Annotated in this window: 104 protein-coding genes and 1 tRNA gene (2 of these 105 cut by a window edge); 41 read left to right on the plus strand and 64 right to left on the minus strand. The window is 70.1% G+C overall.

Going from position 1 to position 115,343, the window contains the following annotated elements:
• Together DEA06_RS16690 and DEA06_RS07670 are read right to left on the minus strand one after the other, a co-directional pair.
• Positions 1–651 carry the 5' portion of a hypothetical protein gene (locus DEA06_RS16690; RefSeq protein ID WP_205781238.1) on the minus strand. The gene continues 585 nt to the left of window position 1, outside the view, so the window shows 651 of its 1,236 coding nt (coding positions 1–651); it begins with the start codon at positions 649–651; the stop codon falls past the left edge of the window.
• Positions 642–1,175 carry a sigma-70 family RNA polymerase sigma factor gene (locus DEA06_RS07670; protein ID WP_116647399.1) on the minus strand — a complete coding sequence of 178 codons (534 nt, stop codon included), beginning with the start codon at positions 1,173–1,175 and terminating at the stop codon, positions 642–644. Before DEA06_RS07670 ends, DEA06_RS16690 begins: the two co-directional genes overlap by 10 nt.
• Before the next feature lie 174 nt (positions 1,176–1,349).
• On the opposite strand from DEA06_RS07670, the gene pcp reads away from it, so the two are divergent.
• Positions 1,350–1,988, plus strand: a complete 639-nt coding sequence (pcp, locus tag DEA06_RS07675; RefSeq protein ID WP_205781239.1) for a pyroglutamyl-peptidase I — start codon at positions 1,350–1,352, stop codon at positions 1,986–1,988.
• Positions 1,989–2,121: 133 nt separating this feature from the next.
• Here the strand turns inward: pcp and DEA06_RS07680 are convergent, their stop codons facing one another.
• The gene (locus tag DEA06_RS07680) at positions 2,122–3,336 is read right to left on the minus strand and encodes a benzoate/H(+) symporter BenE family transporter (protein WP_116647400.1); all 1,215 of its coding nucleotides are present in this window, start codon (positions 3,334–3,336) and stop codon (positions 2,122–2,124) included.
• Between the two features lie 73 nt (positions 3,337–3,409).
• Positions 3,410–4,561 carry a flavodoxin-dependent (E)-4-hydroxy-3-methylbut-2-enyl-diphosphate synthase gene (gene ispG / locus DEA06_RS07685; RefSeq protein ID WP_187266800.1) on the minus strand — a complete coding sequence of 384 codons (1,152 nt, stop codon included), beginning with the start codon at positions 4,559–4,561 and terminating at the stop codon, positions 3,410–3,412.
• 194 nt (positions 4,562–4,755) lie between these two features.
• Between ispG and DEA06_RS07690 the strand changes: the two genes are divergently transcribed.
• Positions 4,756–6,669, plus strand: a complete 1,914-nt coding sequence (locus DEA06_RS07690; protein ID WP_116647402.1) for a chorismate-binding protein — start codon at positions 4,756–4,758, stop codon at positions 6,667–6,669.
• A gap of 7 nt (positions 6,670–6,676) precedes the next feature.
• Here DEA06_RS07690 and DEA06_RS07695 read toward each other — a convergent pair whose 3' ends face one another.
• Positions 6,677–8,002, minus strand: coding sequence for a site-2 protease family protein (locus tag DEA06_RS07695; RefSeq protein WP_116647639.1), 1,326 nt, complete (start codon positions 8,000–8,002; stop codon positions 6,677–6,679).
• Between the two features lie 94 nt (positions 8,003–8,096).
• Between DEA06_RS07695 and DEA06_RS07700 the strand changes: the two genes are divergently transcribed.
• From DEA06_RS07700 to DEA06_RS07710, 3 genes are all read left to right on the plus strand, one after another.
• Positions 8,097–8,693: a hypothetical protein gene (locus tag DEA06_RS07700; RefSeq protein ID WP_116647403.1), complete on the plus strand. Its 597-nt coding sequence runs from the start codon at positions 8,097–8,099 to the stop codon at positions 8,691–8,693.
• Between the two features lie 99 nt (positions 8,694–8,792).
• Positions 8,793–9,479, plus strand: coding sequence for a DUF1775 domain-containing protein (locus DEA06_RS07705; protein ID WP_116647404.1), 687 nt, complete (start codon positions 8,793–8,795; stop codon positions 9,477–9,479).
• A gap of 88 nt (positions 9,480–9,567) precedes the next feature.
• Positions 9,568–11,226 carry a UDP-N-acetylmuramoyl-L-alanyl-D-glutamate--2,6-diaminopimelate ligase gene (locus DEA06_RS07710; RefSeq protein ID WP_205781240.1) on the plus strand — a complete coding sequence of 553 codons (1,659 nt, stop codon included), beginning with the start codon at positions 9,568–9,570 and terminating at the stop codon, positions 11,224–11,226.
• A gap of 10 nt (positions 11,227–11,236) precedes the next feature.
• On the opposite strand, the gene dxr is transcribed toward DEA06_RS07710, so the two are convergent.
• Together dxr and DEA06_RS07720 are read right to left on the minus strand one after the other, a co-directional pair.
• Positions 11,237–12,322 carry a 1-deoxy-D-xylulose-5-phosphate reductoisomerase gene (gene dxr / locus DEA06_RS07715; protein WP_116647405.1) on the minus strand — a complete coding sequence of 362 codons (1,086 nt, stop codon included), beginning with the start codon at positions 12,320–12,322 and terminating at the stop codon, positions 11,237–11,239.
• Between the two features lie 29 nt (positions 12,323–12,351).
• Positions 12,352–13,296 (minus strand): FKBP-type peptidyl-prolyl cis-trans isomerase, encoded by a 945-nt coding sequence (locus DEA06_RS07720; RefSeq protein WP_165817954.1) that lies wholly within the window; start codon positions 13,294–13,296, stop codon positions 12,352–12,354.
• A gap of 176 nt (positions 13,297–13,472) precedes the next feature.
• Here DEA06_RS07720 and DEA06_RS07725 point away from each other — a divergent pair, with 176 nt between their 5' ends.
• The 4 genes from DEA06_RS07725 (at position 13,473) to DEA06_RS07740 (ending at position 16,630) form a co-directional block, all read left to right on the plus strand.
• Positions 13,473–14,174: a lysophospholipid acyltransferase family protein gene (locus tag DEA06_RS07725; protein ID WP_116647407.1), complete on the plus strand. Its 702-nt coding sequence runs from the start codon at positions 13,473–13,475 to the stop codon at positions 14,172–14,174.
• Between the two features lie 98 nt (positions 14,175–14,272).
• Positions 14,273–15,265 (plus strand): dihydroxyacetone kinase subunit DhaK, encoded by a 993-nt coding sequence (dhaK, locus tag DEA06_RS07730; protein WP_116647408.1) that lies wholly within the window; start codon positions 14,273–14,275, stop codon positions 15,263–15,265.
• A gap of 1 nt (position 15,266) precedes the next feature.
• On the plus strand, positions 15,267–15,908 hold the full coding sequence (gene dhaL / locus DEA06_RS07735; protein WP_116647641.1) for a dihydroxyacetone kinase subunit DhaL: 642 nt from the start codon (positions 15,267–15,269) through the stop codon (positions 15,906–15,908).
• Positions 15,905–16,630, plus strand: a complete 726-nt coding sequence (locus DEA06_RS07740; protein WP_116647409.1) for an HPr family phosphocarrier protein — start codon at positions 15,905–15,907, stop codon at positions 16,628–16,630. The genes dhaL and DEA06_RS07740 overlap by 4 nt, the downstream gene beginning before the upstream one ends.
• A gap of 1 nt (position 16,631) precedes the next feature.
• Here the strand turns inward: DEA06_RS07740 and DEA06_RS07745 are convergent, their stop codons facing one another.
• Positions 16,632–17,603, minus strand: a complete 972-nt coding sequence (locus DEA06_RS07745) for a sugar-binding domain-containing protein (RefSeq protein WP_116647410.1) — start codon at positions 17,601–17,603, stop codon at positions 16,632–16,634.
• 125 nt (positions 17,604–17,728) lie between these two features.
• Between DEA06_RS07745 and DEA06_RS07750 the strand changes: the two genes are divergently transcribed.
• The 3 genes from DEA06_RS07750 to glpK all read left to right on the plus strand — a co-directional run bounded on the left by DEA06_RS07750 (position 17,729) and on the right by glpK (position 21,941).
• Complete coding sequence (locus tag DEA06_RS07750; RefSeq protein ID WP_240606862.1) at positions 17,729–19,453, plus strand: glycerol-3-phosphate dehydrogenase/oxidase; 1,725 nt, start codon at positions 17,729–17,731, stop codon at positions 19,451–19,453.
• Between the two features lie 121 nt (positions 19,454–19,574).
• Positions 19,575–20,330, plus strand: a complete 756-nt coding sequence (locus DEA06_RS07755) for an MIP/aquaporin family protein (protein ID WP_116647412.1) — start codon at positions 19,575–19,577, stop codon at positions 20,328–20,330.
• A 96-nt stretch (positions 20,331–20,426) separates the two neighbouring features.
• Positions 20,427–21,941 carry a glycerol kinase GlpK gene (glpK, locus tag DEA06_RS07760; protein ID WP_116647413.1) on the plus strand — a complete coding sequence of 505 codons (1,515 nt, stop codon included), beginning with the start codon at positions 20,427–20,429 and terminating at the stop codon, positions 21,939–21,941.
• 94 nt (positions 21,942–22,035) lie between these two features.
• Here the strand turns inward: glpK and DEA06_RS07765 are convergent, their stop codons facing one another.
• Entirely contained in the window at positions 22,036–22,512 is a 477-nt protein-coding gene (locus tag DEA06_RS07765) for an OsmC family protein (RefSeq protein WP_116647414.1), read from the minus strand.
• A 42-nt stretch (positions 22,513–22,554) separates the two neighbouring features.
• Here DEA06_RS07765 and DEA06_RS07770 point away from each other — a divergent pair, with 42 nt between their 5' ends.
• Positions 22,555–23,538, plus strand: coding sequence for an asparaginase (locus tag DEA06_RS07770; protein WP_116647415.1), 984 nt, complete (start codon positions 22,555–22,557; stop codon positions 23,536–23,538).
• Between the two features lie 13 nt (positions 23,539–23,551).
• Here DEA06_RS07770 and DEA06_RS07775 read toward each other — a convergent pair whose 3' ends face one another.
• The 19 genes from DEA06_RS07775 to prmC form a co-directional block, all read right to left on the minus strand.
• Entirely contained in the window at positions 23,552–24,781 is a 1,230-nt protein-coding gene (locus tag DEA06_RS07775; RefSeq protein WP_116647416.1) for a saccharopine dehydrogenase C-terminal domain-containing protein, read from the minus strand.
• Positions 24,782–24,792: 11 nt separating this feature from the next.
• Positions 24,793–26,331, minus strand: a complete 1,539-nt coding sequence (locus DEA06_RS07780) for an APC family permease (RefSeq protein ID WP_116647417.1) — start codon at positions 26,329–26,331, stop codon at positions 24,793–24,795.
• Between the two features lie 32 nt (positions 26,332–26,363).
• A complete protein-coding gene (locus tag DEA06_RS07785) occupies positions 26,364–29,147 on the minus strand; it encodes an FtsK/SpoIIIE domain-containing protein (RefSeq protein ID WP_116647418.1) in 2,784 nt (927 codons plus the stop codon).
• A gap of 91 nt (positions 29,148–29,238) precedes the next feature.
• Positions 29,239–30,012: a protein phosphatase 2C domain-containing protein gene (locus tag DEA06_RS07790; protein ID WP_116647419.1), complete on the minus strand. Its 774-nt coding sequence runs from the start codon at positions 30,010–30,012 to the stop codon at positions 29,239–29,241.
• Between the two features lie 121 nt (positions 30,013–30,133).
• Complete coding sequence (locus DEA06_RS07795) at positions 30,134–31,114, minus strand: aldo/keto reductase (RefSeq protein ID WP_116647420.1); 981 nt, start codon at positions 31,112–31,114, stop codon at positions 30,134–30,136.
• 66 nt (positions 31,115–31,180) lie between these two features.
• Positions 31,181–31,888 carry a large exoprotein gene (locus DEA06_RS07800; protein WP_116647421.1) on the minus strand — a complete coding sequence of 236 codons (708 nt, stop codon included), beginning with the start codon at positions 31,886–31,888 and terminating at the stop codon, positions 31,181–31,183.
• Positions 31,889–32,014: 126 nt separating this feature from the next.
• Positions 32,015–32,764, minus strand: a complete 750-nt coding sequence (locus DEA06_RS07805; protein ID WP_116647422.1) for a peroxide stress protein YaaA — start codon at positions 32,762–32,764, stop codon at positions 32,015–32,017.
• Positions 32,765–32,837: 73 nt separating this feature from the next.
• On the minus strand, positions 32,838–33,098 hold the full coding sequence (locus tag DEA06_RS07810) for a F0F1 ATP synthase subunit epsilon (protein ID WP_116647423.1): 261 nt from the start codon (positions 33,096–33,098) through the stop codon (positions 32,838–32,840).
• A 1-nt stretch (position 33,099) separates the two neighbouring features.
• Positions 33,100–34,548: a F0F1 ATP synthase subunit beta gene (atpD, locus tag DEA06_RS07815; RefSeq protein WP_116647424.1), complete on the minus strand. Its 1,449-nt coding sequence runs from the start codon at positions 34,546–34,548 to the stop codon at positions 33,100–33,102.
• Positions 34,549–34,571: 23 nt separating this feature from the next.
• Positions 34,572–35,471 (minus strand): F0F1 ATP synthase subunit gamma, encoded by a 900-nt coding sequence (locus tag DEA06_RS07820; RefSeq protein ID WP_116647425.1) that lies wholly within the window; start codon positions 35,469–35,471, stop codon positions 34,572–34,574.
• 20 nt (positions 35,472–35,491) lie between these two features.
• Complete coding sequence (gene atpA, locus DEA06_RS07825; protein ID WP_116647426.1) at positions 35,492–37,129, minus strand: F0F1 ATP synthase subunit alpha; 1,638 nt, start codon at positions 37,127–37,129, stop codon at positions 35,492–35,494.
• Between the two features lie 63 nt (positions 37,130–37,192).
• Complete coding sequence (locus DEA06_RS07830) at positions 37,193–37,984, minus strand: F0F1 ATP synthase subunit delta (protein WP_116647427.1); 792 nt, start codon at positions 37,982–37,984, stop codon at positions 37,193–37,195.
• Entirely contained in the window at positions 37,984–38,568 is a 585-nt protein-coding gene (locus tag DEA06_RS07835; RefSeq protein ID WP_116647428.1) for a F0F1 ATP synthase subunit B, read from the minus strand. Before DEA06_RS07835 ends, DEA06_RS07830 begins: the two co-directional genes overlap by 1 nt.
• Before the next feature lie 35 nt (positions 38,569–38,603).
• Entirely contained in the window at positions 38,604–38,843 is a 240-nt protein-coding gene (gene atpE, locus DEA06_RS07840; RefSeq protein ID WP_116647429.1) for a F0F1 ATP synthase subunit C, read from the minus strand.
• A gap of 43 nt (positions 38,844–38,886) precedes the next feature.
• Complete coding sequence (gene atpB, locus DEA06_RS07845; RefSeq protein ID WP_310793510.1) at positions 38,887–39,663, minus strand: F0F1 ATP synthase subunit A; 777 nt, start codon at positions 39,661–39,663, stop codon at positions 38,887–38,889.
• 187 nt (positions 39,664–39,850) lie between these two features.
• Positions 39,851–40,309 (minus strand): hypothetical protein, encoded by a 459-nt coding sequence (locus DEA06_RS07850; RefSeq protein ID WP_116647431.1) that lies wholly within the window; start codon positions 40,307–40,309, stop codon positions 39,851–39,853.
• Positions 40,306–41,460, minus strand: a complete 1,155-nt coding sequence (locus tag DEA06_RS07855; protein ID WP_116647432.1) for an MraY family glycosyltransferase — start codon at positions 41,458–41,460, stop codon at positions 40,306–40,308. The genes DEA06_RS07850 and DEA06_RS07855 overlap by 4 nt, the downstream gene beginning before the upstream one ends.
• Complete coding sequence (locus DEA06_RS07860) at positions 41,457–42,230, minus strand: L-threonylcarbamoyladenylate synthase (RefSeq protein ID WP_116647433.1); 774 nt, start codon at positions 42,228–42,230, stop codon at positions 41,457–41,459. The genes DEA06_RS07855 and DEA06_RS07860 overlap by 4 nt, the downstream gene beginning before the upstream one ends.
• A 44-nt stretch (positions 42,231–42,274) precedes the next feature.
• Positions 42,275–43,174, minus strand: a complete 900-nt coding sequence (prmC, locus tag DEA06_RS07865; protein WP_116647434.1) for a peptide chain release factor N(5)-glutamine methyltransferase — start codon at positions 43,172–43,174, stop codon at positions 42,275–42,277.
• Positions 43,175–43,280: 106 nt separating this feature from the next.
• Between prmC and cysK the strand changes: the two genes are divergently transcribed.
• The 3 genes from cysK (at position 43,281) to DEA06_RS07880 (ending at position 46,325) form a co-directional block, all read left to right on the plus strand.
• Positions 43,281–44,219, plus strand: coding sequence for a cysteine synthase A (gene cysK / locus DEA06_RS07870; RefSeq protein WP_116647435.1), 939 nt, complete (start codon positions 43,281–43,283; stop codon positions 44,217–44,219).
• A 2-nt stretch (positions 44,220–44,221) separates the two neighbouring features.
• Positions 44,222–44,791, plus strand: coding sequence for a serine O-acetyltransferase EpsC (gene epsC, locus DEA06_RS07875; RefSeq protein ID WP_116647436.1), 570 nt, complete (start codon positions 44,222–44,224; stop codon positions 44,789–44,791).
• Positions 44,792–44,927: 136 nt separating this feature from the next.
• Positions 44,928–46,325 (plus strand): amidase, encoded by a 1,398-nt coding sequence (locus DEA06_RS07880; RefSeq protein WP_116647437.1) that lies wholly within the window; start codon positions 44,928–44,930, stop codon positions 46,323–46,325.
• 140 nt (positions 46,326–46,465) lie between these two features.
• On the opposite strand, the gene prfA is transcribed toward DEA06_RS07880, so the two are convergent.
• The 10 genes from prfA to DEA06_RS07930 form a co-directional block, all read right to left on the minus strand.
• Positions 46,466–47,545, minus strand: coding sequence for a peptide chain release factor 1 (gene prfA, locus DEA06_RS07885; protein ID WP_116647438.1), 1,080 nt, complete (start codon positions 47,543–47,545; stop codon positions 46,466–46,468).
• 35 nt (positions 47,546–47,580) lie between these two features.
• The gene (gene rho, locus DEA06_RS07890) at positions 47,581–49,710 is read right to left on the minus strand and encodes a transcription termination factor Rho (RefSeq protein ID WP_116647439.1); all 2,130 of its coding nucleotides are present in this window, start codon (positions 49,708–49,710) and stop codon (positions 47,581–47,583) included.
• Positions 49,711–49,857: 147 nt separating this feature from the next.
• A complete protein-coding gene (gene thrB, locus DEA06_RS07895) occupies positions 49,858–50,802 on the minus strand; it encodes a homoserine kinase (protein WP_116647440.1) in 945 nt (314 codons plus the stop codon).
• Positions 50,799–51,884 carry a threonine synthase gene (thrC, locus tag DEA06_RS07900; protein WP_116647441.1) on the minus strand — a complete coding sequence of 362 codons (1,086 nt, stop codon included), beginning with the start codon at positions 51,882–51,884 and terminating at the stop codon, positions 50,799–50,801. The genes thrB and thrC overlap by 4 nt, the downstream gene beginning before the upstream one ends.
• Before the next feature lies 1 nt (position 51,885).
• Positions 51,886–53,229 (minus strand): homoserine dehydrogenase, encoded by a 1,344-nt coding sequence (locus DEA06_RS07905; RefSeq protein WP_116647442.1) that lies wholly within the window; start codon positions 53,227–53,229, stop codon positions 51,886–51,888.
• Positions 53,226–54,653: a diaminopimelate decarboxylase gene (gene lysA, locus DEA06_RS07910; protein ID WP_116647443.1), complete on the minus strand. Its 1,428-nt coding sequence runs from the start codon at positions 54,651–54,653 to the stop codon at positions 53,226–53,228. The genes DEA06_RS07905 and lysA overlap by 4 nt, the downstream gene beginning before the upstream one ends.
• Before the next feature lie 130 nt (positions 54,654–54,783).
• A complete protein-coding gene (locus DEA06_RS07915; protein WP_133241717.1) occupies positions 54,784–55,605 on the minus strand; it encodes an LmeA family phospholipid-binding protein in 822 nt (273 codons plus the stop codon).
• 83 nt (positions 55,606–55,688) lie between these two features.
• On the minus strand, positions 55,689–56,492 hold the full coding sequence (locus DEA06_RS07920; protein ID WP_116647445.1) for a DUF2993 domain-containing protein: 804 nt from the start codon (positions 56,490–56,492) through the stop codon (positions 55,689–55,691).
• 4 nt (positions 56,493–56,496) lie between these two features.
• The gene (locus tag DEA06_RS07925) at positions 56,497–58,161 is read right to left on the minus strand and encodes an arginine--tRNA ligase (protein ID WP_116647446.1); all 1,665 of its coding nucleotides are present in this window, start codon (positions 58,159–58,161) and stop codon (positions 56,497–56,499) included.
• Between the two features lie 57 nt (positions 58,162–58,218).
• Positions 58,219–59,022, minus strand: coding sequence for a transglutaminase family protein (locus DEA06_RS07930; RefSeq protein WP_116647447.1), 804 nt, complete (start codon positions 59,020–59,022; stop codon positions 58,219–58,221).
• A gap of 194 nt (positions 59,023–59,216) precedes the next feature.
• On the opposite strand from DEA06_RS07930, the gene DEA06_RS07935 reads away from it, so the two are divergent.
• On the plus strand, positions 59,217–60,428 hold the full coding sequence (locus tag DEA06_RS07935; RefSeq protein ID WP_116647448.1) for an MFS transporter: 1,212 nt from the start codon (positions 59,217–59,219) through the stop codon (positions 60,426–60,428).
• 42 nt (positions 60,429–60,470) lie between these two features.
• On the opposite strand, the gene DEA06_RS07940 is transcribed toward DEA06_RS07935, so the two are convergent.
• Positions 60,471–61,352: an AraC family transcriptional regulator gene (locus DEA06_RS07940; RefSeq protein WP_116647449.1), complete on the minus strand. Its 882-nt coding sequence runs from the start codon at positions 61,350–61,352 to the stop codon at positions 60,471–60,473.
• Between the two features lie 92 nt (positions 61,353–61,444).
• Between DEA06_RS07940 and DEA06_RS07945 the strand changes: the two genes are divergently transcribed.
• The 8 genes from DEA06_RS07945 to DEA06_RS07980 all read left to right on the plus strand — a co-directional run bounded on the left by DEA06_RS07945 (position 61,445) and on the right by DEA06_RS07980 (position 67,243).
• A complete protein-coding gene (locus DEA06_RS07945; protein WP_116647450.1) occupies positions 61,445–61,672 on the plus strand; it encodes a DUF2188 domain-containing protein in 228 nt (75 codons plus the stop codon).
• Positions 61,673–61,735: 63 nt separating this feature from the next.
• A tRNA-Arg gene (locus tag DEA06_RS07950) sits at positions 61,736–61,811 on the plus strand.
• 157 nt (positions 61,812–61,968) lie between these two features.
• Positions 61,969–62,466, plus strand: coding sequence for a hypothetical protein (locus DEA06_RS07955; RefSeq protein WP_116647451.1), 498 nt, complete (start codon positions 61,969–61,971; stop codon positions 62,464–62,466).
• Positions 62,467–62,625: 159 nt separating this feature from the next.
• Entirely contained in the window at positions 62,626–63,243 is a 618-nt protein-coding gene (locus tag DEA06_RS07960; protein WP_133241718.1) for a hypothetical protein, read from the plus strand.
• A 136-nt stretch (positions 63,244–63,379) separates the two neighbouring features.
• The gene (locus tag DEA06_RS07965; RefSeq protein ID WP_240606879.1) at positions 63,380–63,949 is read left to right on the plus strand and encodes a copper resistance CopC family protein; all 570 of its coding nucleotides are present in this window, start codon (positions 63,380–63,382) and stop codon (positions 63,947–63,949) included.
• A 29-nt stretch (positions 63,950–63,978) separates the two neighbouring features.
• Positions 63,979–64,545: a copper chaperone PCu(A)C gene (locus DEA06_RS07970; protein WP_116647454.1), complete on the plus strand. Its 567-nt coding sequence runs from the start codon at positions 63,979–63,981 to the stop codon at positions 64,543–64,545.
• The gene (locus DEA06_RS07975; RefSeq protein ID WP_116647455.1) at positions 64,545–65,783 is read left to right on the plus strand and encodes a Dyp-type peroxidase; all 1,239 of its coding nucleotides are present in this window, start codon (positions 64,545–64,547) and stop codon (positions 65,781–65,783) included. The genes DEA06_RS07970 and DEA06_RS07975 overlap by 1 nt, the downstream gene beginning before the upstream one ends.
• Positions 65,784–65,797: 14 nt before the next feature.
• Positions 65,798–67,243 (plus strand): PepSY domain-containing protein, encoded by a 1,446-nt coding sequence (locus DEA06_RS07980; protein WP_116647456.1) that lies wholly within the window; start codon positions 65,798–65,800, stop codon positions 67,241–67,243.
• A 78-nt stretch (positions 67,244–67,321) separates the two neighbouring features.
• Here DEA06_RS07980 and DEA06_RS07985 read toward each other — a convergent pair whose 3' ends face one another.
• Complete coding sequence (locus DEA06_RS07985) at positions 67,322–68,491, minus strand: RtcB family protein (protein ID WP_116647457.1); 1,170 nt, start codon at positions 68,489–68,491, stop codon at positions 67,322–67,324.
• A 339-nt stretch (positions 68,492–68,830) separates the two neighbouring features.
• Here DEA06_RS07985 and DEA06_RS07990 point away from each other — a divergent pair, with 339 nt between their 5' ends.
• Positions 68,831–69,103: a hypothetical protein gene (locus DEA06_RS07990; protein WP_116647458.1), complete on the plus strand. Its 273-nt coding sequence runs from the start codon at positions 68,831–68,833 to the stop codon at positions 69,101–69,103.
• 49 nt (positions 69,104–69,152) lie between these two features.
• On the opposite strand, the gene DEA06_RS07995 is transcribed toward DEA06_RS07990, so the two are convergent.
• Together DEA06_RS07995 and DEA06_RS08000 are read right to left on the minus strand one after the other, a co-directional pair.
• A complete protein-coding gene (locus tag DEA06_RS07995) occupies positions 69,153–70,571 on the minus strand; it encodes an HNH endonuclease signature motif containing protein (RefSeq protein ID WP_116647459.1) in 1,419 nt (472 codons plus the stop codon).
• A 140-nt stretch (positions 70,572–70,711) separates the two neighbouring features.
• Entirely contained in the window at positions 70,712–70,921 is a 210-nt protein-coding gene (locus DEA06_RS08000; protein WP_116647460.1) for a DUF1653 domain-containing protein, read from the minus strand.
• A 154-nt stretch (positions 70,922–71,075) separates the two neighbouring features.
• Here DEA06_RS08000 and DEA06_RS08005 point away from each other — a divergent pair, with 154 nt between their 5' ends.
• On the plus strand, positions 71,076–71,267 hold the full coding sequence (locus DEA06_RS08005; RefSeq protein ID WP_116647461.1) for a hypothetical protein: 192 nt from the start codon (positions 71,076–71,078) through the stop codon (positions 71,265–71,267).
• 52 nt (positions 71,268–71,319) lie between these two features.
• Here the strand turns inward: DEA06_RS08005 and DEA06_RS08010 are convergent, their stop codons facing one another.
• Positions 71,320–71,826 (minus strand): cytochrome C5, encoded by a 507-nt coding sequence (locus DEA06_RS08010; protein ID WP_116647462.1) that lies wholly within the window; start codon positions 71,824–71,826, stop codon positions 71,320–71,322.
• Between the two features lie 125 nt (positions 71,827–71,951).
• Entirely contained in the window at positions 71,952–72,137 is a 186-nt protein-coding gene (locus tag DEA06_RS08015; protein WP_116647463.1) for a hypothetical protein, read from the minus strand.
• A gap of 132 nt (positions 72,138–72,269) precedes the next feature.
• Here DEA06_RS08015 and DEA06_RS08020 point away from each other — a divergent pair, with 132 nt between their 5' ends.
• Positions 72,270–72,833, plus strand: a complete 564-nt coding sequence (locus tag DEA06_RS08020) for a ribonuclease H (RefSeq protein ID WP_116647464.1) — start codon at positions 72,270–72,272, stop codon at positions 72,831–72,833.
• Positions 72,834–72,836: 3 nt separating this feature from the next.
• On the opposite strand, the gene DEA06_RS08025 is transcribed toward DEA06_RS08020, so the two are convergent.
• Entirely contained in the window at positions 72,837–73,376 is a 540-nt protein-coding gene (locus DEA06_RS08025; protein WP_116647465.1) for a YaeQ family protein, read from the minus strand.
• A gap of 77 nt (positions 73,377–73,453) precedes the next feature.
• Here DEA06_RS08025 and DEA06_RS08030 point away from each other — a divergent pair, with 77 nt between their 5' ends.
• Together DEA06_RS08030 and DEA06_RS08035 are read left to right on the plus strand one after the other, a co-directional pair.
• Positions 73,454–74,104: a pyridoxal 5'-phosphate synthase gene (locus DEA06_RS08030; protein WP_116647466.1), complete on the plus strand. Its 651-nt coding sequence runs from the start codon at positions 73,454–73,456 to the stop codon at positions 74,102–74,104.
• Between the two features lie 25 nt (positions 74,105–74,129).
• Complete coding sequence (locus DEA06_RS08035; protein ID WP_116647642.1) at positions 74,130–75,365, plus strand: aminotransferase class V-fold PLP-dependent enzyme; 1,236 nt, start codon at positions 74,130–74,132, stop codon at positions 75,363–75,365.
• A gap of 13 nt (positions 75,366–75,378) precedes the next feature.
• Here DEA06_RS08035 and ald read toward each other — a convergent pair whose 3' ends face one another.
• Positions 75,379–76,464, minus strand: coding sequence for an alanine dehydrogenase (gene ald / locus DEA06_RS08040; RefSeq protein ID WP_116647467.1), 1,086 nt, complete (start codon positions 76,462–76,464; stop codon positions 75,379–75,381).
• 170 nt (positions 76,465–76,634) lie between these two features.
• Here ald and DEA06_RS08045 point away from each other — a divergent pair, with 170 nt between their 5' ends.
• Positions 76,635–76,976: a hypothetical protein gene (locus DEA06_RS08045; RefSeq protein ID WP_116647468.1), complete on the plus strand. Its 342-nt coding sequence runs from the start codon at positions 76,635–76,637 to the stop codon at positions 76,974–76,976.
• Between the two features lie 107 nt (positions 76,977–77,083).
• On the opposite strand, the gene DEA06_RS08050 is transcribed toward DEA06_RS08045, so the two are convergent.
• The 3 genes from DEA06_RS08050 to DEA06_RS08060 form a co-directional block, all read right to left on the minus strand.
• Positions 77,084–80,335 (minus strand): lamin tail domain-containing protein, encoded by a 3,252-nt coding sequence (locus DEA06_RS08050; RefSeq protein ID WP_165817955.1) that lies wholly within the window; start codon positions 80,333–80,335, stop codon positions 77,084–77,086.
• A gap of 154 nt (positions 80,336–80,489) precedes the next feature.
• Entirely contained in the window at positions 80,490–81,668 is a 1,179-nt protein-coding gene (locus tag DEA06_RS08055; RefSeq protein WP_240606863.1) for an ATP-binding protein, read from the minus strand.
• 86 nt (positions 81,669–81,754) lie between these two features.
• On the minus strand, positions 81,755–82,612 hold the full coding sequence (locus DEA06_RS08060; RefSeq protein ID WP_116647471.1) for a phosphatase PAP2 family protein: 858 nt from the start codon (positions 82,610–82,612) through the stop codon (positions 81,755–81,757).
• 251 nt (positions 82,613–82,863) lie between these two features.
• Between DEA06_RS08060 and DEA06_RS08065 the strand changes: the two genes are divergently transcribed.
• A complete protein-coding gene (locus DEA06_RS08065) occupies positions 82,864–83,862 on the plus strand; it encodes a magnesium and cobalt transport protein CorA (RefSeq protein WP_116647472.1) in 999 nt (332 codons plus the stop codon).
• A gap of 3 nt (positions 83,863–83,865) precedes the next feature.
• Here DEA06_RS08065 and DEA06_RS08070 read toward each other — a convergent pair whose 3' ends face one another.
• The 4 genes from DEA06_RS08070 to DEA06_RS08085 all read right to left on the minus strand — a co-directional run bounded on the left by DEA06_RS08070 (position 83,866) and on the right by DEA06_RS08085 (position 87,985).
• A complete protein-coding gene (locus DEA06_RS08070) occupies positions 83,866–85,170 on the minus strand; it encodes a hypothetical protein (protein WP_133241719.1) in 1,305 nt (434 codons plus the stop codon).
• 155 nt (positions 85,171–85,325) lie between these two features.
• On the minus strand, positions 85,326–86,204 hold the full coding sequence (locus DEA06_RS08075) for a CPBP family intramembrane glutamic endopeptidase (RefSeq protein ID WP_116647474.1): 879 nt from the start codon (positions 86,202–86,204) through the stop codon (positions 85,326–85,328).
• A complete protein-coding gene (gene trmB, locus DEA06_RS08080) occupies positions 86,201–86,941 on the minus strand; it encodes a tRNA (guanosine(46)-N7)-methyltransferase TrmB (protein ID WP_116647475.1) in 741 nt (246 codons plus the stop codon). Before trmB ends, DEA06_RS08075 begins: the two co-directional genes overlap by 4 nt.
• A gap of 207 nt (positions 86,942–87,148) precedes the next feature.
• Positions 87,149–87,985 (minus strand): DUF3097 family protein, encoded by an 837-nt coding sequence (locus DEA06_RS08085; protein ID WP_116647476.1) that lies wholly within the window; start codon positions 87,983–87,985, stop codon positions 87,149–87,151.
• 103 nt (positions 87,986–88,088) lie between these two features.
• Here DEA06_RS08085 and DEA06_RS08090 point away from each other — a divergent pair, with 103 nt between their 5' ends.
• Both DEA06_RS08090 and DEA06_RS08095 read left to right on the plus strand, forming a co-directional pair.
• Positions 88,089–90,179, plus strand: coding sequence for a TPM domain-containing protein (locus DEA06_RS08090; RefSeq protein ID WP_240606864.1), 2,091 nt, complete (start codon positions 88,089–88,091; stop codon positions 90,177–90,179).
• Between the two features lie 87 nt (positions 90,180–90,266).
• Positions 90,267–91,019 (plus strand): PspA/IM30 family protein, encoded by a 753-nt coding sequence (locus DEA06_RS08095; RefSeq protein WP_116647478.1) that lies wholly within the window; start codon positions 90,267–90,269, stop codon positions 91,017–91,019.
• Between the two features lie 179 nt (positions 91,020–91,198).
• Here the strand turns inward: DEA06_RS08095 and DEA06_RS08100 are convergent, their stop codons facing one another.
• The 3 genes from DEA06_RS08100 to rsmI form a co-directional block, all read right to left on the minus strand.
• Positions 91,199–92,158: a TatD family hydrolase gene (locus tag DEA06_RS08100; protein ID WP_116647479.1), complete on the minus strand. Its 960-nt coding sequence runs from the start codon at positions 92,156–92,158 to the stop codon at positions 91,199–91,201.
• Positions 92,155–93,732 carry a methionine--tRNA ligase gene (gene metG, locus DEA06_RS08105; protein ID WP_116647480.1) on the minus strand — a complete coding sequence of 526 codons (1,578 nt, stop codon included), beginning with the start codon at positions 93,730–93,732 and terminating at the stop codon, positions 92,155–92,157. The genes DEA06_RS08100 and metG overlap by 4 nt, the downstream gene beginning before the upstream one ends.
• Positions 93,733–93,881: 149 nt before the next feature.
• Positions 93,882–94,700, minus strand: coding sequence for a 16S rRNA (cytidine(1402)-2'-O)-methyltransferase (rsmI, locus tag DEA06_RS08110; protein WP_116647481.1), 819 nt, complete (start codon positions 94,698–94,700; stop codon positions 93,882–93,884).
• 84 nt (positions 94,701–94,784) lie between these two features.
• Between rsmI and DEA06_RS08115 the strand changes: the two genes are divergently transcribed.
• Entirely contained in the window at positions 94,785–96,347 is a 1,563-nt protein-coding gene (locus tag DEA06_RS08115; protein ID WP_240606865.1) for a phospholipid carrier-dependent glycosyltransferase, read from the plus strand.
• Between the two features lie 2 nt (positions 96,348–96,349).
• Positions 96,350–97,114 (plus strand): AAA family ATPase, encoded by a 765-nt coding sequence (locus DEA06_RS08120; protein WP_240606866.1) that lies wholly within the window; start codon positions 96,350–96,352, stop codon positions 97,112–97,114.
• 370 nt (positions 97,115–97,484) lie between these two features.
• Here the strand turns inward: DEA06_RS08120 and DEA06_RS08125 are convergent, their stop codons facing one another.
• Positions 97,485–99,335 carry a DUF255 domain-containing protein gene (locus DEA06_RS08125; RefSeq protein ID WP_346427030.1) on the minus strand — a complete coding sequence of 617 codons (1,851 nt, stop codon included), beginning with the start codon at positions 99,333–99,335 and terminating at the stop codon, positions 97,485–97,487.
• Between the two features lie 9 nt (positions 99,336–99,344).
• Complete coding sequence (locus DEA06_RS08130) at positions 99,345–100,181, minus strand: aldo/keto reductase (protein WP_116647483.1); 837 nt, start codon at positions 100,179–100,181, stop codon at positions 99,345–99,347.
• 157 nt (positions 100,182–100,338) lie between these two features.
• On the opposite strand from DEA06_RS08130, the gene hrpA reads away from it, so the two are divergent.
• A complete protein-coding gene (gene hrpA, locus DEA06_RS08135) occupies positions 100,339–104,364 on the plus strand; it encodes an ATP-dependent RNA helicase HrpA (RefSeq protein WP_116647484.1) in 4,026 nt (1,341 codons plus the stop codon).
• A 114-nt stretch (positions 104,365–104,478) separates the two neighbouring features.
• Positions 104,479–105,537, plus strand: coding sequence for a glycoside hydrolase family 76 protein (locus DEA06_RS08140; protein ID WP_116647485.1), 1,059 nt, complete (start codon positions 104,479–104,481; stop codon positions 105,535–105,537).
• A gap of 139 nt (positions 105,538–105,676) precedes the next feature.
• On the opposite strand, the gene mmsB is transcribed toward DEA06_RS08140, so the two are convergent.
• The 5 genes from mmsB to DEA06_RS08165 form a co-directional block, all read right to left on the minus strand.
• Positions 105,677–106,897: a multiple monosaccharide ABC transporter permease gene (gene mmsB / locus DEA06_RS08145; RefSeq protein WP_116647486.1), complete on the minus strand. Its 1,221-nt coding sequence runs from the start codon at positions 106,895–106,897 to the stop codon at positions 105,677–105,679.
• 20 nt (positions 106,898–106,917) lie between these two features.
• A complete protein-coding gene (mmsA, locus tag DEA06_RS08150) occupies positions 106,918–108,444 on the minus strand; it encodes a multiple monosaccharide ABC transporter ATP-binding protein (protein WP_116647487.1) in 1,527 nt (508 codons plus the stop codon).
• A 67-nt stretch (positions 108,445–108,511) separates the two neighbouring features.
• Positions 108,512–109,633 carry a multiple monosaccharide ABC transporter substrate-binding protein gene (gene chvE, locus DEA06_RS08155; protein ID WP_116647488.1) on the minus strand — a complete coding sequence of 374 codons (1,122 nt, stop codon included), beginning with the start codon at positions 109,631–109,633 and terminating at the stop codon, positions 108,512–108,514.
• 44 nt (positions 109,634–109,677) lie between these two features.
• Positions 109,678–110,478, minus strand: a complete 801-nt coding sequence (locus DEA06_RS08160; protein ID WP_116647489.1) for an L-ribulose-5-phosphate 4-epimerase — start codon at positions 110,476–110,478, stop codon at positions 109,678–109,680.
• Positions 110,479–110,596: 118 nt separating this feature from the next.
• On the minus strand, positions 110,597–111,604 hold the full coding sequence (locus tag DEA06_RS08165; RefSeq protein WP_116647490.1) for a LacI family DNA-binding transcriptional regulator: 1,008 nt from the start codon (positions 111,602–111,604) through the stop codon (positions 110,597–110,599).
• Between the two features lie 140 nt (positions 111,605–111,744).
• Between DEA06_RS08165 and DEA06_RS08170 the strand changes: the two genes are divergently transcribed.
• Positions 111,745–112,299 carry a hypothetical protein gene (locus DEA06_RS08170; protein WP_116647491.1) on the plus strand — a complete coding sequence of 185 codons (555 nt, stop codon included), beginning with the start codon at positions 111,745–111,747 and terminating at the stop codon, positions 112,297–112,299.
• On the opposite strand, the gene DEA06_RS08175 is transcribed toward DEA06_RS08170, so the two are convergent.
• Positions 112,283–113,611 carry a M20/M25/M40 family metallo-hydrolase gene (locus tag DEA06_RS08175; protein ID WP_116647492.1) on the minus strand — a complete coding sequence of 443 codons (1,329 nt, stop codon included), beginning with the start codon at positions 113,609–113,611 and terminating at the stop codon, positions 112,283–112,285. The genes DEA06_RS08170 and DEA06_RS08175 overlap by 17 nt on opposite strands.
• A gap of 33 nt (positions 113,612–113,644) precedes the next feature.
• On the opposite strand from DEA06_RS08175, the gene DEA06_RS08180 reads away from it, so the two are divergent.
• A complete protein-coding gene (locus DEA06_RS08180) occupies positions 113,645–114,628 on the plus strand; it encodes a Gfo/Idh/MocA family oxidoreductase (protein WP_116647493.1) in 984 nt (327 codons plus the stop codon).
• Positions 114,629–114,646: 18 nt separating this feature from the next.
• Positions 114,647–115,343 carry the 5' portion of an NYN domain-containing protein gene (locus DEA06_RS08185; RefSeq protein WP_116647494.1) on the plus strand. It continues 167 nt past the right edge of the window, so only the first 697 of its 864 coding nucleotides appear in the window; its start codon is at positions 114,647–114,649; its stop codon lies off the right edge, out of view.

Consider the following 115,343-nt stretch of genomic DNA (forward strand, 5'->3'; position numbering starts at 1 on the left):
CCCGACGACCTCGACGAATGCGCCGTCGAACAATTCGCACGGGGAGCCCCCTTCGCAGGAGTCACCGCTTCCGAGCGTTTGCTGCCGGTCTTCCACGGCACCGGCGGCGTCGGGAACGAGTGTGACAGTGGCCCACCCCGTGCTCCCCATGCCCGACGTGCCGTATTCGCAGTACAGCGCGCCTGCCTGCGCAAAGGCGAACTGAGCCGGCCCGGCGACCCAACTCGCCCCACCCGCCGACCGTGGCAGGGCGGACGCAACGGGTGGCACCTGGCCGTCGAAGAACACCGCGACGTCTGCCGCAACGTCGTCGCAATCGAAAGCAAACCGCGACGACGGCGCAGTGACGACCCGCTCGGGAGGTGCGGCCGTCGCCGTCGGGGTGAGCGACGGCGTCGCGCTGCGCGTGGCGGTCGGTGTCGGCGTGGACGTCGGCGTCGAAATCGGTTCGGTCGCTTCCCCCATCCGCAGGACGTTGGCCGCGCCGATCGCCGTGCCGGCGAGCCCGGCGACGAGCACGACGGCCACCGTGGAGGTGATGATCGCGCGCCGGTGCGCGCCGGCGGGCTTGATGCGCTTCGTTCCGGCCATCAGGCGCGAACGCATCGCATCGTGCTCGGCAGCGCTCAGCTGGTCGTCGTTCATGCCCATGACGCCTCCAATGACGTGATCTCGTCGCGCAGCTTCGACTTCGCGCGCGAGAGGCGGGATTTGACGGTCCCTGCCGGGATCCCAAGCACCGCAGCGGCGTCACGCTCGGAGTACCCCTCGAGCACGGTCAGGACGAGCACGCTCTGCTCCTTCGCCGGCAGCCGCTTCAACGCCGCCAGCACACCGCTCTCGTCGTGAGCGCCGGGGTGCTGCACGTCGCGGATCGGCGCGCGCTCCAGGAGAGCGGCGTACCGGCGTCCCGAGCGCTGGAGGTTGCGCGCGCTGTGAGCGACGGTGTTGAGCAGCCACGGCAGCGGCGACCCGTCGACGAGGCGCACCGATGCACGCTTGCGCCACAGCTCGAAGAACGCGATGGTCACCGCATCCTTCGCATCCTCCCGCGACGACAGCAGACGCAGGGCGTGCCGGAACAGCCGCCCCTCGTGCCGGTCGAAGAGGGCGGCGAGGGCGGCATCGTCTCCGTCGCGGACTCTCGTCCACAACGCGGCGTCGTCTGTATCCACACTTCCTAGTGTCCGCGAACCGCGAAATGGTTCACGACGGTCGGGGCCCGATGATCACAGGTGGGTAACGACGCCGTGCGGGTCGGGTGGCACGCTCTCCCTCCGGGCTCATGGACGACACAGGAGGAGCCCGTTCCCGGCGATGCCTGCGGAGGAGCGGCCTAGCCTGGAGTGATGACAACCGTGCTGCTCACCGGCTTCGAGCCCTTCGCGGGTGACGCGACGAACCCCTCGGGCGACGCCGTCCGAACCGTCGCTGAACGGTGGACGGGAGCGGAAACCCTGGTGACCGAGGTGCTGCCCGTGACCTTCGCCGGTGCCGCCGAACGTCTCAGGGTGCTGATCGCCGAGCACTCCCCCGATGTCGTCATCGCCACGGGGCTCGCGGGAAACCGCGCTCAGGTGACACCGGAGCGCGTCGCGATCAACCTCGCCGACGCCCGAATCCCCGACAACGCGGGCGCGCAGCCGCTCGATGAGCCATCCGTGCCGGGATCACCGGCCGCCTATTTCGCGACGCTGCCCGTCAAGGCGATCGCCGCGGCCATCGCCGATGCGGGGATACCCGCATCCGTCTCGCACTCCGCCGGAACCTTCGTCTGCAACCACGTCATGTTCACCGCCCTCGACGCCGTCGCCTCGCAGCACGGCGTGAGAGCGGGCTTCGTGCACGTGCCGTGGGCGGCAGAGACCGCACCGGAGGGCGCACCCGCCCTGCCTCTCGCAGAGATCGTGCAGTCGCTCGAGGTCGCCGTGCGCGTCGCGGTGGACGCGCGCGGCGATGCGCGCATCACCGGGGGCACGCTCGACTGAGATCGGGCACTCCAGCATCCGACCCTGCCGGCGCCGTGTCGCGAGCGGAGGAGAAGTCACGGGCGGAGGACCCGAGGCGGCTCGCTCCTCCTCCCCCGGTGAGATGTCCTCCACCGGTGACGCGGATGCTGCGTCAGCGACGCCCGACGTGCAGCACGGCACGCACGATCAGCCCGGCGGCGAGCGCCCAGAACGCCGCGCTCACCCCCGCGATCGCGATGCCGGATGCGGCGACGAGGAAGGTGACGACGGCCGGCACCCGCTCGCCCGGGTCGTCGATCGCCTGCTGGATCGCCGAACCGAACGCCCCGAACAGCGCCAGGCCCGCGACGGCCGGGATGACTCCGACGGGGGCGAGCAGCACGAGGGCGGCGAACGCGGCGGAGAGCGCACCGAGCACCAGGTACGAACCCCCCGCGGAGACACCCGCGACCCACCGGCGGTTCGGGTCGGGGTGGGAGTCGGGGCCGGCGGCGATCGCCGCGCTGATCGCGCCGAGGTTGACGGCGTGCCCGCCGGCGGTCGCGGCGGCTGCCGTACCGAGACCCGTGACGAGCATCGCCGGCCGCCACGGGATCTCGTAGCCGAAGCTGCGCATGACCGCCACGCCCGGCACGTTCTGCGACGCCATCGTCACCACGAAGAGCGGAAGCCCGATGCCGATGACGGCGCCCACGGTGAAGGTCGGAGCGGTGAACTCCAGTCGCGGCAGGAGCGCCGCAGCATCCGTCCCCACTCCGGTGCGTGCGAGCTCGACCGCGACCACCACGATCGCGGCCACGAAGGCCAGGGGCACCGCCCAGCGCGGCAGCAACCGCGAGAAGACGAGCCACACGACGATCACCGGCGCCACGCCCCACGGGTTGGCGACCAGGCCGCCGAACGGGGCGACGCACAACGGCAGCAGCACTCCGGCGAGCATCGCCTGCGCGATCGACGGGGGGATGCGGGCGATGAGCGCGCCGATCGGCGGGAACAGCGCGGTGAGCAGGATCAGCGCCGCTGCCACGAGGAACCCGCCGACGGCGGCCGACCATCCACCCTCGACCGCGCCGGTCGCCGCGAGGAGGGCGACGCCGGGTGTCGACCAGGCGATCGTGATCGGCATGCGGAAGCGCCAGGCCATCACGATGCAGCCCAGCCCCGCCGCGAGGGTGACGGCGAGCAGACCGCTGGCCGCCTGTCCCGGCGTCGCGCCGACCGCGCGAAGCCCGGTGAGAACCACCGCGAACGTACTCGTGAACCCGACGAGGGCGGTCACGACACCCGCGATGATGGGTCGCGACAACGATGCGGTGGGCGGGGCGGACGGCGTCGACGACGCGGCGGACGGTGGCACGGCGGACATGAGGTCGAACGCTACCGCACCCGATCCTTCCGCCGACAACCCGGCCTCGCCGCCGAAGTGTCGACGAAAGTCGTCAGGCCGTGATGACCTGCGCGGTTCCGATCTGGGCGTCGGGGCCCATCTCGGCGGCCATGCGGTTGGCCTCCTCGATGAGGGTCTTGACGATGTCGGCCTCGGGCACGGTCTTGATGACCTGGCCCTTGACGAAGATCTGCCCCTTGCCGTTGCCGGAGGCGACTCCGAGGTCGGCCTCGCGCGCCTCACCGGGACCGTTGACGACGCAACCCATGACGGCGACGCGCAACGGCACGGTCATGTCTTTGAGCCCCTCGGTCACGTCGTCGGCGAGCGTGTACACGTCGACCTGGGCGCGCCCACAGGACGGGCACGAGACGATCTCGAGCTTGCGCTCGCGCAGGTTGAGCGACTGCAGGATCTGGTGACCGACCTTGACCTCTTCGGCCGGCGGCGCCGACAGCGACACGCGGATGGTGTCGCCGATGCCCTCGGAGAGCAGGATGCCGAAAGCGGTGGCCGACTTGATCGTGCCCTGGAACGCGGGGCCCGCCTCGGTCACGCCGAGGTGCAGCGGCCAGTCGCCCATCTGAGCGAGCAGACGGTAGGCCTGCACCATGATCACCGGGTCGTTGTGCTTGACCGAGATCTTGAAGTCGTGGAAGTCGTGCTCCTCGAACAGGCTGGCCTCCCAGCGCGCGCTCTCGGCGAGCGCCTCAGGGGTGGCCTTGCCGTACTTCTCGAGCAGACGGGGGTCGAGCGATCCGGCGTTGACGCCGATCCGCAGTGACACGCCCGCCGCCTTCGCGGCCGCGGCGATCGAGCCGACCTGGTCGTCGAACTTGCGGATGTTGCCCGGGTTGACGCGCACCGCGGCGCACCCGGCGTCGATCGCCTGGAAGACGTACTTCGGCTGGAAGTGGATGTCGGCGATGACGGGGATCTGGCTCTTCTTCGCGATGATGTGCAGCACGTCGGCGTCGTCCTGCGACGGCACGGCGACGCGCACGATCTCGCAGCCGGATGCTGTCAGCTCGGCGATCTGCTGCAGCGTGGCGTTGATGTTCGTGGTCGGTGTCGTCGTCATCGATTGGACGCTGACGGGAGCGTCACCGCCGACGAGGACCTTACCGACCTTGATCTGACGGCTCTTCCGGCGGGGGGCGAGAACCTGGGCGACTCGCGGCATCCCTAAATTGACTGCAGGCACGTGCCCAGCCTACGCCGGGCGACCTGCGAAGAGGCCGAAGCCGGTGTGGTACGTTCGGCGCATGTCCGCGAACCGCTCCTGGTGGCCCACCGTTTAGGCGGTGGGCGTTCGCACGTTGACAGACCGCCCGCGAGGCGGTCTTTTTCGTTAGGCAGCCGCGTCGGGCGACCGCCCCTTCCGACGAAAGACCGACCATGACCGGCCCCGCACCCCTCTCCCGCCTGCACGCCCTCGCCGCGGGAACCGAGCCGTTCGCGCTGATCGCGCGCGACGGCCGCACCGTCGAGATCCTCACCGGCGACGTCGTCGACGTCTCGCTCCTCGCCGACATCCCGCTCACCGACACCGACGGGACCGCTCGCGAGATCCTCGCCCTCGTCCCGTACCGCCAGGTCGTCGAGCGCGGCTTCGTCTGCCGCGACGACGACGCGCCGCTGCGGTGCCTGGTCGTCGACGAGCACGTGGCGGTGACGCGCGACGAAGCTCTGGCCGCGCTGCCGTCCGAACCCGTGCCGTTCGAGGATGCCGGGTTCGACATCGCCGACGAGGAGTACGCCGACATCGTCCGGCGGGTGATCTCCGACGAGATCGGCCGCGGCGAGGGCGCGAACTTCGTGATCCGTCGCGACTTCACCGCCCGGGTCACCGCCGACGAGCGCACGGCCGCGCTGACCTGGTTCCGCGCCCTGCTCGAGCACGAACGCGGCGCCTACTGGACCTTCGCCGTCATCACCCCCGGTCTCGTCGCCGTGGGAGCGAGCCCCGAGGCGCACGTGATCGCCCGCGAGGGCGTGGTGACGATGAACCCGATCTCGGGCACCTTCCGCCACCCCGCGGGGGGCGCGACGGCCGAGACCCTGAGCGAATTCCTCTCCTCGACGAAGGAGACCGAGGAGCTCTTCATGGTCGTCGACGAAGAGCTCAAGATGATGAGCGCCGTCTGCTCCGACGGCGGACGCATCACCGGGCCGCATCTCAAGGAGATGTCGCGCCTGACCCACACCGAGTACGTGCTCCGCGGGCGCAGTCGCCTCGACCCCCGCGACATCCTGCGCGAGACCATGTTCGCCCCCACCGTGACCGGGTCGCCGATGCAGAACGCCTGCGCCGTGATCGCGCGCCACGAGCGAGGGCCTCGCGGCTACTACTCCGGCGTCGCCGCCCTCTTCACACCCTCCGCGACGACGGACGACGGCGCCACCCACGATCTCGACGCGCCCATCCTCATCCGCACCGCCTATCTGTCCGACGGGCAGCTGCGGGTGCCGGTCGGCGCCACCCTCGTCCGCCACTCCGACCCCGACGGCGAGGTCGGCGAGACGCACGGGAAGGCCGCGGGCGTGCTGGGAGCCATCGGCGCGATCGCTCGCGACGTGCCCGTGGCGCAGCATCCGACCGCCGACCCCGACTCCCCCGCCGCCGTCGAGCGCCCCTCTCTCGCGGACGACCCCGCGGTGGCCGAGCTGCTGTCGTCGCGGAACTCCCGGCTCGCACCGTTCTGGATGAACCCGCAGGAGAGCGAGGTCGTCGGTCCCTTCGCCGGACGGCGTGCCCTCGTCGTCGATGCGGAGGACCGCTTCACCACGATGCTCGCCCATCAACTGCGCCACCTCGGTCTCGAGGTCGACATCGCGCCCTGGGCCGACGTCACCGACGCGCAGATCGACGACGCCGAGCTCGTCGTGTCCGGCCCCGGTCCCGGTGATCCCCGCGACACCTCCAGCGCGCGCATCCGCCGGATGCGCGAGGTGGTGGAGCGCCGGCGTGATGCGGGCGCACCGCTGCTCGCCGTGTGCCTGAGTCACCAGATCCTCGCCGACTCGTTCGGCCTCGACCTCGCTCCGCTGGAGCGCCCGCACCAGGGCCTGCAGAAGACCGTCGACGTCTTCGGCGAGGAGGCGTCGATCGGCTTCTACAACACGTTCACCGCTCGACGGTCGGATGCTGCGCGCACGGGTGACGTCGAGATCGCGGCCGATCCGGTCACGGGCGACGTGTACGCGCTGCGCGGGGCGGGTTTCGCGTCGGTGCAGGGGCACCTCGAGTCGATCCTGTCGCGTGACGGCATGCGCACCCTCGAGAGGCTGGTCGCCCAGGCTCTCGCCTGAACTGTCGTCAGACGATCGAGATCGGGTTGAACAGGTCGGCGAGCACCAGGATGCCGCCCATCCCGACCAGCAGCACCACGACGACCAGCGTCACCGGAACGAGCTTGGTCGCATCCACCGGTGTGCTGACGCGGTTGCGAAGACGCGCCCAGAACCGCTTGACGCCGTCCCACAGGGCAACGACCACGTGCCCGCCGTCGAGTGGCAGCAGCGGGATGAGGTTGAACACGAACAGGGCGATGTTCAGCGACGCGAGGAGCTCGAGGATTCCCGCAGCGCGATTCTGGATCGGCGCATCGACCGCGGCGATGTCGCCGGCGAGGCGGCCGGCCCCGACGACGCTCAGCGGTCCATTGGGGTCGCGCTCCTGCCCGGTGAACAGGTCGACGGCGGTCTCGTAGACCCGCACGGGAAGCTGCGTCATGACACCCGCAACCGCGCCGAGCCGTTCGAAGGTCATCTCGGTACCCACCCATGCGGGCTGCGCCACGAGCGCGGTCTGCGCGCCGACGCCGATGAACCCGACCTCCTCGGTCTGCACCGCACCGTCGTCGCCGACCACCGCGCGCCCGAGATCGTCGGTGACGGCGCGAGTGGTCAGCGCCGGGGTGATCGAGAGAGTCTTCTCGACGCCGTCGCGCGAGATCACGATGGGGAGCGCCTGATTCGGCGACTGCTGGATGATGGTCGACGCATCGGCGAACGTCGACACGGGGGTGCCGTCGACCGAGACCAGCACGTCTCCGGGCAGCACCCCGGCCTCGGCGGCGGGAGCCACCGGATCCGACGCGACGCAGTCGGTGCGACCCGCATCTGCCGAGATCACGCATTCGTTGACCGAGGCCAGGGTGGTCGTGGCCGTCTGCACCCCGATGCCGCTCGCGAGAACCGTGAAGATCACGATCGCCAGCAGCAGGTTCATGACCGGGCCGCCCAGCATGATCACGACGCGCTTCCAGACCGGCAGTTTGTAGAAGACGCGGTCTTCGACCCCGACGAGCGTTTCGTCGTTCGCCGCGCGCGCGTCCTGCACCATCGTGGCGAACATCGCGCGCATGCGACCGCGGGGCTTGCCGGCGTCGGCGTCGTCGGAGGACGGCGGATACATGCCGGCCATCGAGATGTAGCCGCCCAGGGGAAAGGCCTTGAACCCGTACTCCGTCTCGCCGATCCGCTTCGACCACAGGGTCGGCCCGAACCCGATCATGTACTGCCCGACGCGGACGCCGAAGAGCTTCGCGGGAACCAGGTGCCCGACCTCGTGCAGCGCGATCGACACAGCCAGTCCCACCACGAGCAGGACGACTCCGACGATGAAGGCAAGGGCGGTCACAGCGATCACCGTACTCCGGCATGTCTTTGAATGGGCCGAGCGTGCCGACCCTTCCCCCGCAGCCGGTCGCACCGTGGCGCGCTAGCCTGGCGGGATGAGCACACGGGCGGCGCGCGCGATCCGCGGCGCCGTGTTCGCGGGCATCGCCACGGTCACGGCCGCTGCCGCCCATACCCTCGGCGGCGGCGCCGCGCCTTCGCCCCTGTTCTGCGCGATCCTCTTCGCCCTCGCCGTTCCCCCGACCACGGCTCTCGCCTCACCGCGACCGGCTCCCGGGCGCGCGGCACTGGCGGTCGGCGCCGGCCAGCTGCTCTTCCACGGAGCCTTCGCCGTGGTGGGCGACATCGGAACCGTGGCGGCGACCGCATACGCGACACGCGGCCATGTGCACGGGGCCGCCTCGACGTGGACGATGGATGCGACGGGGGTCGCCGGCGTCGACATGACGCTCGCCCACGTGCTCGCCGCGATCGTGACGATCGCCCTCGTCTGCCACGGGGAGTCGCTGCTCGCGCGGATCCGCGCCTGGGTCATCCGCCGGGCCTGCGCTGCGGTGGCCGTGCCGTCCGCGTCCGCCGTCCTCCGCCGTGTCGATGCGCTTCCCACCCGACCGCGCGCCCGGGCGGTGCTGCCGCCCGGACTCGGACGCCGAGGACCACCGACCCCTCTCCCGGTCCCCTTCGCCGCCTGAGCGCGGCGTCCCTTCGCTGCGGCATCCGCGGCACCCCCACCTTCGGCGATCGCCGCAGCCGCGTACGCGCGCGGCGTCGCCCGCATCCGAGAGAGAACCATGACTTCCACCACCCGTACCCGCATCCTCGCCGGCATCGTGCTGGGGGCGGCCCTCGCTGTCGCCGTCCCGCTCGCCGCATCCGCCCACGTGCACGTGACCCCCGAGAACGCGTCGGCCGATGCATCCACGAGCCTCACGTTCTCGTTCAGCCACGGCTGCGACGAGTCGCCCACCACCTCGATGATCATCGACATCCCCGAGGGCGTCACGAACGTCGTGCCCGTCGCCGACGCGAACTGGACGATCGAGCGCGACGTCGCAGACAACGGCACCGTCTCGCGCGTCACCTACTCCGCGGTCGCGCCCGTCGAGAACGGGATCAAGGGCGAGGTGAGCCTCGACGCCCGCTTCAGCGCAGAGCTCGCCGAGACCGACGTCGCCTTCCCCGTCACGCAGGTGTGCGTCACCGGCCAGACCGCGTGGACCGAGGTGGCCGCCGAGGGAGCCGACGAGCCCGAATCGCCCGCACCCATCGTCTCGGTCGGAGCCGTCTCAGCGGGCGGCGACGAGCACGCCGGCCACGGGGCCACGGCGGAGGACGACACCGCTGATGCCGTCGACGCCGCCCCGGCCGCCTCACTGCGCGCCGACCCGACGGCCCTGTGGCTCGGCGGCGCAGGGCTCGCCCTCGGCGCGATCGCCCTGGTCGTCGCGGTGACGGCGCTCGTGCGTCGACGCGCCTGACACACCCGTCACGGCCGCCTCGACACGGGGCGGCCGTGACACCGCGCTCTCGGGAGCCGACGCGCGCGGGTGCGAGAATGGATGCAACATGCCGACCGCTGCCTCGAACCTCCCTCCCGTGCTCCGACCGGAGCACCCGCCCGTCCGCAGCCTCGACGAACTGGCCCGCCGGTTCGCGACGCGCGTCGACGGCGACACGTCCTCGGTCACCCTGACGGGCATCACGCTCGCCACCGCCGACCTGCGGCCCGGCGAGGCCTTCGTGGCCATCCGCGGCGTCAACAGCCACGGCGCCTCCTATGCCGCGACCGCGGCCGAGAAGGGGGCCGTGGCCGTCATCACCGACGATGACGGATCCCGTCTCGCCGCCGACGCGGGCCTGCCGATCGTCGTGGTCGACGATCCGCGCGCAATGCTGGGCGCGCTCTCGGCCTGGATCTACGGCACCGGGCCCGAAGACGACCTCCCCGTGCTCTTCGCCACGACCGGCACGAACGGCAAGACGAGCGTCTCGCACCTGCTCGAGGGCATCCTCGGCCAGCTCGGCGTCGTGACCGGACTCTCGTCGACGGCCGAACGTCACATCGCGGGCCAGGTCATCGTCTCGCGCCTGACGACCCCCGAAGCATCCGAGTTCCACGCCCTCCTCGCCCTCATGCGCGAGCGCGGCGTCGAAGCCGTCGCCGTCGAGGTGAGTGCGCAGGCCCTCAGCCGTCATCGCGTCGACGGAATGCTCTTCGACGTGGCGGCGTTCACGAACCTCTCCCACGACCACCTCGACGACTACGCCGACATGCGCGAGTACTTCGAGGCGAAGCTGCCCCTCTTCCGCGCCGACCGCGCCCGCCGGGCGGTCGTGTCACTCGACTCGGTGTCGGGCCTCGAGGTGCGGGACCGGGCCGAGATCCCCGTCGTGACCATCGCGACCCCCGACATCGCCGAAGACGCGGATGCCGCGTCGGGTGCGGACTGGATCGTCGAGATCGTGGACGAGCGGCAGGATGGCACGCAGTTCCGCCTCCGCGGTCCGGAAGGACGCACACTCACGACGGTCGTGCCCGTGATCGGACGCCACATGGCAGCCAATGCGGGCCTGGCGATCGTCATGATGCTCGAAGCGGGCTACACCTGGGACGCCCTGGTCTCGGCCCTCGACGGCGGCCGCGTCGACGCCTACCTCCCCGGTCGCACGCAGCTCGTCTCGGGCCAGCGCGGTCCCGCCGTCTACGTCGACTTCGGCCACTCCCCCGACGCGTTCGAGAAGACCCTGGCCGCTGTCCGTCGCGTCACACCGGGGCGCGTGCTGATGCTCTTCGGCGCCGACGGAGACCGCGACGCGACCAAACGCCACGACATGGGCCGCACCGCCGTGGAGGGAAGCGACATCCTCGTCGTCACCGACCATCACCCCCGGCACGAGAACCCCGACACCATCCGCGCGACCCTCGTCGAAGGGGCGCGACGCGCACGACCCGACGGCGAGATCCTGGAGTTCTCACCCCCGGAGCGGGCCATCGTCGAGGCCGTCGCACGCGTCGGCGAAGGCGACGCGATCCTCTGGGCGGGCCCGGGGCACCAGGACTACCGAGACATCCGCGGCAGCCGCACCCCGTACTCCGCCCGCGAGCTCGCCCGTCGCGCCCTGCGCGCCGCCGGCTGGCCCGTCGCCGAGCCGCACTGGCCCGTGCCGTACCCCGAGGACTCGACGCCGAGCTCCGACCCCGAGCGGCTCTTCGACTCGCCCTGACCAGCGGTGATCAGGATGCTGCGGCGATCGCCCGATCCGCGGCATCCCGAGCCCATCGCTCCGCGTCGGCGAGCGTCTCGCGGGTGAGTTCGGCGGGCGCCTCGTGCGACTCGACGACACGTTCGATGAGCTCCACGATCCCGGGGAAGGGAAGTCGACCCTCGTGGAACGCGTCGACGGCCTGCTCGTTCGCCGCGTTGAACACCGCGGGATAGGTGCGCCCGGCACGGCCGACGCGCTTCGCGAGAGCGACCGCGGGGAACGCCTCCTCGTCGAGGGGCTCGAACGTCCATGACGTGGCGGTCGTCCAGTCGAGCGGGCGCCCCACGCCGGCGACGCGCTCGGGCCAGTCGAGGCCGAGGGAGATCGGCAGCCGCATGTCGGGTGGCGAGGCCTGGGCGATGGTGGACCCGTCGACGAACTCGACCATCGAGTGCACGATCGACTGCGGGTGCACCACCACGTCGATGCGGTCGTAGGGCACATCGAACAGGAGATGGGCCTCGATGACCTCGAGCCCCTTGTTGACGAGGGTGGCGGAGTTGGTGGTCACCACCCGCCCCATATCCCACGTGGGATGCGCCAGCGCCTCAGCGGGGGTCACCCGCGAGAGCGAGGCACGCGAGCGACCGCGGAACGGACCTCCCGAGGCCGTCAGCACGAGGCGGCGCACCTCGTCGGCGGTGCCCGAGCGCAGGGCCTGGGCGATCGCCGAGTGCTCCGAGTCGACCGGCACGATCTGGCCGGGAGCGGCGAGCGCCGTGACCAGCGCTCCGCCGACGATCAGCGACTCCTTGTTCGCCAGCGCCAGGGTGCGTCCGCTCTCCAAGGCCGCGAGCGTGGGGCCGAGGCCGACCGACCCGGTGATGCCGTTGAGCACGACGTCGGCGTCCACATCGCGCACCAGCTGCTCGGCCTCGACCGCCCCGAGCGCGGTGTGCTCGACGTCGAACTCTTCCGCCTGAGCGCGCAGACCCGCCCGGTCCGTGCCCGCGGCGAGCCCGACCACCTCGAACCGCCCGGGGTTTGCCCGGATGACGTCGAGTGCCTGAGTGCCGATCGAGCCGGTGGATCCGAGGATGAGAACGCGCCGCATGCGGTCAGCCTACGGCGCGCTCCCCCGACTCAACCGGCGGCAGGCTCGGCGCTGGCGATCTGGAGCACGAACACGAGCGCTTCGCCCGCGAGCGCGTTGCTCGAGGTGCCCGCGACGCCGTAGCCGCACGAGGCCGGCATGGCGACGAGCACGGTCGAGCCGACCGTCTGCCCCTCGAGCGCTGCCTTGAAGCCCGGAACGACGGCGTCGGTCGTGAACGGCGCGGGGTCTTCCGGCGCCCAGGCCGAGTCGAAGGCCGAACCGTCCGACCACTTCAGACCCGAGTAGTAGACCTCGACCGCAGCGCCGGGCTCGACCACAGCGCCGTCGCCCTTCTCGAGAACCTCCACCGAGACCGTCTCCGGAGGCGCCGTCTGCGGAACGGTGACCGTGGGGAGGGCTCCGTCGTTGAGGACCACCGTGGGCGCCTCGCCCGTGAAGTCGCCGGCGACGCACCATTGCGAGGCCGGGGTGGCGTCGAGGATGTCGAGCACGTAGATCTGCGCGCCGCCCTGGTCGCTGGCCGGGAGTGTCGCAACGACGCGCGAACCGACCGGGGAGCATCCGAACAGCTGCGCGAGCACGCTGTCGGAGGTGATCTGCTGCGGCTGAAGGGGGGTGTCGGCGTACCCTGCGCTACCGAGCTGCTCGCCCGAGGCCGCGTCGAAGGCCGTCAGCGCGTAGGAGAGGTAATCGCCGTCGGCGATCTCGGCGCCGTCGCCCTCGCTGACCACCGTGCGCTCGACACCGGGCACCTCGAGGGGCGACGAGAAGGACGCGGTAGCCTCGGCACCGAAATCACCATCGACGGTCACACCATCGGACGCGGCGCCCGACGGCGCGGCGGCGGCACACAGACCGGTGCCCGCGCTGGCGGTATCGGTCGCATCCGGAGTAGAGCCCCCCGCGCAGCCCGCGAGAAGGAGCACCGCTGCGGCGGCGACGGACAGGGAGGCGATCGGACGGAAGCGCACAGGAGACCTCTCGGCAGACGAAGGGGAACCACACCATCCTTCCGCATCGCGCCTTTGCCCGCGCTGTGAACCCCATGCCCGAGTGCGCATGGAATCCGGAGTAGCCTCGTTGGGTGACTCCCGACGACGACGATTCCGCGCGCGCCGAGGAAGAAGCATCCGCACCCGTCACGCGGATGGGTGCCACCTACGCGCTCGGCCGTTTCGTGTTGGCTCCGCTCGCTCGGCTGGTCTACCGGCCCCGCGTCGAAGGCCGCGCGAACGTGCCGCGCACCGGCCCCGTGATCTTCGCGAGCAACCATCTGTCGTTCATCGACTCGATCGCGATTCCCGTCGCCGCGCCGCGCCCCGTGCACTTCATGGCGAAGTCGAGCTACTTCGACCGCTGGGCCTCGCGACAGTTCTTCACGGCGATCGGCGCGATCGCCGTGCAGCGCGGCGCGGGCCAAGCGGCCCTCGACGCCCTCGACCAGCAGCGCAAGATCCTCGACGACGGCCGCGCGGTGGCGCTCTACCCCGAGGGCACCCGCTCGCTCGACGGCCGCCTCTACAAAGGCCGCACGGGGGTGGCGTTCCTCGCGCTGCAGACCGGCGCCCCCGTCGTTCCCGTCGGCCTCATCGGTACGGACGTCGTCATGCCCGTCGGGGCCCGCATGCCGTCGGTGAGCGAGCGGATCACCGTGCGGTTCGGTGAGCCGCTCGATCTGTCCCGCCACGGTGCGGCGACATCGGGGCGCGCCCGCCGCGGAGCGACCGACGAGATCATGGCGGCCATCCACGCCCTCTCCGGCCAGGAGCTCGCGGGCGTCTACAACGAGGTGCCGGCGCAGAACCCGATCGAGCGGATCAAGCGCGCCCTCCCCTTCGAACGCCTCTGAACAGACGTTCACGTCGGTGCTCTTGACACACCGACCGGTGCGCGGGAGATTCTCCCCAGGCCCGCGCATCGGTGCGCGCGGCGAACAGAGGAGTCATCGTGAAGAAGTTCATCAACGACCCGGCGGATGTGCTGGCGGAGGCTCTGCGCGGCATCCAGGCGGCGCACCCCGATCTGCGCGTCGATCTCGACGATCGCGTGATCTACCGGGCTGACGCGACGCGGGCCGGGAAGGTCGCCCTGGTCTCGGGAGGCGGGTCGGGGCACGAGCCTATGCACGGCGGGTTCGTCGGAGTCGGGATGCTCGACGCCGCGTGCGCCGGTGAGGTGTTCACCTCGCCCACGCCCGACCAGATGCTCGCCGCGACGAAAGCGGTCGATTCGGGGGCGGGCGTGCTCCACATCGTGAAGAACTACACCGGCGACGTGCTGAACTTCGAGATGGCGGCAGAGCTCGCCGCCGCCGAGGGCATCAGGGTCGAGTCGGTGGTCGTCGCCGACGACGTCGCCGTGCAGGACTCGCTCTACACGGCCGGCCGCCGCGGCGTCGGCACCACCGTGGTGTTGGAGAAGATCGTCGGGGCTGCCGCCGAAGAGGGCGCCGATCTCGACGCGATCGTGGCTCTCGCGCAGAGGGTCAGCGACAACGGACGCTCGATGGGAGTCGCACTGACCAGCTGCACGGTTCCCGCCGCGGGCAAGCCCACGTTCGATCTCCCCGAGGACGAGATGGAGGTCGGCATCGGCATCCACGGCGAGCCGGGCCGCCGCCGGGTCCCCCTGGCCTCGGCCGCTGAGATCGCCAAGCTCCTCGTCGACCCGATCCTCGCCGACTTCGATGCCACCGGACCGGCGATCGTGCTGCTCTCGGGGCTCGGCGGCACTCCCCTCATCGAGCAGTACCTCATGTACGGCGAGATCGCGCCGCTTCTCGAGCAGGGCGGCGTCGAGGTCAAGCGTTGCCTGGTCGGCGACTACATCACGAGCCTCGACATGGCCGGGATCGCGCTGACCGTCGTGAAGGCCGACGACGAACTCCTGCGACTGTGGGACGCGCCCGTGGTCACCCCCGGCCTGCGATGGGGTGCGTGACGTGGCGGGGGATGCGAGCACCCACGACCTGATCGTCTGGATCGAGCGCTTCCACGACCTCGTGCGAGAGCATCAGGCTGAGCTCACCGAACTCGACTCCGTGATCGGAGACGCCGACCACGGGTCGAATCTCGCACGTGGGATGGATGCCGTCGTCGCCAAGGTCCGGGCGGACGCCCCGACCACGCCCGCCGATCTGTTCAAGACCGTCGGGATGACGCTCGTCTCCACCGTCGGAGGGGCGAGCGGCCCGCTCTACGGCACCTTCTTCCTGCGATTCGGCGGGTCTGCCGGGGCGTCCGAATCGCTCGACGCCACCGCTCTCGGCGCTGCGTTGCGCGCCGGGCTCGACGGCGTCGTCGCGCGCGGAAAGGCGGCGCCGGGCGACAAGACGATGATCGACGCGCTCACACCCGCCGCCGATGCCTGGGACACCGCGGCGGAGGGCGGAGCCTCCCCCCGTGACGCGGCGATCGCGGCACGGGATGCTGCGCGGGAAGGGCGGGACGCCACCATCCCCCTCGTCGCGCGGAAGGGCCGGGCGAGCTATCTCGGCGAGCGCAGCGCCGGGCACCTCGATCCCGGTGCAGCCTCGACGACGCTGTTGATCGAGGCCCTCTCCGACGCGTTGACGACGCCATGATCGGCATCGTCGTCGTCTCGCACAGTGACGCCCTCGCTCGCGCGGCGGTCGATCTCGCCCTGCAGATGGGCGGAGACGCTCCCCCGACGATCGAGATCGCCGCCGGCGTCGACGGCGGTTTCGGCACCGACGCGGTCGCGATCGCGGCGGCGATCGACCGGGCGTCGGGCGAGGACGGCGTGCTCGTCGTCATGGATCTGGGCTCGGCGATCCTCAGCACCGAGATGGCGACGGAGTTCGCCTCCTCGACCGGGCGCGTCGTGTTGAGTCCCGCGCCGTTCGTCGAGGGACTCATCGCCGCCGTCGTGCTCGCGGCCGCCGGAGCCGATCTCGACACCGTCGCCGCCGAGGCCCGGGACGCCCTCTCGGCCAAGCACGATCAGCTCGGCCCGCCCGAGCCGGCCGCTGCGGACCTGTCGCAGGAGGCGCCGGCGGACGCAGCATCCGAGGAGCATTTCGACGCGGTGATCGACAACCCCTCCGGACTCCACGCCCGTCCTGCGGCGCTGTTCGTGAAGGCGGCGAGCCGGCACGACGCGATCGTCGAACTCGCCGACCTGGATCGCGGGGGCCCGCCCGTCCCGGGCCGCAGTCTCATCGCGCTCATGGCGCTCGGGGTGCGACCCGGAACCCGGGTGCGCGTCAGCGCGAGCGGCCCGGAGGCGCGCGCTGCCCTCGACGAGCTTCGTGCGCTCGTCGAAGACGGCTTCGGCGAGCGCTGACTCAGCGCCCGACGATGGCGAGCAGACGTCGCGCGAGGGTCTCCTCGACGACGAGCTCGGTGATGATCCCCGCCGCGAGCGCCCCGCGGAGGGCGTCGAGCTTCGACAGGCTCGATACGACGCAGAAGCGGGTCGGGATGCGCCGCACGCTCTCCAGGTCGGGCCCGCTCGATCGGGCGTTCAGGTCGATGCCGTCGCTCGATCCGTCGAGCCGGTAGAACACCGTCGCGCAGTCGCCGACGACGCCGGCACGCTCGATCGCGCGCAGGTCGATGTCGTCGAAGTAGTCGCCGGAGTAGACGTGCGAGGGCACCTCCGCGTGCGGTGATCCGAGGCCGAACACGAACACGCTCACACGCTCCTGCATGTCGAGCACCGCCCGGATCGACCTCTCGCGCCACATGGCGTCCTTGGTGAGCGGGTCGTCGAACAGTGCGGGGACGGGGAACTGGTGCACCGACGCCGAGAGGGCCGACCCGAACCGGTCGAGGATCTCCCCGGCATACGGGATCCCCGACGTCCGCACGTTCGCCGCCCCGTTCATCTGCACGATGTGGCTGTCGTGGGTGACCTTCGCCTGCAGGTGTCGTCCCACCACCGACAGGGTCGCGCCCCAGGCGACACCGATCGTCATCGACGAATCGAGCCGGTGCGCGAGAATCCGTGCAGCCGACAAGGCGGTTCTTTCCAGGCGGTCGGCCTCGCTGATGCGCTCCGGCGTCGGCACGACGTGGGCGATGACCCCGAACCGCTCCGCGAGCCGGCGCTCGACGAGGCTCCGCGCGTCCTGCGGCGAGTGGACGTTGATCGTCACGAGCCCGACATCGCGCGCGTGGGCGAGCATTCTCGACACCGACGACCGCGAAACGCGCATTTCATGGGCGATCGCGTCCATCGTGAGGTCCTGAAGGTAGTAGAGCTGGGCGGCGCGCAGCGCGTCCTGCTCGCGGCTGGCCGCAGCATCCGTCGACATCATTGACTCCTGGCGTCGGGCCGCACGACCCGATTCTCCCCCTAGTTTGCACATTCGTGCACGACGGTTGCAAGGACGTTCAAACGGGGGCAGGCTGTGGCATGTACCTCACGAAAGGCCTACAAGTGACTACGTCGACGCCGACCACTCCCGTCCGCCAGGACGTCCAGACCCTCCGCGACCGCGGGGAGGTGGATGTACTCATCATCGGCGGCGGCATCAACGGCCTCGCCACCCTCCGCGACCTCGCGCTCCAGGGCGTGAGCGTCGCACTCGTCGAGCGCGGCGACTTCGTCTCGGGAGCATCCTCCGCGTCCAGCCACATGGTGCACGGCGGAATCCGCTACCTCGAGAACGGCGAGTTCCGTCTCGTCAAGGAGGCGGTGACCGAGCGCAACGACCTGCTGAAGACCGCCCCGCACTACGTGCGACCGCTGCAGACGACGATCCCCGTCTACAAGACGTTCTCGGGCATCATCTCGGCGCCGTTCCGCCTCCTGATCACGCACGGTCGCGGCAAGCCCAACGAGCGCGGGGCCGTGCTCATCAAGATCGGCCTGGTCATCTACGACACCTTCTCGCGCAGCGGCGGCACGGTTCCCCGCCACAAGTTCGTCGGCCGGAAGAAGTCGCTCGCCGAGTTCCCCGAGATGAACCCGGCGCTGAAGTACACCGCGACCTACTACGACGCGTCGATGCACGACCCCGAGCGCCTCGCACTCGACGTGCTGCACGACGGCATCGTCGCCGGCGAGGGCCGCGCGACGGCCGTGAACTACGTCTCGGCCGTGGGCTCGGGCGACGGCGCGGTGCGCGTGCGCGACGAGCTGTCGGGCGAGGAGTTCGACGTCCGCGCCAAGGTCGTCGTCAACGCGAGCGGCCCCTGGACCGACCTCACGAACGGAGCGATCGGCACGGCGTCGACCTACATGGGCGGCACCAAGGGCTCCCATGTCGTGCTCGAGAACGAAGAGCTCCTCGCCGCCACCAAGGGCCGCGAGATCTTCTTCGAGCACTCCGACGGCCGCATCGTGCTCATCTACCCGCTCAAGGGCCGCGTGCTCGTCGGCACCACCGACATCGACGCCGATCCCGCGAAGCCCGTCGTGACCACCGATGCCGAGATCGACTACTTCTTCGACCTCATCGGCCACGTGTTCCCGAAGATCGAGGTGAACCGCTCGCAGATCGTCTACACCTTCTCGGGCATCCGCCCGCTCCCCCGCCACGACGACACCGCACCCGGCTTCGTCTCGCGTGACTACCGCATCGTGCAGGACTCGCAGGGCGGTCTCCCCGTGCTCAGCCTCGTCGGCGGCAAGTGGACCACGTTCCGCGCACTCGCCGAGCACCTGAGCACCAAGACCCTCGAGCTCCTCGGCCGCTCGCACCGCATCGGCACCGCCGGGCTCCCGATCGGCGGCGGCGCGGGCTTCCCGCGCAGCGTCTCGGCCCGCAAGCGCTGGGCGCAGTCGCACGCGGCCGGGCACTCGCCCGAGGTCGTGGAGCGCATGCTGTCGCGCTACGGCACCCGGGCGACCGAGGTGCTGGCGGCACTGCCCGTCGACGCCACCCCGCTCGAGAACGCGCCGGGCTACTTCCGCGAAGAACTCGCCTACGTCGCGGCGAACGAGCAGGTCGTGCACCTCATCGACGTCCTGCTGCGCCGCACCGACATCGCGTTCGTGGGCGGCATGACCGCACGCACGCTGCGCGAGGTCGCCGAGGCGGTCGCTGCGCCCCTGGGCTGGGACGCCGATCGCACCGATGAAGAGATCGCGGCCGCCACGGACATCCTCCGCACGGCCCACCGAGTGGAGTTCGAGGAGGTCGACACCGCGCGCGCCTGACAACGATGCCGGGCGCACGACAGGTGCGCCCGGCTCGCCGAGCCTCTAGGTTCCAGATACGGTCACCGCGGCCGTGCGATCTCGCGAAAAGCGGCCTCGCTAGCGAAAGGTCAATGACGACATGCAAGAAGTAAATCTGGGGTTGTACTTCCTCTCTGAGACCGTCGGCACCGCGATGCTCATCCTGCTGGGATGCGGCGTCGTCGCCAACGTCGCTCTCGCCAAGACCAAGGGCAATGCCGGCGGGTTCCTGATGGTCAACTGGGGCTGGGGGCTCGCGGTGTTCGCGGGTGTCATCGTCTCCGCCTACTCGGGCGCGCAGCTGAACCCCGCCGTCTCCATCGGTCTGCTCGTTCACGGCGACATCACCATCGGACAGTTCTTCGTCGCCATCGCCGCCCAGCTGATCGGTGCCATCCTCGGTGCCATCCTGGCCTGGGCCGCGTACAAGCAGCACTTCGACGACGAGCCCGACCCCGCCAACAAGCTGGGCGTCTTCTCGACCGGTCCCGCCATCCGCTCGTACGGCTGGAACCTCCTCACCGAGATCATCGCGACCTTCGTGCTGGTGTTCGTGATCTTCGGCTTCCGCGACTACGGTGTGGCCGACATCGGCACGCCGGGCGGCCTCGGCGGCCTCGCGGCCGTGCCCGTGGCGCTGCTCGTGGTCGGTATCGGCGCCTCCCTCGGTGGTCCGACGGGCTACGCGATCAACCCGGCCCGTGACCTCGGGCCCCGCATCGCTCACGCCATCCTGCCGATCAAGGGCAAGGGTACGAGCGACTGGTCGTACTCGTGGGTGCCGGTCGTCGGCCCGCTCATCGGAGGCACGCTCGCCGGTCTTCTCGCGCCGGTGCTGCTGGGCCTCGCCGCATAACGCTCGGATGCTGCCGCGCCCACGTCGTGCGGCAGCATCCGCCCCTTCGTATTCCTCTTTCCCGCACATTCCTCAACAGACAAGGAAGTCCACGTAATGGCTGATTACGTCCTCGCCATCGACCAGGGCACGACCTCGAGCCGCGCCATGATCTTCGACAAGAAGGGAAGCGTCGTCTCGGTCGGGCAGAAAGAGCACGAGCAGATCTTCCCGAAGGCAGGCTGGGTCGAGCACGATCCCGCCGAGATCTGGCGCAACGTCCAGGAGGTCGTCGGCCTCGCACTCGCCAAGGCCGACATCACCCGCCACGACCTTGCCGCGATCGGCATCACGAACCAGCGCGAGACGGCGGTGGTGTGGGACAAGAACACCGGCAAGCCCGTCTACAACGCCATCGTCTGGCAGGACACCCGCACCCAGCCGATCGTCGACCGCCTCGCCGCCGACGGCGGCGTCGAGCGGTTCAAGGAGATCGTGGGCCTCCCCCTGGCGACCTACTTCTCGGGTACGAAGATCGTCTGGATCCTCGAGAACGTCGACGGCGCCCGCGAGAAGGCGGAAGCCGGCGATCTCATCTTCGGCACCACCGACACCTGGGTGCTGTGGAACCTCACCGGAGGCATCGACGGCGGCGTGCACGCCACCGACGTCACCAACGCCAGCCGCACGCTGTTCATGGACCTCGAGACCCTCTCGTGGCGCGACGACATCCTCGAGACCTTCGGCGTGCCGCGCTCGATGATGCCCGAGATCCGTTCGTCCTCCGAGGTGTACGGCACCGCCGAGTCGTCGTCGCTGCTGCGCGAGACCCCGGTCGCCGGCATCCTCGGCGACCAGCAGGCGGCCACGTTCGGCCAGGCGGCGTACGACGCGGGTGAGAGCAAGAACACCTACGGAACCGGCAACTTCCTCATCTTCCAGACCGGCGAGGAGATCGTCCGCTCGAAGAACGGTCTGCTCACCACGCTCGGATACAAGCTCGGCGACGGTCCGGCCCACTACGCGCTCGAGGGATCGATCGCGGTGACCGGTTCGCTCATCCAGTGGCTGCGCGACCAGCTCGGCATCATCTCGAGCGCCCCCGAGGTAGAGGCCCTCGCCCGCACGGTCGACGACAACGGCGGCGTGTACTTCGTGCCGGCGTTCTCCGGCCTGTTCGCCCCGTACTGGCGCCCCGACGCCCGCGGCGCGATCGTCGGCATGACGCGGTTCGTGAACAAGGGCCACATCGCGCGTGCAGCCCTCGAGGCGACGGCGTTCCAGACGCGCGAGGTGCTGGAGGCCGTCAACGCCGACTCGGGCGTCGACCTCACCGAGCTCAAGGTCGACGGCGGCATGACCGCCAACGACGAGCTGATGCAGTTCCAGGCCGACATCCTCGGCGTGCCGGTCGTCCGGCCGGTCGTCGCCGAGACGACCGCGCTCGGCGCCGCGTACGCGGCCGGTCTCGCGGTCGGGTTCTGGGACAACCTCGACGACCTCCGCGCGAACTGGCAGGAAGACAAGCGCTGGGAGCCGAACCTCGACTCCGACGAGCGTGACCGTCAGATCCGCCTGTGGAAGAAGGCCGTCACGAAGTCGATGGACTGGGTCGACGAGGACGTGCGCTGACCCCGCCCCCTACCACGTCCGCGAGACTTCATCCTGGGCTCGAGACTGCGACCGACGTTCGCAGTCTCGTAGCCAGGATGAAGTCTCGCGGTCGTTAAGGCCCGGCGACGAGGATCCTCGGCTCGTGCCGCACGGGAAAGTTGACCGAGTTCGCGATGAAGCACCACTCGCGGGCCTGCGCGTGCGCGGCGGTCGCCGCATCCGTCATGGATGCGTCGGCCACCGTCACGCGGGGCCGGAGGGTCACTTCGGTGAACGCTCCCCCGCCCCTGCCGTCTTCCAGAAGGGTCGCCGTCGCGTCGTCCTCATAGCCCACGACGACGACACCGACCTTCACGCAGGCGTAGAGGTAGGACAGTAGATGGCACTCGCTGAGCGATGCGAGCAGGAGGTCCTCCGGATTCCACCTCTCGGGATCCCCCCGGAAGGGCACGTCGGCGGAAGCCAGGAGCGCCGGCTTCCCCTCGACGTCGATGGTCACGCTGCGGTCGTAATCGCGGTATCCGCTGGTGCCGGTGCCGCGATCGCCGGTCCACTGCGCGCGGAGACGGTAGGTGTGCTCGCCGTTCATGCAGTCATTCTGACACCGGGCTGCGCTCAGTAGACTGGAGGGATGCCATCGAGCCCTGCAGACGTCGTCGAGCTTGCCGTCGTCGAGCGCGGCGGGTTCATCGAATCCCGTCACCTCGGGCGCGCGGTCGTGCTCTCCCCCGACGGCTCGGTGGTCGACGCGCTGGGCGACACCGCCGCACCCTTCCTGCCGCGCTCGAGCATGAAACCGCTCCAGGCGCTCGCGTGCTTGTCGGCCGGTGCGCCGCTCGCCGGCGAGAGTCTCGCGTTGGCCATGGCCAGCCACGCCGGCACCGAGCGTCATGTCGCGGGCGTGCGCGAGATCTTGAGTGCGGCCGGTCTCGGCGAGAACGACCTCGGCTGCCCGCCCTCCTACCCCGGCGACACCGCCTCGCGCGACGAGCTGGTGCGCGAGCATCTCGAACCCTCGCGCATCTGCATGACCTGCTCCGGCAAGCACGCCGCCATGCTGCTCGCGTGCTCGACCAACGGGTGGGACCCGGCGACCTATCTCGACCCCGCCCATCCGCTGCAGACACACATCCGCGAGGTGATCGAGCGCCTCACCGGCGAGCGGATCACCACGACCGTCGTCGACGGCTGCGGTGCTCCGGTCCACGCCATGACCCTCGCCGGCCTCGCGCGGGCCGTGCACCGCATCGGCACGTCGTCGGAGCGATCGCCCTTCGCCCTGCACCGCAGCGCTGCGACACTCGTGCGCGCGGTTCGCGAGAACGCCTGGGCGATCGACGGCCCCGGCCGCCCCGACACGATCGTCATCGAACGTCTGGGCGTCTTCGCCAAGAGCGGCGCCGAGGGGATCATGGTGATGGTCGCCCCCGACGGCACGACCGTCGCCCTCAAGGTGCTCGACGGCAGCGGCCGGGTGGGCACCGCGGTCGCTCTGCGCCTGCTCGAGCGGGCGGGTGCCCTGCCGTCGAACGACGTGGCGCTGACTCTTCGCTCCCTCCCCCTCGCCGTCTACGGCGGAACGAAGGTCGTCGGCAGCATCCGCGCCGCGTTCTGAGGCCGGGCCCGGCTCACCCGATCGGCTTCTCCTCGATGCCCCACGGCGATCCGTAGCCCGCGGGTGCCGGCGCCGCCAGCAGGTCGAGGAACGGCCGGGCATCGAAAGCCTCCGGGCCGAGCACCCCGGTCCCCTCCCAGTCGCCGCGGGCGAGCAGTTCGAGGGCGATGACCGGATTGATCGCCGTCTGCCAGACGACGGCCTGCGATCCGTACTCGGCCATCGTCTGCTCGTTGTCGGCCACGTGGTACAGGTAGGTCGAGCGCGGCGCGCCGTCCTTCCCCGTGCCCCGCACCCAGACGCCGGCGCAGGTCTTCCCCGTCATGCGATCGCCCAGTGTCGCCGGATCGGGCAGCACCGCCGCGACCACGTCGCGGGGCGAGACCTCCACACCCTTCACCCGCACCGGCGAGGTCTTGTCGAGCCCGAGCTTGTGGAGCACCTTCAGCACCTCGATGAACTCGTCACCGAGGCCGTACTTGAACGTCACGCGCTTGGCTTTCGTCCACCGCGGCATGAGGAGCACCTCTTCGTGCTCCACGTTGACGCACTCCACCGGCCCGATGCCGTCGGGGAAGTCGAAGACCTCGGGCTCGCTGAACGGAGCGGTGGTGTACCAGCCGCGCCCCTCCTCGTAGACGACGGGCGGGTTCAGGCACTCCTCGATCGTCGTCCAGATCGAGAACGACGGCGCGAAGTCGTAGCCGGCGACCACGAGGTTCGCGCCGTCCCTGACGCCGAGCTCATCGATCTCGTCGAACAGCTCGTCCTCGGCGTAGCGCGCGAACACGTCCGACAACCCCGGCTCCACGCCGATACCGACCACCGCCAGCCTCCCCGCGGCCTCCCAGTCCGCGGCTTGCGCGAACTGCTCGTCGCCGAGCTTGACGCCGGTCTGCTCGTGAGGGTGATCAGGATGCGGCGTCGACAGGCTCATCGCCATGTCGAGGTAGACAGCGCCCGTGTCGAAGCATCCGGTGAAGATGGGCATGACGAATCGGGGATCGACGGCGTTGAGCACGTGGGTGGAGCCGTGCTCGCGCACGAGCGCGGCAACGGAATCCGCGCGGGACGCGTCGACCTGCGCGGCCGAGAGGCGCCCGTCGCCGAGCTCGTCGACGAGTGCCGTCGGACGCGCGGGGTCGTAGTCGGCGATCACGAGCGTGTCGAAGAACTCGCGCCGCACGGCGATGCGTGCGGCGGCCGACCCGACTCCCCCGGCTCCGATGATGAGGATGCGCATGCCGGCTCCGTTCACGACAGTCCGCCGTCGACGGATCGCGGATACGCGATGGGGTCGTCGGGGACGAGGACAGGGGTATCGCGGTTCAGGCTCTCGCCGCGGAAGAACGCCTTCGAGCGGGGGAACGCGAACCACACGAGCATCAGGACCACGCCGAACGCCAGCGAACCGACGCCGAGCACGAAGGTGCCGCCGATCCCGAGGAGCACCGTGTACCCGTAGTCGACGTCGTACATGTCGATCGCGGACTGCACGAACGCGTACCCGAGCATCAGCCCCCCGAGGAGGGGGAAGATCCCGCGGAAGACGAGGTTGCGCGCCGACGTGAACAGGTCACGGCGGAAGAACCACACGCACGCGAAGCACGTGATGGCGTAGTAGAAGGCGATCGCGAGGCCGAGCGAGAGGATCGAGTCCTGGAGGATGTTGTCGCTGATCAGGCTCATGCCGACGTAGTAGAGGCTGGCGACGATCCCCATGACGAGGGTCGAGAAGGAGGGCGTCTTGAATCGGGGATGCACGGTCTGGAAGCGACGCGGCAGCGCCTTGTAGGCGGCCATCGCGAGCGTGCCGCGGGCGGTGGGAAGGATCGTGGTCTGCGTCGAGGAGACCGCCGAGATGAGCACGGCCACCACGAGGATCCACCCGAAGGGCCCGAAGAGGTCATCCTTCATCCCGAGGAAGACGTCATCGGCGTTGGCCTCGTTGCCCAAGCCCACGCCCGTCTCGCCGAGGCCCGCGTACATCATCGCCGCGACGGTCACCGCGACGTAGGTGAACAGCAGGATGACCGTCGTCAGCAGCGCCGCCCGGCCGGGGGTGCGCTTCGGGTCCTTCGTCTCCTCGTTGAGCGCGAGACAGGTGTCCCAGCCCCAGTAGATGAAGAGGGCCAGGAGCACCGCCTCGGTGAACCCCGACCAATCGGTGAAGCCGAGCGGGTTGAACCACGCCCAGTCGAACGGCGTCGGGTCGGGCGCGGTGCCGTCGAAGAACTTCCACAGCGCGGCGACGACGAAGAGGGCCAGCACGACGTACTGCACCCCGAGCAGCACGTTCTGGATGCGTTCGCCGAGCTCGACGCCGCGCCAGCTCACCCAGGTCATCGCGGCGATGAAGGCGACGCCGGTGGCGGTGACGAGCGGCACGCTTTCGGACAGCGAGCCGTCGCCGATGAGCGACCAGAAGTAGATGCCCGCGATCTGCGCGAGGTTGGCGAGCACGATCATCCCGGCAACAGCCACGCCCCAGCCGCCCATCCAGCCGATCCAGGGGCCGAACGCCTTGGTGCCCCACGTGAACGTCGTGCCGCAATCGGGGGCGGCCCGGTTGAGCTCGCGATAGGCGTACGCGCTGAAGAGCATCGGGATGAAGGCGACGATGAAGGCGATGGGCGCCTGCGCGCCGACGGCCAGCACCATGAAGCCGAGGGTCGCCACGAGGGAGAACACCGGCGCCGTCGATGCGAGGCCGATCACCGTCGATCCCCACAGCCCGAGCGTGCCGGTCGCGAGTCCTTTGCCTTCGATCGGTCGCCCGTCGGTGGTCGTCATGGTGTGACCGTAGGGGCGGGGGCTCGTCGCGGTCAAGCATCGCCCCCATCCTCGAGCGCGCCCGCGAGCACCACGCGCCGAACGCGGCAGCCGGCGCGGTACTCCCACGCGCGCCCTCTCCCCGGCACCGCGAACGGGGGGAGGTCGCGATCTCCCGTGAGCAGGCGGACGTCGGCAGCACACGCCGCGTCGAGGACGAGAGCATGGGCGTTGCGAATACCCGCCAGAAGACGCGGGTGTCCGAGCCAGACCTCCGGGTCTCCGACGACGACGACCCTGCCGCCCGGCTCGGGTGCGGCGACGTCGCCCGCACCGTCGACGTCGCGCACCCGTACGCCAGTGCGCTCCCACCGTTCCAGCACTCCCGCCGGCGGTCGTCTCACGACGTAGCCGGTCACACCGGGGCCTGGCTCCCACGCGGGAGAACCGGCATGGCCCGCCGGGCCGGCGTCGGCATCCGTCGTCGCGACCTGCACCTGCCGGCGACCCACCCAGCCCCGCCCGGGCGGACGATCCGGGAGGTAGTCCGCACCGTCACCTCCTGCCGCCACGTGCTCGGACCGTGAGGGCGTGCCCAGGACGAGTCGGCGGGAGAACAGGTCGGCGAGCCTGCCCGCCGCGCCGGTGAGACGCTGAGCCGCGACGAAGACGCGGATCCGAAGGTCGCCCGCGCCTCGGATCCACCGCTCGAGCTCCTCCGCGGCGACGCGCCCGTACTCGCCGGGAAGCCGCCCCGCGAGGGCGTCGAGATCGTCGACGAACACCGTGGTCCCCGGTGGCGGCGGCACTCCGGCGCCGAGCGTATCCCAGGCGGCCTCGGCGTCGGGCCCGACCCACAGACGCGACGACTCGGGCACCTGGGCCGCGAGCGTGCGGAGGGCCGTCGACTTGCCCGAGTGTGCGCCGCCGACGATCAGGAGGCTGCGATCGGCGATCGCGAGGGGTCCTTGCCGTTGGCGGTCGGGCTCATCGACGAGGCCGAGGATGACGGCCCCGTCGCCGGGCGGGCCGAGTCGGTCGAGCGGGATCGACGAGGGGAGGGCCGGGAGCCACGGACGCCGCGTCGCGTCGCCGCCCGCACCCGCGGCCGAGGCGATGTCGGTCGGATCCGTCACCGCGATCCGCACGCGCTCGGCCCGTGCGTCACCGGCACGACGGACGACGGCCATCCCGCGCCCACGCGCACCCCCGGGCAGCAGAGCCGCGTCATCGCTGCCGACCACCGCACGGCTGTCGTGCGCGTCGGAGACACGGAGGCTGAGACGGAGCGGACAGTTCGCGAGAAGGTTCTCTCGCAGCACGCCGGGCGCGCGCTGGGTTCCGATCACGAGGTGCATCCCGAGGGCCCGACCGCGCGCGGCGAGGTCGGTGAACAGAGCCTCGAGCTCGGGATGGCTCTCGCGCAGGGCGGCGAACTCGTCGATCACGACCACGAGGCGAGGAAGGTCGACCTCCGAGATGTCACGCACGCCCGCGCGCGCCAGCTCCGCTTCGCGATGGCGCAGCTCCGCCCTGAGGCTCTGGATCGCCCGACGCGCCACCGCCGCATCGAGATCGGTGATCACGCCGGTGACGTGCGGCAGGCGGGCGAGCGCATCGAACGCCGTGCCGCCCTTGAAATCCACGAGCAGGAACGACACGACGGAAGGGGCGTAGGCGGTGCACAGTGCCGTGATCCAGGTCACGAGCAGCTCGCTCTTTCCCGAACCGGTCATGCCCGTGACGATCGCGTGGGGTCCGTCGCCGACGATGTCGACCTCGGCGCGCCGCGCCCCGGCGATGCCGATCGGCACCGGCAAGCCGTCGGGCCGGTCGCCGCGCCGCACGACGGCCAGGGAGGCGAGGGCGACCGCGGGGGCATCGGGGCCGTCGGCGTCGAGACTCGCGGCGCGCGAGGCCAGCGCGGCGGCGATGATCTCGGACTGCTGCACCGAGACCGCCTCCACCGTCACTCGCCGCGTCTCCCCGCCGGATTCGACCCGCGCCTCGGCGGCGTCGACGAGGAAGACGACCGTCTCGCAGCGCGGCGGCAGAGCCTCGCCGGGCCGCGCGGACACGAGAACGAGGTCGGCCTCCGCGAGGGCCTCGCCCGCTCGACCGACGGTCAGGGCGACAGGAGCGGGCGTCTCCGCGTGCGGTAGCGCACGCATCCAGGATTCGGATGGTTCCACGACGGCCAGGCTCCCCGGCGGACGCGCGTGGGCCACCTGCAGCACGAGTGCCCGGATGACGGCGTCCGCGACCAGCCGGGGCCCGACCACGGCGATCCCCGTTCCGACACGGCTCACCACCGGTGCCCTCGCCACCGTCTGTGCTCGGCGTGTCAGCCCGGCATCGTCGTCACCGCCGCCGGTGATCCGCACCGCGCTCGGAACGTCACCGCTCCCGATGACGATCGTCGTCGCCCTGTCGGGAACCGCTCGCCACGTCTGCTCGGGATGCTCGAGATACCCCGCGACGTCGGGATGCTTCGCGCGCAGCACGATCCGCTCCCCCGCGTGACGCTCGTCGACCTCCACCCCGATGCGAGCCCGCACGACCGCCGCCTCCTCTTCGGCGGTCCGTCCGACACGACGGGCCGTTCGCGCGCCGTCCAGCACTGCGGCAACGGCGATCAGCGGGCCGAGCAGCGCGAACCAGAGCGCGAAGACCGACCCCGTGATGGCCCAGAAGCCGAGCGCCCCCACGATGGGGACGGACGAGGCGAGCCAGGGTATGCCCGGCCGCGGCGGAGTCGGCGGGGGTGCCGCGAGCACGAGCGGCGCGGAGTCGACCGCCGACCGATCGGTCAGCGCGGGGACGAAGCCGGAACTCATCCCCTCAGTTCAGCGGTCGCACACACCGATCGGGTGCGCCGGACGTCGGCTTGTGGAGGCCCGGAGGAATGAGGGGGCTGTGCAGGAGAGGTCAGTCGGACGGACGGGCGACGTCGAGCACGATGATCGTGACGTTGTCGCGTCCGCCGTTTTCGAGCGCCGCGTGCAGCATCGCCTGAACCGCGTCGGAGGGGTCGCGGTTCTCGTCGAGGAAGTGCCGGATGCCGTAATCGGTGAGCTCTTTGGTCAGCCCGTCGGAGCAGATGACGAACCGGTCGCCGTCGACGACGTCGAGTCGCACGTAATCGGGCTTGACGCTCTCGCTCGGCCCCACCGCTCGGGTGATCACGTTGCCGTACGGGTGGTTCTCGGCCTCTTCCGGGCTCAGCCGCCCGGAGGCCATGAGCTCCTGCACCACGGAATGGTCGGTGGTGACCTGGGTGATCTCGCCGTCGCGGAGCAGGTAGACGCGGGAGTCGCCGATGTTCAGCGTGACCCAGTGCGGCGGATTCTCCGTCGCATCCAGGAACACCCCGGTGAGGGTCGTGCCCGTTCCGTCGTCGGTGGTCTCGGGGTGGGAGATGATGTCTTTGACCGCGCGGCCGATGGCCTTCTCGATCGTCTTCGGCGAGACCCCGCCCGCCTCGACGACTCCGCGGAGGCGATCGATGGTGCTCGCGCTGGCGATCTCTCCCCCGATGTGACCGCCCATTCCGTCGGCGACCACGTAGAGCGGGTAGCTGGCGAGGACGGCGTCCTGGTTGGCTTCCCGGCGACGGCCGGTATCGGTGACCTCAGCCCAGGAGAGTACGACCTCGCCGCCGGGTAGGGGCACGGTTCGAGTGCGGGTCGTCACCTCGGGCACGCCACATCCTTCGGTCGGTCGACTGCGGTGCCGAACCTCGCGTTCGGCGCTCGTTCAGTGTAGTGGACGGCGTGATCGCCGCCTCGGACGCTGGCCCCCTCGGATTCCGCGCGGCCGCCGATCACCCTGCCGCCGGATCTGCGATGAGCGGGAAGAGCGCGTCGATCGCGGCGACCTCGTCGGCCGACGGCTGCCACGCGGTCGCGGCCGCGGCGTTCGACCGCACCTGCTCGGGACTGGTGGCTCCGGCGATGACGCTCGAGACCGACGCCCGGGCGAGGAACCAGCCGAACGTCGCCTCGAGCATGGTGATCTCGCGCTCCTCGCAGAACGCGCGGTACGCGTCGAGGGCGTCCCAGGGAGCGTCACGCCACAGGTGCGGACGCGTCGTCATGATGCGGCTGGACTCCGGCCCACCCTCGCGCGTGAACTTTCCGGTGAGCAGACCGTTGTGGAGAGGGAAGAACGGGAAGAACCCGAGGCCGAAGTGTTCCACCGCCGGAAGCACATCGCGCTCCGCGGCTCGAACGAGCAGGCTGTACTGGTTCTGCGCCGAGATGAAACGGACGCCGCGGTCGGCCCGGAGCTCCGCCTCGGCGAGCTGCCAGCCCGTGAAGTTCGAGTGGCCGATGTAACGCACCTTCCCCTCCCGCACGAGGTCGGTCAGCACGTCGAGCGTCTCGTCGATGGGTGTGTGCGGATCCGGGGTGTGCACCTGGTAGAGGTCGATCCAGTCGGTCCTGAGCCGACGGAGGGATGCTTCGACGCTCCGACGCACGGCGATGCGAGAGGCCTTCGCACCACCGTTGACCGCGGGGGCGAAGTCGGCATGACCGAACTTCGTCGCCAGGATCACCTCATCGCGGCGGCCCTGGAGAGCCTCGCCCATGAGCGTCTCGGAGACACCGAACTGATTGCCGTAGATATCGGCGGTATCGAGGAAGGTGACACCGCACTCGATGGCCGACTCCAGGACCGCGCGCGTTCCTTCGAGCGTCTCGGTGCGCGTGCCCTTGCGACCGAAGTTGTTGCAGCCGAGGCCGACCGCCGACACGAGCAGGCCGGATGCGCCCACGCGGCGCTGCGGAAGGGAGGAAGACATACCCCCACGCTAACCGCTGAATGGACGGAACCCCCCGCCACGGGGCGAGGGGTTCCGTTCGTCGGCTCAGGGACGCGGCGGCTCGGGGGCCGTCGGCGGCTCGCCCGGGCCGCCCGGTGCGGCCGGACCGCCGGGAGCCGTCGGGGGCGGCGTCGACCCGCCCGGGGCGGGCGGGGTGTAGCCGGCGGGCGGCGGCGGGTACGAGCCCGGCGCCGCCGGGCCCGTGCCGGGGTAGCCGCCGGGGCCGGCCGCCGCAGCGCCCGGCTGAACGGGGATGCCCTGCCAGACCGTCTTGTCGGCGAGGAAGGTGTTCGCCCACGGCGACGGCGCGATGTTCGGGTTCCAGCGCGACGAGCCGAAGGCGAGGATGCCCAGCCAGATGAGCGCTCCGAGCCCCGGGATCAGAAAGAGCAGCAGGTAGTACCAGTCCTGGCCGAACTTGAGACCGACCCGCCAGGCGTACATGATCAGGACCGCGATCGCCACGATGCTGAAGATCCAACCGATGACGGGGATCTGGCTGAGCACAGCGGTGGCCACCGAGGCACCGAGCACGATCCACGGAGAGACGTCGCCGAGCTTGCCGAGCACCATCGTGTTGTAGACGGGCACCCAGGCCCGCCACTTGCCCTGCACGCCGGCTTTGTCGAACACCTTCATCAGGAAGAAGGCGGCGATCACATAGAAGATGAGGCTGAAGATGAGAATGATCGGGATCAAGATCAGAAGGAGCGCCAGGTAGGCGGCGCCTGAACCCGAGTAGTCGGAGTACATGGGGGTGCCTCTCGCGAAGACGTCTGGCGTGCTTCCACGCCGCGAGGCGACTGCCCCGCGGACACATGCTAGCGATCCTGAGTGTTTCCTGTCAGTAGGTGTCGCGCCAGCGGGGCGTGGCGCGGCTCACACGACCACCTCGGTCTCTCCGGCGACGCCGTCGCGCAACCGCCACCCGGCCGCGTCCGCCCACGCCAGGAGGGCCTTCGCCTGGGATATGCGGGGCCGCGTCTGGGCGAGGTCTCGCACGAGGGCGCCCTTGGCGTGCTTGTTGAAGTGGTTCAGCGCTCGGCCGACACCGCCCTCCCCCTCGGTGACCACGCGCACGTAGGTCGACCGGACGGCGTCGGGTATCGGGCCGAGCGCGGCATACGCCTCGGAACGCAGATCGAGGATGAACCCCGCGCCGGTCCGGGAGAGGGCGTCTTCGACCGTCGCAGCCCACACCCGTCGCAGCGGTGGCAGGCCCGGAAGCGTGGTGCCCGCCGCCAGCCGATACGCCGGGATGCGGTCCAATGCACCGACCGGCCCGAACGGCGCGGACTGGATGAGGACGTGCGCGCCCAGCCACCGCCGGGCCGCGGGCTCAAGGGTCTGCGCCCCCAGCGCGTCGTAGAGGACGCCGGTGTAACGATCCACGGCGGCCATCGTCGGCGCATCCCGGATCGCCGCATTCGCAGCGATCTCATGGCGCTGTCGTGCGCTCAATTTGAGCACGCGCGCGGCCTCGTCCTCGTCGGACGACAGGTCGACGAGGGCCGTCACGACCGACTCGCGTGCGCCCCGCAGCTCGGGAAGGGCGAGCCCATCGAGATCGAGCGGGTGACCGCTGCCACCCGGATGCTTCGTCTCGGACGGCGGGAGGAGGATGAGCATCCGGTCCCTCTCTCTGCTGCGGGAACGACGACGGCCGGCCCCGAAGGACCGGCCGACGTCGAAGGGATCCGGGTCAGGAGATCAGTGCGGCGTTCCCGGCGACGATGGTGAGCTCGTCGTTCTCCATCGACAGGAAGCCGTCCTCCGCGCGAGCGAGGATCTTCGAACCGTCCGGACGGGTGATGCGCACCTGCCCCTCGGCGAGGATCGCGAGCACGGGCTCGTGCCCCGACATGAAACCGATCTCGCCCTCGACCGTCTTGGCGACGACGAGCGTCGCCTCACCGGTCCAGAGCTCGGCCTCGGCCGAGACCAGGCTCACCTTCAGCGGCATGTCAGCCGTTCTCCTTCTGGATCTGCGCCCACTTGGCCTCGACGTCGCCGATACCGCCGACGTTGAAGAAGGCCTGCTCGGCCACGTGGTCGAAGTCGCCCTTGACGATCGCGTCGAAAGACTCGATGGTCTCCTTGATCGGCACCGTCGAACCCTCGACACCGGTGAACTTCTTCGCCATGTAGGTGTTCTGCGAGAGGAACTGCTGGATGCGACGTGCGCGCGACACGACGATCTTGTCCTCTTCGGAGAGCTCGTCGACACCGAGGATCGCGATGATCTCCTGCAGTTCCTTGTTCTTCTGCAGGATCTGCTTCACGTTGGTGGCGACGCGGTAGTGGTCGTCTCCGATGTACCGCGGGTCGAGGATGCGGCTCGTCGACGTCAGCGGGTCGACCGCCGGGTACAGACCCTTCGACGCGATCTCACGCGAGAGCTCGGTCGTGGCGTCGAGGTGGGCGAACGTGGTCGCCGGAGCCGGGTCGGTGTAGTCGTCGGCGGGCACGTAGATCGCCTGGAGCGAGGTGATCGAGTGACCGCGGGTCGAGGTGATGCGCTCCTGGAGCACACCCATCTCGTCGGCGAGGTTCGGCTGGTATCCCACGGCGGAGGGCATGCGGCCCAGCAGCGTGGAGACCTCGGAGCCGGCCTGGGTGAAGCGGAAGATGTTGTCGATGAACAACAGCACGTCCTGCTTCTGCACGTCGCGGAAGTACTCGGCCATCGTGAGGGCCGACAGGGCGACGCGCAGGCGGGTTCCCGGCGGCTCGTCCATCTGGCCGAACACGAGCGCGGTCTTCTCGAAGACGCCCGCCTCTTCCATCTCGTGGATGAGGTCGTTGCCCTCGCGCGTGCGCTCACCGACACCGGCGAACACCGACACACCACCGTGGTCCTGCGCGACGCGCTGGATCATCTCCTGGATGAGGACGGTCTTGCCGACACCGGCGCCGCCGAAGAGGCCGATCTTTCCGCCGAGCACGTAGGGCGTCAGGAGGTCGATGACCTTGATGCCGGTCTCGAACATCTGCGTCTTCGACTCGAGCTGGTCGAAGTTCGGCGCCTTGCGGTGGATGCCCCAGCGCTCGCTGACCTCGACGGTCTCGCCGGGCGCGCCGTTGAGCACATCGCCGGTCACGTTGAAGACCTTGCCCTTGGTGACGTCACCGACGGGAACCGTGATGGGGCCTCCGGTGTCGCGCACTTCCTGGCCGCGGACGAGACCGTCGGTGGGCTTCAGGGCGATGGCGCGCACCAGGTCGTCGCCGAGGTGCTGTGCGACCTCGAGCGTGATCTCGGTGGACTCGCCGTCGATCGTGATGGTGGTCTTCAGCGCGTTGTAGATGTCGGGGAGCGCATCGTGGGGGAACTCGATGTCGACGACCGGGCCGGTGACGCGCGCGACGCGCCCGACGACCGTGGTCTCGGCCTTCTCGGCGGTGAGGCTCATGGTTTCTTCTCTCCTTGTGAGGACTATTTGCCCGACGCCAGGGCGTCGGCGCCGCCGACGATCTCGGCGATCTGCTGCGTGATCTCGGCCTGGCGCGCGTTGTTGCGCAGGCGGGTGTAGTCGGTGATGAGCTTGTCGGCGTTGTCGCTGGCCGACTTCATCGCCTTCTGCGTCGCGGCGTGCTTCGCGGCCGACGACTGCAGCAGGGCGTTGAAGACGCGGCTCTGGATGTAGACCGGCAGCAGGGCGTCGAGCACCGTCTCGGGGTCGGGCTCGAAGTCGTACAGCGGGTACAGCTCGCGGTCGGAGGCCTGGTCGTCGCCCTCCACCACCTCGAGCGGCAGCAGTCGGACCGACTCCGGTGACTGCGTCATCATGCTGACGAAGCGGTTGGAGACGAGGTGGATCTCGTCCACTCCCCCGTTGTCGCCGCCGCGCTCATAGGCGTCGATCAGCGTCGCGGAGATCTCCTCCGCGGTGCGGAAGTGCGGAGCATCCGTGTCGCCGGTCCACTCGGCCTCGCTGGCCATACGGCGGAACTGGAAGTACCCGACCGCCTTCCGACCGATGAGGTAGTACGCCACGTCCTTGCCCTGCGAGCGGAGCAGCGTCGCCAGCTCGAGACCCTCGCGGAGGATCTGCGAGTTGAACGCGCCGGCGAGACCGCGGTCGGAGGCGAAGATCACGACCGCCGAGCGGCGGATCTCCGCGCGCTCGGTGGTCAACGGGTGGTCGACCGTCGAGTGCGTCGCGACGGCCGAGACGGCACGCGTCACGGCTCGCGCGAACGGCGACGCCGCACGCACACGCGCCATCGCCTTCTGAATGCGCGAAGCCGCGATGAGCTCCATCGCCTTGGTGATCTTCTTGGTCGTCTGGGCAGAATTGATCTTCTGCTTGTAGACCCTGAGTTGTGCGCCCATGATTGCGTCTCCGTGCCGCTTTAGCGGCGACCCTTGACGATCTTCTCCTGGTTGATGTCTTCCGCCTCGGCCGACTCGGTCGACTCGCTGCCGGGAGCGCCGATCGACTGGCCGTCGCCCGCGCGGAACTCGAGGAGGAACTCGTCGGTCTTCTTGCCCAGTTCGTCGACGATCTCGTCGCTCAGCACGTTCTTGTCGCGCAGCGTGTCGAGGATCGTCGTGTTGCGACGCAGGTAGTCGAGCAGCTCGCGCTCGAAGCGCAGCACGTCGGAGACCTCGACCGAGTCGAGCTTGCCGTTGGTGCCGGCCCAGATCGAGACGACCTGCTCCTCCACCGGGTACGGCGAGTACTGCGGCTGCTTGAGCAGCTCGGTCAGGCGCGCACCACGGGACAGCTGACGACGGGATGCGGCGTCGAGGTCGCTCGCGAACATCGCGAACGCCTGAAGCGAGCGGTACTGCGCGAGCTCGAGCTTGAGCGTTCCCGAGACCTTCTTGATCGACTTGACCTGGGCGTCACCGCCGACGCGCGACACCGAGATGCCGACGTCGACCGCGGGACGCTGGTTGGCGTTGAAGAGGTCGGACTGGAGGAAGATCTGTCCGTCGGTGATCGAGATCACGTTCGTCGGGATGTAGGCCGAGACGTCGTTCGCCTTGGTCTCGATGATCGGGAGACCGGTCATCGAGCCCGCACCGAGCTCGTCGGACAGCTTCGCGCAACGCTCCAGCAGACGGGAGTGGAGGTAGAAGACGTCGCCGGGGTATGCCTCGCGGCCCGGCGGACGACGAAGCAGCAGCGACACGGCACGGTAGGCCTCGGCCTGCTTCGACAGGTCATCGAAGATGATCAGCACGTGCTTGCCGCCGTACATCCAGTGCTGGCCGATGGCCGAACCGGTGTAGGGGGCGAGGTACTTGAAGCCGGCGGGGTCGGAGGCGGGGGCGGCGACGATGGTGGTGTACTCCATCGCTCCGGCGTCTTCGAGCGCACCCTTGACGGAGGCGATCGTCGAGCCCTTCTGGCCGATGGCGACGTAGATGCAGCGGACCTGCTTGTTGACGTCGCCCGACTCCCAGTTGGCCTTCTGGTTGATGATCGTGTCGATCGCGATCGCCGTCTTGCCGGTCTGGCGGTCGCCGATGATCAGCTGGCGCTGGCCGCGGCCGACGGGGATCATCGCGTCGATGGCCTTGATGCCGGTCTGCATCGGCTCGTGGACGCTCTTGCGCTGCATGACGCCGGGCGCCTGCAGCTCGAGCGCGCGACGACCCTCGGGGATGATCTCGCCGAGACCGTCGATCGGGTTGCCGAGCGGGTCGACCACGCGGCCGAGGAAGTTGTCGCCGACGGGTGCCGAGAGCACCTCGCCGGTGCGGGTCACGGGCTGGCCGGCTTCGACGCCGGAGAACTCGCCGAGGACGACGACACCGATCTCGTGCTCGTCGAGGTTCTGAGCGAGTCCGAGCGTGCCGTCTTCGAACGTGACGAGCTCGTTCGCCATCACGCCGGGGAGACCCTCGACGTGGGCGATGCCGTCGGCCGCGTCGACGACGGTGCCGACCTCGGTCGCCGCCGCCCCGGTGGGCTCGTATGCGGCGACGAAGTCTTTCAGCGCGTCACGGATGACGTCGGGGCTGATGGACAGTTCTGCCATGGTCTTCCTTCGTTTGTGGGGCCGCAGCCCCCAGATCCCCGCCCGAATCGGACGGTACGTCTTCTAACCTGCGAGCCGCTGCCGCAGATCGGCGAGTCGGGTGGAGATGCTTGCGTCGATGACGTCGTCGGCGATCTGCACGCGCAGCCCGCCCACCACGTGGGGGTCGATCCGCGTGTTCACCGAGATCTCGGTGCCGTACCGCGCGGAGAGCGCGGCGCGGAGACGTTCGACCTGCGCGTCGCTGAGGGGTGCCGCCGAGACGACCGTGGCGACGGTGCTTCCGCGCTGGTCGGCGACGAGACGCATCGCCCACTGCAGGAGCACGCGCACACGACGATCGCGCGGCTGCTGCACGAGCGACGAGGCGATGAGCGTGGACGATGCGGCGGCGCGGCCCTCGAGCAGACGGCTCACGAGAGCGCCCTTGGCCGATTCGTCGCCCATCCGGCTGCCGAGCGCGAGCTCGAGGTCGCCGTTCTCGGCAACGGTGCGCGAGAACCGGAAGAGGTCTCCCTCGACGTCGGCTCCGGGCTCGGCGATCGCGGCGGAGCGCACCGCGAGCTCCTCGACCGCTTCGACGAGATCGGCCGTGCGCGACCAACGCTGTGCCACCACCGCAGTGAGCAACTCGACCGAGACCGGCGAGAGCACCGCTCCGAAGACGTCGGTGACGACCTTCGCGCGGGCGGTCGCGGGTGCGGCGGAGTCGGACAGTGCGCTGCTCAGCTGCGGCGAGCCGCCGATGGCGCGCGCCGCGGCGAACAGGTCGCCCGCGACGCCGAGGTCGACCCCGGCCGTCGCGTCGAGCGACGCCGCCGTCGACGACAGCGCGAGAGTGGTGGCACTGCCCATCAGGCCACCGGGCCCTGGGAGGCGCCTGCGGACTTCTCCAGCTCGGACTTCTCGAGGTCGGCCAGGAAGCGGTCGACGACCGACTGCGCCTTCTGGTCGTCGGTCAGCGCTTCGCCGATGACGTTGCCGGCCAGGTCGATCGCGAGCGTTCCGACCTCGCTGCGCAGCGACACGAGAGCGCTCTGGCGCTCCGCCTCGATCTGCGTGTGCGCGGCCGCGGTGACGCGTGCGGCTTCCGTCGTGGCGGTGTCGCGGGCCTCGGCGACGATCTTCTTGCCGTCCTCACGGGCGGCCTCGCGGATCTCACCGGCTTCCTTGCGCGCTTCTGCGAGCTGGGCCGTGTACTCCTCGAGGGCGGCCTCGGCCTGACGCTGTGCCTCGTCGGCCTTGGCGATGTTGCCCTCGATCGCAGCACTGCGCTTGTCGAGCACCTTCGTCACGCGCGGAAGCGCGTAGAAGACGACAACGAGCACGATGATGACGAAGCAGACGGCCGACCAGACGATGTCGTAATAGGCGGGCAGCAGCGGGTTACCGCTTTCTGCTCCCTCTTCGGCAGCGAGTGTGACAAGAGCGTTCAGCATCCTGCCTCCTTATTCGTGAGTCGCGGAGAGGGAGATCAGACCGCGGCGAAGATGAACGGCGTCGCGATGCCGATCAGCGCGAGGATCTCGATGAATGCGACACCGATGAACATCGTGGTCTGCAGGCGGCCGGCGAGCTCGGGCTGGCGAGCGGTCGACTCGATCGTCTTGCCGATCATGATGCCCAGGCCGATGGCCGGACCGATGGCCGCGAGGCCGTAACCCACGGTCGCGATGTTTCCCGTGATCTGCGCGAGAACCGTCGTAGCGTCCACTGGTGTTTTCCTTTCGTTGGGCGAACAGCCGATCAGCTGTTCGTCAGTGCTCTTCCGCGACCGCGAGCTGGATGTACACCGCGGTGAGGATCGTGAAGACGTAGGCCTGGAGCAGGCCGACGAAGATTTCGAAGAGGGTGAACCCGAACCCGAGGGCCAGGGTTCCGGCAGCCAGCGGCGTCAGCCAGCTGGCGCTGAAGAGGAAGAACTGGGTCGCCGCGAAGAACAGCACCAGCATGAGGTGCCCGACGATCATGTTCAGCAGGAGTCGGAGGAACAGCGACACCGGGCGGGCGATGAAGGTGGAGATCAGCTCGACGACCGCGATGATCGGGATGAGGTAGACCGGCACACCGCTCGGAACGAGCGAGTTCTTCACGAAGCGTCCGACGCCGTGCTTGCGGATGCCCGCATAGATGAAGGCGACGTACGCGGTGAGCGCGAAGACCAGGGGCGCTCCGGCCACCGACGTGCCCGGGATGTTGAGGAACGGTATGACGCTGGTGAGGTTCATGAAGGCGATCGCGAAGAACATCGCGGTCAGCAGCGGCAGGAACCGTCGGCCGTCCTTCTCGCCGAGCACCTGGAAGGCGACCTGCTCGCGCACGAACCCGAAGGCCAGCTCGACGATGCTCTGGAAACGCCCGGGCACGACCGCCATGCGGCGTGTACCCCAGATGAGGAACAGCACGACCAGCGCGGTGGCGATGAGCTGCACCATCGTGATGCGCGTGAAGGCGAAGGGCGTGCCTTCGAACAACAGCGCCGGGGGGAAGAAGTCGCTGATGGAGGGCGGGTGGAACTCGTTGTCGGCCGCCATGGCGATCATCGTCGCTTGAGTCAACGGATTGGCTCCAGCTTCTCGTGCCAGCCTGAACCAGCTCGGTAAGAGTGAGAAGAATCTTTCACGGGGCCTCAGCGTCGCCGCTGCACACCAGCCGTAAAGTGTGAACCCAGCGTATCAAACCTCGGGGCCCCGCCCCGCCACCCGGACGGAAATGACCCGGTCAATCCTCCGGATTCGTCTGCGGCAGGGTCGTGTCCGACACCCCGGGGAGCCTCATCCGCGACAGGACGACGAGATCGACGACCAATGACGCCACCGCCGCGGCGACGAGCGCACCGTAGAAGACGGGCGTGACGAGCCACTCCACCCGCATCAGCAGGAGGAGGGCGACGATCACCAGCACGAACTTCAGGATCCAGCCGCCCATGACGACGCCGAAGAAGATCTGCAGGTAGTTGGGCGTGCCGAACCAGTGGTTGCCGACGAGGATGCTGACGGCCGTCAGAGCGGGGAAGAGGACGCCGACGAGCGCGCCGATCACGCCGCTCCACAGGCCGTCCGCTCCCCCGACGGCGACGCCGACGATCGCGGCGAGCACGACCACACCGAGGCCGACCAGCAGCCCCCAACGGAGCGCGGTGCGCAGGACGGGTGTGCTGGAGACGGGATTGGGACTCATGCGGGCTCCTGGAGGGGGCGGCGGCGCGACGTGCGGCGCGTGGGGATCAGGGTGACGACGAGACAGGCGACGACGCCGACCGCGCCGAAGACGATGCCGATGAGGTAATCGCCCGGCCAGCTCATCTGCGTGCCGACGTACATCAGCAGCACGGCGATGCTGACCACCGCGGTCCACGCATAGAAGATCAGCACCGCCTCGCGGTCGCTGTGGCCCATGTCGAGCATGCGGTGGTGGAGGTGCTTGCGGTCGGGCGAGAACGGCGACTTGCCGGCCCGCAGGCGTCGGATCACCGCGAGCCCGAAGTCGAGCAGCGGCAGGATGACCACGACGATGGGCAGCAGGATGGGGATGAACGCACCCAGCAGCTGCGAGCGCCCGAGCTGCTCGGGGTCGAGCACCGCGGGGTCGAGCTGCCCGGTGATGGCGATGGCGGCGCTGGCCATCAGCAGTCCGAGCATGAGGGCACCCGAATCGCCCATGAACAGCTTCGCCGGGCCCCAGTTCAACGGCAGGAAGCCGAGGCACGCGCCGACGAGCACGGCGGCGATGAACGACGCGAGGTTGAAGTAGGTGGTGTTGCCCGTGTCGCGCACCAGCATGTACGTGTACGCGAAGAACACGCCGTTCGCGATCAGGCAGACTCCGGCGACGAGACCGTCGAGACCGTCGATGAAGTTCACCGCGTTCATGACGATGACGATCGCGAAGATGCTCAATCCGAAGCTGACCCAGCTCGACCCGATCGAGAGGCCCCCGATCGGCAGCGAGAGGATCTGCAGTTGCCCGAACCACGCGATGATCCCCGCGGCGAGGAACTGCGCGCCGAGCTTGATCATCCAGTCGAGGTCCCACAGGTCGTCGGCGACGCCGATGAGCACGATGAGCAGGGTCGCGAACAGCAGCCAGAGCACGGGCCACGGGTCGGCCCAGAAGACGGAGAAGAACGGATGCTGGCTCGAGAGCGCGAATGCGGCCACCACGCCCAGGAACATCGCGATGCCGCCGAGTCGCGGAGTCGGCGCCTTGTGGACGTCGCGATCGCGGATCGCGGGGTAGAGCTTGTAACGCAGTCCGATGCGCCAGACGGCGATCGAGAGGACGAACGTCACGATCGCGGTGAACAGCGCGATCAGGAGGTACTGCGTCACGCCGAGCCGCCGGCCGCAGCATCCGGCTCGTCGTCGGGTGCGGCCTCCCGGCGCTCGGCGCCCTCCGGTTCGGCGTCGTCGAGGTCACCGGCGCCGGGGAGCGGCGGGTCGGGCTCGAGCAGGTCTCCGAGCACGGCGCGCAGGCGCTCACGGTCGACCGCCCCCTCGCGCAGCACCCGCACGAGAGGGTCGCTGCCGCCCACGAGGCTCGTGGCATCGACGATGGTCGAGGCGATCCCGGTCTCGGACGGGCCGGCGTCGATGTAGACCTCGACGGAGGTCTCGAGCATGTCGCGGGCCTCGTCGATGGTGGTGGCCGCGGGGCGCCCGGTGAGATTGGCGCTCGAGACGGCGAGCGGCCCGCACTCCTCGAGGAGTTCGAGGGTGAGGTTGTGGGCGGGCATCCGCACGGCCACGGTGCCGCGAGTGTCGCCGAGATCCCACGACAGCGAGGGCTGGGCGGGGAGGATGATCGTCAGACCGCCGGGCCAGAACTCCTCGACGAGGCGCTCGACCGGCTCGGGGATCTCGGCGACGAGCGCGCGCAGCGTGCTGACACCGGCGACGAGCACGGGCGGCGGCTGCTCGCGTCCGCGGCCCTTGGCCTGGAGCAAGCGGGTGACCGCGCCGGCGTCGAACGCGTTGGCGGCGATGCCGTACACGGTGTCGGTGGGCAGCACGACGAGCTCGCCGCGGCCGATGGCCTGCCGGGCGTGGCGCATGCCGGAGAGAAGTTGTGCCTCGTCACGGCTGTCATAAACGGGTGACATGTCGCCGCACAGTCTACGGGGCCGAGCCGCGGCGGCCGTGAGGACTACGCGGGTCGCAGTGCCGTCGTCGCCCGATCGCGCGTCGTCAGGTCGGGGTGGGTGGCCGCGGCCTGCCAGCCGTCGGCGGCGAGGATCGCGCGGATGGCCTCCCCCTGCCATTCCCCGTGCTCGATGACGATGAGCCCGCCGGGGTGGGCCAGGCGCAGACCGACGTGACTGAGGGTCCGCACGACGTCGAGACCGTCCTCCCCTCCGTACAGGGCGGCGGGCGGGTCGTAGTGACGCACCTCCGGATCCCGGGGGATCGCCGCATCCGGCACGTAGGGCGGATTGGACACCACCACCGACACCGTCCCGTCGAGGTCGCCGAACGCGTGCTCGAGGTCGATGAAGGCCAGCCGCAGGTTGTCGGCGCCGATGCGTGCGGCGTTCTCCTTCGTCCACACGAAGGCATCGACGGAGTTCTCCGCCGCGAACACCCGCGCGTGGGGCACCTCCGTGGCGAGCGACAGGGCGATGGCACCGCTACCGGTACCCAGGTCGACCGCGATCGGAGAGGCGGATGCTGCGGCCCGCAGCGCGTCGATCGCGAGCTGGGCCACCATCTCGGTCTCCGGCCGGGGGACGAACACTCCCGGACCGACCGCGAGTTCGAGGTGACGGAAGGGGGCGACGCCGGTGAGGTGCTGCAGCGGCACGCGGGCGCAGCGCCGCTCGACGAGCGCATCGAACTCCGCCGCGTCGTCTGCCGTGATGCTGTCGCCGCGGATCGCCGCGCCCTGCACCGCACCGCGACTCGTGCCCAAGACGTGGGCTGCGAGAAGCTCGGCGTCGACCGCGGGATCGGTGACGCCCGCACGGCCCAGACGCGCCCCGGCGGAGCGAACGAGGTCGGCGAGGGGCACGTCGACGGGCGACGCGAGCGGGGGGACGGGCTCGGGCATGGCGGGCCCAGCATAAACGCTCCGGCGTGTGCGGTCACATTGCGCCCGCGCGCAGCGTGCTCGCCTAGGCTGGCGATATCCGCGTATCGACGGCGAAAGGCGAGCCATGCCCGGCATCCACCCCGACATCACTTCCGCGTTCGGCGAGACCCCGTTGGTGCGGCTCAACCGCGTCGCCGAGGGCGTCGAGGCGACCATCCTCGTCAAGCTCGAGTTCTACAACCCGGCGGGGAGCGTCAAAGACCGCCTCGGCATCGCGATCGTCGATGCCGCGGAGGCGTCGGGAGAGCTCAAGCCCGGGGGCACGATCGTGGAGTCCACGAGCGGCAACACCGGCATCGCCCTGGCGATGGTGGGTGCGGCCCGCGGCTACCGGGTGATCCTCACGATGCCCGCCTCGATGTCGAAGGAGCGGCGCCTTCTGCTGAAGGCGTTCGGCGCGGAGCTCGTGCTCACCGACCCGACCAAGGGGATGTCGTACGCCGTCGACGAGGCCAAGCGCATCGTCGCCGAGACCCCCGGCGCGGTGTGGGCGCGGCAGTTCGAGAACGAGGCCAACCCCGAGATCCACCGCAAGACCACCGCCGAGGAGATCCTCCGCGACACCGACGGCAAGGTCGACTACTTCGTCGCCGGCATCGGAACGGGCGGCACGATCACCGGCGTCGGACAGGTGCTGAAGGAGCGCGTGCCGGGCGTGAAGATCGTCGCCGTCGAGCCGTCGGACTCCCCCATCCTCACGAAGGGTCACCCCGGACCCCACAAGATCCAGGGCATCGGGCCGAACTTCGTCCCGGCGATCCTCGACCGCGACCTGCTCGACGAGGTCATCGACGTCGAGTTCGATGACGCGATCCGACTGGCGCGCGAGACGGCCACGAAAGACGGCATCCTCGTCGGCATGTCCAGCGGTGCCGCCATCTGGGCAGCCCTCGAGATCGCGAAGCGGCCCGAGGCCGCCGGCAAGAACATCGTCGTGATCATCCCCTCGTTCGGCGAGCGATACCTCTCCACGGCGCTGTACGAGAACCTGCGCGAGGACTGAGCGTGGCGTTCGGCAGCCGCATCCGCGAAGACCTCGCCGCGGCGAAGCTCCGCGATCCCGCCGCGCGCGGGGCGATGGAGATCGCACTGCTCTACCCGGGTCTGCACGCGATCTGGGCGCACCGCGTCTGGCATCGGCTGTGGCTCGCCGGCTGGCGATTCCCCGCTCGCCTGGGCTCGCAGGTGACCCGCTGGATCACGGGCATCGAGATCCATCCCGGTGCGGTGATCGGGCGACGCTTCTTCATCGATCACGGCATGGGCGTCGTGATCGGCGAGACGGCGGAGGTCGGCGACGACGTGCTGCTGTACCACGGGGTCACCCTGGGCGGGCGGCAGCGCGAGGGGGGCAAGAGGCACCCGACCATCGGCGACGGCGTCGCCGTCGGTGCCGGGGCGAAGATCCTCGGGCCGATCACGATCGGTGCGCGCTCCGCGGTCGGCGCGAACGCCGTGGTCACCCGTGACGCGGCCGAGGACAGCGTGCTGGTCGGCGTCCCCGCGAGGGCCCGCGCCCGTCGCCAGGGCGAGGACACCCGCGCACTGCTGACGGCGCCCGAGTACTCGATCTGACCGCGTTCCCCTGTCGCATGCGGCGGGAGCGACCGGCACTCCGCGACAGCGGAATCGGCGAGGGTCCGTTCCCCTGTCACGACGGGCGGGTGCGGCCCGCACGCTGCGACAGGGGATGCGGGCCTACGCTCGGAGGGTGACCGAGCTGCACGAGCTGACCGCCGTCGACCTCGCCGGAGCGCTGCGGCGCGGCGACATCACGCCGGCGGCGGCAGCGGCGCACTACCTGGCCCGCATCGAGCACCACGCGGCTCTCGGCGCGTTCGCCGAGGTCACGCCGCACGCGGCCTTCGAGCGAGCGGATGCTGTGGGCCGCTCCCCCGATCGCGGCCCGCTGTACGGCGTGCCGCTGGCCGACAAAGACCTCGTCGCGCGCGCCGGCGTGCCCACGCGTTACGGCTCGCTCGCGCGCCGGGAGTACGTTCCCGCAGCATCCGACCCCCTCGCGGCGGCGCTCGACGACGCCGGCGCGGTGAATCTCGGCAAGACCGCGACGAGCGAGTTCGGCCTCACGGGGTACACCGAGCCGCGCACCGGTCACCCCGCCCGCGACCCGTGGAACCCCGCAAACGGGGCGGGGGGCTCGAGCGGCGGCGCGGCCGTCGCGGTCGCCGCAGCGCTCCTGCCCTTCGCGGTGGCATCCGACGGCGGCGGGTCGATCCGCATCCCGGCGGCCACCGTGGGCGTGGTGGGGCTCAAACCCTCGCGCGGACGGCTGCCGATCGGGTCGGGCTTCGACTCCCCCGACGGCCTCGCCGTGACCGGGCCGATCGCCCGTACGGTCGCCGACGCCGCGTTCCTGCTCGACGCGCTGGTCGGCCTCGCCCCGTTCCGCTACGCCACGCGCGCGCCGGGCGACGGGCCGTTCCTCGCGGCCGCGACCGCCCCGTCCCCGCAGCGGCGGATCGGGGTGACCACGACCTCGCCGTGGGACGACAGCGAAGACATCCGCGTCGACCCCGACGCCGCGGCGGCCGTGGATGCGGCCTCGGCGGCCCTGACCGCACTGGGGCACGGGACGGACGACGCCCGGTGGCGGCCGCGGGGCTACGCGGAGCTCTTCCGGGTGCTCTGGCGGGCGAGCGCCGCGCGGATCCCCCTGAGCGACGCCGACCTCGACGTCGTCGAGCCGCTGACCGCGTGGCTCGTCCGTCAAGGACGCGGGCTCGCCGCATCCGACCTCCTCGGCGCCCTGAGCGCTGCCCGCGTGTTCGAGCGCGAGACGATCGAGGCCTTCTCGCCGTTCGACGCCGTTCTCACGCCCGCGCTCGCGCTGCCACCGCAGCGCGTGGGCTGGTACGACGGACTCGACCCCGAGCGAACCTTCGCGCGCCAGGTCGAGTACGCCCCGTACAGCAGCTTCGTCAACGTGGCCGGGCTGCCGGCGGTCACCGTGCCGTTCACCCGCGACGCGTCGGGGCACCCGGTATCGGTGCAGCTGATCGGTCGCCCCGGCGGCGAGGCCACCATCCTGTCACTGGCGGCGCAGCTGGAGTCCTTCCGCGGGCCGCTCCCCTCCCCGCCGAACGGGTAGCGCCGTCGGAGCGGCCGGAATACAGGAAGAATCGCGCTCGAGGCGTCCTGGAGCACCCCCGCAGCGCGATTCGTCCTGCATTTTGGCCGGCGAAGGCTGTCCGGTCGTCCAGCGATGCCGGCCGGTTCGGGCTCTGCGCCTCAGTCGTCGCCGGCGAGGGCGGCCAGCTGGGCTTCCTCGTCGGCGGAGATGGCCGACTCGATGATCGGGCCGAGCGCCCCGTCCATGACCTGGTCGAGGTTGTAGGCCTTGTAGCCGGTGCGGTGATCGGCGATGCGGTTCTCGGGGAAGTTGTACGTGCGGATGCGCTCGGAGCGGTCCATGCCCCGGATCTGCGACTTCCGCGCGTCGGACGCGATGGCGTCGCGCTCCTCCTGCTGCTTCGCCAGGAGCCGGGCGCGCAGCACGCGCATGCCGGCCTCGCGGTTCTGCAGCTGACTCTTCTCGTTCTGCATCGACACGACGATCCCGGTCGGCACGTGCGTGATGCGCACGGCGGAGTCGGTCGTGTTGACCGACTGCCCGCCCGGACCCGACGAGCGGAACACGTCGATCTTCAGATCGCTGGGGTTGATCTCGACCTCGTCGGGCTCATCGACCTCGGGGAAGACGAGCACGCCGGTGGTCGAGGTGTGGATGCGGCCCTGCGACTCGGTCGCGGGAACCCGCTGCACGCGGTGCACACCGCCCTCGTACTTGAGGCTCGCCCATACGCCCTGCGCGGGGTCGCTCGAGGAGCCCTTGATCGCGACCTGCACGTCTTTGAAGCCGCCCAGGTCGGACTCGTTGCGCTCGAGCAGTTCGGTCTTCCAGCCTCGGGATGCGGCGTACTGCAGGTACATCCGCAACAGATCGGCCGCGAACAGCGCGCTCTCCGCGCCGCCCTCGCCCTGCTTGATCTCCATGATCACGTCACGGGCGTCGTCGGGATCGCGCGGGATGAGCAGACGACGCAGTCGCTCCTGGGTCGTCACGACGAGCTCGTCGAGCGCGGGGACCTCCTCGGCGAACGCGGCGTCCTCCTTCGCGAGCTCCCGTGCCGCGGCGAGGTCGTCGGCCGCCTGCGTCCACGCCTCGTAGGCGTGCACGATGCGGTTGAGCTCGGCGTAGCGACGGTTGACGCGCTTCGCCCGCCCCGCATCGGCGTGCACCGCGGGGTCGTTCAGCTCGAGTTCGACCGCTTTGTGCTCGTCGAGCAGCCCGCGGACGGACTCGAGCATCCCCGATGCTTCGACAGGCTCAGCGGACACGAGGGTCAGCGGATGCTGTTGTCGTGCCCGTGGCTGCCGTTGCCGCCGTGCGTCGGGGCAGGCATCGACTTCTGCATCTGAACGAGGAACTCCACGTTCGACTGCGTCTCCTTGAGCTTGCCGAGCACGACCTCGAGCGCCTGCTGCGGGTCGAGACCCGCGAGCGCGCGCCGCAGCTTCCAGGTGATCTTGACCTCGTCGGCCGAGAGCAGCATCTCTTCGCGGCGGGTGCTCGACGCGTTGACGTCGACGGCCGGGAAGATGCGCTTGTCGGCGAGCTGGCGGCTGAGGCGCAGCTCGCTGTTGCCGGTGCCCTTGAACTCCTCGAAGATCACGTCGTCCATCTTCGAACCGGTCTCGACGAGGGCCGTCGCGAGGATCGTGAGCGATCCGCCGTTCTCGATGTTGCGCGCGGCGCCGAAGAAGCGCTTGGGCGGGTACAGAGCGGATGCGTCGACGCCACCGGTGAGCACGCGACCCGAGGTCGGCGCGGTGATGTTGTAGGCGCGGCCGAGGCGGGTGATCGAGTCGAGCAGCACCACGACGTCGCGACCGAGCTCCACGAGGCGCTTGGCGCGCTCGATGGCGAGCTCGGCGACCGTGGTGTGGTCTTCGGCGGGGCGGTCGAACGTCGAGGCGATGACCTCGCCCTTCACCGTCCGCTGCATGTCGGTGACCTCTTCGGGACGCTCGTCGACGAGGACGACCATCAGGTGCACCTCGGGGTTGTTCTGCGCGATCGCGTTGGCGATCTGCTGCAGGACGATCGTCTTGCCGGCCTTCGGCGGAGCGACGATGAGGCCGCGCTGGCCCTTGCCGATCGGGGCGACGAGGTCGATGATGCGCTGGGTCAGCTTCTCGGGCGCCGTCTCGAGGCGCAGGCGGTCCTGCGGGTAGAGCGGGGTGAGGTTGCCGAACTCGACGCGTGTGGCCGCGTCTTCGACCGACAGGCCGTTGATCGCATCGACCTTGACGAGCGCGTTGTACTTCTGGCGGCCCGACTGCTCGCCCTCGCGGGGCTGCTTGATCGCGCCGACGACGGCGTCGCCCTTGCGGAGGTTGTACTTCTTCACCTGGCCGAGCGAGACGTAGACGTCGCTGGTGCCGGGGAGGTAGCCGGTGGTGCGCACGAACGCGTAGTTGTCGAGCACGTCGAGGATGCCCGCGATCGGGATGAGGACGTCGTCCTCGCCGATCTCGGTGTCGAACTCGTCGCCCGTCGTCTGGGGGCCGCGACGCTTGTTGCGCTGGCGGTTGCGCCCGTTCGACTGCTCGTTGTCGGCCTCGGCGGCGGGCGCCGGCTCGGCCTTCTCGGGCGCGTTGCTGTTGCCGCGTCCGTTGCCACGGCCGTTGCCGTTTCCGTTTCCGTTGCTCTGCGCGTTGCCGCCGTTGGGCGCACCGTTCTCGGCGGCGCCCCCCTCGGCATTCGCGGCGTTGCCGCGGTTGCGGTTGCGGTTGCGGCTGCGACCACGACCCCGCGGGGCGGAGTCTTCGGCGTTCTCCGAGTTGTCGGAGTTCGACGAGGAGTTCTCGGCGGCCGCGTCTTCGGCGGGCGTCTCGGTCTCGGCGGGGGCCTTCTCGGCGTCCGCAGCCTTATCGGCGGCGGCCTCCTCAGCGGGAGCCTCGTCGGCCGGAGCGTCGGTGGCGGGCTCGTCGGCGGCGGGTGCCTCGACGGGTGCGTCGACGGCGACCTCGGCGGGCGCGGACTCAGCGGCAGGCGCGGAATCCTCGGCCGGCGCGGACTTGGGCGCGACCTCGGCCTCGGGGGCCTGCTCCGCGACCGGTGCGGCCTCTTCGGGCTTCGGGTCGGTGCTCTTCGCACGACGCGGTGCGCGCTTGCGCGGCGCCTTGACGGGCTTGGTCTCGGCGGGCGTCTCTGCCTCGGCGGGCGCAGCCTCGGCGGGCGCAGCCTCGGCGGGCGCAGCCTCGGCGGGCGCAGCGTCCGTGGACGCTGCCTCGGCGGCCGCGGCGTCGGCGACGGCCTGGGCATCGGCTTCAGGCACCGGCGGCGCCTCGGCGACCGGGGTCTCGGGCGACGACTCGGCGGATGCCGCAGCGTCGGGGGTGGTGTCGACGGCGGCGTTCGATTCTTCGGACGGCGCGTCGGCAGTGTGGATCTCGGAGATGGACTCCACGAGTGCTCCCTTGTAGACGGATGATCAGACCGCACTCGACGCCGGTACGACAGGCATCGTCATTCACCGCAGTTCGTCAAGCGCAGAGGCGCTATTTCGGGTTGCGGGTGCGTGCGGTAGTTCGCAGAATTGCGACCGGGGCCAGATTCACGTGGGATACGTGGTACCCCCGGCATTGTCCCTCACTGTACCACCCTTGACATCGACGGCGAGCATGAGGGCGTTCCACGGGGTGTCGGCCACCGAGGCGGCCAGATCGGCCGCTTCGAGGCGTCGACCGGGGCCGTCGGCGAGCACGAGCACGCTCGGTCCGGCACCGGAGACGACGGCGGCGAACCCGGCCGCGCGCAGTGCCCGCACCAGCTTGTCGGTCTCGGGCATCGCCTGTGCGCGGTAGTTCTGGTGCAGCCGGTCTTCGGTGGCCGCCAGCAGCAGGTCGGGGCTCTGGGTCATGGCGGCGATGAGCAGCGCGGAGCGCGACAGGTTGAACACGGCGTCCTCGTACGAGACGTGCTCCGGCTGAAGGCTGCGTGCGACCTTCGTCGACATCGTGAACTCAGGGACGAGCACCAGCGGTGACACGCCGCGGTGCACGATGAGCTGCTTGTGCTGCGGCGACGCAGCATCCATCCAGGCGATGGTGAGACCGCCGAAGAGGGCGGGGGCGACGTTGTCGGGGTGCCCCTCGAGCTCGGTCGCCAAGCGCAGAAGGGTCTCGTCCGACAGCTCCACGTCGCCCGCGAGCAGCCCCTTGGCCGCGAGGAGCCCCGAGACGACCGCGGCTCCCGACGAGCCCATGCCGCGGCCGTGCGGGATGACGTTCACCGCCTCCAGCCGCACCCCCGGGAGGGTTCGGCCGACCGCGGCGTAGGCGTGCGCCATCGACCGCACGACGAGGTGCGACGCGTCCAGCGGTACGGATGCTGCGCCCTCGCCCGAGACGACGATCTCGACCCCGTCGGTCGCGAGCTGTGTGACGACGAGTTCGTCGTACACGCTGAGGGCGAGCCCGAGCGTGTCGAAACCCGGTCCGAGGTTGGCGCTCGTCGCGGGGACCCGGACGACGACCGAGCGGCCGCCGCCCTGGGTCACGCCGACGCCTCGGCGACGAGCCCGAGCACCGATGCGACCTCGGAGGTGGCGGCGTCGACGACCGTCGGCTCGACCTGCGACCCGTCGGGCTGACGGAGCGCCCACTGGGGATCCTTCAGACCGTGGCCGGTGACCGTGAGCACCACGCGGGAGCCCGCGGGGATGACACCGGCCTCAGCGCGCTCGAGGAGTCCCGCGACGCTGATCGCGGAGGCGGGCTCGACGAAGATGCCGACCTCGCCGGAGAGGATCTTCTGCGCCGCGAGGATGCGCTCGTCGTCGATGGCTCCGAAGTAGCCGTCGGTCGCCTCGCGCGCCTGCAGGGCGAGATCCCACGATGCCGGGTTGCCGATGCGGATCGCGCTGGCGATCGTGTCGGGGTTCTTCACGACCTCGCCGCGGACGAGCGGCGCGGAGCCGGCGGCCTGGAAGCCGAACATGCGGGGCACCCGGTTGGCGACCCCGCGGTCGGCCTCTTCGCGGTAGCCGCGCGAGTAGGCGGTGTAGTTGCCGGCGTTGCCGACGGGGATGAAGTGGAAGTCGGGAGCGTCGCCGAGCACTTCGACGACCTCGTACGCCGCGGTCTTCTGACCCTCGATGCGGTCGGGGTTGACGGAGTTCACCAGGTGCACCGGGTAGTGCTCGGCGAGCTCGCGCGCGATCTCGAGGCAGTCGTCGAAGTTGCCGCGTACCTGGATCAGACGACCGTCGTGCGCGACGGCCTGGCTGAGCTTGCCCATCGCGATCTTGCCCTCGGGCACGAGCACGGCCGCGGTGATGCCGGCGTGCGCGGCGTAGGCGGCCGCGGAGGCCGACGTGTTGCCGGTCGAGGCGCAGATGACCGCCTTCGCGCCGTGCTCGACGGCACGGGAGAGCGCGACCGTCATGCCGCGGTCCTTGAACGACCCGGTCGGGTTCATGCCCTCGAACTTCACCCACACGTCGGCGCCGGTGCGACGCGAGAGCGCAGGGGCGGGAAGCAGCGGCGTGCCGCCCTCGCCCAGGGTGACGACGGTCGAGGCGTCGGTGACGCCCAGTCGGTCGGCGTATTCGCGGAGGACTCCGCGCCAGAGGTGTGCCATCTCAGTCTCCTTCTACCCGCAGTACAGATACGACCCGGTCGACCACGCCGGTGGCGGCGAGCCGATCGACGGTCTCGCTGAGGTCTTTCTCGCGTGCCTTGTGCGTGCCGATGACCAGGCGGGCCTTCGGTGCGTCTTCGGTCGGGGGTTCTGCCGTCGGCGCGGCCGCCGCGGCGAGCACCGTCTGCTCGACGGTCGCGATCGAGACGCGCCCCTCGTTCAGGATGCCGGCGATGGTCGCGAGCACTCCGGGCTGGTCGTCGACCTCGAGCGTGATCTGGTAGCGCGTGATGACGCGTCCGATCGGCGAGACCGGCAGGTTCGCGCGCGTGGACTCGGCGACTCCGACGCCGCCGGCGACGTGCCGACGAGCAGCCGAGACCACGTCGCCGAGCACGGCCGAGGCGGTCTGCACTCCCCCGGCACCCGCGCCGTAGAACATGAGGTTGCCGGCGGCCTCCGCCTGGACGAAGACCGCGTTGTTCGCGCCGTGGACGCTAGCGAGAGGGTGCGCGCGATCGACGAGGGCGGGGTAGACCCGCACCGAGATCGATTCGCCGTCGCCGTCGGTCGCCGCGAGGCGCTCGCAGACGGCGAGGAGCTTGATGACGTAGCCGGCGTGACGTGCGGCGTCGATCATCGAGCTGTCGATGCTCGTGATGCCCTCGCGGTGCACGGCCTCGAGCGGCACCGCGGTGTGGAACGCCAGGCTCGCGAGGATCGCGGCCTTCTGCGCCGCGTCGTAGCCCTCCACGTCGGCCGTCGGGTCGGCTTCGGCGTAGCCGAGCGCCTGCGCCTGCGCGAGCACGTCGGCGAAGTCGGCGCCCTCGGCGTCCATGCGGTCGAGGATGTAGTTCGTCGTTCCGTTGACGATGCCCATGATGCGCTGCACGCGGTCGCCGGCGAGCGAGTCGCGCAGGGGCCGGATGATGGGGATCGCACCGGCGGCGGCGGCCTCGTAGTAGACCTGCGCGCCCACCTGGTCGGCCGCGTCGAAGATCTCGGGGCCGTGGGTCGCCAGGAGCGCCTTGTTGGCCGTCACGACGTCGGCGCCGGAGTTGATCGCCTGCAGCACGTACTCGCGGGCCGGGTCGATGCCGCCCATCAGCTCGATGACGATGTCGGCACCGACGATCAACTGCTCCGCGTCGGTCGTGAACAGCTCGCGGGGCAGGTCGACGTCGCGGGGCGCGTCGACGTCGCGGACGGCGATGCCGGCGAGTTCGAGCGAGGCTCCGGCACGGTCGGCGAGCTCGGCGCCGTGCCGCAGGAGAAGCGAGGCGACTTGCGAGCCGACGGAGCCCGCACCCAGCAGCGCGACTCGGAGGCGACGGTAATCGGTCATGCGATCCCTTCGGTGGTGGTCTCCGCCGCCACGACAGCTCCGACGTCGCGGGAGAGGAGGTCGGCGACGCTCTCGCGGCGCACGATGACGCGGGCTTCACCGTCGCGCACGGCGACGACCGCGGCCCGCGGGGTGTAGTTGTAGGTGCTCGCCAGCGAGAAGCAGTAGGCGCCGGTGGCGGGCACGGCGAGGAGGTCGCCCGGGGCGACGTCGCCGGGGAGGTACTCGGCGTCGACGACGATGTCGCCCGACTCGCAGTGGTGTCCGACGACGCGGCTCAGCGCGGGCGCGGCGGCGGTCGTGCGCGACGCGATCCGCGCGCTGTACTGCGCGCCGTAGAGGGCGGGGCGGGCGTTGTCGCTCATGCCGCCATCGACGCTGACGTAGACGCGCTCGAGGTCGTCGCCGACGCGGACGGGCTTGACCGTGCCCACCTCGTAGAGCGTGACGCCGGCCTGACCGACGATGACGCGGCCGGGCTCGAACGCGATGTCGGGGATCGGGATGCTGCGCGCCGCGCACTCGGCGGCGACCGCGTCGACGATGCCCGACGCGATCTCTTCGAGCGGGCGCGGGTCGTCGTGGGACGTGTAGGCGATGCCGAAACCGCCGCCGACGTTGAGGAGCGGGATCTCTCCCCCGGCCAGGAGTTCGGCGTGCAGCTCGACCAGACGCGCCGCCGACGCGCGGAACCCGGAGGCGTCGAAGATCTGCGAGCCGATGTGGGCGTGGAGTCCGATGAAGTCGAGTCCCGGCACCTCGCGGATCCGCGCGACCGCGGTCGCCGCATCCGTCATCGAGAAACCGAACTTCTGGTCTTCGTGGGCCGTCGCGAGGAACGCGTGCGTCTCGGCGTGCACACCCGTGCGCACGCGCACGAGCACGCGCTGCACCGCGCCGAGGCGCTCGGTGATCGCCGCGAGACGTTCGATCTCGATGGGGCTGTCGACGATGATCGATCCGACGCCGACCTCGACCGCGCGTTCGAGCTCGGACACGGACTTGTTGTTGCCGTGGAAGCCGATGCGCGCGGGCTGGGCGCCACCGGCGAGGGCAACCTCGAGCTCACCGCGCGAGCACACGTCGACCGAGAGGTCTTCGCTCGTCACCCAGCGGACGATCTCGGTGCTGAGGAACGCCTTGCCGGCGTAGTAGGTGCGGGCCTTCACGCCGTGCGTCGCCGCGGCCGAGGCGAACGCGTCACGCGCGCGGCGCGCGTGGGCGCGCACCTCTTCTTCGTCGACGACGTAGAGCGGCGAGCCGAACGTCTCGACGAGCTCACGGGCCGACACACCGCCGAGCTCGAGGGTCCCGTCGGCGTCTCGGCGGGCGGACGCCGGCCAGATGCGGGCCGACAGGTCGTTCGCGTCGGCGGGGACGGACAACCACTCGGGTGCGAGCGGCGCGGCAGGCGAGGCGGACACGGAGGGGACCAATCGACGGATGCGGCGGCGCCGGTCGCCAGGCAACGGATGCCGTGGGCTCGTCCACGCCGCGGGTGGTTGAAGTCTAGGGCACCGCCGCGCACTGCCCCGGCCGAACCGACGCTGCGCGTCAGCCGCAGGTGCCCTTCTCGCCGAGGGCGGCCGCGTCGAGGGCTGTCGCGTCGACCGCGAAGCGCGCCACGAGCTGCTGGCCTTCCACAGCCACCGACGTGATGCGCGCCGTCGCGGGGAGCTCGGTCGCGAGGCACACGGAGCGCGGCTGCAGCGAGGCGAGGGCCTCGTCGCCGTACCGGGCGCGCAGGTCGTCGACCGTGCTCTGCGCCTCGTCGAAACGCACCAAAGAAGTGGTGAGCGTGATCGCCCCTTGGGAATGACCTGGCGCGAGGGTCAATCCGACGGAGGCTTTCCGCCCGCCCGCCGAGACCGCGGTCGACGCGGTGACGTCGGCACCATCGAAACCGAACGTCGCACTGCCGCCGCTCGCCGCCGCCATGTAGGCGAGCTGGCTCGCATCGATGCGAAGCTCGCCGCGCACCTCGCGCGCCGTGCTCTGCTCGCCGAGAGACACGTCCGTGAGTTCGAGTGACGAATCGCCCGCGCCGCCGGCGAGGTTCACGTTCTGCGACGACACGGTGACCAGGCTCAGATTGCGCAGCAGCAACTGGGGCAGCACCGGCCCGGAGATCTCGGTGTCGACTCGTTGCGTGGCGGGCAGTCCGCTCACCTGGATGACCGATCGGCTGATCGTCGACTGCAGCATCGAGCGCGCGATCCAGTCGAGGACGCCGAAGACGAGCCCGACGAAGACGAGCACGACGACCACGACCACGGCGATACGCCCCGCGCGCCCCGATCCGCGGGACTCGGGGTTCACCGCGGGAACCGGAACGACGGGCGCCAGCACCTCGGTGCGCTCGGATTCCATGACCATTCACGCAGTGTGCCGACACCTCGGGGCGTGCCGGGCGACGGTGGGAGGAACGAGAGCGGATCGAGCGGTGAACGGCAGGCGAATCAGCCGCAGGTGCCGTTCTGACGCAGCAGCGGATCGACGACGACGGCGCCGTCGATGTCGAAGTCGGCGACGACCTCCGCTCCGTCGACGGAGACCGAGGTCAGCGTGAGGGCCGACGGGAGGTACTGGGCGATGCAGACGTCCCACGTGCGCAGCACCGTGTCGGCGAGACCGCCGAACTGCTGGCGCAGGGCGTCGGCGGTGAGCTCTACCCCGCCCGCCGAGAACGACGACGGCGTGAGCGTGAGATCCCCCGCACTCCCCGCGGCCGGGAGGAGCGCGATCCCCACCGGGATACCGACGCCGAACAGGCTGAGCTCGGTCGATACGGTCACGTCGGGCGCGGCGATCCCCGCAGCATCCGCCGGAAACCCGTCTACCGTCGAGAGAAGGGCGCGAAGCTGGGTCTGGTCGAGGCGCACGGTGGCGGTTCCCGGTCCGGCGGCGGCATCGGCCCGGATCGGCATGTCGGTGATCGTGACCCGCACGTCACCCGACAGCTCGCCGAACGTCACATCCTCGGAGGCGATGGTGACCTCGTCGAGCGTTCCGGAGATCAGCTGGGGAATGACGAGCCCGGGCACCTCGACGTCGACGGGCTGGTCGGCGGGGAGGCCGGCCTGCGACACGACCAGGGTGCGGATGCCGCCGGTCACCGCTCCGCGCGCGAGCCACTCGGCGCCGAAGGCGGCCGACCCGACGAGCACGAGCACGATGACGAGCGTGACCATCCACGGCCACAGGCGACGCCGACGCTTCGGCTGCTCCGTCGGTTCGAACGGCAGCGTGTCGGCGTCGGTCATCGGGTCACATCCGTTCCGGAGCGCTCACGCCCAGCAGGTCGAGTCCGTTGCGCAGAACCTGACCGGTGGCGTCGTTCAGCCACAGGCGGGTGCGGTGCACGGATGCGACGGGTTCGTCGCCGAGCGGGATCACCCGGCAGCTGTCGTACCAGCGGTGGTAGAGGCCTGCGAGCTCTTCGAGGTAGCGGGCGACGCGGTGCGGTTCGCGCACCTCGGCGGCGAAGGCGACCACGCGCGGGAACTCCTGCAGGGCGCCCAGGAGCGCCGACTCGGTCTCGTGATCGAGCAGTTCGGGGGCGAACTCCGAACGGTCCACACCCGAGGATGCGGCGTTGCGCGCCACGTTGTGCGTGCGCGCGTGGGCGTACTGCACGTAGAAGACGGGGTTGTCGTTCGTGCGCTTCTGCAGGATCTCGGGATCGAGCGTCAGCGGCGAATCGGCCGGGTAGCGCCCGAGGGAGTAGCGCAGCGCATCGGTGCCGAGCCAGGCCTGCAGGTCGTCGAGCTCGATGATGTTGCCCGCGCGCTTGCTGAGCTTGGCGCCGTTGATCGACACGAGCTGCCCGATGAGCACCTCGACGTTCTTCTCGGGGTCTTCGCCGGCCGCGCCCGCGAGCGCCTTGAGACGGTGCACGTAGCCGTGATGGTCGGCGCCGAGCAGGTAGATCTTGTGCGCGAAGCCGCGGTCGCCCTTGTTGAGGTAATAGGCGGCGTCGGCGGCGAAGTAGGTGTACTCGCCGTTGGACCGCCGGATGACGCGGTCTTTGTCGTCGCCGAAGTCGGTGGTGCGCACCCAGACGGCGCCCTCGTCGTCGAACACGTGACCCTGCTCGCGGAGGCGGTCGACGGCCTCGTCGACGAGGCTCGGGGCGCCGTCGTTCCGGGCGTGCAGCACGCGCTCGGAGAACCAGACGTCGAAGTGCACGTTGAAGCGCTCGAGAGACGCCATGATCTCGTTGAGCTGGAATCCGTAGGCAAGCTCCGTCGCGAGCTCGATCTGCTCGGAACGCTCGAGCGACGCGATATCGGTCCGGGCTTCGACGACACGGGCCGCGAGCTGCCGGATGTAGTCGCCGGCGTAGCCGTCTTCGGGTGCGGCTTCATCGTTGACGGCCGCGACGACCGAGCGGCCGAAGCGCTCCATCTGCGCGCCGGCGTCGTTGATGTAGAACTCGCGCACGAGCGTGGCGCCGCTGGCCAGCAGCAGGCGCGCGATCGAGTCGCCCAGGGCCGCCCACCGCGTGTGCCCGATGTGCAGCGGTCCGGTCGGGTTGGCGCTGACGAACTCGAGGTTGATGGAGGTGCCGCGCTGGCTGTCGTTCGACCCGAAGGCGGCACCGGCCTCGACGATGGCCTTGGCCAGGGCGCCGGCAGCGGCGGCATCGAGGCGGATGTTGATGAACCCGGGGCCGGCGACCTCGACGCTCGCGATGCCGTCGACGCTCTCGAGCCCGGCGGCGATCTCGGCGGCGAGCTCGCGGGGGTTCGCGCCGACCTTCTTCGCGAGCTTCATGGCGGCGTTCGACGCCCAGTCGCCGTGGTCGCGGTTCTTGGGCCGTTCGAGCGGCAGGTCGGCCGCGGTGAGACCCTCGGTCGACCCTTCGCGTCGCGCCTCGGCGAGAGGCGTCACGACGGCGAGCAGGGCGGCGGAGAGAACGTCAGGATCCATAGCCTCACCAGTCTAGGGTTTGCGCGGCTGCGGGCCGGGTCGGCGCCGCAGCCCCGGTCAGGCCAGTTGCACGAGCGTCGCGTGATCGTCGGCGGGCTCGGGCGCAGCATCCGTGACCCACGCGTCGACACGCATGCGCTCGAGCGTGAGGTTCGCGCCGTGATAGCTGAGGAAGGCGCAGTCGGCCGCGTCGCGGCCCGTCGCGATGCGTACGAGCGAGCGCCGGTCGGCGAGGCGGGTGGCGTCGATGACGTACCACGACCCGTCGATGTAGGCCTCGGCGACCGCGTGGAAGTCCATCGGCTCGAGTCCGGGCGCGAAGCACGCGGCGTAGCGGGCGGGCACGTCCATCGCGCGCAGCAGGGCGATCACCACGTGCGCGTAGTCGCGGCAGACGCCCTGGCCGGTCATCAGCGTCGTCACCGCGCTGTCGGTTCCGAGGCTGAGCCCGGGCGTGTACACCACGCTCGCGGAGACGAACTGCGAGACGGCGTCGACGAGTTCGACACCGGTGAGTCCTCGGAACTGACGCCGCGCCTGGGCGAACACCTCGTCGGACTGGCAGTAGCGGCTCGGGCGCAGGTAGGTGATGGTCTCGAGATCGCTCGTGTGGGCGATCGCTGCTGCGCCCGAGACCGTTGCGTCGTAGCGGACCGTGAGGGCTCCTGCCTCGCCGGTGAAGCGGTGCAGACGACTTCCCGACTGGTCGACGATCTCGGTCGGGGTGTAGACGCGATCGCCCTGCGTGAAGGTCAGCTGCTCGCTCGAGACCGGCACGTTCGACGCCGCGGTGATCTGGAAGATGAGGTCTGCGGATGCTGCGAGCTCGAGGTCGAGTTCGGCGGTAACGAGGCGCTGCACCGAGCAATCCTCGCACGCGTTTCCGACGTGTTCGCGCGCCGCCGACCGGGCCCGCTCGAGGTGCCGCCCGTCGGGCGACGGCTCCCTGCGCAAGCCCCGCGAGGCACGTCAGCGGGCAGGCAGAACGGACGAATCGTCGGATGCGGCGGACGTCCGGTCGGGCGGCGGTGGCCGGCGACCGCGAGAGTGGACCAATGACTACGACCTCCCCCGTGCCCGTCCAGGTCGCCACGGGAGCGAAGCGCATGCCCTACGGCGCGCTCATCGCTCTCATGCTCATGAGCTTCCTGCTGGTGACGGCCGAATTCCTTCCGAACGGCGTGCTCACCGAGATGGCGGAGGGGCTCGGGGTCACCCCGGGGCAGGCGGGTCAGACGGTCACCGTCACCGCGCTCGTGGGTCTCGTCGTCGCCCCGACGGTCGGGCTGATCTTCCCGAGACTCGACCGTCGAACCCTTCTCGTCGTGATGGCCCTCGCGGCGGGGGCATCGGGAGTGCTCGCGGCCATCGCGCCCAACCTCGTGCTGGTGCTGCTCGCGCGCTTCCTGCTGGGGGCGGCCATCAGCGCCTTCTGGGCGATGTCGATCACCGTGGCCGCGCACGTGGCGGGCCCCGAGCGGGTCGGTCGCGCGGTGATGTTCACCTCCGCGGGCATGTCGCTCGCCACCGTCGCCGGCGTTCCGCTCGGCGTCGTGTTGAGCGAGCTGGTCGACTGGCGAGCGACGTTCCTCATCATCGGGGTCGCCACCGCGCTCCTGGCCATTCCGCTCCGCGTCTCGCTGCCGAGCGTGCCGGCGACCCAGGCCGCCAGCATCCGGATTCTCGTCGACACCGTGCGCCGGCGCGGCGTCGGGCTCGGACTCGCCGGGCACGTGCTCATCGTGCTGGGCCACTTCCTCGCCTACACGTACGTCCGGCTGGCGCTGGAGCGCACGCCCGACGTCGACGCGGGCACTGTCGTGGTGCTCCTCGCGCTCTTCGGCGCCGGCGGCCTGATCGGCAACATCGTGATCGGGTTGGTCATCGACCGCTCGTTCGCGTTCTTCGGCGTCTTCGCGCCCGTCGCCATGGCCGTCGCGGTGGTCGGCGTGCTGCTGCTGCCCGGGGCGGTCGTGGCGGTCGGTGCCGCCGTGTTCGTCTGGGGCATGTTCTTCGCCTCGTGGCTGATCATCGTCAACGCGTGGGTCGGTCACCGGATGCCCGACCGGCTCGAGGCGGGCGGGAGCCTCGTCGTCGTCGGGTTCCAGGGGGCCATCGTGCTGGCGGCGGGCTTCGGCGGCCTGCTCGTCGACAGCCTCGGCGTCGAAGCGAACTACGTCATCGGCATTGTGCTGCTCCTGGTGGGCGCCGCCCTCTTCGGGGCGTCGAACCGCGCGTCGTCGAGAGCCGAGGTCGGCGAGCGCTGAGCCACGGGGAGGGCGAGGGCGGCTGCACCGCCCCGCCCGATCTCAGACCGCGACGCCGCCGCGACGACCGGCGCGCCACGATGACGGCACGACGCCGACGTGGCGGCGGAAGGCTCGGCTGAACCCCTCGTCGGATGCGTACCCCAAGGCGCGCGAGGTCTCCGACACGCTGCGTCCTGCCTGGAGCAGCTCCTGGGCACGACGCATGCGCACCTCGGTGACGTAGCTCGCGGGTGAACGGCCGAAGGCCGCGCGGAACCGCTCGGACAGCACCGTGCGCGACATCGCGCCGATGGTCGCGAGCGCGTCCACGGTCCAGAGCCGCCCCGGGTCGTCGCGCACCGCCGCCGCCACCCGGTCGAGGTAGTCGTCGCCCGTCGTGAGCGGCAGCCGCGATGCGGTGTCGTGGTCGGCCCACGCCCGGATCACCGACAGCAGCACGGTCGACACCATCAGACGGCAGATCATGGGGTCGCCGGCTCGCGTCGCGTCGCCGTGCCCCGGACCGAGCTGCGCGGCGAGTGCGGCGGCTGCCGGCTCGAGCCGCGCGAACCCCGTGACGAAGATCACGCCCGGCAGCGATCGGACGGCGTCGAGGGAGGTCACCTGCACCTGCGCCGTCATCAGCCGCGCTCCCGAGGTCGACGTCAGCGTCACCTCGCGCCGGCCGAAGGAGAGGAACGCGTCACCGGCGAGAAGGGTGCGGGTCGCGCACAGCGATGCGGCACCCTCGGCGACGTCGACCGCGCAAGCGGTCTCGGTCGACGCATCCCCGGTGATCTCCCCCGCGACGACGTAGACGAGCGTCAGAACGCCGCGATCCACCCCCAGGCGGGCTCCGGCCGACAGCGATCGCTGTTGTGTGTCACCCAGCCGAACGTCGAGGGACGAGAGCACGCTCTCGAGCGTTGCAGGATCGAACATCACACGGCTGGGAACGACGACCCTTCGCGCCGTATTCCAGCTGCCGTGTCAAGGGCGGTGATTCCCTCGCGCAACCGGAGTTGACTGCGGGCATGGCTCAAGACGAAGTGCACACCCGTTCGAACCGCGGTCAGTGGGAGAACTACGTCGAGGGGCGCCCCGAACTGTCGGCGAGCTTCTCGAGCAAAGACGAAGCCGTCGACCAGGGACGCGCTCTCGCCGACGAGCTCGGCACCCACCACACCGTGGATGACGCGGAACCGACCGGCACCATCACCGACGAGGGCGAACCCGCCGCCGACTCCGACCCCGTCATCTGACGGATGCTGCGCCCGCCCGGGTGACGGGCGAGCGGCGCGGCCGGTGGTAGCCTCGTTCAGTCCGCCTCCGTAGCTCAGGGGATAGAGCGTTGGTTTCCGGTACCAAAGGTCGCTGGTTCGATTCCAGTCGGGGGCACCACAGGTGCAGATCGTGCGGGTCCGCTCGCTGCACCGATCCGAGGATGGTTGGTACCCTCCCGAGATGATCTCGGTGAGGACGTGGATCGTCGTCGACGCGGTTCTCGACAACGCGCGCCGAACTCCGCGATATCACCACCGTGGCCTGAGGAGCGGCTGTGTCGGACGACGACCTCGCGCCTGACGACCACGTCGGATCGCGCCGGAAATGGCGTCGAGGTCATCGACCATCGATCCGACGTTCGGGCCACGTCCTCGACGTGGCGATGTGGGTGCTACTGCCCTTCGCCGTGCTGTTCTTCGTCGGGTCCGGAGCCGGGGCCTCAGGACGCCGGTTCGGGGATCCTGTCACCGCTGATGGATCGGCGGGCGCACTGCTGTGGGCCGCCGTGATCCTCTCGGTCGTGCTCGTGCTCCTGATCGTCCGGCGAGCGTTCGTGCCGCACCCCGACTCCTATCCGCGATGGGCGTTCGTCGTGGTCGCCATCACGGGGCCCCTCACCGTCGGATTCCATCTCCTCCGCTACGGCGAGCAATCGACGCTGGCACCCGCCACGTTCGCCTGGTCGGCCGCGAGTTTCGCCTTATGCGTCGCGATGTGCGTGATACCCCGAAGGCACCGGCCGGACGCCGAGCCCGGCCCGCGCGCCCCATGATTGTGACCGTGCATTCGCTCCTCGCGGTGCCGGGCCGACGGGCCGACGCGCATCGGATGCACCACTCACGAAGGCACGTTCGCCCGCGTTCCATCGTCGTCGACAGATTCTCTGCTCGAGGGTATTCCGCGACTCGTCGCTCCTGACAGAATGGCGACCATGCGATCGTCGAGGATGCCCCGCCTTGTGCGCGGCTCGCTCGCGGCATCGATCGCCACGTTCGTCGCTCTGCTCTCGCATGTGAGCGGCGGCGGAACTGCGCCGAGCTGGATCGGAATCTTGGTCCCGCTCGTCGTCTCGGTGCTGGTGTGCACCGCGCTCGCAGGACGCTCTCTCTCGCTGACACGGCTAGGAGTAGCCGTCCTGGGGAGCCAGGCGTTGTTCCACCTCCTGTTCGTCCTCGGAACGTTCGGCCCATCCGCGAAGACGGGAACGGGCCATGCGCACCATCATGATGCGGCCATGTCCATGACGATGGAGACGTCTGACATGACCGTCGTGTCGACCGCCGGAGCGTCCATGTGGATCGCGCATGCCGTCGCGGCGCTCATCACCGTCGCCGCGCTGTACCGGGGTGAGCGCGCGGTCCTGCGCCTTCGCGACGTGGCTCGCCAGATGGTGGCGTGGGTTAGCCGCGCCGCCGCGTTCACCATCCCGTCTTTCGTCCTCGTGCCGCGCCGTGTTCAGGCCGTGGCGGTGTCGCTGCCGCCGGCGCTGTCGGTGCTCTTCGTTTCGGTCTCTCGCCGGCGCGGTCCGCCGGTGGCACGCGTGGTCTGAGCTCGCTCGTACGCCGACCTGGCGAGGGGCGGGTGCTCACCGACGGGTGAGCGATTCCATGCTGTCCGTCGCCCGTTCAAAGGCGATGAACGAAAGGTCGACCCTGTTGTTCCGTGTCCGCACTGTTGCGGCGGGGATGGCGGTGGCTGCTGTTGCGTTACTCGCAACGGCATCTCCCGCATCCGCGCACGACGAACTCCTCTCCAGCACCCCGTCATCGGGCGAGCGTCTCCTCGCTGCACCATCGGAGGTCACGCTGACCTTCTCCGCCGACGTCCTCGATATGGGCGCGGCGATCGTGGTGGCCGATGCGGACGGCCAGGATTGGGCCGCCGGTGAATCCGCCGTGGTCGAAGGATCGGTCACCGTCGAGGTGCAACCGGGCATGGCGGACGCCGGCTACGAGGTGCGGTGGCGGGTGGTGTCTTCCGACGGCCACCCGATCTCCGGAATCATCCCGTTCACCGTCGGGGACGGTGAACCGCTCGTGCGCGACGCCGCCGCCGAATCCTCCTCGGAATCGGACGCGGCGGGTACCACCGGCGTCGACACCACAGCATCTCAGACCACTTCTCAAGGTCAGGGCGCGTTCCGTGTCGCTCTGATCGGCGGAGCCGGCGCAGCCATCGCGCTCGGCGTTCTCGCCGTCTTCCTCCTTCTCCGCCGCCGCGCAACCGCGGCCGGCACCGACGACTCCGCTTCGTGAGGCGTCGACTCTCTGTGAAAGGCACACCTGTGACCACTCTCTCCACCCGCAGCCGCTTCGGTATCCTGCTCGCCGCTGCCGCTCTCGCCCTCACCGGCTGCGCCGGTACCGCCACTGCCGAGTCACCCGCCGCGGTCACGACCGGCGCGGACGCCATCACGATCTCCGACGCATGGGTCAAGTCGGCGGAGTCGGGCATGTCCGCCGGCTTCGGCGAACTCATCAACAGCAGCGATACCGACATCACCGTGACGTCCGCCGCTACCGAGGCGTCGTCGATGCTCGAACTGCACGAGACGGTCGAGAACGAGACCGGCGAAATGGTGATGCGGCAGATCGAGGGCGGGTTCACCATCCCCGCCGGCGGCTCGCTAGCACTGGAGCCCGGCGGCAACCACATCATGCTGATGGATCTGACCTCGCCCCTGATGGCCGGCGACGAAGTCACCTTCACCCTCACGTTCGCCGACGACACCACCTACGAGTTCACCGCGCCGGTGAAGGACTACTCCGGCGCGAACGAGAACTACGAGGGCGGCGACATGGAGATGGACATGGGCTCCGACATGGGCTCCGACATGGGTTCGGGCGAGTAGTGAGCCGCCGCGATCGGACTCCTGGCTCTGATCGCGCGGGTGCCACCCGGCGACAGTTCCTCCTCGGAGGAGCTGTCGCCGGGGTCGGTGCCGCCGCGGCGATCGGGATCGACGCCGTCACGTCGGCGCAAGCCCAGAGCGGAACGGCCGGCGATGTCTCCGTCCCGCTGAACGGGGAGGTCACGGTGCCGTTCTACGCCGTACACCAGGCCGGTATCGACACCAACGCGCAAGCCCATGGCATGTTCGTCGCCCTCGATCTGCTCCCCGATGTCGACAGGGACGGAATGCGTCGGATGATGCGGATCGTCTCGGACGACGCCGCACGTATGACCCAGGGACAGCCCGCGTTGGCGGACTCCGAACCGGAGCTCGTCACCGCACCGTCCCGACTGACCGTGACGTTCGGATTCGGTCCGGGGTTCGTCGCGCGTGCGGGGGGAAGCGCGCCCGTCTGGCTCGCTCCGCTTCCCGCGTTCAAGATCGACCAGCTTCGTCCCGAGTACGGCGACGGAGACCTGCTCATCCAGATCGCCGCCGACGACCCGCTGACCGTGGCACACGCCGGGCGGATGCTGTTGAAAGACACCCGGAGCTTCGCCACCGTCCGCTGGACACAACAGGGGTTCCGTCGAGCCCACGGCACGGTCAAACCCGGCACCACTATGCGGAATCTGTTCGGGCAAGTCGACGGCACCTCCAACCCCGAGCCCGGTACCGCCGATTTCGACACCGTCGTGTGGGACACCGGGACAGGCTGGCTCGCCGGCGGAACCGGGATGGTCGTGCGTCGCATCGCGATGAACCTCGACAAGTGGGACCGTCTCGACCGGCCCGGCCGCGACCAATCCGTGGGGCGCTATCAGTCCAACGGCGCGCCGCTGACCGGGACGGATGAGTTCGACGAACCCGACTTCGAGGCGAAGACCGCCATCGGCTTCCCCGTCATCCCCGAGTTCTCCCACCTGCGCAGAGCGCGGAGCGAAGACACTGCCGAACGCATCTTCCGCCGCGCGTACAACTACGACGACACCCCGGCGGCCGGGCAGATCTCCAACGCCGGCCTGATCTTCGTCTCCTTCCAAGCCGACGTCCAACGGCAGTTCACCCCCATCCAACAGCGACTCGATGACCTCGACCTGCTCAACGAGTGGACCACCCCCATCGGCTCCGCCGTCTTCGCGATCCCGCCCGGCTGCGCCGAAGGCGGGTACATCGGCGAGACCCTTCTCACCTGAAAGCTCGGAGTCGCATGACAACCACAACGCAGCATCCGCCCGAACCCGCCGCCGCCGATCCGTCCCCGCGGTCTCCGCGCCGGGGCAAGGGGTGGTTCACGCCACTGATGCTCCGACTGCACTTCTACGTCGGCATCTTCATCGGCCCGTTCATCCTCATCGCCGCGCTCACCGGCGCCGCCTACGCCGTCGCGCCCAGCATCGATCGCGCGATCTATGCGCATCTTCTCCAGGTGGAGCCCGCTGCACAGAACGTGCCACTGGCCGACCAGATCCGTGCCGCGACGGCCTACATCGCCGAGACGCACCCGGATGACACGATTCGGTCGGTGCAGCCTGCCCCGTCGGCGGGGCGCACGACCGCGGTCACTTTCACGGAAGACGGCACGATACGACTCCAGAACCGCCATGTGTTCGTCGACCCCGGCACCGGCGACGTCCTCGGCGATGAGCTGGTGATGGACAAATCCTTCGCCGTCGGGACCTGGCTTGATCAGTTGCACCGCAGCCTCTTCCTCGGGGACTTCGGTCGCTACTACGGCGAACTCGCCGCCTCATGGCTCGGCATCACCTCCCTCGCTGGTCTCCTGCTGTGGATCGTGCGCCGTCGGCGGGCCCGCAACAAACGAGAGTTCGTCGTGCCGAATGTGAAGGCGAAGGGATACCGACGCGCGTTCAGCTGGCACGCCGCGATCGGGGTATGGGTGCTCGTCGGCGCCCTTTTCCTGTCCGCGACGGGCGTGACGTGGTCGCAGCTCGCCGGAGCGAACGTCACAACCTTCAGGCAGGCCATCAGCTGGCAGACCCCGTACGTCGACGCGACCCTGCCCGACGCGGACGCGGCCGCCGCCGGAGGGGAGCACGCTCACCACAACGATGCGCCGAGCCTGACCCCCGCGACGGCAGAGATCTCGCCCGCTGCGTTCGAGACGATGCTCTCCATCGCACAGCGTCACAACATCGCCTCCTCCCAGGTGGAGATCTCCGTGCCGGCCTCCGAGGGCACGGGCTGGACCGTCGCCGAGACGCGAACGGAGCTGCCCACCGCGGCGAACTCGATCGCCATCGACGGCAGCACATTGCAGGTCATCGACCAGGTCGACTTCGCCGACTACTCCCTACCCGCGAAACTCGCACGCTGGGGCATCGACGCGCACATGGGTGTCATGGGTCTGTGGAACCAGATCCTGCTCTTCGCGGTTGCCGTGTCGATTGCGGCAATGGTGATCCTCGGATACCTCATGTGGTGGAAACGGCGCCCGACCCGAACTCAGGCTTTCGTCGGAGCGCCACCGCGCCGGGGCGCTCTCCGCGATGCTCCGTCGTGGGGCGTGGCGGTCGTGATCACGGCGGCCGTCCTCATCGGGCTCTGGCTGCCCCTCGTCGGATACACCCTCGCCGCGTTCGTCGTGATCGACACGGCCGTGGGCTGGTGGAAGCGCACCCGCACCAAGAGTTGAGCAGTGCGGATACGCGCGACCGCAGCCGGTGCCTGCGCGAGGAGGGGCCGGGCGGCATGCCCGACCCCTCCCCTCACGTCAGTCGCCCTTCACGTTCACCAGCTGACGCAGCGTGTGCCGCACCGACACGAGGTCGGCAGCATCCGCCATCACCCGGTCGATCGGCTTGTACGCGGCCGGGATCTCGTCGAGGAACGCGTCGGTGTCGCGGTACTCGATGCCCACCATCGCCTCGCGCAGCTGCTCGTGCGTGAAGGTCTTGCGGGCAGCCGAGCGGGAGTACTCCCGCCCCGCTCCGTGCGGCGACGAGTTCAGCGACAGGGGATTCCCCTTGCCGGTGACCACGTACGACGCCGTGCCCATCGACCCGGGGATCAGCCCCGGCCGACCGTCGTCGGCCATGATCGCGCCCTTGCGCGATACCCACACGCGCTTGCCGAAGTGCATCTCCGATTCGGTGAAGTTGTGGTGGCAGTTGATGCGCTCGCGCTCCTCAACGGCGACCCCGAGGAAGCGGCCGAGCTGGTTCGCGACCCGGTCCATCATCTCCTCACGGTTGAGGAGTGCGAACCGCTGCGCCCACCGCAGCTCGCGGATGTAGGCCGCGAACTCCGGCGTCCCCTCCACGAGGTAGGCGAGGTCGGGGTTCGGCAGCTCGATCCACCACTGCTTCGCCAGGCGCTGCGCGACCTTGATGTGGTGCTGCGCGATCTTGTTGCCCACGCCCCGCGACCCTGAGTGGAGGAACATCCACACCGTGTCGCCCTCGTCGACCGACACTTCGATGAAGTGGTTGCCGCTCCCCAGCGACCCGAGCTGGTTGCGCCAGTGCCGGGTGTAGGTGGCCGGGTCGAACTCGGCCGCTTCGGCGAGCGCTTCGAGCTCGGCGACACGCGGCTCGGCCGTTGCGACGATCTTCCGGTTGTCGCGACCCGCCGACAGCGGGATCGACCGCTCGATCTGCTCGCGCAGCTCGGACAGATCACGCCCGTCCAAGTCGGAACGGGTGAACTGGGTCTTCACGGCGATCATGCCGCATCCGATGTCCACTCCGACGGCCGCGGGCATGATCGCCCCGAGCGTCGGGATGACCGACCCCACGGTCGCACCGAGCCCGAGGTGGGCGTCGGGCATGAGCGCGAGGTGGGGGTAGATGAACGGCATGCTCGCCGAGGTGCGGGCCTGGTCGACGGTCTTCTCGTCGATCAGGCTCGCCCACGAGAACAAGCGGTTCGTGAGCCTTTCCATGATTTCTTTCCTTCGTCGGTGCGCGAGATCGCGCGAGTGCGTGGCGGGGCGGCACGGCCCGGCGGGTTGCTCTCGACGCTGCTGCGGAAAGAAGAACGCCCCGGACCTGTGCGGTGCGGGGCGTGGAAGAAGCGGATGCTGCTACACGGCCGGCGCCGGAGGGTACGACTCGTATCGGTGCTGGAACGTGAGTTCCAGAACCGGCGCGTACTGACGATCCCCCTGCGGGTTCATCTCGTCGTTCCTCTCGACCTGCCTTGCGCCGTGTCGGTGACACAGCTTCGCAACGATAGCGACACGCCCGGGCGTCGCGCAACCCTGGGAGCCTACGATCGAGGCGTGGACGAGCCCCTCCCTCGCGCTGAGCGCGCCGCCGTGATCATCGTCGGCGCGGTGATCGCGGCGATCATCGCGACTCTCCTGCTGGCTCCGATGATCTCCGGAGGGTATTGCAACGACTCTTCCGACCCCGCTAAAAGCGTGTGCGGCACGATCGGTCCGCAGACCCTGGCCGGGTGGCCGATCAGCGTGTGGCCGTGGGCGGCGGCGCTCGTCGTCATCGCCGCTGGGGCGATCGGTCTCCTGATCCGCGCGGCACGCAGGCGCGTTTGACGAGACGTCAGCCGGCGAAGTTTCGGGTGTCGGCGCACGCGGGCGTCGTTCAGCTGCGCCGCACGAGGAACTGGTCGCGGATTCGAGTCGGAGATTTCGTGACGGGGCGCCACGTGCCCCCGGGATCCCACCATCTCGGACCACGCACTTCGGGAATGCCACCGCGCATGCGGATGTGCCATCCGTTGGTGTCGAGGGTGCGGTGGTGATGCCAGCAGAGCAGTACTCCGTTGTCGGTGCTGGTGGGTCCGCCGCGGGCGTGTTCGCGGACGTGGTGGATCTCGCACCACGCGGCCGGAACGTCGCAGCCGGGGATGATGCATCCGCCGTCTCGGAGGGTGATCGCACGGCGTTGGTGGGCGTTGAAGACGCGGTCGATGACCTCTACCCGTTCGATGCGGCCGTTGCGTGCGAGCGTGGTGCGGTAGATGCCGCCGGTGCATGCCGCGTGGCGCACCACGGCCATCGGGACGGGTTCGTCGATCCCGTCGATATGCCCTACCCCCTCGCCGGCGGCGAGGTCGTCGGCCCGCACCGACACGACGAGCGTCGGGGCGGCGCCGCCGATCGTGGGCAACTCACCGGACCGGGCAGCGACCGTCACGATCGTCGCCAACGCGTCGTGGTTCTTCTGCGGGTGCGTACGGGGATCGGGCGGGCACTCCGCCTCCCCATCTTCGCCACCCTCGTCGCCGTCGGTGAAGTGCACGCGGCCGGCACGCGGATGCGTGATCGCGTCGATCGCGCGCTTCAGCTGCGCGGCGGCATCGGGGAGGAGATCGCCTCGCAGCGGCACGAGCCCGTTGCGGCACCTCCCCAGCGTCAGACCACGCTTGCGCTGCGCCGCCTCGTCGCGGGGCTCGGCACCGTCGGGGTCGAGGTAGGCAGCCCACACCTGCGCCTGCAACCTGAGCTCGTCGGCGGAGGGCAGCCCTCCCCCGTCCGCTCCGCCGCCGCGGGCCGCTGCGGCCAACTCGGCGTCGGCTGCGGTCCGCGCCTCGTGAGAGTCGATCGCCGCGGAGTCGAGCGTCTGCACCACAGCGACGACCGCGTCGACTCCCACGGCACCATCGGCCAGGGCGGCACGCATGGCCGGGTACCGCGCAGGCAGCACCTCACCGGTGAGCACGGAAAGAGTGGAAGCGGTCGCGACACCCGCCCGTGCGTAATCGCCGGCCGTCCGCCCCGAGACTCGCGTGACACGCTGCACGAACTCGCGAACGTTCCGACACCCGAACCTCGTCGTCATCCGCTCCGCCGCGACCGGGGAATCCGATCTGGCCTGCACCTCACCGGTGGCCTCGGCGATCAACGCCTCCGCCCGGCGCGACAGCGACGCGGCAGCATCCATCACCGCCATCACCTCGTCATCGGACCACCCCCGCATGGCCGAGGCCTCGAGGGTGCCCGACACGACCTCGTGCAGCCGCGACCCGAGGTCGCCGAGAGCATCGATCGTGTCGTTCATATGTTCGATTATCGCAGTGGCCTCCGACATCGACCCGAACCGTTTCCCCAGGTCGTGACGACAAACAGACCCTTGCGCGCGGAGCCTCACGCGCCGGTGCGCGAAGACGTGGGCACCGTTCTCGGTCGCGCCCCGACGACTCAGGCGACGCGGAAGAACCGCGGCCCGACGTACCCGTCGCGCTCGACCGTCTCGGCGAACATCACAGCGGGTCGCACCCAGAAGCCGTAGTCGCCGTAGAGCGCCCGGTAGAAGACGAACGGCTCCTCGGTCTCGCTATGCGCTCCAACGCCCACCACCTCGTAGCGACGGCCCCTGAAGTGCTCGTAGATGCCCGGCTCGATCGTCATCGGCGTTTCCTTCCCTCATCGCGCTCCGACGTGGATGCTATCCGCGACGCGCGAGCAATCGGCGGCCATCCCCGCCGAAGATCATCCTTGCGGCGTACGTCGCTGATCCTCCGGGCCGATGCCCCGCGAAGCACGCCTCCGTAGCGTCGAAGACATGGCCCTCACCGCTCCGAACCCGCTACTGCACAAGCGATCCGCCCACGCCCGCGAGATGCCGCGCTGGTGCGCGGGGATGCTCGCCATCACGGGCAACATCGTGATCCTGGGCATCATCGCAACAGCCGGAGTACTGATGCTCGCCGCCGCCGCTCTCGTCTTCGGCACGGCGTTCCTCGCGAACCTCTGACGAGACCCCACCGGTGCCCGCTCGCCCGCACCTGTGCGATCTGCGATGCGAGCTACTCGTCGGTGCCGGAGAGGTCGTCGAAATCGGCGGCGTCCTCCTCGACCTCGACGGTCTCGACCTCCAGCTCGCTGTCGAGCTGCACCAGGATGCGCGAATCGGGGAACTGACGCCGCGCCGTGAAACGCAGCAGCACCGCATCGGCGAAGACGACGACCGAGGTGGCCTCGAGGTCGTCGCGCAGATCGATCTGCTCGGCGACCGCGTCATCGGCGACGGCCTCGCCGATCTCGTCGGCGACGGCATCGATGACCGCGCGCCACTGGGTCTCGCTCATCGCGAGGGTGCGGGTGACCCCGTCGACCAGCGCGTCGAGATCCGGGGAGTCGCCGTCGCCCTCGTCTTCCTCCTCGAGCTCGGGGTCGACGTTGACCGTCACCTCCGAGCCCGCGGCATCGAGGCTGGCGCGACCGCGCACGATGCCGTTATCGGCGACGGGTTCGTCGAGCAGTCCGCTCTCTGAGATGCGGTCGAGCAGGGCGTCGAGCGAGGGCGAGGTCATGAGTGCATTCTTTCGCACGAGCGGATGCGACGCGCCGAAGCGGTCGGCGTGCTCCCCCGCGCAGCTTCTGAGGAGATTCCAGCGGAGTCCTCAGAAACTGACGCGCATACGGGGGATCGCTCGTGTCACTCGCCGGCGTCTTCGTCGACCTGCGGGCCCCCGACCACACCGATACCGACCGCCTCGTGGTCGGCCTCGGGCTGAGTCGTACCGCCCTTGGGCTCTTCTCCCGGCGCCTTCTCGGTGCTCGGCTCCTCGAGCTCCTCGGTGTCGGGCGTCTCGTCGTTCTGCGGCTGCACGTCGTCGGCCATGGTGGGTCCTTTCGTCTGGCGTGATCCCACCGTCGCATCCCTCCGGCCCCGACTGAACCGGCTTGACGAACGCGTCGCAGAGGCCTCGTCCGGTCGACTCCACGGGCGGCTCGATGTGACAGGATTTCTGGAATGCCCGTCTCCCCCGCTTCCGAGTCCGAATACACCGTCGCGACAGACGGGGCGTGCAAGGGCAACCCGGGACCTGCCGGCTGGGCGTGGGTCGGCGAAGACGGCGAGTGGGCCGCGGGCTCGGTTGTGAAGGGCACGAACAACATCGGCGAGCTGCTCGGGCTGCTGCGAGCGCTCCAGCACCACGCCGACGTTGCGCATCTGCGCATCCAGGCCGATTCGAAGTATGCGATCGACACCTACGAGTCGTGGATGGACGGTCACCGCCGCCGCGGCTGGAAGACCTCCACCGGCGCTCCCACGAAGAACCGCGAACTGCTCGAACTGCTCATCGAGGCGCGTGACGCCCGGAAGGCGGCGGGCCTGCCCCCCGCCGTGCTGGAGCACGTGCGCGGTCACGCCGGCCACTTGCTCAACTCATGGGCCGACAACCGCGCGGTGCGCGCCTCGCTGCGCGCCGCCGAGGGAGTCGCGCACGAGTGGTCGTCGCGCGCCGGTCAAGACCGGCTCGACGTCAGCGAGATGCCGCCACGCTCCGCCGAAGACAAGCCGAAGCGCCGCTGACCGTCACTCGATGCCGCGCTCGTGGATCGCGGTGTCGAAGGTCTCGCCGTTGAGCTCGAGGTAGAGCTGACGTTCGGTGACCGAGACGGTCATGGTGTTGCGCCGACTGAGGGCGGTCACGGCTCGGTCGATGAACCCGGGGTCGAAACTGACCAGGCGCAGCGCGTCGGCACGGTGGATCTTCTTCCCCGCCCAGGGGGCTGCGACCTTCGCGGGATCGCGGTGGGTGTAGACGGCGACGCGCTCGGCGAGTTTGCTCCCGTGGTGCAGGCGCGCAGCATCCGGCGCCCCCACCTCGATCCACGCCTGCAGCGCGCCGGTCAGGTCGCGCACGACGACGGCCGGCTCCTCCGTCGACGACAGCCCCTCGCTGAAGGCGATGCCCTCCTCGAACTCCAGGCAGTAGGCCAGCACACGGGTGACCATGTAGGCGTCGGTCTCGGACGGATGCCGCGCGACACGGAGGGCGAGCTCGTCGTAGACGCCGCGGTCGACGTCGGCCAACTGCACGTCGAAGGTGTGGATGGTCGCGCCGGTAGCCATAGCGCTCGAGCCTACGGGGTGGGGATGCTGCGCACCGAACCGCGAGGGGTCGCTCCCCGCAGGAGTACTGTCGCGTCATGACGAACGCCGATCGCCCCTCTCTCTCCGGCGACGAGACCCTCGAGCTGCCGGAGTTCGACGCTCCTCCCGCGGCGCCCCTCCCCCTCGCCCAGCGCTGGCTCGCCGACGCCCGGGAGCGCGGAGTGAGCGAGCCGCTGTCGATGACGTTGGCGACGGCCTCCGCCGACGGGGTCGTCTCGGCGCGCACGGTCGACGTGAAGCGGATCGACGAGCGCGGTCTCGTCTTCGGCTCCTCGACCCGCAGCCCGAAGGGGCGGCAGCTCGGCGAGAACCCGCATGCGGCGCTCCAGGTGTACTGGCGCGAGACGATGCAGCAGCTGCGGTTCGAAGGCCGGATCGAGACGCTGACGGATGCGGAGTCCGACGCGCTGTTCGCCGACCGCTCGCCGAAATCGCGCGCGGCGACCGCGGTGGCGCAGCAATCGGTGCCGTTCGCCGACGCGTCGACGCTCGCCGCACTGATCGAGGAGGCCGACGGCATGCTCGACCGCTTCGGCGACGACGTGCCGCGACCGTCCGACTGGGTCGCGTACCGCGTCGTGCCCGCCACGGTCGAGTTCTGGCACGGGAGCCGGGATCGCATGCATCGGCGGCTGCGGTATGTCGCGATCGGCCACGGCTGGCGCGCAGAGCGCCTCCAGCCGTGACCCGCGCGTGCGTAGCATCGAGCGCATGACCTCCGCCACCGACACGACCGCCGCCCTCCTCGCCGCGGCCGACGAGCTCGACGCCGCAGATCCGCTCGCCGCGTTCGTCGACGAGTTCGAGCCCGCGGCCGGCGTCGCCGCCTACCTCGACGGCAACTCGCTCGGACGCCCGGTGCGCGGCACGGCCGAGCGCATCTCGCGTTTCGTGGCCGGCGAATGGGGCACGGGCCTCATCCGCTCGTGGGACGAGGGGTGGATGCAGCGTCCGTTCGACGTGGGCGACCGTATCGGACGCGTCGCGCTCGGGGCAGCCGCCGGGCAGACCGTCGTCGCCGACTCGACCACCGTGCTGCTCTACAAGCTCGTCGCCGCCGCACTCCGCGGAGTGCCGGCGGGCGGTCGCATCCTCATCGAGCGAGGAAACTTCCCCACCGACCGCTTCATCGTCGACGCTCTCGCCACCGCCCAGGGCCTCAGCGTCGACTGGCTCGATCCCGACCCGATCGTCGGAGTCATGCCCGCCGACGTCGCCGCCGCGCTCACCGACCGTACGGCGCTCGTCGTTCTGAGCCACGTCGACTACCGTTCGGGCGCGCTCGCCGACATGGCCGCGATCACCGCCCTCGTTCGCGATACCGACGCCATGATGCTGTGGGACGTCTGCCACAGCGCGGGAGTCGTGCCGATGCGACTCGACGAATGGGGCGTCGATCTGGCGGTGGGCTGCTCGTACAAGTACCTCAACGGTGGCCCCGGCGCGCCCGCGTTCGCTTACGTGCGCGCAGAGCTGCAGCACCGCATCGAGCAGCCGATCCAGGGCTGGATGGGTGCGGCCGACGTCTTCGCCATGGGCCCCGCTTACCGTCCGGCGGCCGGCATGCGCCGACTCTTGAGCGGTACGCCCCCGATCGTGGGGATGCTGCCGATGCAGGGCATGCTCGACCTGCTCGACCGCGCCGGCGTCGACGCCGTGCGGGAGAAGAGCCGTTCGCTGACGACCCTCGCGATCCGCGCCTACGACGAGGTTCTGGCGGAGCGAGGTGTCGAGCTGCTCACCCACCGCGACGCCGCACGCCGCGGATCGCACGTGCTGCTCGGCCACCCGTCCTTCCGCGCGGTGACCGAGCAGCTGTGGCTCGACGGGGTGATCCCCGACTTCCGCGGGCCCCAGGGCATCCGGATCGGCCTGTCGCCCCTGAGCACGACGCACGCCGAGACGGTGCGCGCAATCGCGGCGATCGCCGCCATCCTCCGCGACTGAGCGTTCGCTGCGCTCAGAGGCCGAAGGCGGCGCGCACTCCCGCGTTGCGCACCTCGCCCACACGGACGTTGAGCCCGGCGGCGAGAGCGGGATCGGCGGCGGATGCGGCGTCCCACCCCGCGTCGGCGATCGCCGTGATGTAGGGCAGGGTCGCGTTGCCGAGCGCCCGCGTCGCGGTGAACGGCACGGCGCCCGGCATGTTCGCGACGCAGTAGTAGAGCGATTCGTGCACGCGGAACGTCGGGGCGTCGTGGGTCGTCGGACGGGAACCTTCGAAGCATCCGCCCTGGTCGATAGCGATGTCGACGAGCACCGAACCCGGCTTCATCGACGCGACCATCTCGTCGGTGACGAGCTTCGGCGCCGCCGCGCCCGGCACGAGCACCGATCCGATGACGAGGTCGGCGTCCGCGACCTGCTGGCCGATCTCGTAGCGGGTCGAGGCCCGTGTCTGCACGGCGCCTCCGAAGCGCGCCTCGAGCGCGCGCAGGCGGGGCACGGAGAGGTCGACGACCGTCACGTCGGCGCCGAGTCCGAGCGCGTTGGCCGCGGCGTGCTCGCCCGCGACCCCACCCCCGATGACGACGACCTTGCCCTTCGGCGTGCCCGGGATGCCGCCGAGCATGACGCCCCGGCCACCGTGGGCGGCGAGGAGCGCGTTGGCACCCACGACGATCGACAGCCGGCCCGCGACCTCGCTCATGGGCGCGAGGAGAGGGAGCGAACGGTCGGGGGCCTGCACCGTCTCGTAAGCCACCGCGGTGATGCCGCTGTCGACGAGCGCGTCGGTCAGCGGGCGATCGGCAGCGAGGTGCAGGTAGGTGAACAGCGTGAGATCGGGCCGGAAATTCCCGTACTCGCTCGCGATCGGTTCTTTGACCTTGACCACGAGCTCGGCGAGACCCCACGTCTCCTCGGCCGTGCCCACGACATCAGCGCCTACGGCTTCGTACTGCGCATCGGTGAAGCCGCTCCCCTCTCCCGCGCCCTCCTGCACGATCACCCGGTGACCGCGATGGATGAGCGCATCGGCGCCCGCGGGGGTGAGAGCGACACGGCGCTCGTTGTTCTTGATCTCGAGCGGGACGGCGATGCGCATGGGTACTCCTTCTGGGAGATGTCCTGCGATCATCGCAGCTGCGCGGCCCGATTCGGCGAAGGACCACCCCGGGCCCATCCGATTCGGCCTCCGCTACGGATAGAAGTGCAAGGCGGGGGGCCTTCTCCCAGACGCGCCTGTCTCCCACGACAGAAGGACGGCATCGCGACATGGCACACCTGTTCTACGGCGGCGGGGCGACTCCGATCGAACTGCCCGACCGGCTGCTCGCGCACGTGAAGATCGTCATCGCGGCGAAGCTGCGCCGGGGCGAGAGCTTCACGTTGACGTGGCGGCACCCGCACGACGCTGTCGACGGCCGCACCACGGTGTGGATCCAGCCGTCGATCGCGTTGCGTTTCGTGTTCGCCAGCGCCGAACCCGAGCTGCTCGATCCCGACCTGCTCCGCGGATTGGCGATGCAGGCGGCCTCGACCGGGGGGCTCGTCTTCGACCTCAACGACCTCGAGCACCAGCCGGTCGAGCGTCGGACGACAGCGGTGATGGCCTAAGCGATCGCCCTCCACGCGGGAGGATCGGCGCCCGCGGGAAGGCTACGCCGAAGAACGCGAACGGATGCTGTCGGCCCACGCCGCAGCATCCGTTCGCGCGATGGCGACTAGCCGATCCGTGCCCGGCGCCGCAGGAGCACGATCGCCCCACCCAGCAGGAGCAGCAGAAGACCCGCCGCCGCCGCGGTCGCCGGCGCCGTGCCGCCGGTTGCCGGGAGAGTGTGCGCCGCGACCGCGGCCGGCGACGCGGAAGGACTCTGCGAGACCGCGGGGCTCGGCGTGACCGAGGGGCTCGGGGTCGGTTCGGTCGGCTCGGTCGGTGCGACCGCGGGCAGGCTGCCGAGGTGCAGCGCACCCGACGTCACGCCGTCGGCGAACCACCACGCCGGCCGATCCTGGCCCGCGGACAGCGGAGTCGGAAGCGTCGCGAAGCCCTCGTTGTTGAGGTTCGGCATGCTCGCCGGTCGGGCGAATCGGGCGAGACCCGGCTCGGCCGTGCCGTTCAGCGTGATCTGCGCCGACGCACCTTCGCACCCGTCGTCGCAGACCGCCCACATCACGCCCAGCGCGGTGTCGTAGTCGAGCGCCATGACGCCGGCGATACCCGGATCGATGGTCGAGACGAGCGTGGCGACGCCGTTCGCGGCGAGCGCGAAGGCGTACACGTCGCCGGTGTCTTCGACCGCGACGAAGAACAGGCCGTCGCCGTGACCGGCGTAGAGGGCCGGGTCGTACGGGGCGTTCGTGCGGTCGTCGTAGAGAGCGCCCGCCAGATCGGTGTCGGCGACCCATTCGACCGCTTCGATCCCGAGGTTCGCACCGACCGCCGGGAGCAGAGCGGTGAGGTCCCACTCCTGGGTGGCCACCACGTCTCGACCGGGAGCGACGGGGTCGAGCTTGAGCACGACGTTCTGGTTGACGCCCTTCGCGCTGTTGTCGCGCTCGGAGGCGACGTACACGTAGCCGTCGTTCGCGACCGTGATGCCCTCGGTGTCGGGGCCTGCTGCCGACGGGTTCGTGGCGTCCTTCTGGAAGCGCGCGCGCTTGCCGTCCTTCCAGCCGTCGGCGAACGACGTGCTGCCGTCTGCGGCGACGTCGAGTTTCCAGAACGTTCCCGTGCCGTTGTCGATCGCCCACAGGGAGGTGCCCCCTGCGGTGACCTGCGTGTCGAGTCCGGAGCTGTCGGCGAGGAACGTCGCCGTGGCGTCGAGCGCCGAGACGTCGGGCGAGCCGGGCCAGACGCCCACCGGCACCTCGCCGGCGCACACGTTGGCTGCGCCCTTCGTCGACTCGGCGGTCACCGTGAAGGTGCCGGTCGTGTCGGCGCAGCGGCCCCAGGTGGTGGCGGCGTGATCGGCGCCCCACGACGTCTCGTCGATCAGCGCGTCGCCTTCGAACAGTCGCACGACGTCGTCGCCGCCCAGGCCGAAGCCGAGGTCGGCCCGCTCGATGACGAGGTAGCCGCGCGGGGCGATCATCGTTCCCGCGGGGATGGCGAATCCGTGCGTGTCGTCGTCGTCTTTCACGATGATCCCCGACACGTCGAGCGACGCGCCCGTGGGGTTCACCAGCTCCACCCAGTCGTCGGGCGATCCGCCGTCGGATTCCACCTCGTTGATGCGGACGGGGTTGCCGCACGCGTTGCGCAGGCCCTTGGTCGAGACCGCGACATCGCCGAAGGCACCGACGCCGTCGGCGCATCGTGCCCACACGCCGTCCGCGTGCGCGCCGTAGACATGCTCGTCGACGGTGTTGCCGGTCGCATCGCGAACGGTCACGGTATCTCCGTTGCCGAGTCCGAACGAGAAGTTCGTCGGCTGGTCGAACACGAAGAATGCGCCGGGTTCGATCACGGTGCCGTTCGGCAGCGGCGTGGTCTCGGCGGCATGACCGGCGGGGTCGTTGTCCATCACCGTGAAGCCCGAGAGATCGACCGTTGTGGCGCCGGTGTTGACGACCTCCACCCAGTCGGTGGCGTCGCCATTCGATTCGATCTCGTTGATCTTCACATCGGGCATGACGCACGAGTTCGTCGCACCGGGCGTCGCTTCTGCGAGGCGGAACGGTCCGACGCCGTCGGGGCAGCGTGCGTAGGTGGCCGCGGCGACGTCACCGTCGATGGCGGCGTGGTCGGTCCAGGGCAGCGTGTCGTCGACCAGTGCGCCCGCGGTGTCGAACAGACGGATGCGGTCGGCCTTCCCGATCCCGATCGGGTCGCTGAATCGCGTCTCGACACCCGCGACGAGGCCGATGCTCGCTTCGTCGACGACGAGGTGCTCTCCGGCAGCGATGGAGGTGCCGGGCCGGAACTGCCAGCGGTGATCGTCGGAGTTGTCTCGGATCTCGAAGCCCGAGATGTCGAAGGGCTCGGTGCCCGGGTTGTAGAGCTCCACCCAGTCCGCCGGCTGAGAGTCGACCTCGTTGATGACGACGCTGCCGGGCACGGTCAGCGGATCGCAGACGTTCGCCCCGCCCGGTGTCGCCTTCGTCGCGGCGGCCCAGGCTCCCGACCCGTCGGGGCAGCGTGCGAAGACCGCGAGCGGAGCCGTGTTCGTGTAGGGGTGACTGTCGACGACGGTCTTCGACGCGTCGTACAGCACGACCTCGTCGCTCTTGCCGAGGCCGAAAGCGAAGTCCACGTCGGTCACGAGCACGACGAACCCGCCCGGCGCGAGCACCGTTCCGGACGGCACCGCGCCGAACCGGTCGCGCTTGTCGTCCGACATCGTCCAGCCGGTCAGATCGACCGCGCTCTCTCCCCCGTTGAAGAGCTCCACCCGGTCGGAGTACCCCGAGATCTCGTCGTAGATGATCTCGTTCAGCACGACACCGGCGGGCCCCGCCGGTTCCGACGGCGTCTCGGGTTCGATCGGCGCGAACGCGTTCGGTTCCCCCTTCGTCGCAGCGCTCGTGCTCTGCCAGTCGGGGCTTGCCCCCTCGCGCACTCCCCACGTGGTGGCGCCGTGCGCGGTCCACGAACGCTCGTCGACGAGCGCTCCGGTGGTGTCGAACAGACGCACCTTGTCGGCACCGCCGAGGCCGAAGTCGAAGTCGCCCTCGCCGGAGGAGAGAAGCTCGTCGATCACGAGGAACGCATTCGGGGCGAGCGTCGTCCCCGTGGGGAAGACGTAGGAGCTCGCGTCCTTGTCGTCCTTCACGACGAAGCCGTCGAGCACGATCGCCGCGTCCGTGGGGTTGTGGAACTCGATCCAATCGCCCGGCACACCGCCCGACGATTCGACCTCCGAGATGCGGACCCCGGGTTCGGCAGCGATGGCGGCGGCGGGCAACGAGACGATCGCGGTGGCGCTCAGGGCGCACACGGCGGCGGCCGCGAGCCCGCGGGAAAGGCGGGACATGGGTCTCCTCGGGAAAGACGTGATCGGGTCACGTCCAACCCACCACCTCGAGGTGACGCGCACACAGACAGGAGGTGGACGACGGATGGACGCCGACGGCGGCGTACGCCTGCCGAACGGATGCGGCGGACCCCGCAGCATCCGCTCCCCCGCGTCAGTCGACGCTGTCGGGCAGCACGATCCAGATGCTCGCGCCGCCGGCGTGCGACGCGTCGATGCCGATGCGTCCGCCGTGCGCCTCCACGATCCGGCGGCACGTCGACAGCCCGACGCCGAGACCGGGCACCTCCTGAGCCGTCCCGCGTTCCATGAGTTCGAACACGCGCTCGCGCTGCTCGACGGGCACACCCGGACCGTTGTCGTCCACGGTGATGCGCCACCCGCCGGTGAGCCCGTGGGCGCGCACCTCGACACGCGGCTCGACACCGGCGGCGCTGCTGAACTTCACCGCGTTGGCCACCAGGTTCTGCACGAGCACCCGAAGCAGAGTCTCGTCACCGATGACCACGACCGCGGCGTCGACCGACACGGTCGCACGAGCCTCCGTCAGCGCGGAGTCGAGGTCGTCGAGCACACCGCGCACCACCTCGTCGAACTCGACCTCGTCGCGCCGAGGCTGCAGGCCGCCGAGCCGCGCGTAGGCCAGCAGATCGGCGATCATCGAATCCATGCGCGCCGCGGCCGACTCGGCACGGGCGAGGGCACGGGCGGCCTGCGGGGCGTTCGCGAGCTCGGGGCTGTCGGCGGCCAGTTCGATGAACCCGGCGATCGCGGTGAGCGGGTTGCGCAGGTCGTGGCTGACCTGACTGGCGAAGTTCTCGAGCTGCTCGTTCGATTGACCGAGCTCGCGGGTGATGCGGCGCAGCTCGAGCACGTCGACGACCTGGTGTGCGAGGAGCTCGAGCGCGCGGCTGTCTTCGGGGCTGAGATCACCGGGCTGCTCGTCGAAGACGCACAGCGTTCCGATCGCGGTTCCGTCCGGCGTGATGAGCGGGCTCGAGGCGTAGAAACGCACGGAGGCGATCTCGCCGGTGACGAAGGGATTGCGAGCGAACCTCTCGTCCTCGCGGGCGTCCGGGACCACGATGTGCCCGGGCTGTTGGAACACCACCGTGCACATGGAGTCGTCGCGACTGCAGACCGACGCCTGCACGCCGACGGCGGCGATCTGGTGCTGCAGGCGGTCGTCGAGGATGTTGATCACCGCGGTGGACACTCCACACACGCGCGCTGCGAGCTGCACGAGACCCTCGAGATCGGGCTCGGGAGGAACCCCGACCACGCGGTACTGGGCGATCGCTTCTCGCCGCGCCACTTCCTGGACTGTGCTCACGTTTCCCCCACCGCGATCCTCGCGGCCCGGATGCGCCGCTCGACACCCCACCATATGGGCGCGGGAGCGCGATCGGACCGATCGACCTAGCCGTGGTCGACGGGGACGGCGTCGACGGAGGGGTGACGCTGGCGCCGGATCGTCAGATAGAGGCGATGCGCGGTGATCACGAGCGCCAACCACAGCGCGCCGAGGATCCATCCGACGAGCACGTCGGTGAACCAGTGATGACCGAGGTACACGCGGCTCATGCCGACGAGGAGGTCGAACGCGACCGCCGCGGTGATGATCGCGATCCGCGCTCCACGGGAGGTGCGCCGCAGCACGAGCAGGTAGGCGATCGCGCCGATGACGGCGACCGCGTTGAGGGTGTGGCCGCTGGGGAACGAGGGCGAGTACTCGAACGGGGGCACCGCGTCGACCAGCGGCGGACGCTCTCGCTGGATCAGCCCCTTGCCGGCGATGGTCATGAGCAGCGAACCCGCCCCGGCCGCGGCGATGATGACCACCGGGGTCCACGACCTTCTCTTGATGCCGAGCACGAGCATGCCCAGCACCGCGATGACGGGCATACCGATCGTGCCGGCGATGTCGGTGAAGGCCGTCACCGCCACATCGAGTCCCGGGCTCCTCAACGTCATCATGAACAGCAGCATCGGCTCGTCGACCCCGGCCACGCCGTCGCCGTCCGCGACGGCGTCGTAGACCTCGACCGCGGCCACACTCAGCGCCACCACTAGGGCAAGACCCACGAGGAGGGTGATGACGAGCGCGGTGTAGGGACCGATCCGCTCCCCCACTCGACGAGCGACCTGCTCGATGGTGGCGCCCGCGCCGGTTCGCCAATGCGTGAGGTCGCGACCACCGACGTAGCGATCCTCTGCCAGCTCCCCTTCGACGCCAGGAGCGCTGTCGCTCGGATCTTCGGTCTGCTCGCGCTTCATCCCCCTACTGTGGCCCACAGCGCTGACCGGGAGGTGCCGTTGCCCGTCGACGGGCCGTCGGCTACGGCGGTGCGGACGTAGGAGATGGCGCCGGCGTAGGACGATTCGCGCCACGGCGGCCTGCGTTTGCGCCATGTCCTACGTCGGGAACGGATGCTGCGCCGGACGCGCGGGTCGCCGGTTCAGGCCCCTCGCGTGAGGATTGCGCAGGCACGTTCTCCGCCTCGTCCGGACTGGGCGAGACTTGTGCGGTGCCCATCATCGACAACGCCGTGTACGTCAGCGGTCAGCGCATCGAGAACCCCGAGAGCCTCGAGCAGACATTCGCGTACATGCGAGACAAGGGCGGCATGGCGTGGATCGGGCTTTTCCGTCCGACCCCCGAGGAGATCGAGAAGGTCGCCGCGGAGTTCTCCCTGCATCCCCTGGCCGTCGAAGACGCCCTGACCGGTCATCAGCGCGCCAAACTCGAACGGTACGGCGACATCCTGTTCGCGGTGCTGCGACCGGCGCGCTACATCGATGCGACGGAGACGGTCGAGTTCGGCGAGTTGCACGTCTTCGTCGGCCGCGACTTCGTGGTCACCATCCGCCATGCCGACTCACCCGACCTCGCACGCGTGCGGCGGAGACTGGAGCAGCAGCCCGAGCTCCTCTCGCTCGGCCCGGAGGCGGTGCTGTACGCGATCCTCGACGAGGTCGTCGACGAGTACTCGCCGGTCGCGGCCGGCGTGCAGAACGACATCGACGAGATCGAAGACGCCCTCTTCGGCGCCGGTGAACCGAACCTGTCGCGACGCATCTACGATCTGTCGCGCGAGGTGATCGCGTTCCAGCGCGCCTCGGAGCCGCTCGCCGTCATGCTCGAGTCCCTTCAGCGGGGCGCGGAGAAGTACCGCGTCGACCTCGAACTGCAGCGGTCTCTGCGAGACGTGCTCGACCACGTGCTGGTCGTCTGCCAGAAGCTCTCGGGGTTCCGGGCCACGCTCGAGAACGCCCTCACCGTCAATGCGACCCTCGTCACCCAGCGCCTCACCGAGACCTCGCTCGAACAGGGTGAGCAGGTGAAGAAGATCTCCGGGTGGGCGGCGATCCTGTTCGGACCCACCCTCGTCGCCGGGATCTACGGCATGAACTTCGAATCGATGCCCGAGCTGAGTTGGCAGTTCGGCTATCCGCTGGCCCTCGCGCTCATGGCGGCGACGTCGCTCACGCTCTACATCGTGTTCCGCCGCAAGCGCTGGCTCTGACCCCTACGGGTGGTTGACGGTCCAGAGCACCCAGACGCAGAGCGTCTGCAGAGCGATGCATCCCGCGATGATCGCGGTGCGCCGCTTCTTCGTCTTCGACAGACGCTCGTCTCCGAGCAGCGGCGACAGCGGCACCATGAGTCGGAACGTGCTCTGCTGCGGCAGGAACACCGCGAACAGGTAGAGACCGTAGCTGAACGCGAACGAGACGATGACGATGCCCAGGCGCCGCACCGAGCGCGACCACAGCAGCATCGCGAAACCGACCATGAGCGCGATCACCAGGATGGGCCCAATCACGCCGAGGTGCGTGGCAGCCTGGCGGAACCAGGGGGTCAGCGGGATGAACTCGTCGTTGCCGACCGACTGCAGCCACCAGCCCGTCTCGGTGCGGATGTAGGCGTTGCGCGTTCCGGTGACCGCCTGCGCGATGACCGGCCACATGAGACCGGCCGCCGCCGAGAGCGCACCGGAGACGAGGATGCCGATCACCTGGATGCGGGGGAACGGGTCGACACGTCGACGGAAGAACCGCACGAGGAAGAGGATGCCGAGCGCCAGCGCGATCGCGAGCGCGCCGGGGCGGGTGAACGCGGCGATGACACCGATGGGTGCGACAGCCAGATACCGGCGCTGATGGATCAGCAGGAGGGCGCTGAACAGCAGGAGCATGAGGAGCGACTCGGCGTAGCCCAGCACGTACACGAACGACAGCGGCGCGAACGAGAAGAAGACGACGGCCCACCAGGCGGCCTTCGGCGTGGTGGTGCGGCGCAGCAGGAGGAACAGCACCCAGGTGGCCCCGAGGGTCGCCAGGATGCTGATGCCCACGCCGGCGAGCTGCCACGACCCTCCCGCGAGCGGCGAGAAGATGCGCTCGAGCGTCGGGAAGACCGGGAGGAACGCCCAGTTGTTCGGCAGGATGTCGCCCTGCACGTTCATGGGGAGGGAGACCGGATAGCCCTCGAGCGAGATCTGACCGTAACGGTCGGCATCCCACTCGGTGATGAAGTCGAGGAACGTCCCGATGCGCTGGCCGTCGGGGCCGTGGCTGAGACCGAGCGACCGGGCGAGCTCGTAGGCCCCCCACAGCAGACCGAGGCTCGTCGCGCGCGCGACCGCCCACAGCAGGAAGACCTGGCGGAACATGCCGCGCTCGATGACGGGGACCGCACCCCGAGGAGAGCGGAACAGGTCGGCGGCGGCGAGCCGCAGCATCCGGTGCACTCGCGACCGACGCACTCTCGAGCCGTCGACCCGTACCGGTTCGACGATGGTCTCGATCACATCGGTGGAGGGTGCACTCACGCGGGGGCCTTTCGCAAAGGGAGACTGCGGCGGTCCGTGCGCGCGAGGGCGTCCGTGACGACAGGAAGCCCCGCGACATTACGGCTCTCGAAGCCTACCGCGCGGCCCCTGTGAGGATCCAGTATTTATCAGATCAGCGGCTAAAAACTGCCCGCTCAGACGAGGAAAATCGGGAGAGCGCCCGGGTTGTGGGCGTGAACGAGCACCGAGAAGACGACCGCGTCGAACAGCAGATGCACCGTCACGACGTAAGCGAGCGACCGGGTGCGGAGGAACACGACGCCCTGGATCAGGGCGAACGGGATCGTCAATGCCGGGCCCCACGCCTGGTAGCCCAGCTCCCAGAGGAAGGCCACGAACACGATGGTCTGCAGCACGTTCGCCTGCCAGGTCACGGCGTGCCGACGAAGCAGCACGAACACCGTGCAGATGAAGAAGAGCTCGTCCCAGATGCCGACCGCGCCCACCCCGACGAACAACCGGGCGATGAGGTCGGGCGTGTTCACGACGGGCCAGTTCTGGTAGACGCCGGAGGTGATGAAGTAGAACGGCAGGATCAGCCAGCCGAGCGCGAGCACGCCCACGAGCCAGATCCACTGCACCCGCGACCACCGTCCGCCGCCGCGCCACGGGAAGCGGATGGCGTAGTCGCGATATACGAAGCGCGAGATGACGTAGGGCACCACCACCGCACCGCCGAGGGCGAGGGTGAAGCGCAGGAAGGCGGGATTGTCGAGCTCGGCGTGCAACGGGATGGCCGAGACGATCAGCTGCCCGATCGCGATGAGCGACAGGTCGCGGAACAGGCTCGGGGCGGCCTTGCCCACCCCGCTCTGGCGCGACGGCATGATGGCGACGCCGTGGTGGCGGTCGACGACCCAGGCTCCGATGAGCGCCGCGGCCAGCAGCATCCAGCCGAGCCAGGCGATCTGCACGACGAAGAACGCGGGAGCGGCGAGGCAGACCAGGAGTGCGGGCGCGAGCGACCACGTCCAGGTGGCGGTGGTCGGTGCGACGGCGGCGGGGGTCTTCATCGCTCGGTGGCTCCGGTGCGTCGGTAAGCGAGATCGCGGATGCTGCGGCCCACCCGTGCACCCTTCTGTTCGAACGCGGTGAGGATGCGGCCGTCGAACCTCTCGGCCCACTCCCCCTCGAATGCGCGCTCGAAGTCGGGCGAGGCGTCGAGGACGGTACGCATCTGGCGGGCGTAGTGCTCCCAGTCGGTGGCGAGGCGCAGCATCCCCCCGTCCTTCACGGCGCCCGCGGCGATCCCGGCGAACTCCTCGTCGATGAGGCGCCGCTTGTTGTGCTTGGACTTGTGCCACGGGTCGGGGAAGAAGATCCACAGTTCGTCGATCGATGCCGCCGGGAGCAGGTGCTCGAGAACCTCGGGGGCGTTCGCCTCCACCAGGCGGAGGTTCTCGACTCCCTCGCGCGCGGCGTCGAGCATGGTGCGGGCGAGGCCTGCCCGGAAGACCTCGACGGCGAGGAAGTCGACGTCAGGCCGGGTCGAACTGGCGTGGATGATCGCGTGGCCCTGACCGGAGCCGATCTCGACGATCAGGGGAGCCTCGCGGCCCCACACGACGGCGGGTTCGACCGCCGATCCGGCGAGGACGCTGGTGACCGCGTCATCGCGCGGCACATCGATCAGATAGAAGTCGGAGTACGCGGCCCACGCGCGTTCCTGCCCGTCGGACATCCGGCCGCTGCGGCGGACGAACGACACCGGGCGCTCTCGGAACGTGGGCTCGGGAGTGGGCTCGGGCATTCCCCCAGGCTACGCGAGCGCGCCGGGCGGCCCTTGCGAACCATCCAGTCTCTTGCTCCCCCGTCACGACTGGCGCGTGGAACCCACCATCCGCGACAGGGGAGGTCTCATCGACGCGCTCCGCTGTCGCGATTGGTGCGCGGAACCCGCCCTTTGCGACAGGAGAGATGGAGAGCGCGGGGCACGGACGGGGGTGAGGCGCAGATGCTACGGGCCGACGGTGACGAAGTCGATGAGCTCCTCGACGCGGCCGAGGAGGGCGGGCTCGAGATTGCGGAACGTGGTGACCCGGCCGAGGATGCGCTGCCACGCGCGAGCGATGTCGGCCTGGTCTTCGGCGGGCCAGCCGAAGGCGCGGCAGATGCCGACCTTCCACTCGACGCTGCGGGGGATCTCGGGCCACCGCTCGATGCCCATCGTCTGCGGCGTGACGCACTGCCAGACGTCGACGAACGGGTGGCCGACGATGCGCACGTGCGCACCGTGCGTGCCTCGGGCGACGGCCTCGGCGATGCGCGACTCCTTCGACCCCTTCACGAGGTGATCCACGAGCACCCCGTAGCGCCGCTCTGCGGACGGCGGCTCGGCGTCGAGCAGGTCGTCGAGCAGATCCACGCCCTGGAGGTATTCGACGACGACGCCTTCGGCGCGGAGGTCGGCGCCCCACACCTTCTCGACCAGCTCGGCGTCGTGACGCCCCTCGACGAGGATGCGACTCGCCCGCGCAACGCGAGCGCGCTCGGAGGCGGGGGCGAACGAACCCGAGGCGGTGCGGCGGGTTCCGGTGGGCGCGGCCTTCGGAACCACCAGCACAACGGGCTCGCCGTCGACGAGAAAGCCCGAACCCAGCGGGAACAGGCGACGGCGCCCGTGGCGGTCTTCGAGTTCGACCGTGCTGGAGGCGATGCCCACGACGGCGCCCACGTACCCGTCGGCCGCCACCTCCACGACGAGGTCACGGGATGCTTCGACCTGCGCGGCGACCTTGCGGCCGGCGTCGCGCCATCCCTTCGCGAGCACGTCTGCGCCGTACCGATCGTCCATGGCTGCTCCTCCCGACCGGCCGAGCCTAGACCGGCTCCCCCGCGCCTGCGGCGGGGCACGCCGAGCGCTATCGTGCATGCCCGCCGGTGCATAGACTCGACCCGTGGCTGTCCGGACGCTCCTCCCACGAGTGCGCCTCCGTGCGCGCCTCTCGGCCGCCGCCGCTCTCGCGCTGGCTCTCGTGGTCGGCGGCCCCGCCGTCGCCGCCTCCGCGACGGAGCCCGTGGAGCTCGGGTCGACCCGCGTCTACGACCAGGTCGACGCGCTCAGCCCGCAGCAGGAGTTCGACGCCCAGGCGCGGATCGAGCAGCTCCGCACGAGCACGGGACTCGATCTCTGGGTGGTCTTCGTCGACGAGTTCACGAACCCCTCCGACGCAAGGGGGTGGGCTACGGAAACGGCCGAGCAGAACGGCCTCGGGCCGACGCAGTACCTGTTGGCCGTCGCGGTCGACGCGCGCCAGGTCTACCTGTCGGGAGACTCGGCCGGGCCGATCTCGTTCGACCAGCTCGGCGCGATCGAACAAGATCGCATCTTCCCCGTGCTGGCGACCGACGACTGGGCCGGGGCCGTCGACGCGACGGCCGAGGGGCTCGAGGAAGCTGACCAGGCGGGGTCCGGCGGCACGATGGTTCCCAACCCGCTCCTCCCCTCGATCTCGGACGTGATCTGGACCGTCCTCCTGGTTCTCGCCGTCGTCGCCGTCGGGATCGTCATCCTGGTGATCGTGATCCGCTCCCGCCGGAAGAACACCACCACGGCCCCCGGCGTCGCGCCGGGTCCTCCAGCCGTTCCGACCGAGGAGCTGCGGCGGCAGGCAGCATCCGCCCTCATCGACACCGACGACGCCATCCGCACCAGCGAGCAGGAGCTCGGCTTCGCCGCCGCGCAGTTCGGCGAGGCCGCCACCACCGAGTTCGCCGCGGCCCTGCAGTCCGCGCGCGACAAGCTGGGCCAGGCGTTCACCCTGCAGCAGCAGCTCGACGACGACGTGCCCGACACCGAGGAGCAGGTGCGGGCGTGGAACACGCAGATCATCCAGCTCTGCGCCGAGGCGAACCAGGGTCTCGACGAGAAGGTCGACGCGTTCGACGAGCTGCGGAAACTCGAAGCCGACGCCCCCGCCGCCCTCGTTCGGGCGCGCGATGCGCGCACCGCCGCGGCCTCGGCGATCGACGAGGCCGCAGCCGCGCTGTCGGCGCTGCAGGGCTCGTACGCACCGGAGGCGCTCGAGACCGTCGACGACAACGTCGACCAGGCCCGCGCGCGCATCGCGTTCGCCGACGAGCAGCTGACCGACGCGCAGACCGCGCTCGACGCCGGCGAGACGGGTGAGGCGGCCGTCGGCATCCGCGCGGCCGAGGAGGCCGTCGGTCAGGCCGTCGTGCTCGAGACCGCGATCGACACGCTCGCCACCGACCTCGCCGCCGGAGACCGACAGGCCGCAGCGGTCATCGAGGGCATCGAACAAGACGTCCGTACGGCGATGACGCTGCCCGACCCCGACGGACGTGTCGCCGCCGTGATCGACGTCACCCGCGGCGATCTCGACGCCGCGCGGGCGGAGCTGGCCGGCACCCGGCGCCGACCGCTGCACACGCTTCAGACCCTGCAGGCGACCGACCAGCGCATCGACGAACTCGTGCAGTCGGTGAGGGATGCTGCGGCCCGGTCGCAGCGCGTGGCGCAGCAGCTCGGTTCCGAGCTCGCCCAGGCGCAGGCCCAGGTCTCGGCGGCCGAGAACTTCATCGCGGCCCGTCGCGGCGCCGTCGGATCCGAGGCGCGCACGCGTCTGGCCGAGGCGGGCGCGGCTCTCACCCGCGCGCAGCAGCTGCAGGGCGTCGACCCGGAGCAGGCGCTCGGCGAAGCGCAGCGCGCGAACAGCCTCGCCGGACAGGCCGTGCAGTACGCCCGCACCGACGTCGGCGGCTTCTCCTCGTCGAATGACATGTTCGGCGGCGGCGGCGGAGGCGGCGCCGGGTCGAGCTTCATGGGAGCCCTGCTCGGCGGCATCGTCAGCAGCGCGATCTCGGGCGGCGGACGGTCGCCGCGCAGCTATGGAGGCGGCTTCGGCTCGTTCGGCGGCGGCGGATCGCGCTCGAGCGGTCGCAGCGGCTTCGGTGGCGGCGGGCGCCGGTCCGGCAGCTTCGGCGGCGGCGGTTCGCGCTCGCGACGCGGCGGCGGGCGCTTCTGATGGCGCCCTCCCCGCACCGGCGCGTCACAGGCAACTCGTAGCATCCACCGACACACTCGGAACAGACGTCAACAGGAAGGAACCCCGATGGCCAAGCAGTCCATCTTCGGTCGCATCTCCACCCTCATCCGCGCGAACGTCAACTCGCTGATCGATCAGGCAGAAGACCCGCAGAAGATGCTCGACCAGCTCGTGCGCGACTACACGAACTCGATCCACGATGCCGAGTCGGCGATCGCCGAGACCATCGGCAACCTCCGCCTCCTCGAGCGCGACCACCAGGAAGACGTCCAGGCCGCGGCCGAGTGGGGCAACAAGGCCCTGGCCGCGTCGAAGCGCGCCGACGAGGTGCGCCCCACGAACCCGGCCGAGGCCGACAAGTTCGACAACCTCGCCAAGATCGCCCTGCAGCGTCAGATCTCGGCCGAGAACGAGGCGAAGTCGGCGGCTCCGACCATCGCGTCGCAGACCGAGGTCGTCGACAAGCTCAAGGACGGCCTCAACGGCATGAAGGGCAAGCTCGAGCAGCTGCGCTCCAAGCGCAGCGAGCTGCTGGCCCGCTCGAAGGTCGCCGAGGCCCAGAACCGCGTGCACGACGCCGTGAAGTCGGTCGACGTGCTCGACCCGACGAGCGAGCTCGGACGGTTCGAAGACAAGATCCGCCGCGAAGAGGCACTCGCCGCGGGCAAGCAGGAGCTCGCAGCATCCAGCATCGACGCGCAGTTCAACCAGCTCGAAGACGTCGGCGAGCTCACCGAGGTCGAGGCACGCCTCGCCATGCTGAAGTCGGGCGGACCCCAGCGGGCCGCGATCGACGCGCCCAGCCCCGACGCGGTCTGAGCCATACTGAAAGGGGCGTCGCTTCGGCGGCGCCCCTTTCGCGTTCCCGGCCCGGACCCTTCGACAAGCTCAGGGACCGGACTGGTCGCCGAGGCACCCGCCCGGACTGGTCGGTCAGGGAACAGCCCGGTCGCTGAGCCTGTCGAAGCGTCCGGAGAGCGGAGTCGCGCCTGGCCGCGTCAGTCGAAAGAGCCGTAGACCTCGAGGGTGTTCGCGGCGACCTGCGCGCAGAGCTCGTCGAGGTCGGCCCCGAGTTCGTCGGCGATGAAGCGCATCGTCACGGGCACGAGGTAGGGCGCGTTCGGGCGTCCGCGGTAGGGCACGGGCGTGAGGAACGGCGCGTCGGTCTCGACCAGGATGCGCTCGCGCGGGATCACTCGCAGCGCATCACGGAGATTCTGCGCGTTCTTGAACGTCACGTTGCCCGCGAACGAGAGGTAGTAGCCGCGGTCGGCGGCGATCCGCGCCATGGTCTCGTCGCCCGAGAAGCAGTGGAACACCGTCTTGTCCGGCGCTCCGACCCGCGCGAGCGTGTCGAGGACGGCGTCGTGCGCGTCGCGGTCGTGGATCTGCATCGCGATGCCGTGCTTCTTCGCCAGCGCGATGTGCGCCTCGAACGAGCGGTGCTGCGCGGCGAACCCGGTCTCCTCCGTGCGGAAGAAGTCGAGCCCCGTCTCGCCGATGGCCCGCACCCGAGGCTCCGCCGCGAGGGCGTCGATGGCCGAGATCGCCGCATCCAGCTCTCCCGCCTCCTCGTACGCCGGCGCCTCGTTCGGGTGAATGGCGACGGCGGCGAGCACGCGGGGGTGGGATGCGGCGGCCCACGCCGACCAGCGCGACGAGTCGATGTCGCCGCCGGCCTGCACCACCCCGAGCACCCCGACCTCGACGGCACGGGCGAGCTGCTCGTCGAGCGAGAGCCCCTCGGTCCCTGAGCCTGCCGAAGGGCCGTCGGCGATCTCGAGGTGCGTGTGATTGTCGTACACCCCGACCGTGAGCGGCTCGGGTGCGGGCGGGTAGCTCACGTCACGGCGTCCGTCGACCGACCGCTCGCGCACGTACGCGCTCGGATCGGCCTGATCGAGCGTGCCGCGCGGCCGCTCGACCGGCTCCGATCCGGGCGCGGGCGCCGGGGTCATTTCTCCTGCTCGACGCGCGGGAACAGCGGCGCGAGCCCGTTGACCGACGAACCGGAGCGCAGCACACCCCACGCACCGGCCTCGCGAAGAGGCTGGTCGTGCAGGCGGCCGATCGTCTCGGCGGCCCCCAGGGCGATCCAGAGCTTCTCGGTCGACTCAGGCATCACCGGCGAGAGCAGCACGGCGAGAGCCCGCAGCCCCTCGGCCGCGGTGTACAGCACCGTTCCCAGCCGCTCGCGCTGCGTCTCGTCCTTGGCGAGCGCCCACGGCTCGTTGATCGTGATGTAGCCGTTGAGCTCGGTGACGATGGTCCAGATCGCCTCGATCGCCTCGTCGATCCGGAACCGCTCGATCGCGGCGTCGGCGGTGGTCGCCGCATCCGCCACCGTCTTCTGGATCGCCAGGTCGGCGTCGGTGTAGGGGCCGGCGACCGGCACGATCCCCTCGTAGTACCGCTCGATCATCGCGATCGTGCGCGAGGCGAGGTTGCCGAAGCCGTTGGCGAGCTCCGCCTGATAGCGGGCCGAGAGGTCCTCCCACGAGAACGAGCCGTCCTGTCCGAACGCGATCGCCGAGAGGAAGTAGAACCGGTAGGCGTCGGAGCCGAAGACGTCGGTGATCTCGGTCGGCGCGATGCCGGTGAGCTTCGACTTCGACATCTTCTCGCCGCCGACGAGCAGCCAGCCGTGCGCGAAGACGCCGCGCGGCACCTCGACACCGGCCGCCATGAGCATCGCGGGCCAGATCACCGCGTGGAAGCGCAGGATGTCTTTGCCGACCACGTGGTACGCCGGCCAGCGACGGGCGAACTGCTCGGGGTCGGAGCCGTAGCCGACGGCGGTGGCGTAGTTCAGCAGCGCGTCGACCCACACGTAGATGACGTGGGAGGAGTCCCACGGCACCCCGATGCCCCAGTCGAAGGTGGAGCGCGAGATCGACAGGTCTTTCAGCCCGTTCTTCACGAACGAGACGACTTCGTTGCGCGCCGACTCGGGCCGCACGAAGTCGGGCACCGTGCGGTAGAGGTCGAGGAGGCGGTCTTGGAACTCGCTGAGCTTGAAGAAGTAGTTCTTCTCCTGCAGCAGTTCGAGCGGCTTCGAGTGGATCGCGCAGACCTTGAGCCCCTCGAACGCCCCGGTGCCGTCGACGATCTCGGCCTCGGTCTTGAACTCCTCGCAGCCGACGCAGTACAGCGCCTCGAACTCCCCGGCGTAGATGTAGCCGCGGTCGTAGAGCGCCTGCACGAACTGAGCGACGCGCTCCTCGTGGCGCGGCTGGCTCGTTCGGATGAAGTCGTCGTTCGCGACGTCGAGGGTCTTCAGCAGCGGGAACCACGACTCGCCCACGAGCTTGTCGACCCACTCCTGCGGTGTCGACCCGTTCGCCGCGGCCGCACGCATCATCTTCTGACCGTGCTCGTCGGTTCCGGTCAGCATCCAGGTGTCGTCGCCCGACTGGCGGTGCCAGCGCGCGAGCGCATCGACGGCCACGGTGGTGTACCCGTGGCCGATGTGGGGCACGTCGCTCGGATAGAAGATCGGCGTCGTGACATAGAAAGACCGGCCGTTGCTCACCCGGAGATTCTACGGGGGCGGATGCGGCGCCCCGGTCGCTGTGACGCACGACGCCCCGGGTCGGAGGGTCGCGCACGCCGGCGTCGGACGAATGCGCGCAGATCCTCCGACGCCGGTGCGATCCTCCGACGCCGGCGTGCGCGACGGCGTCAGCGCTTGACGGCGAGCGCGGCCTGATAGAGCTCGCGGGAGGAGTGGCCGGTGAGGGTCGACACCTCACCGGCGGCTTCTTTGAGGCGGGTGCCCGTGCGCACCATCTCGAGCACCTGGGTGACGGCGTCGGGGAAGGCCACGGCTCGCGGCTCGGCACCGGCGACGACCACGACGATCTCGCCACGCGCCCCGGTCTCGGCCCACTCGGCGAGGTCGGAGAGCGGACCGCGCACGACTTCCTCGTGCAACTTCGTCAGCTCGCGGCAGACCGCCGCCCGGCGGTCGGCGCCGAAGCCCGCGGCCATGTCGTGCAGCGTCGCCGCGAGACGCGACGGCGCTTCGAAGAAGACGAGGGTGCGGGCCTCGCTCGACAGCGCCGCGAAAGCGGCGCGACGCTCGCCCGACTTCCGCGGCGGGAACCCCTCGAAGGCGAAGCGGTCGGTCGGCAGCCCCGACACGGCGAGCGCGGTGAGCACGGCGCTCGGACCGGGGATGACCGTCACCCGCACGCCCGCGGCCGCCGCGGCGGCGACGAGACCGTAGCCGGGGTCGCTGACCGTCGGCATACCGGCATCGCTGAGCACCAGCACGTCTTCGGTGCGGGCGCGTTCGGCGAGGTCGCCCGCGCGCTCCTTCTCGTTGTGGTCGTGGAGGGCGACGAGCTTCGGGCGGTTCTCGATGCCGAGCGCGCTGAGCAGACGGATGGTGGTGCGGGTGTCTTCGGCGGCGATCACGGTCGCCGCCTCGAGCGCTTCCACGAGCCGACGCGACGCGTCGCCGAGATTGCCGATGGGCGTCGCCGCGAGGATGATCACCGTCCCACCCTAGGCGCGAGGTTCAGCGGGTTCGCCCGGCCGCGCAGCATCCGAGCGCGCACCGCGCGGAAGTAGGCTGGTGCCGTGACGACTGCCGAGCCGCTGCTCCCCGCGCAGCGCCCGGCTCCCCTCGACCGGTGGCGCGCGCGCATTGCGGCCGATCCGCAGCTCGAGCGGCTTTTCGCGTGGCTCGTCCCCGCGCTCGTGACCCTCTTCGGCGGGCTGCTGCGCGTGTGGAACCTGGGGCACCCCCGCGCGATCGTCTTCGACGAGACCTACTACGTCAAGGACTCGTGGAGCCAGTGGGTGCTCGGCTTCCCCGCGAAGTGGCCGCCCGAGGGCGCCGATGCGCTCTTCCTCGGGGGCGACACGAACGCGTTCGAGACGGCGGGCAGTTTCGTCGTGCACCCCCCGCTCGGACGCTTCTTCATCGGCCTCGGCATGGCGCTGTTCGGTCCTGACTCGTCGACCGGGTGGCGGTTCGCCGTCGCCGTCTTCGGCACCGCGACGGTGCTGCTGGTCTACCTCGTCGCGAAGACCCTGACGCGCTCCGTCGTCTTCGCCGGTATCGCGTCGGGTCTCCTCGCCATCGACGGCCTGTCGATCGTGCTCAGCCGCGTCGCGCTGCTCGACGGCATCCTCACGTTCTTCCTGCTCCTCGGTTTCTGGTTCGTGCTGCTCGACCGGCACCGCCACATCGATCGCCTCGCCGCGTTCGCCGCGGCGCGCGAGAGCGCCGGGCACGACCCCGCCTGGGGCCCGGTGTTCTGGAACCGTCCGTGGCTGCTGGCCGCGGGAGCCGCTCTCGGGGCCGCCACGGCCGTGAAGTGGTCGGGCCTGTACGCGCTCGCGGCGTTCGGTATCTGGGTCGTCGTCACCGATGCCCTCGCCCGACGACGCGCGGGTGTCGGCATCTGGCCCGCGGATGCCGCGTTCCGCCAGGGGCCGGTCTCTTTCCTCCTGCTCGTCCCCGTCGCCGTGGTGGTCTACGTCGTGTCGTGGACGAGCTGGCTCGCCACCGACGACGGATGGGACCGGCACTCGGTCGACAACGCGCCCGCGCAGGGCGTCTGGTCGTGGGTGCCGCTCGGTCTCCAGAACCTCTGGAAGTACCACCAGGACATCTACGGATTCCACGTGGGGCTCACCACGCCGCACAGCTATCAGAGCCCCGCGTGGCAGTGGCCGCTGCTGATCCGTCCGACCTCGATGTACTGGAACCAGGACGACGCGGGAGTCGAGGCCGTCTCCAGCATCCCGAACCCCCTCATCTGGTGGGCCGCGGTCGCCGCGGTGGTCTTCCTCGCGGCCCGCTTCGCGATGACGCTCGAGTGGCGCTACGCCGCCGTGCTGATCGGCGTCGCGGCGACGTACGTGCCGTGGCTGCTCTACCCCGAGCGCACGATCTTCCAGTTCTACACGGTCGCGATCATGCCGTTCCTCGTGCTCGCGCTGACCTTCGCGCTCCGAGAGATCGCCGGAAGAGCGGATGCTGCGCCGGCCCGCCGCGCCGCGGGCCAGAACTCGGTGATCGTCTTCCTCGTCATCGTCACGCTCGTCTCGGCGTTCTGGTACCCGGTGTGGACGGGGATGACGGTGCCGTACGAGTTCTGGCGCCTCCACAACTGGCTGCCCACCTGGATCTGACCGTGGACGACCGGACCGAGGCCTGGCTCAGCGATGAACGGCCCATCCAGCGGGTCAAGGTGTTCCAGAACGCCGCGGTCGACGAATCGGCGTGGCCGGCCACGATCCCGGCGATCGCCGACTTCCTCCGCGTCGCGCGCACGGACGGCTGGGAGTTCGACGCCGGCGTGACGTTCCTGGTGGGTGAGAACGGCTCGGGCAAGTCGACGCTTCTGGAAGGCATCGCCGAGGCCGCGGGGCTTCCGCCGGAGGGCGGCACGGTCAACGGCGGCGCGCAGACCCGGTCGACCGAGTCGCCGCTCGGGCAGTGGTTGCGGATCGAGCGCAGCCCGCGTGCGTCCCGGTGGGGATTCTTCCTGCGCGCGGAGACGATGCACGGCTACTACTCGTACCTCGACGACCTCGGCGGCGCAGAGCCCAGCCTGCACCGGCTCAGTCACGGCGAGTCGTTCAACGCGCTTCTGGACGACAAGCTCGACCACCCGCAGTTCGTCACCGGGCTCGCGTGCCTCGACGAGCCCGAGGCCGCCCTGTCGTTCTCCTCCACCCTGCGCTGGTTGGCCGCGCTCGACCGCATGCGCTCCCGGGGCACGCAGGTCATCTGTGCGACGCACTCCCCCGTTCTCGCGGCGCTGCCGGGCGCCACGATCCTCGAGCTCGGCGACGACGGCATCCACCGCACGGAGTGGGACGAGCTCGAGGTCGTACGCTCGCACCGCTCGTTCCTCGACGCGCCCGGCCGGTTCCTGCGGCACCTGCTCGACTGACGCCCGCGCTCACGCCGCTGCGCCTCGCGCGCTGCGCGCCGCACCGGCCGCGCCAGCCGCGCTGCGCCGAATGCGCCACTTTCCGGCGAATGCCCGTAGGAACCTCTGGGGTCGCACGCAGGAATGCGCCACATTCCGCCGCTCCGCAGAGGTGCTCAGCTGCGCCGAGTGCGCCGCACGCGCGCGCCGCGCCGAATGCGCCACGTCTCGGCGAATGCCCGTAAGAACCTGTGGGGTCGCACGCAGGAATGCGCCACATTCCGCCGCTAAGCGGAGCGGCCCAGCTGCGCCCGCGTCGAATGCGCCACTTTCCGGCGAAAGCCCGTAGGAATCTGTGGGGTCGCACGCAGGAATGCGCCACATTCCGCCGCTAAGCGGAGGTGCTCAGCTGCGCCGGGTCGGTCACGGGCAGACGGCACACGAAGCCCCGGCAGTCGTAGGCGGTCGGAAGGCCGCCCTGGGCCGTCTTGGCCTCGAAGAGCGAGAAGCCGTCGGCGGCGAACGCGTCGGCCTGCTCAGACGTGACGACGGCGACGACGTCGGCACGGATGCGGCGTGCCGCCTCGCCGAGAGCACTCTCCGGGGCGCCGACCACGACGAGCTGCCGGGGCGGTGCCGCCAGCGCGACGGCGACGTCGAGCATCGCTCCGTGCCCGAGCGGCTGTTCCAGGGCCGTGGGCGCGACGCGGGCGACGAGCGACGCGGCGGCGTCGCGGTAGCGCTCCCCGGCGCCGAGGTGCCAGAGCGCGAGAGCGCCCCCGGCGAAGGCGGCCGCGGGCGACGGCGATGCCCCGTCGGTGTCGGAGCCGCCGACCGCCATCCCCTGGGCGACCAGCACCGGGTCGCCCCCGCCGGGAACGACGACGCCGCCGTCGCTCAGGCAGGCATCGACGAGGTCGCGGGCAGCTCCGGCGTAGCGCACCTCTCCGGTCGCCGCGGCGAGGAGGGCCAGCCCGCGAGCGAGCGATCCGTAGTCCTCGAGGGTGGCGGGCGCACGCGAGACGATCTCGTCGAGCGACGCGCGGCGCAGCATCCCGTCGTCGCCGATATTCGTTTCGAGCACCGCCTCGGCCGCCCACCGGGCAGCCTCCACCAACCGTGCGCCGGAGTCTCCGAGCGCGACGCCGGAGCGGGCGAGCGCGCCGATCGCGAGGCCGTTCCACGCCGTGACGACCTTGCCGTCGAGCGCGGGCGGCTCGAGGCCGACCCGACCATCAGCGTCGCGGGCGTAGTAGCCTCCCTCGTCGCGTCGCCCGTCGATGATCGACTCGGAGTCTTGCGCGGCGGCGAACCCGCCCGTGGGCTGCTGCAGCACGTCGATGACGAACCGCGCGACATCGGCCGCGATCTCGGGCGCACCCGCGTCGAGGGCCACCTCGATCAGGCCGGCGTTGTCGGTCAGCATCCGCTCGTAGTGCGGGATGCTCCAGTCCCGACGCGTCGCGTAGCGGAAGAATCCTCCGTCGACCGGATCGTGCAGGTCGGACGCCGCCATCGCCTCGAGTGCGCGTCGCGCGACCTCGGGGGCCTCGGGCACCGGTAGCGCCGACGCCTGCAAGAACCGCAGCGCCGGAACGGTCGGGAACTTCGGATTCTCCATGCCGGAACCGGCGGCGAACCCCCCGTAGGCGCGGTCTTCTCTGTCGACGAGGCGACGCGCAGCATCCGCGAGGTCGTCGAGGGTGGGCAGCCCCGCCGCGTCAGACGCCGCGGACGCCGCCGCCGCGAGGGCGTCGCGCAGGGCCGCTCCGGTGCGCTCGACCTCGTCGCGGCGCTCGGTCCACGCCTCGCGCACCGCACCGAGCACCTCGCGGAACGCCGGCAGGGGCGGTCGCGGCTCGCCGGGCCAGTAGGTGCCCGCGTAGAAGACCCGGCCCTCGGGGGTCGTGAAGACCGTCAGCGGCCAGCCGAGGTGGGGCGTGAAGGCGGATGCGGCGTCGAGGTAGGCGGCGTCGATGTCGGGATGCTCTTCGCGGTCGACCTTCACCGCGACGAAGCCCTCGTTGATCACGGCGGCGGTCGCGTGATCCTGGAACGACTCCCGCGCCATGACGTGGCACCAGTGGCAGGTGGCGTACCCGATCGACACCATCACCGGAACGCCCCGCCGCGCCGCCTCGGCGAAGGCCTCGGGCCCCCACGCGAACCACGCGACGGGATTGTCGGCGTGGGCGCGCAGGTAGGGGCTCGAGGACTCGGCCAGGCGGCTGTTCAGGGCGATGCGTCCGTTCTAGTTGACCTCGTCGGGGTGCGCGCTGACGCGGCCCGAGCCATCGCGGGGGTCGAGCGCGTCGATTGCGACGAGCTCGGGGCCGCTGAGTTCGAAGTCGAACACATCGATGTTCTCTTCGAGGCGCTCGCGGCGCACCGACTTCGGGAAGACGATGAACCCCTTCTGCAGGTGCCAGCGCAGCACGACCTGCGCCGGGGTCTTGTCGTGGGCGGCCGCGGCGTCGGCGACGGCGGGCAGGCCGAACAGATCGTACTTGCCCTGTCCGAGCGGACCCCACGACTCGATGCGCACGTCGTGCTCGTCTGCCCACGCGGTGATCTCGCGCTGCTGGTAGGCGGGGTGCAGCTCGATCTGGTTGACCGCCGGGGTGACGCCGGTCGCCTCGACGATGCGCTCGAGGTGCGGCACGAGGAAGTTCGAGACGCCGATCGAGCGGGCCTGCCCGTTGTCGCGGATCTGGATGAGGTGCTCCCACGCGTTCAGGAACGTGTCTTTCTGCGGGGTGGGCCAGTGGATGAGGTAGAGGTCGGCGAACTCGAGACCGAGCTTGTCGAGGCTCTCGGTGACCGCCTCGAACGGCTGGTCGCCGCTCTGCCGGTCGTTCCAGAGCTTGGTCGTGACGAAGAGCTCGTCGCGCGCGATGCCGCTCTTCGCGATCGCGGCGCCCACGCCCTCCTCGTTGCCGTAGATCGCGGCGGTGTCGATGTGCCGATAGCCGACCTCGAGGGCTTCGGTGACGGCGCGCTCGGCGTCTTCGGCGGGCACCTTGAATACGCCGTAGCCGAGCTGGGGGATCTGGTGGCCGTCGTTCAGTGAGACAAGAGGAATCGTCATGACCCCAGCCTAGGGAGCCGCACCGACACGGGGGCGGGCTTGACGCCGTCTCGTCCGAGATGCGGGCAATCGGCCGGGGCGAGGGCTTCGCGCCCCGCACAGCCCGCGTTCCGGCAGAAAGCCCGCGCGCGGGCGCGCGGATCTACGATGGAAGGCTGTGTCTGTGCCTGAACCCGTGATCACGTACCCGCCCGAGCTGCCCGTCAGCGCCGCGCGGGACGAGATCGCGCGCGCCATCGCCGCCTCGCAGGTCGTGATCGTCGCCGGCGCCACCGGATCGGGCAAGACCACGCAGCTGCCGAAGATCTGCCTCGAGCTCGGTCGCACGCGCATCGCCCACACCCAGCCCCGCCGCATCGCCGCCCGCACCATCGCCGAGCGCATCGCCGAAGAGCTCCAGGTGCCGCTGGGCACGACCGTCGGCTACAAGGTGCGCTTCACCGACAAGGTCACCGAAGACACGCGCATCGCGCTGCTGACCGACGGCATCCTCCTCAACGAGATCCACCGCGACCGGCTGCTGCGCCGCTACGACACGATCATCATCGACGAGGCCCACGAGCGCTCGCTGAACGTCGACTTCCTGCTGGGGTACCTGCGCCGCATCCTGCCCGAGCGCCCCGATCTGAAGGTGGTCGTCACCTCGGCGACGATCGATCCCGAGAGCTTCGCGCAGCACTTCGCGGATGCGGCGGGCACCCCCGCTCCGATCATCGAGGTCTCGGGGCGCACCTACCCGGTCGAGGTACGGTACCGACCTTTGGTACCGGACCCTTCGACAGACACCGACGAGAGCGCGGTCGCTCCGGCGGCGAAGAAGACGGCGCCCGACGACGACCCCGACGAGATCGGCGGCATCGTCGCGGCGCTGCGCGAACTCGACCGCGAAGCCCCCGGCGACGTGCTGGTGTTCCTCCCGGGAGAGGCGGAGATCCGGGATGCGGCCGACGCCGTCCGCGGCGCGTACTCGTCCGACGCCTCGCCCACCGAGGTACTCCCCCTCTACGGGCGGCTGTCGGCGGCCGAGCAGCACCGCGTGTTCGAGCGATCGAAGGTCGCCGGCGTCCGCAGACGCGTCATCCTCTCCACGAACGTGGCCGAGACGAGCCTCACCGTCCCCGGCATCCGTTACGTCGTCGACACGGGCACGGCCCGCATCTCGCGCTACAGCGCGCGTTCGAAGGTGCAACGGCTTCCGATCGAGGCGGTGTCGCAAGCATCCGCCCAGCAGCGATCGGGCCGCGCGGGCCGCACGTCCGACGGCATCGCGATCCGCCTGTACTCGGAGGACGACTTCGACCGTCGTCCCGAGTTCACCGAACCCGAGATCCTGCGCACCTCTCTCGCCTCCGTCATCCTGCAGATGCTCTCGCTCGGCTTCGGCGACATCTCGGCGTTCCCCTTTCTCACCCCGCCCGACTCGCGGGGCGTGAAGGCGGCGTTCGACCTGCTGCTCGAACTCGGCGCGATGCGCGCCCCCCGCTCGCGCGACGAGCAGCCGCGCCTCACCGACATCGGTCGTGAGCTCGCACGGCTCCCCATCGACCCGCGTTTCGCCCGGATGCTCATCGAGGCCCGCCGCGACGGGGTGGAGTCGGAGGTGCTGGCCATCGTCGCCGGCCTGTCGATCCAGGACGTACGCGAACGCCCCGAGGAGCGGCGCGAGGAGGCCGACCGCCTGCACGCGCGATTCACCGACCCCACCAGCGACTTCCTCTCGCTGCTCAACCTCTGGAACCACCTGCAGGAGCAGCAGACCGAGCTCGGATCGAGCGCCTTCCGCCGCCTCTGCCGCGCCGAGCATCTCAACTACGTGCGGGTGCGCGAGTGGGCCGACGTGCATCGGCAGCTGCGGTCGCTGCTCGCACCCTCGGGCGATCGACCCCGGAGGCGCAAGAAGGATGCTGCGCCCGCGCCGGCGCGCGTCTCGCCTCCGTCCGACGGCGCCGCGGTGGGCGGGCACGAGGCGGGCGATGCGATCCACCGCGCGATCCTCTCCGGCCTCCTCTCGCACATCGGCCTTCTCGACGTACGCACCGGCAAACCGCCGCAGGACCGCAAGCCCGCCCGCGGCGCGGGAACCCCGCGGGCGGAGTACCTCGGGGCGCGCGGCGCCCGGTTCGCGATCTTCCCGGGCTCGGGGCTGCGCAAGGCCAAGCCCGCCGCGGTCATGGCGGCCGAGCTCGTCGAGACCTCCCGCCTGTACGCCCGCACCGTGGCGTCCATCGACCCGGCGTGGGCCGAGTCGCTGGCGGGAGACCTCGCCAAGCGGTCGCTGAGCGAGCCCCACTGGTCCAAGGCCGCGGGCGCAGCATCCGCCTACGAGAAGGTGACGCTCTTCGGGGTCGAGATCGTGCCGAAGCGTCGGGTGCAGCTCGCACGCTTCGACCGGCCGCTCGCCCGCGAGATGTTCGTGCGGCACGCCCTCGTCGAGGGCGAGTGGGATGCGTCGATGCTCGACAAGCGGCTGACCGCGTTCCTCCGACGCAACACCGAGCAGCGGCGGCTGCTGGAGAAGATCGAGGAGCGCGAGCGGCGTCGCGACATCCTCGTCGGCGACGAGGCGATCTTCGCCTTCTACGACGCGCGGCTTCCGGCCGACGTCTTCGACGTGCGCTCGTTCGAGGCGTGGTGGACCGAGACGTCGTCACGCACCCCGCGGCTGCTCGACGTCACCGAAGCCGACCTCACCGGCGAGGGCGGGCGCGGCGACGACAAGGGCTTCCCGTCGCGCTGGCGCCAGGGCGACCAGGTGCTCGGCCTGGCCTACCGCTTCGAACCGGGCGCCGATGACGACGGGGTGACGGTCGTCGTGCCGCTCGCCCTCCTGGCGTCGCTGCGACCGGTGGGCTTCGACTGGCAGGTACCGGGGCTCCGCGACGAACTCGTCACGTCGCTGCTGCGGGCGCTGCCGAAGACGATCCGCCGCAACGTGGTTCCCGCGGCCGACTGGGCCGAGCGGTTCGCCGCCGACCTCGCCGGGCGCGGTCCGGAAGACCACGACGGACTCCCCGCCGTCTCGCTCGTCGACGCCCTCGCCGCTCTCGTGCAGCGCGTCGCGAACCAACCCGTGACCGCCGCCGACTTCGAGCTCGAGCGCGTCTCATCGCACCTTCGCGTGTCGTTCCGCGCCGTCGACGCCCGCGGCCGCACGGTCGGCACCGACCGCGATCTCGCGGCGCTCCAGGGCCGGCTCGCCGACCGCGCCCGCACGAGCGTCGCCGACACGATCGCCGGGCGCGAGGCGCCGAAGGGCGCCAGGGGCGGCGCGGCGAAGATCGCCGCGGCGAGCCTCGACGGCCGCGCGGCCGGCTTCCCCGAGCGCTCCGGGCTCACCGCATGGACCTTCGACGACCTGCCGGAGATGGTCGACACGAGGGTGGCGGGCGGCATCGTGCGCGGCTACCCCGCGATCGTCGACGACGGCGCGTCGGTATCGCTGCGACTGGAGGCGACCGCCGACTCCGCGGCGGCGCTCACCAGGAGCGGGGTGCGACGGATGCTGCTGCTGGCCGTCGCGTCGCCGGCGACGTACGTGCTCGACCACCTCACCGCCAACGAGAAGCTGACGCTCGCCGCCTCGCCCTACCAGAACGCCAAGGCCCTCATCGAGGACGCCCGGGTCGCCGTCGTCGACCAGCTGCTCGACCGGCTCGCCCCCGGCCGCGTCGTGCGCACCCGGCAGGAGTTCGAGAGCCTGCGCGACGCGTTCTCTGCCGCCGTCGTCGACGACACCTTCGCCGCCGTCTCCCTCGCCGCGCGCGTGCTCGCCGCCGCCCGTGAGGTCGATCGGGCAATGAAGGGGCAGAACTCCCTCACCCTCCTCGGCGCACTCGGCGACGTGCGCGCGCAGCTGTCGGGCCTGGTGTTCCCCGGTTTCGTCTCGCGCATCGGTCTGACGCGCCTCGCGCACGTGCCGCGGTATCTCGCCGGCGCCCTCGAGCGCGTGAACGCCCTCGCCGACAACGCCGGCCGAGACCGCAGCCGGATGACCGAATTCGAACGCGCCGCCGCCCCGTTCCAGGAGGCCGGCGGCAGCATCCCGCTCCCCCTCGATGCCGCCCCGGGGGTCGCACACGCGCGATGGCTGCTCGAGGAGTTGCGGGTGAGTCTGTTCGCTCAGCGACTGGGCACCGCAGAGCCCGTCTCGCCGCAGCGCATCGCGAAGGCGCTCAAGGCCTGAACGCTGCGGTTCCGGGCGTAGGAGATGGCGTCGGCGTAGGCCGATTCGGCCCGCAAGCTCCTACCGCCGCGCCACTTCCTGCGTCGGGAACGCCCCGCACGGGAGGATGAGGGAATGGACGCCACCGAACGCAACGCGCGCGCCGCCTTCGCCGAGCGCGCGATCCTCGCCCGGTACCTCGGCGGGGTCCCCGGCATCGCGTGGGGGCGCTCGGCGTGGCCGCCGATTCCGCTCCGCCGCCGCGGCGGTCCGGCTCGCTGGCATTACTGGTGGAGCGCCCACCTGCTCGACGCGGCGCTCGACGCCGCCGCGCACCGCCCCACTCGTGCCCGGCGACGACGCGCACGGCGGCTCGTCCGCGGCATCCGGCTGCGCAACGGGGGCACCCTGTCGCGCACGTTCTACGACGACCTGGCCTGGATGGGACTCGCCCTCGAACGCGACGACGGCCACCGCCGCGCGACCGAGCGCATCGCCGCGCAGCTCGAGGGGGCGATCGACGTCGCGGTCGGCGCCGTGCCGTGGGAGGTCGGCAACCCCTTCTTCAACGCACCCGCCAACGGACCCGCGGCGATCCTCTTCGCCCGCACCGGTCGCCGCGACGCCGCCGCGCGGCTGAGCGACTGGATGGACGAGACCCTCCGCGACCCCTCGAGCGGTCTGATCATCGACGGGGTCGTCATCGAACGCGGCGTCGAGACCCGCCGGGCGACCGAGCTCTACACCTACTGCCAGGGTGTCGCACTGGGCGCGGCGGCCGCGCTCGCCCACGACGACGCGCGCTTCGCCTCCCGCGCGGCCGCCCTCGTGGGCGCGATCGCCGCGTGGACCGGGCCGTCGCTCCTCCTCCCCGGCGCGGGAGGCGGCGACCGCGGACTGTTCGCGGGCATCGCGTGCCGCTACGTGGCCGACGCAGCATCCGTCCCGCAGACGCGGGCGCACGCCGGGGGCCCGGATGCTGCGACGCTCGAGCGGGCCGCCGCATCCGCTCGCTCCCTCGTGATCGCAAACGCCGACGCCCTCTGGGCGGGGCGCGCCACGATCGACGGGTTGCCGCTCTTCTCGGCCGACGCGACGGTCCCCGCCGACGCCTCACCCGACGCTCCCGAGCGCGACCTGTCGGTGCAGCTCGGCGCCTGGCTCACGCTCGAAGCCGCGGTCTCGCTCGACTGACCGCGAGACACGACCCGACCGACGACCCGGTCAGAGGGTCGCGGTCTCGGCGCGAAGAACGGGTCTCGCGGTCAGGATGCTGCGCGGACGCACGAACGCCCCGCCCGGAGCGGGGCGGGGCGTTCGGTGCGCGCGAGGGTCAGTTGCCCGAGCGGCGCTTGTTGTAGACGTCGAACGCGACGGCGAGGAGGAGCACGAGGCCCTTCACGGCCTGCTGCCACTCGATGCCGATACCCATGATCGACATACCGTTGTTGAGCACACCGATGATGAGACCACCGATGATCGCGCCGCCGATGGTTCCGACGCCGCCCTGCACCGCCGCTCCACCGATGAAGGCCGCCGAGATCGCCTCGAGCTCGAAGCCGTCACCCGCCTTCGGACCGGCGAGGTTCAGACGCGCGGTGAAGATGAGTCCCGCGAGAGCTGCGAGGAAGCCCATGTTCACGAAGAGCCAGAAGTCGACCCGGCGGGTCTTGATGCCCGACAGCTCGGCCGCGTGACGGTTGCCGCCGATCGCGTAGATGTGACGACCGAACACCGTGCGGTTCATCACGATGCCGTAGACCATCACGAGAATCGCGAGGATGATCAGCGTGACGGGCACGCCCTTGTAGCCGGCGAGCGAGTAGACGAAGAAGCCGATCGCCGCCGAGATCAGCACGAGCTTGATGATGAACCACACGATGGGCTCGACGTCCTGACCGTACTTGCGACGTCCCGCGCGGGTGCGCACCTGCTGCACGACGAGGGCGATCACGACGACCGCGCCGACCGCGAGGGTGAAGATGTCTGGTTCGCTCTCACCGAAGACGCCCGCGAGGAACCCATTGCCTAGGGCACGGTACTCATCGGGGAACGAACCGATGTTCGCGTTGCCGAGCACGACGAGGGCCAGGCCTCGGAAGATGAGCATGCCCGCCAGGGTCACGATGAAGGCGGGGATGCCGACGAAGGCGATCCAGAACCCCTGCCACGCGCCCACCAGGGCGCCGATCGCGAGGGACAGGATGACAGCCAGCCACCAGGGCATCCCCATCTTCACCGCGAAGACGCCCGAGATGGCTCCGACGAAGGCGGCGACCGAACCGACCGAGAGGTCGATGTGGCCGGCGATGATGACCATCACCATGCCGATGGCGAGCACCAGGATGTACCCGTTCTGCACCACCAGGTTGGAGATGTTCTGCGGACGCAGGAGGATGCCGTTCGTCAGGATCGTGAACAGCACCACGACCGCGATGAGGGCGATGAAGATGCCGTTGCGGCCCAGGTCGGTGAGGATATGCGTGAACCAGCGCGTGAACTTGTTGTCCGGCGGATTGATCTGCGCCCCGACGGCTTCGGTGTTGTTGGTCATGTCGTGCTCCTGTGGCCGCGTCAGCGCGGATTCTCGATGGTCATGAGCTTGAGGACGGATTCGGGTGTCGCCTCGGCGATCGGCAGCTCGCCCGTGATCCGCCCCTCCGACAGCGCGTAGACGCGGTCGGAGATGCCGAGCAGCTCCGGCAGCTCGGAGGAGATCACGATGATCCCCTTGCCGGATGCTGCGAGCCGGTTGATGATCGTGTAGATCTCGTACTTCGCACCGACGTCGATGCCGCGGGTGGGCTCATCCAGGATGAGCACCTCGGGGTCGGAGTAGATCCACTTCGACAGCACCACCTTCTGCTGGTTGCCGCCGGAGAGCTTCCCGGTCTTGACCAGCACGTTCGGTGCCTTGATGTTCAGGTCGCGGCGGTACTCGTTCGCGACCTTGAACTCCTCGTTGTCGTTGACGAGACCGGCCTTCTCGAGCTTCTTGAGCGAGGCCATCGACACGTTGCGCTTGATGTCTTCGATCAGGTTGAGCCCGAAGGTCTTGCGGTCCTCCGTGGCGTAGGCCAGGCCGTTGTCGATCGCCTCGGCGACCGTGCGGGTCTTGATCTCCTTGCCGCGCATGAACACCTTGCCGCTGATGCGCGTGCCGTAGCTGCGGCCGAACAGGCTCATCGCGAACTCGGTGCGTCCGGCTCCCATGAGGCCGGCGATGCCGACGATCTCACCGGCGCGCACATTGATCGACACGTTGTCGACCATGACGCGCGTGGGGTCCTGGGGGTGGTGAGCCGTCCAGTCCTCGACGCGGAGAAGCTCTTCGCCGATCTGCGGCTCGTGGTCGGGGTAGCGGTGCTCCAGATCGCGACCGACCATGTCCTTGATGATGCGGTCCTCGGTGACGTCGCCCTGGGAGATCGTCTCGATCGTCTTGCCGTCGCGGATGACCGTGACGGCGTCGGCGACGCGCTTGATCTCGTTCAGCTTGTGACTGATGATGATCGACGTCACGCCCTCCGTCTTGAGCTGGAGGATGAGGTCGAGCAGGTGGGCGGAGTCCTCGTCGTTCAATGCCGCTGTCGGCTCGTCGAGGATGAGGAGCTTGACCTCTTTCGACAGCGCCTTGGCGATCTCGACCAGCTGCTGCTTGCCGACCCCGATCTGGTTGATCTTCGTCGTCGGGTTGTCGCGAAGCCCGACGCGCTTGAGCAGCGCGGCGGCTTCGAAGTTCGTCTTGTTCCAGTCGATGAGTCCGCCGGACGCGCGCTCGTTGTTGAGGAAGATGTTCTCGGCGATCGACAGGTACGGGCTCAGCGCCAGCTCCTGGTGGATGATGACGATGCCCTTCGCCTCGCTGTCGCGGAGGTTCTTGAACGCCACCTCCTCGCCCTCGAACACAATCGCGCCCTCGTAGGTGCCGTGCGGGTAGACACCCGAGAGCACCTTCATCAGGGTCGACTTCCCCGCGCCGTTCTCGCCGCAGATCGCGTGGACCTCGCCACGGGCGACACCCAGCGTCACGTTCGAGAGCGCTTTCACTCCCGGGAACGTCTTGGTGATCCCGCGCATCTCCAGAATGTTGTCGGCCATGCTGTCTCTCCTCTCCCCAGACAGGGCCGGGCGGCTCTCGCCACCCGGCCCGTCGTTTCTTCGGGTGTTAGCCGGCGACTTCGTCCGCGGTCCAGTAATCGCTGTCGACGAGAACCTCGGTGATGTTGTCCTTGACCACGATCACCGGGTCGAGGAGGTACGACGGCACGACCTTCACGCCGTTGTCGTAGTCCGTGGTGTTGTTGACCTCGGGCTCCTCATCGTTGAGCAGGGCGACCGCCATGTCGACGGCGACCTGAGCGAGCTGACGCGTGTCCTTGAAGATCGTCGCGTACTGCTCACCGCGGTTGATGGCCTTGACCGAGTCGAGCTCGGCGTCCTGGCCGGAGATGATCGGCCACTCGGCGCCGACGGAGTAGCCGGCGTCGGTGAGTGCCGAGATGATGCCGCGCGAGATGCCGTCGTAGGGCGACAGGATGGCGTCGACCTGCGTGCCGTCGGAGTAGGTCGCCGTGAGGATGTCCTCCATGCGGCTCTGAGCGGTCTCGCCGTCCCAGCGGAGCGTCGCGACCTGCTGGAAATCGGTCTGACCCGACTTGACCACGAGCGTTCCGTCGTCGATCAGCGGCTGGAGCACGTCCATGGCGCCGTCGAAGAAGAAGGTCGCGTTGTTGTCGTCGGGCGAACCGGCGAACAGCTCGATGTTGAACGGACCTGCCGGCGCGCCGGAGATCGCCGTGCCGTCGAGCTCGGTCAGACCGAGTCCGTTGAGAACCGACCACGCCTGCTGCTGACCGACGAGGAAGTTGTCGAACGACGCGTAGTAGTTGACGTTCTCCGAGTCGCGGATGAGGCGGTCGTAGGCGATGACGGGGATGTCGGAGTCCGCAGCGTTCTGCAGCACCTCCGTCAGCGTCGTGCCGTCGATCGAGGCCACGATGAGCGCTTCTGCACCCTTGGTGATCATGTTCTCGATCTGCGAGACCTGGGTGGGGATGTCGTCCTCGGCGTACTGGAGGTCGACGGAGTAGCCCTGCTCCTCGAGGGCAGCCTTCACGGCGTTGCCGTCCTGGATCCAGCGCTCGGAGCTCTTGGTGGGCATCGCGACGCCGATGAGGCCGCCGCCGCCCTCGCCACCGCCGGTGCCGCCGGTCGAGCCGCCGGAGCAGGCCGAAAGCAGGAGCGCTCCCGCGGCGACCGCCGCGACGAGAATCTTCTTGCCTTTCACAGTGATTCCTTTCTTAGGACTTCTTCGTCTTGGTGTTTCGGTGTTCATTTATCTGCTGTCCGACCGGAGGTCTTCTCCGAACGGCGACCGCGACGCGGCGGGGTAACCCGGCGCTCGACGGTGGTCTGGTGGTCGAGCGACCGGCTGCGCTCGTGGAGGCGATCGATCGCCTCAGTGGGGAGGGGCTCCACCGCGCCGCCCTCGCGGGCGATGTGCACCGTGCGTGCGACGTCCTCGAGCACCACGGCTGACCGCACGGCGTCGCGGGGGGTCTCGCCGATCGTGAACGGACCGTGGTTGCGCATCAGCACGGCGCGCGAGCGCGAGCCCCGGAGGGTGTCGACGATGCCGCGACCGATCGTGTCGTCGCCGACGATCGCGAACGGCCCCACCGGCACCGGGCCGCCGAACTCCTCGGCAGCGGCCACGATCGTGCACGGGATCTCTTCGCCGCGTGCCGCCCAGGCCACGGCGTAGGTCGAGTGCGTGTGGACGATGCCGCCGACCTCGGGCAGGTTGCGGTACACGTACGCGTGCGCCGCCGTGTCGCTCGAGGGCGCACGGGTGCTTCCCGGGGTGCCCTCGACGACCTGGCCGTCGAGGTCGCAGACGATCATGTTCTCGGGGGCGAGGTCGTCGTACGAGACACCGGACGGCTTGATGACGAACAGGTCTGCTCCGGGGACGCGACCCGACACGTTGCCGCCCGTCCAGACGACGAGTCCGTACCGCACCAGCTCGGCGTGGAGAGCCGCGACATCGGCCCGCACGCGTGCCACGGCGACCTCGGTCTTCACGCCTGCCACGTACGGGTCGTGCAGCTCGGCGGCATCGCCAGCGCCCATCACGACTCCTTCGTCAACCCGTGTGATGCGGTCATGTGACCGTTCACATTGCGCAACTATAGCCAGGTCTGCGGCGCCGGTGTCAAGCGCGGCACGTCTCAGCTTGGTAACGCGAGGTTCAGAGGCGTGAAACCGGGCCGCTGGAGTGCCGGACGACCAGCTCGGGGACGAGCGAAGAGGCCTGCGCGTCGGTGGAACCGAGCAGCACATCGACACATCGTCGACCGAGCTCGGCGAAGTCCTGACGCACGGTCGTGAGCGGCGGCCAGAAGTGCGCCGCCTCGGGGATGTCGTCGAACCCGACGATGCTCACGTCCCTGGGCACCTCGAGACCCTCGTCCCGGATGGCGTGGAGCAGACCGAGCGCCATCTGGTCGTTCGACGAGAAGATCGCCGTGAAATCGCGGACTCCCAGCAGCTCCCGCCCGGCGTAGTAGCCGAACTCCGCGGTCCAGTCACCGAGGATCGGCGCGGTCGTGGGGATGTCGCTCGCCGACATCTCGGCGAGGAATCCCCGCATCCTCGCCTCCGCCTCGATCCAATCCTGGGGTCCGGCCAAGTGGTAGATGCTGCGGTGCCCGAGTTCGATGAGGTGCCTCGTCGCCAGTCGTGCACCGGCGACCTGGTCGACCGAAAGGGTGTGGTCGGCGTCCAATTCGGTGGACTGCAGGGTCACATAGGGAACGTCGAGCTGCTCGGCGGCGAGCGCCCGCAGCACGCGCACCTGGGGTGCGATGACGACGAGTCCGTCGACGGACTGCGCCATCAGATGGGCGATGCCGGCGGGTATCGACTCGGGGTCCTTCACGTCGATGTTCGCGGTGCTCACCCAGTAACCGCGGGTGCGGGCGGCGGTCTCGATCGCCGCGATGCTCGACGCGGCACCGTAGGTCGTCGAGCCGGCGGCCAGGATCCCGATCGTCTGCGAACGCGATGTCACCAGCGCTCGCGCGGCGCGATTGGGCCGGTATTGCAGTTGGGCCATGACCTCGACCACCCGCGCACGCGTCTCGGGACGGATGCTCGGATGATCGTTCAGCACGCGCGAGACGGTCTGATGCGACACCTCGGCGAGGCGCGCGACATCACGGATGCTGGGCCGTCGCCCTCCCGCGTCGTCGCTCATCTACCGCCTCCTGCATGTGCACGGTCACACGCGACATCCTCGTCGGAGGCGCTTCGGGCCGGCTGCGAGCATGTGACAGTCACATCGCTCGACTCGCAACGGATTCTGTCACATTCCTGCCGCGCCAATACACTGGCGCGATGTCGGACTTCGCGCGTTTTCTGCCGCTGAGCGGCCGCCCCCACGGCGCCGAGACCGGCGTATCGAACGACCGACGCGGCACCCTCGCCGACATCGTCGACCGGGCGTCCGCGATCATCACCGCCGACGCGGCCGACCGCGCACCGCTGCTCCCGGCCTTCCTCGACGACGCCGACCTGCGGGACGAGTTCGCCGCCCTGGCGGTCGAGCCGACCCCCACCGGGCTCACGCGGCTGGGCGAGACCATCCGCACCGGTCGACGCCGTCACCCGCGTGCCCTGGCCTCCGGCGCGCGAGCGCTGCTGCTGCTGGCGCGCAGCGCCGACACCGACCCCGGCCTCGACGCCACCGCGGCCGGCATCGTCTCGCTGTGGCTCGCCGGATCCGCCCCGTTCGACCGCCGCGCGGTGGTCAAGGGCCGCACGGTGAGGGCGACCGATGCCGACTGGTCGTTCGGGCGCGGCCCGGTGCTCGAAGGCACCGCCACCGGCATCGCCGCGTTCCTCCTGGGGGTCTCCGACGACCCGCCCCGCCCGCTCACCGGTCGAGGATGACCGCCCGGTAGAACTCGATCCCCCGCAGCCAGGTGTCGACGCCGATCCGCTCGTCGTGCGAGTGGAGCGCCGCGCGCTCGTCGGCGCTCAGGGTGAACGGCGCGAACCGATAGACGGCGTCGCTGATGCGGGTGAACCACCGGCTGTCGCTCGCACCCAGTTGCAGGTAGGGAAGCGGCACGACGTCGTCGCCGAGCGTCGCGTGCACCGCTCGGGCGACGCGCCGCCAGGCGTCGCCGCGCCAGGGCGACACGGCAGACGGATCGTTTCCCCGCAGCACCTCGATCTCGACCGACGGGTCGGCGACGGCGCGACGGACGTGCGCGACCGCGGAATCGACCGTGTCGCCGGTCAGGAGGCGGATGTCGACCGTGGCCCGGGCGTGCGTCGCGAGCACGTTCTGCCCGTCGGAGCCCGACAGCTCGGTGACGACCGCGGTGGTGCGCACCATGGCGTTGAGCTCGGGGCCGAGACGCGACAGCACGCGGGCCAGCAGCGGCCCGAACCCGTCGAGCCGGCGCAGCACGGGTCGGAGCGCCCCCGAGGCGTGCGGTGCCGCGGTCGCCAGCATCGCGCGGACGGGCGAAGCCAGGCGTCGAGGGAACGGGCGACGCCGCAGGCGGTCGATGGCGCGTGCGAGCCTCGCCGTCGCGGGCATGGCCGGGGGTGTCGAGGCGTGCCCGCCGCGTTCGGGAACCGTGAGTGCGAGCGAGAGGATTCCCCGCTCGGCCACGCCGATCATGGCCGTCGGCGCCGAGACGCCCGGCACCGCCCCCCGGACGACCGCGCCCCCTTCGTCGATCACGAGTGACGGGCGCACGCCTCGCGCGTGCAGCACGTCGACGATCGCCTGCGCACCCGTGCCGCCGATCTCCTCGTCATGACCGAACGCGAGGTACACGTCGTGCGCTGGTGTCACGCCGTCGGCGAGCAGGCCTTCCACGGCCTCGACGATTGCGACGAGCGCGCCCTTGTCGTCGATGGCGCCGCGCGCGTGGATCCTCGCGTCGGCCCCGGTTCCGGTGATCTCGGCCGCGAACGGCGGATGCTGCCACTCCTCCGCGACGACGGGCACCACGTCCATGTGCGCCATGAGCACGAGAGGTTCTGCGTCGCTGGCCCCGCGCCACCGGTAGAGGAGCGCGTGACCGCTCACGACCTCGCGCTCGAGTGCCGCGTGCAGCCGGGGATACAGGCGTTCGAGACCTTCGTGGAAGGCGTCGAACGCGCCGACGTCGACACGTGCCGGGTCGACGTGCGAGACCGTGGGGATGCGCAGCAGTTCGCGGAATCTCTCGACCGGGGACGACACTCGTCGAGACTACGCCCGGTTAGTCTCGGAGTCATGGACGGACTTCGATGGGGCATCCTCGCCACGGGCGGGATCGCGCACGCATTCACGAGCGACCTGAAGACGGCGGGACGCACGGTCACGGCCGTCGGCTCGCGCCGGATCGAGGCGGCGAAGGAGTTCGCGGCAGAATTCGGCATACCCCGCGCGTACGGGTCGTATGAAGACCTGGTCGCCGACCCCGAGGTCGACATCGTGTACATCGCGACGCCGCATCCGTTCCACGCCGACAACGCCCTCCTCGCCCTCGACCACGGCAAGCACGTGCTGGTGGAGAAGCCTTTCACCCTCAACGCCACGCAGGCCGCCGCCGTTCGCGATCGCGCGGCGGAGCGCGGGCTGCTCGCAATGGAGGCGATGTGGACCCGCTATCTGCCCCACATGATCCGCATCCGCGAGCTCGTCGCATCCGGCGTGCTCGGCGAGGTGCGCACCCTCTTCGCCGATCACACGCAGAAGATCAGCGACGACCCCACGCACCGTCTGAACGCGATCGAACTCGGCGGAGGCGCCCTGCTCGACCTCGGGATCTATCCGGTGTCTTTCGCCTGGGACATCCTGGGTGAACCGACCGAGGTCAGCGCGCAGGCGCGGATCTCGGACGCCGGCACCGATGCCGAGATCGCCACGATCTTCCGCCACGCGGACGGCGCGCTCTCCACGACGGTGTCGTCGTCGCGGGGCGCCGGCCCGAACACCGCCCACATCGTCGGCACCGAGGCACGCATCGACATCGATCGGGTCTGGTACACCCCGACCTCGTTCCGCGTCACCCGCCCCGACGGCGAGGTCGTCGAAGAGTTCCGCTCCGAGATCGAGGGTCGCGGCATGCAGTACCAGGCGCTGCACGCCGAGAAGCTCGTCGCCGAGGGCAACCTCGCCGGCGACGTGCTCCCCATCGACGAGACGGTGGCGATCATGGGCACGCTCGACGCGGTGCGCGCGCAGATCGGACTGCGGTACCCCGACGAGGGCTGACGGGAGCAGACTGGAGCAATGCCCGAAACGCAGACCGCCCGCGTCGCCGTCTATCTGGACTTCGACAACATCGTGATGTCGTGGTACGACCGTGTGCACGGCCGGAACGCGTATTCCCGCGACCGCCAGCGGATCGCCGAGAGCCCCGTCACCCCCGAGGTCGCCGAGCGGTTGGCTGCCGCAACGATCGACGTCGGAGCGATCATCGACTACGCGGCATCTTTCGGCACGCTCGTGCTCACGAGGGCATATGCCGACTGGTCATCGCCGGTGAACGCGGAGTATCGCGCTCAGCTCGTCGCTCGATCGATCGATCTCGTGCAGTTGTTCCCGGCCGCCGCCTACGCGAAGAACGGCGCCGACATACGTCTCGCGGTCGATACCGTCGAAGACATGTTCCGCCTGCCGGATCTCACGCACGTGGTCATCGTCGCGGGCGATTCCGACTACGTACCGCTGGCACAGCGCTGCAAGCGCCTGGGGCGATACGTCGTGGGCGTGGGTGTCGCCGGCTCGACGGCCAAGGCGCTCGCCTCGGCGTGCGACCGCTTCGACGCCTACGACTCCCTCCCCGGAGTCGTCCGGGAGACACCCTCGAAGAAGGATGCTGCGCCCGCGCGCAGCCGCGCACGCAAACGGTCGACCGACCCGTCGGTCAACCTGCTGGAGCGAGCGCTGCAGCTCGAGAACGAACGGGCCGACGAGGAGTGGCTGC

The sequence above is a fragment of the Microbacterium sp. Gd 4-13 genome, from assembly GCF_003095395.1.
GTDB lineage: Bacteria > Actinomycetota > Actinomycetes > Actinomycetales > Microbacteriaceae > Microbacterium.

Excerpts from the sequence above, each read along its gene's own strand:
- DEA06_RS08180 (WP_116647493.1), top strand. The coding sequence starts at position 113,645 with ATGGACGGACTTCGATGGGGCATCCTCGCCACGGGCGGGATCGCGCAC.
- DEA06_RS07925 (WP_116647446.1), bottom strand. The coding sequence starts at position 58,161 with ATGGATCCTGACGTTCTCTCCGCCGCCCTGCTCGCCGTCGTGACGCCT.
- DEA06_RS07710 (WP_205781240.1), top strand. The coding sequence starts at position 9,568 with ATGCCGACCGCTGCCTCGAACCTCCCTCCCGTGCTCCGACCGGAGCAC.
- DEA06_RS07765 (WP_116647414.1), bottom strand. The coding sequence starts at position 22,512 with ATGAACGGCGAGCACACCTACCGTCTCCGCGCGCAGTGGACCGGCGAT.
- prmC (WP_116647434.1), bottom strand. The coding sequence starts at position 43,174 with ATGCCCGAGCCCGTCCCCCCGCTCGCGTCGCCCGTCGACGTGCCCCTC.
- DEA06_RS07835 (WP_116647428.1), bottom strand. The coding sequence starts at position 38,568 with ATGCTGAACGCTCTTGTCACACTCGCTGCCGAAGAGGGAGCAGAAAGC.
- DEA06_RS07700 (WP_116647403.1), top strand. The coding sequence starts at position 8,097 with ATGAGCACACGGGCGGCGCGCGCGATCCGCGGCGCCGTGTTCGCGGGC.
- DEA06_RS08045 (WP_116647468.1), top strand. The coding sequence starts at position 76,635 with ATGGCACACCTGTTCTACGGCGGCGGGGCGACTCCGATCGAACTGCCC.
- DEA06_RS08095 (WP_116647478.1), top strand. The coding sequence starts at position 90,267 with ATGGCCAAGCAGTCCATCTTCGGTCGCATCTCCACCCTCATCCGCGCG.
- DEA06_RS07965 (WP_240606879.1), top strand. The coding sequence starts at position 63,380 with ATGGCGGTGGCTGCTGTTGCGTTACTCGCAACGGCATCTCCCGCATCC.
- DEA06_RS08030 (WP_116647466.1), top strand. The coding sequence starts at position 73,454 with ATGACGAACGCCGATCGCCCCTCTCTCTCCGGCGACGAGACCCTCGAG.
- cysK (WP_116647435.1), top strand. The coding sequence starts at position 43,281 with ATGCCCGGCATCCACCCCGACATCACTTCCGCGTTCGGCGAGACCCCG.
- DEA06_RS08025 (WP_116647465.1), bottom strand. The coding sequence starts at position 73,376 with ATGGCTACCGGCGCGACCATCCACACCTTCGACGTGCAGTTGGCCGAC.
- DEA06_RS07960 (WP_133241718.1), top strand. The coding sequence starts at position 62,626 with ATGCGATCGTCGAGGATGCCCCGCCTTGTGCGCGGCTCGCTCGCGGCA.
- DEA06_RS07920 (WP_116647445.1), bottom strand. The coding sequence starts at position 56,492 with ATGACCGACGCCGACACGCTGCCGTTCGAACCGACGGAGCAGCCGAAG.
- DEA06_RS07725 (WP_116647407.1), top strand. The coding sequence starts at position 13,473 with ATGGGTGCCACCTACGCGCTCGGCCGTTTCGTGTTGGCTCCGCTCGCT.
- DEA06_RS08050 (WP_165817955.1), bottom strand. The coding sequence starts at position 80,335 with ATGTCCCGCCTTTCCCGCGGGCTCGCGGCCGCCGCCGTGTGCGCCCTG.
- mmsA (WP_116647487.1), bottom strand. The coding sequence starts at position 108,444 with ATGGCCGACAACATTCTGGAGATGCGCGGGATCACCAAGACGTTCCCG.
- DEA06_RS08015 (WP_116647463.1), bottom strand. The coding sequence starts at position 72,137 with ATGGCCGACGACGTGCAGCCGCAGAACGACGAGACGCCCGACACCGAG.
- DEA06_RS07995 (WP_116647459.1), bottom strand. The coding sequence starts at position 70,571 with ATGAACGACACGATCGATGCTCTCGGCGACCTCGGGTCGCGGCTGCAC.
- DEA06_RS07800 (WP_116647421.1), bottom strand. The coding sequence starts at position 31,888 with ATGTACTCCGACTACTCGGGTTCAGGCGCCGCCTACCTGGCGCTCCTT.
- DEA06_RS07745 (WP_116647410.1), bottom strand. The coding sequence starts at position 17,603 with ATGTCGACGGATGCTGCGGCCAGCCGCGAGCAGGACGCGCTGCGCGCC.
- DEA06_RS08010 (WP_116647462.1), bottom strand. The coding sequence starts at position 71,826 with ATGACCTCGCCCTCGCTCGACGCCCTGCTCGACCGCATCTCAGAGAGC.
- DEA06_RS07850 (WP_116647431.1), bottom strand. The coding sequence starts at position 40,309 with ATGAGTCCCAATCCCGTCTCCAGCACACCCGTCCTGCGCACCGCGCTC.
- atpA (WP_116647426.1), bottom strand. The coding sequence starts at position 37,129 with ATGGCAGAACTGTCCATCAGCCCCGACGTCATCCGTGACGCGCTGAAA.
- trmB (WP_116647475.1), bottom strand. The coding sequence starts at position 86,941 with ATGCCCGAGCCCACTCCCGAGCCCACGTTCCGAGAGCGCCCGGTGTCG.
- DEA06_RS08075 (WP_116647474.1), bottom strand. The coding sequence starts at position 86,204 with ATGAAGACCCCCGCCGCCGTCGCACCGACCACCGCCACCTGGACGTGG.
- atpD (WP_116647424.1), bottom strand. The coding sequence starts at position 34,548 with ATGAGCCTCACCGCCGAGAAGGCCGAGACCACGGTCGTCGGGCGCGTC.
- ald (WP_116647467.1), bottom strand. The coding sequence starts at position 76,464 with ATGCGCATCGCCGTCCCGCTCGAGATCAAGAACAACGAGCGCCGTGTC.
- DEA06_RS07945 (WP_116647450.1), top strand. The coding sequence starts at position 61,445 with ATGGCTCAAGACGAAGTGCACACCCGTTCGAACCGCGGTCAGTGGGAG.
- DEA06_RS08100 (WP_116647479.1), bottom strand. The coding sequence starts at position 92,158 with ATGACCCCGGCGCCCGCGCCCGGATCGGAGCCGGTCGAGCGGCCGCGC.
- DEA06_RS08035 (WP_116647642.1), top strand. The coding sequence starts at position 74,130 with ATGACCTCCGCCACCGACACGACCGCCGCCCTCCTCGCCGCGGCCGAC.
- DEA06_RS07740 (WP_116647409.1), top strand. The coding sequence starts at position 15,905 with ATGATCGGCATCGTCGTCGTCTCGCACAGTGACGCCCTCGCTCGCGCG.
- DEA06_RS07770 (WP_116647415.1), top strand. The coding sequence starts at position 22,555 with ATGCCATCGAGCCCTGCAGACGTCGTCGAGCTTGCCGTCGTCGAGCGC.
- DEA06_RS07810 (WP_116647423.1), bottom strand. The coding sequence starts at position 33,098 with ATGCCGCTGAAGGTGAGCCTGGTCTCGGCCGAGGCCGAGCTCTGGACC.
- DEA06_RS08140 (WP_116647485.1), top strand. The coding sequence starts at position 104,479 with ATGGACGCCACCGAACGCAACGCGCGCGCCGCCTTCGCCGAGCGCGCG.
- prfA (WP_116647438.1), bottom strand. The coding sequence starts at position 47,545 with ATGCTCGAGTCCGTCCGCGGGCTGCTCGACGAGCACAAAGCGGTCGAA.
- DEA06_RS08085 (WP_116647476.1), bottom strand. The coding sequence starts at position 87,985 with ATGGACGATCGGTACGGCGCAGACGTGCTCGCGAAGGGATGGCGCGAC.
- DEA06_RS07795 (WP_116647420.1), bottom strand. The coding sequence starts at position 31,114 with ATGTCTTCCTCCCTTCCGCAGCGCCGCGTGGGCGCATCCGGCCTGCTC.
- DEA06_RS07935 (WP_116647448.1), top strand. The coding sequence starts at position 59,217 with ATGACTACGACCTCCCCCGTGCCCGTCCAGGTCGCCACGGGAGCGAAG.
- DEA06_RS08020 (WP_116647464.1), top strand. The coding sequence starts at position 72,270 with ATGCCCGTCTCCCCCGCTTCCGAGTCCGAATACACCGTCGCGACAGAC.
- DEA06_RS07805 (WP_116647422.1), bottom strand. The coding sequence starts at position 32,764 with ATGCTCATCCTCCTCCCGCCGTCCGAGACGAAGCATCCGGGTGGCAGC.
- DEA06_RS07830 (WP_116647427.1), bottom strand. The coding sequence starts at position 37,984 with ATGGGCAGTGCCACCACTCTCGCGCTGTCGTCGACGGCGGCGTCGCTC.
- thrC (WP_116647441.1), bottom strand. The coding sequence starts at position 51,884 with ATGGCACACCTCTGGCGCGGAGTCCTCCGCGAATACGCCGACCGACTG.
- DEA06_RS08165 (WP_116647490.1), bottom strand. The coding sequence starts at position 111,604 with ATGAGCGACGACGCGGGAGGGCGACGGCCCAGCATCCGTGATGTCGCG.
- DEA06_RS07780 (WP_116647417.1), bottom strand. The coding sequence starts at position 26,331 with ATGACGACCACCGACGGGCGACCGATCGAAGGCAAAGGACTCGCGACC.
- DEA06_RS07785 (WP_116647418.1), bottom strand. The coding sequence starts at position 29,147 with ATGAGTTCCGGCTTCGTCCCCGCGCTGACCGATCGGTCGGCGGTCGAC.
- pcp (WP_205781239.1), top strand. The coding sequence starts at position 1,350 with ATGACAACCGTGCTGCTCACCGGCTTCGAGCCCTTCGCGGGTGACGCG.
- DEA06_RS07755 (WP_116647412.1), top strand. The coding sequence starts at position 19,575 with ATGCAAGAAGTAAATCTGGGGTTGTACTTCCTCTCTGAGACCGTCGGC.
- DEA06_RS08000 (WP_116647460.1), bottom strand. The coding sequence starts at position 70,921 with ATGACGATCGAGCCGGGCATCTACGAGCACTTCAGGGGCCGTCGCTAC.
- DEA06_RS08160 (WP_116647489.1), bottom strand. The coding sequence starts at position 110,478 with ATGGGCGCTGGCGATGCCGCCGAGCTGCACGACCCGTACGTGGCAGGC.
- atpB (WP_310793510.1), bottom strand. The coding sequence starts at position 39,663 with ATGGCGGCCGACAACGAGTTCCACCCGCCCTCCATCAGCGACTTCTTC.
- DEA06_RS08060 (WP_116647471.1), bottom strand. The coding sequence starts at position 82,612 with ATGAAGCGCGAGCAGACCGAAGATCCGAGCGACAGCGCTCCTGGCGTC.
- DEA06_RS07915 (WP_133241717.1), bottom strand. The coding sequence starts at position 55,605 with ATGGTCATGGAATCCGAGCGCACCGAGGTGCTGGCGCCCGTCGTTCCG.
- DEA06_RS07860 (WP_116647433.1), bottom strand. The coding sequence starts at position 42,230 with ATGTCACCCGTTTATGACAGCCGTGACGAGGCACAACTTCTCTCCGGC.
- mmsB (WP_116647486.1), bottom strand. The coding sequence starts at position 106,897 with ATGACCAACAACACCGAAGCCGTCGGGGCGCAGATCAATCCGCCGGAC.
- DEA06_RS07985 (WP_116647457.1), bottom strand. The coding sequence starts at position 68,491 with ATGGAAAGGCTCACGAACCGCTTGTTCTCGTGGGCGAGCCTGATCGAC.
- DEA06_RS07940 (WP_116647449.1), bottom strand. The coding sequence starts at position 61,352 with ATGTTCGATCCTGCAACGCTCGAGAGCGTGCTCTCGTCCCTCGACGTT.
- DEA06_RS08130 (WP_116647483.1), bottom strand. The coding sequence starts at position 100,181 with ATGACGATTCCTCTTGTCTCACTGAACGACGGCCACCAGATCCCCCAG.
- DEA06_RS07705 (WP_116647404.1), top strand. The coding sequence starts at position 8,793 with ATGACTTCCACCACCCGTACCCGCATCCTCGCCGGCATCGTGCTGGGG.
- DEA06_RS08170 (WP_116647491.1), top strand. The coding sequence starts at position 111,745 with ATGTCGGACTTCGCGCGTTTTCTGCCGCTGAGCGGCCGCCCCCACGGC.
- DEA06_RS07820 (WP_116647425.1), bottom strand. The coding sequence starts at position 35,471 with ATGGGCGCACAACTCAGGGTCTACAAGCAGAAGATCAATTCTGCCCAG.
- DEA06_RS07690 (WP_116647402.1), top strand. The coding sequence starts at position 4,756 with ATGACCGGCCCCGCACCCCTCTCCCGCCTGCACGCCCTCGCCGCGGGA.
- DEA06_RS08005 (WP_116647461.1), top strand. The coding sequence starts at position 71,076 with ATGGCCCTCACCGCTCCGAACCCGCTACTGCACAAGCGATCCGCCCAC.
- DEA06_RS07775 (WP_116647416.1), bottom strand. The coding sequence starts at position 24,781 with ATGCGCATCCTCATCATCGGAGCCGGGGGAGTCGGGTCGGCCGCCGCA.
- dxr (WP_116647405.1), bottom strand. The coding sequence starts at position 12,322 with ATGCGGCGCGTTCTCATCCTCGGATCCACCGGCTCGATCGGCACTCAG.
- glpK (WP_116647413.1), top strand. The coding sequence starts at position 20,427 with ATGGCTGATTACGTCCTCGCCATCGACCAGGGCACGACCTCGAGCCGC.
- DEA06_RS07980 (WP_116647456.1), top strand. The coding sequence starts at position 65,798 with ATGACAACCACAACGCAGCATCCGCCCGAACCCGCCGCCGCCGATCCG.
- DEA06_RS07680 (WP_116647400.1), bottom strand. The coding sequence starts at position 3,336 with ATGTCCGCCGTGCCACCGTCCGCCGCGTCGTCGACGCCGTCCGCCCCG.
- DEA06_RS07905 (WP_116647442.1), bottom strand. The coding sequence starts at position 53,229 with ATGACCGATTACCGTCGCCTCCGAGTCGCGCTGCTGGGTGCGGGCTCC.